General features: G+C 58.9%; 104 protein-coding genes, 7 tRNA genes and 1 pseudogene (2 of these 112 only partly in view). 79 read left to right on the top strand and 33 right to left on the bottom strand.

All coding sequences use genetic code 11. From position 1 onward, the window contains the following. Both pgm and seqA read right to left on the bottom strand, forming a co-directional pair. Positions 1-1242: the 5' portion of a phosphoglucomutase (alpha-D-glucose-1,6-bisphosphate-dependent) gene (pgm, locus tag GQR96_RS07235; RefSeq protein WP_002894773.1), read on the bottom strand. It extends 399 nt beyond the left edge of the window; 1242 of the gene's 1641 nt are visible here — the first part of the coding sequence; it begins with the start codon at positions 1240-1242; its stop codon lies beyond the left edge, outside the window. 32 nt (positions 1243-1274) lie between these two features. Then, positions 1275-1823: a replication initiation negative regulator SeqA gene (gene seqA, locus GQR96_RS07230; protein ID WP_017901421.1), complete on the bottom strand. Its 549-nt coding sequence runs from the start codon at positions 1821-1823 to the stop codon at positions 1275-1277. A gap of 183 nt (positions 1824-2006) precedes the next feature. On the opposite strand from seqA, the gene ybfF reads away from it, so the two are divergent. From ybfF to GQR96_RS07190, 8 genes are all read left to right on the top strand, one after another. Continuing rightward, positions 2007-2780: an esterase gene (gene ybfF / locus GQR96_RS07225; RefSeq protein ID WP_032455726.1), complete on the top strand. Its 774-nt coding sequence runs from the start codon at positions 2007-2009 to the stop codon at positions 2778-2780. A 133-nt stretch (positions 2781-2913) separates the two neighbouring features. Further along, positions 2914-3207, top strand: coding sequence for a LexA regulated protein (ybfE, locus tag GQR96_RS07220; protein ID WP_004885954.1), 294 nt, complete (start codon positions 2914-2916; stop codon positions 3205-3207). 151 nt (positions 3208-3358) lie between these two features. Further along, a complete protein-coding gene (gene fldA / locus GQR96_RS07215) occupies positions 3359-3889 on the top strand; it encodes a flavodoxin FldA (protein WP_002894765.1) in 531 nt (176 codons plus the stop codon). 291 nt (positions 3890-4180) lie between these two features. Then, on the top strand, positions 4181-4633 hold the full coding sequence (gene fur / locus GQR96_RS07210; RefSeq protein ID WP_004885952.1) for a ferric iron uptake transcriptional regulator: 453 nt from the start codon (positions 4181-4183) through the stop codon (positions 4631-4633). 127 nt (positions 4634-4760) lie between these two features. Next, positions 4761-5687: a tricarballylate utilization LysR family transcriptional regulator TcuR gene (gene tcuR, locus GQR96_RS07205; protein ID WP_004885949.1), complete on the top strand. Its 927-nt coding sequence runs from the start codon at positions 4761-4763 to the stop codon at positions 5685-5687. 97 nt (positions 5688-5784) lie between these two features. Next, a complete protein-coding gene (tcuA, locus tag GQR96_RS07200) occupies positions 5785-7188 on the top strand; it encodes an FAD-dependent tricarballylate dehydrogenase TcuA (protein ID WP_017901423.1) in 1404 nt (467 codons plus the stop codon). After that, the gene (gene tcuB, locus GQR96_RS07195) at positions 7175-8314 is read left to right on the top strand and encodes a tricarballylate utilization 4Fe-4S protein TcuB (protein WP_004885947.1); all 1140 of its coding nucleotides are present in this window, start codon (positions 7175-7177) and stop codon (positions 8312-8314) included. The genes tcuA and tcuB overlap by 14 nt, the downstream gene beginning before the upstream one ends. A 55-nt stretch (positions 8315-8369) precedes the next feature. Then, the gene (locus GQR96_RS07190) at positions 8370-9665 is read left to right on the top strand and encodes an MFS transporter (RefSeq protein ID WP_065904972.1); all 1296 of its coding nucleotides are present in this window, start codon (positions 8370-8372) and stop codon (positions 9663-9665) included. A 51-nt stretch (positions 9666-9716) separates the two neighbouring features. On the opposite strand, the gene chiQ is transcribed toward GQR96_RS07190, so the two are convergent. Beyond that, positions 9717-10049 (bottom strand): ChiQ/YbfN family lipoprotein, encoded by a 333-nt coding sequence (gene chiQ, locus GQR96_RS07185; protein ID WP_065904975.1) that lies wholly within the window; start codon positions 10047-10049, stop codon positions 9717-9719. 47 nt (positions 10050-10096) lie between these two features. Then, positions 10097-11500 (bottom strand): chitoporin ChiP, encoded by a 1404-nt coding sequence (gene chiP / locus GQR96_RS07180; protein ID WP_017901425.1) that lies wholly within the window; start codon positions 11498-11500, stop codon positions 10097-10099. Between the two features lie 73 nt (positions 11501-11573). Here chiP and GQR96_RS07175 point away from each other — a divergent pair. Further along, positions 11574-11882: pseudogene (locus GQR96_RS07175) on the top strand (methionine synthase). A gap of 54 nt (positions 11883-11936) precedes the next feature. Here the strand turns inward: GQR96_RS07175 and glnS are convergent. Both glnS and nagE read right to left on the bottom strand, forming a co-directional pair. Next, positions 11937-13604 (bottom strand): glutamine--tRNA ligase, encoded by a 1668-nt coding sequence (glnS, locus tag GQR96_RS07170; RefSeq protein ID WP_004885933.1) that lies wholly within the window; start codon positions 13602-13604, stop codon positions 11937-11939. 178 nt (positions 13605-13782) lie between these two features. After that, entirely contained in the window at positions 13783-15738 is a 1956-nt protein-coding gene (gene nagE / locus GQR96_RS07165) for a PTS N-acetyl glucosamine transporter subunit IIABC (RefSeq protein WP_065904979.1), read from the bottom strand. A 315-nt stretch (positions 15739-16053) separates the two neighbouring features. Between nagE and nagB the strand changes: the two genes are divergently transcribed. The 12 genes from nagB (at position 16054) to GQR96_RS07105 (ending at position 23148) form a co-directional block, all read left to right on the top strand. Next, entirely contained in the window at positions 16054-16854 is an 801-nt protein-coding gene (gene nagB / locus GQR96_RS07160; protein WP_002894749.1) for a glucosamine-6-phosphate deaminase, read from the top strand. A 113-nt stretch (positions 16855-16967) separates the two neighbouring features. Continuing rightward, positions 16968-18116: an N-acetylglucosamine-6-phosphate deacetylase gene (gene nagA, locus GQR96_RS07155; RefSeq protein WP_004885928.1), complete on the top strand. Its 1149-nt coding sequence runs from the start codon at positions 16968-16970 to the stop codon at positions 18114-18116. A gap of 8 nt (positions 18117-18124) precedes the next feature. Next, complete coding sequence (locus GQR96_RS07150) at positions 18125-19345, top strand: DNA-binding transcriptional regulator NagC (protein WP_004885919.1); 1221 nt, start codon at positions 18125-18127, stop codon at positions 19343-19345. A 117-nt stretch (positions 19346-19462) separates the two neighbouring features. Next, entirely contained in the window at positions 19463-20215 is a 753-nt protein-coding gene (locus tag GQR96_RS07145) for an HAD-IIA family hydrolase (protein ID WP_004885918.1), read from the top strand. Positions 20216-20493: 278 nt separating this feature from the next. Beyond that, positions 20494-22158 (top strand): asparagine synthase B, encoded by a 1665-nt coding sequence (asnB, locus tag GQR96_RS07140; protein WP_004885914.1) that lies wholly within the window; start codon positions 20494-20496, stop codon positions 22156-22158. Positions 22159-22395: 237 nt separating this feature from the next. After that, a tRNA-Met gene (locus GQR96_RS07135) sits at positions 22396-22472 on the top strand. Between the two features lie 9 nt (positions 22473-22481). Then, positions 22482-22566 (top strand) — tRNA-Leu (locus tag GQR96_RS07130). Between the two features lie 23 nt (positions 22567-22589). Beyond that, positions 22590-22664: transfer RNA gene (locus GQR96_RS07125), tRNA-Gln, on the top strand. Between the two features lie 36 nt (positions 22665-22700). Next, a tRNA-Gln gene (locus tag GQR96_RS07120) sits at positions 22701-22775 on the top strand. Positions 22776-22798: 23 nt separating this feature from the next. Continuing rightward, positions 22799-22875 (top strand) — tRNA-Met (locus GQR96_RS07115). Positions 22876-22922: 47 nt separating this feature from the next. Further along, positions 22923-22997, top strand: a tRNA-Gln gene (locus tag GQR96_RS07110). 76 nt (positions 22998-23073) lie between these two features. After that, positions 23074-23148: transfer RNA gene (locus GQR96_RS07105), tRNA-Gln, on the top strand. Positions 23149-23267: 119 nt separating this feature from the next. Here the strand turns inward: GQR96_RS07105 and ubiF are convergent. Continuing rightward, positions 23268-24443: a 3-demethoxyubiquinol 3-hydroxylase gene (ubiF, locus tag GQR96_RS07100; protein ID WP_023319974.1), complete on the bottom strand. Its 1176-nt coding sequence runs from the start codon at positions 24441-24443 to the stop codon at positions 23268-23270. Between the two features lie 179 nt (positions 24444-24622). On the opposite strand from ubiF, the gene miaB reads away from it, so the two are divergent. The 11 genes from miaB to GQR96_RS07045 all read left to right on the top strand — a co-directional run bounded on the left by miaB (position 24623) and on the right by GQR96_RS07045 (position 37882). Further along, the gene (gene miaB, locus GQR96_RS07095) at positions 24623-26047 is read left to right on the top strand and encodes a tRNA (N6-isopentenyl adenosine(37)-C2)-methylthiotransferase MiaB (RefSeq protein ID WP_004885906.1); all 1425 of its coding nucleotides are present in this window, start codon (positions 24623-24625) and stop codon (positions 26045-26047) included. Between the two features lie 153 nt (positions 26048-26200). Then, positions 26201-27247, top strand: coding sequence for a PhoH family protein (locus GQR96_RS07090; protein WP_004176871.1), 1047 nt, complete (start codon positions 26201-26203; stop codon positions 27245-27247). Beyond that, positions 27244-27717 carry an rRNA maturation RNase YbeY gene (ybeY, locus tag GQR96_RS07085; RefSeq protein WP_002894722.1) on the top strand — a complete coding sequence of 158 codons (474 nt, stop codon included), beginning with the start codon at positions 27244-27246 and terminating at the stop codon, positions 27715-27717. The genes GQR96_RS07090 and ybeY overlap by 4 nt, the downstream gene beginning before the upstream one ends. 146 nt (positions 27718-27863) lie before the next feature. Beyond that, on the top strand, positions 27864-28742 hold the full coding sequence (corC, locus tag GQR96_RS07080; RefSeq protein ID WP_004197606.1) for a CNNM family magnesium/cobalt transport protein CorC: 879 nt from the start codon (positions 27864-27866) through the stop codon (positions 28740-28742). A gap of 127 nt (positions 28743-28869) precedes the next feature. Next, the gene (gene lnt / locus GQR96_RS07075; RefSeq protein ID WP_065904981.1) at positions 28870-30408 is read left to right on the top strand and encodes an apolipoprotein N-acyltransferase; all 1539 of its coding nucleotides are present in this window, start codon (positions 28870-28872) and stop codon (positions 30406-30408) included. A 354-nt stretch (positions 30409-30762) separates the two neighbouring features. Continuing rightward, on the top strand, positions 30763-31674 hold the full coding sequence (locus GQR96_RS07070) for an amino acid ABC transporter substrate-binding protein (protein ID WP_004885900.1): 912 nt from the start codon (positions 30763-30765) through the stop codon (positions 31672-31674). A gap of 164 nt (positions 31675-31838) precedes the next feature. Continuing rightward, entirely contained in the window at positions 31839-32579 is a 741-nt protein-coding gene (locus GQR96_RS07065; RefSeq protein WP_002894709.1) for an amino acid ABC transporter permease, read from the top strand. Continuing rightward, positions 32579-33253, top strand: coding sequence for a glutamate/aspartate ABC transporter permease GltK (gene gltK / locus GQR96_RS07060; RefSeq protein ID WP_002894707.1), 675 nt, complete (start codon positions 32579-32581; stop codon positions 33251-33253). Before GQR96_RS07065 ends, gltK begins: the two co-directional genes overlap by 1 nt. After that, complete coding sequence (locus GQR96_RS07055; protein ID WP_065904982.1) at positions 33253-33978, top strand: amino acid ABC transporter ATP-binding protein; 726 nt, start codon at positions 33253-33255, stop codon at positions 33976-33978. The genes gltK and GQR96_RS07055 overlap by 1 nt, the downstream gene beginning before the upstream one ends. A 372-nt stretch (positions 33979-34350) precedes the next feature. Beyond that, positions 34351-36021, top strand: coding sequence for a ShlB/FhaC/HecB family hemolysin secretion/activation protein (locus GQR96_RS07050; RefSeq protein ID WP_065904983.1), 1671 nt, complete (start codon positions 34351-34353; stop codon positions 36019-36021). A gap of 67 nt (positions 36022-36088) precedes the next feature. Continuing rightward, positions 36089-37882 carry a filamentous hemagglutinin N-terminal domain-containing protein gene (locus GQR96_RS07045; RefSeq protein ID WP_004885894.1) on the top strand — a complete coding sequence of 598 codons (1794 nt, stop codon included), beginning with the start codon at positions 36089-36091 and terminating at the stop codon, positions 37880-37882. A gap of 77 nt (positions 37883-37959) precedes the next feature. Here GQR96_RS07045 and GQR96_RS07040 read toward each other — a convergent pair whose 3' ends face one another. Next, on the bottom strand, positions 37960-38442 hold the full coding sequence (locus GQR96_RS07040; protein WP_004885892.1) for a zinc ribbon-containing protein: 483 nt from the start codon (positions 38440-38442) through the stop codon (positions 37960-37962). 226 nt (positions 38443-38668) lie between these two features. Between GQR96_RS07040 and leuS the strand changes: the two genes are divergently transcribed. The 15 genes from leuS to lipA all read left to right on the top strand — a co-directional run bounded on the left by leuS (position 38669) and on the right by lipA (position 54139). Further along, positions 38669-41251: a leucine--tRNA ligase gene (gene leuS / locus GQR96_RS07035; RefSeq protein ID WP_065904984.1), complete on the top strand. Its 2583-nt coding sequence runs from the start codon at positions 38669-38671 to the stop codon at positions 41249-41251. A gap of 14 nt (positions 41252-41265) precedes the next feature. Continuing rightward, positions 41266-41856, top strand: coding sequence for an LPS assembly lipoprotein LptE (gene lptE / locus GQR96_RS07030; RefSeq protein ID WP_065878939.1), 591 nt, complete (start codon positions 41266-41268; stop codon positions 41854-41856). Further along, positions 41856-42887: a DNA polymerase III subunit delta gene (gene holA, locus GQR96_RS07025; RefSeq protein WP_004885888.1), complete on the top strand. Its 1032-nt coding sequence runs from the start codon at positions 41856-41858 to the stop codon at positions 42885-42887. Before lptE ends, holA begins: the two co-directional genes overlap by 1 nt. Further along, complete coding sequence (gene nadD, locus GQR96_RS07020) at positions 42880-43530, top strand: nicotinate-nucleotide adenylyltransferase (protein ID WP_023319968.1); 651 nt, start codon at positions 42880-42882, stop codon at positions 43528-43530. Before holA ends, nadD begins: the two co-directional genes overlap by 8 nt. Before the next feature lie 72 nt (positions 43531-43602). Further along, a complete protein-coding gene (locus tag GQR96_RS07015; RefSeq protein WP_065878937.1) occupies positions 43603-44232 on the top strand; it encodes an adenosylcobalamin/alpha-ribazole phosphatase in 630 nt (209 codons plus the stop codon). A gap of 223 nt (positions 44233-44455) precedes the next feature. Next, the gene (rsfS, locus tag GQR96_RS07010) at positions 44456-44773 is read left to right on the top strand and encodes a ribosome silencing factor (protein ID WP_002894623.1); all 318 of its coding nucleotides are present in this window, start codon (positions 44456-44458) and stop codon (positions 44771-44773) included. A gap of 3 nt (positions 44774-44776) precedes the next feature. Further along, complete coding sequence (gene rlmH, locus GQR96_RS07005) at positions 44777-45244, top strand: 23S rRNA (pseudouridine(1915)-N(3))-methyltransferase RlmH (protein WP_002894620.1); 468 nt, start codon at positions 44777-44779, stop codon at positions 45242-45244. Between the two features lie 27 nt (positions 45245-45271). After that, a complete protein-coding gene (mrdA, locus tag GQR96_RS07000; protein ID WP_004885880.1) occupies positions 45272-47173 on the top strand; it encodes a peptidoglycan DD-transpeptidase MrdA in 1902 nt (633 codons plus the stop codon). Then, positions 47173-48285, top strand: a complete 1113-nt coding sequence (gene mrdB / locus GQR96_RS06995) for a peptidoglycan glycosyltransferase MrdB (RefSeq protein ID WP_004885876.1) — start codon at positions 47173-47175, stop codon at positions 48283-48285. Before mrdA ends, mrdB begins: the two co-directional genes overlap by 1 nt. Before the next feature lie 11 nt (positions 48286-48296). Next, a complete protein-coding gene (gene rlpA, locus GQR96_RS06990) occupies positions 48297-49439 on the top strand; it encodes an endolytic peptidoglycan transglycosylase RlpA (RefSeq protein WP_043521635.1) in 1143 nt (380 codons plus the stop codon). Positions 49440-49578: 139 nt separating this feature from the next. Next, entirely contained in the window at positions 49579-50778 is a 1200-nt protein-coding gene (dacA, locus tag GQR96_RS06985) for a D-alanyl-D-alanine carboxypeptidase DacA (protein ID WP_002894539.1), read from the top strand. Between the two features lie 112 nt (positions 50779-50890). Beyond that, on the top strand, positions 50891-51154 hold the full coding sequence (gene ybeD / locus GQR96_RS06980) for a DUF493 family protein YbeD (protein ID WP_002894474.1): 264 nt from the start codon (positions 50891-50893) through the stop codon (positions 51152-51154). A gap of 104 nt (positions 51155-51258) precedes the next feature. Beyond that, the gene (gene lipB, locus GQR96_RS06975) at positions 51259-51903 is read left to right on the top strand and encodes a lipoyl(octanoyl) transferase LipB (protein WP_004885871.1); all 645 of its coding nucleotides are present in this window, start codon (positions 51259-51261) and stop codon (positions 51901-51903) included. Between the two features lie 130 nt (positions 51904-52033). Further along, positions 52034-52993, top strand: a complete 960-nt coding sequence (locus tag GQR96_RS06970) for a YbeF family transcriptional regulator (RefSeq protein WP_017899088.1) — start codon at positions 52034-52036, stop codon at positions 52991-52993. 180 nt (positions 52994-53173) lie between these two features. Next, positions 53174-54139: a lipoyl synthase gene (lipA, locus tag GQR96_RS06965; RefSeq protein ID WP_004885864.1), complete on the top strand. Its 966-nt coding sequence runs from the start codon at positions 53174-53176 to the stop codon at positions 54137-54139. Positions 54140-54319: 180 nt separating this feature from the next. On the opposite strand, the gene tatE is transcribed toward lipA, so the two are convergent. Together tatE and GQR96_RS06955 are read right to left on the bottom strand one after the other, a co-directional pair. Then, a complete protein-coding gene (gene tatE, locus GQR96_RS06960) occupies positions 54320-54526 on the bottom strand; it encodes a twin-arginine translocase subunit TatE (protein WP_004885862.1) in 207 nt (68 codons plus the stop codon). A gap of 242 nt (positions 54527-54768) precedes the next feature. Beyond that, positions 54769-55557, bottom strand: coding sequence for a deaminated glutathione amidase (locus tag GQR96_RS06955; protein WP_043521639.1), 789 nt, complete (start codon positions 55555-55557; stop codon positions 54769-54771). An 89-nt stretch (positions 55558-55646) separates the two neighbouring features. Here GQR96_RS06955 and crcB point away from each other — a divergent pair, with 89 nt between their 5' ends. Continuing rightward, positions 55647-56030, top strand: a complete 384-nt coding sequence (crcB, locus tag GQR96_RS06950; RefSeq protein WP_002894459.1) for a fluoride efflux transporter CrcB — start codon at positions 55647-55649, stop codon at positions 56028-56030. Positions 56031-56097: 67 nt separating this feature from the next. Here the strand turns inward: crcB and cspE are convergent, their stop codons facing one another. Then, the gene (gene cspE / locus GQR96_RS06945) at positions 56098-56307 is read right to left on the bottom strand and encodes a transcription antiterminator/RNA stability regulator CspE (protein ID WP_002439184.1); all 210 of its coding nucleotides are present in this window, start codon (positions 56305-56307) and stop codon (positions 56098-56100) included. A gap of 194 nt (positions 56308-56501) precedes the next feature. Further along, positions 56502-57020 (bottom strand): lipid IV(A) palmitoyltransferase PagP, encoded by a 519-nt coding sequence (gene pagP / locus GQR96_RS06940; protein WP_004885852.1) that lies wholly within the window; start codon positions 57018-57020, stop codon positions 56502-56504. A gap of 337 nt (positions 57021-57357) precedes the next feature. On the opposite strand from pagP, the gene dcuC reads away from it, so the two are divergent. The 4 genes from dcuC to uspG all read left to right on the top strand — a co-directional run bounded on the left by dcuC (position 57358) and on the right by uspG (position 60827). Next, a complete protein-coding gene (gene dcuC, locus GQR96_RS06935; protein ID WP_065878935.1) occupies positions 57358-58731 on the top strand; it encodes an anaerobic C4-dicarboxylate transporter DcuC in 1374 nt (457 codons plus the stop codon). 92 nt (positions 58732-58823) lie between these two features. After that, the gene (rna, locus tag GQR96_RS06930; protein ID WP_048323383.1) at positions 58824-59621 is read left to right on the top strand and encodes a ribonuclease I; all 798 of its coding nucleotides are present in this window, start codon (positions 58824-58826) and stop codon (positions 59619-59621) included. Between the two features lie 178 nt (positions 59622-59799). Further along, positions 59800-60210 (top strand): nucleoside diphosphate kinase regulator, encoded by a 411-nt coding sequence (gene rnk / locus GQR96_RS06925; RefSeq protein WP_004885849.1) that lies wholly within the window; start codon positions 59800-59802, stop codon positions 60208-60210. A gap of 188 nt (positions 60211-60398) precedes the next feature. Next, positions 60399-60827 carry a universal stress protein UspG gene (uspG, locus tag GQR96_RS06920; protein ID WP_002894401.1) on the top strand — a complete coding sequence of 143 codons (429 nt, stop codon included), beginning with the start codon at positions 60399-60401 and terminating at the stop codon, positions 60825-60827. A gap of 77 nt (positions 60828-60904) precedes the next feature. On the opposite strand, the gene ahpF is transcribed toward uspG, so the two are convergent. Next, positions 60905-62470, bottom strand: a complete 1566-nt coding sequence (ahpF, locus tag GQR96_RS06915; protein WP_065878931.1) for an alkyl hydroperoxide reductase subunit F — start codon at positions 62468-62470, stop codon at positions 60905-60907. 242 nt (positions 62471-62712) lie between these two features. Beyond that, positions 62713-63276: an alkyl hydroperoxide reductase subunit C gene (gene ahpC, locus GQR96_RS06910; RefSeq protein WP_002894394.1), complete on the bottom strand. Its 564-nt coding sequence runs from the start codon at positions 63274-63276 to the stop codon at positions 62713-62715. 410 nt (positions 63277-63686) lie between these two features. On the opposite strand from ahpC, the gene dsbG reads away from it, so the two are divergent. From dsbG to GQR96_RS06890, 4 genes are all read left to right on the top strand, one after another. Then, positions 63687-64436 (top strand): thiol:disulfide interchange protein DsbG, encoded by a 750-nt coding sequence (gene dsbG, locus GQR96_RS06905; RefSeq protein WP_065878929.1) that lies wholly within the window; start codon positions 63687-63689, stop codon positions 64434-64436. A 179-nt stretch (positions 64437-64615) separates the two neighbouring features. Then, entirely contained in the window at positions 64616-65548 is a 933-nt protein-coding gene (locus GQR96_RS06900; protein WP_049004684.1) for a DNA-binding transcriptional repressor CitR, read from the top strand. A 113-nt stretch (positions 65549-65661) separates the two neighbouring features. After that, positions 65662-66885 (top strand): phosphoadenosine phosphosulfate reductase, encoded by a 1224-nt coding sequence (locus tag GQR96_RS06895; RefSeq protein ID WP_065878927.1) that lies wholly within the window; start codon positions 65662-65664, stop codon positions 66883-66885. Further along, on the top strand, positions 66870-67496 hold the full coding sequence (locus GQR96_RS06890) for an IbrB-like domain-containing protein (protein WP_004885834.1): 627 nt from the start codon (positions 66870-66872) through the stop codon (positions 67494-67496). Before GQR96_RS06895 ends, GQR96_RS06890 begins: the two co-directional genes overlap by 16 nt. Here GQR96_RS06890 and GQR96_RS06885 read toward each other — a convergent pair whose 3' ends face one another. Then, the gene (locus GQR96_RS06885; protein WP_074384386.1) at positions 67497-68642 is read right to left on the bottom strand and encodes a pyridoxal phosphate-dependent aminotransferase; all 1146 of its coding nucleotides are present in this window, start codon (positions 68640-68642) and stop codon (positions 67497-67499) included. Between the two features lie 141 nt (positions 68643-68783). On the opposite strand from GQR96_RS06885, the gene mtnC reads away from it, so the two are divergent. Together mtnC and GQR96_RS06875 are read left to right on the top strand one after the other, a co-directional pair. Next, a complete protein-coding gene (mtnC, locus tag GQR96_RS06880; RefSeq protein WP_004885828.1) occupies positions 68784-69473 on the top strand; it encodes an acireductone synthase in 690 nt (229 codons plus the stop codon). Further along, entirely contained in the window at positions 69470-70012 is a 543-nt protein-coding gene (locus tag GQR96_RS06875) for a 1,2-dihydroxy-3-keto-5-methylthiopentene dioxygenase (RefSeq protein ID WP_004885825.1), read from the top strand. The genes mtnC and GQR96_RS06875 overlap by 4 nt, the downstream gene beginning before the upstream one ends. 126 nt (positions 70013-70138) lie before the next feature. Here GQR96_RS06875 and GQR96_RS06870 read toward each other — a convergent pair whose 3' ends face one another. Continuing rightward, on the bottom strand, positions 70139-72448 hold the full coding sequence (locus GQR96_RS06870; protein ID WP_004885823.1) for a molybdopterin-dependent oxidoreductase: 2310 nt from the start codon (positions 72446-72448) through the stop codon (positions 70139-70141). Positions 72449-72856: 408 nt separating this feature from the next. Here GQR96_RS06870 and GQR96_RS06865 point away from each other — a divergent pair, with 408 nt between their 5' ends. Genes GQR96_RS06865 through GQR96_RS06845 form a run of 5 tightly spaced genes read left to right on the top strand, consistent with a single transcriptional unit; the run spans position 72857 to position 78324 of the window. Then, positions 72857-73837 carry a sugar ABC transporter substrate-binding protein gene (locus GQR96_RS06865; protein ID WP_008805613.1) on the top strand — a complete coding sequence of 327 codons (981 nt, stop codon included), beginning with the start codon at positions 72857-72859 and terminating at the stop codon, positions 73835-73837. A gap of 44 nt (positions 73838-73881) precedes the next feature. Then, complete coding sequence (locus tag GQR96_RS06860) at positions 73882-75384, top strand: sugar ABC transporter ATP-binding protein (RefSeq protein ID WP_025999138.1); 1503 nt, start codon at positions 73882-73884, stop codon at positions 75382-75384. After that, positions 75381-76370, top strand: a complete 990-nt coding sequence (locus GQR96_RS06855) for an ABC transporter permease (RefSeq protein WP_065878925.1) — start codon at positions 75381-75383, stop codon at positions 76368-76370. The genes GQR96_RS06860 and GQR96_RS06855 overlap by 4 nt, the downstream gene beginning before the upstream one ends. Continuing rightward, positions 76367-77371 carry an ABC transporter permease gene (locus tag GQR96_RS06850; RefSeq protein ID WP_004885814.1) on the top strand — a complete coding sequence of 335 codons (1005 nt, stop codon included), beginning with the start codon at positions 76367-76369 and terminating at the stop codon, positions 77369-77371. Before GQR96_RS06855 ends, GQR96_RS06850 begins: the two co-directional genes overlap by 4 nt. An 11-nt stretch (positions 77372-77382) precedes the next feature. Continuing rightward, positions 77383-78324 carry a carbohydrate kinase family protein gene (locus GQR96_RS06845; RefSeq protein WP_032455712.1) on the top strand — a complete coding sequence of 314 codons (942 nt, stop codon included), beginning with the start codon at positions 77383-77385 and terminating at the stop codon, positions 78322-78324. Between the two features lie 42 nt (positions 78325-78366). Here GQR96_RS06845 and GQR96_RS06840 read toward each other — a convergent pair whose 3' ends face one another. The 3 genes from GQR96_RS06840 to GQR96_RS06830 are packed head-to-tail and all read right to left on the bottom strand — an operon-like array spanning position 78367 to position 81509. Next, positions 78367-79395, bottom strand: a complete 1029-nt coding sequence (locus GQR96_RS06840; protein ID WP_065904988.1) for a 2-hydroxyacid dehydrogenase — start codon at positions 79393-79395, stop codon at positions 78367-78369. After that, complete coding sequence (locus GQR96_RS06835; protein WP_004885807.1) at positions 79392-80888, bottom strand: FGGY-family carbohydrate kinase; 1497 nt, start codon at positions 80886-80888, stop codon at positions 79392-79394. Before GQR96_RS06835 ends, GQR96_RS06840 begins: the two co-directional genes overlap by 4 nt. A 12-nt stretch (positions 80889-80900) precedes the next feature. Then, a complete protein-coding gene (locus GQR96_RS06830; RefSeq protein WP_008805607.1) occupies positions 80901-81509 on the bottom strand; it encodes a methylthioribulose 1-phosphate dehydratase in 609 nt (202 codons plus the stop codon). A 451-nt stretch (positions 81510-81960) separates the two neighbouring features. Here GQR96_RS06830 and codB point away from each other — a divergent pair, with 451 nt between their 5' ends. From codB to GQR96_RS06795, 7 genes are all read left to right on the top strand, one after another. Further along, positions 81961-83223 carry a cytosine permease gene (gene codB / locus GQR96_RS06825; protein WP_065904994.1) on the top strand — a complete coding sequence of 421 codons (1263 nt, stop codon included), beginning with the start codon at positions 81961-81963 and terminating at the stop codon, positions 83221-83223. Next, positions 83220-84455 carry a PucR family transcriptional regulator gene (locus GQR96_RS06820; RefSeq protein ID WP_049115727.1) on the top strand — a complete coding sequence of 412 codons (1236 nt, stop codon included), beginning with the start codon at positions 83220-83222 and terminating at the stop codon, positions 84453-84455. The genes codB and GQR96_RS06820 overlap by 4 nt, the downstream gene beginning before the upstream one ends. After that, positions 84452-85690 (top strand): cytosine deaminase, encoded by a 1239-nt coding sequence (gene codA / locus GQR96_RS06815; protein ID WP_065904996.1) that lies wholly within the window; start codon positions 84452-84454, stop codon positions 85688-85690. The genes GQR96_RS06820 and codA overlap by 4 nt, the downstream gene beginning before the upstream one ends. A 145-nt stretch (positions 85691-85835) precedes the next feature. Further along, positions 85836-86786: a LacI family DNA-binding transcriptional regulator gene (locus tag GQR96_RS06810; RefSeq protein WP_074384413.1), complete on the top strand. Its 951-nt coding sequence runs from the start codon at positions 85836-85838 to the stop codon at positions 86784-86786. Positions 86787-86907: 121 nt separating this feature from the next. Continuing rightward, the gene (locus GQR96_RS06805) at positions 86908-87717 is read left to right on the top strand and encodes an inositol monophosphatase family protein (RefSeq protein WP_017899069.1); all 810 of its coding nucleotides are present in this window, start codon (positions 86908-86910) and stop codon (positions 87715-87717) included. Positions 87718-87827: 110 nt separating this feature from the next. After that, on the top strand, positions 87828-89186 hold the full coding sequence (locus GQR96_RS06800; protein ID WP_023319949.1) for an MFS transporter: 1359 nt from the start codon (positions 87828-87830) through the stop codon (positions 89184-89186). Between the two features lie 26 nt (positions 89187-89212). Then, positions 89213-90481 carry a histidine phosphatase family protein gene (locus GQR96_RS06795; protein WP_065904998.1) on the top strand — a complete coding sequence of 423 codons (1269 nt, stop codon included), beginning with the start codon at positions 89213-89215 and terminating at the stop codon, positions 90479-90481. Between the two features lie 55 nt (positions 90482-90536). Here the strand turns inward: GQR96_RS06795 and mtnA are convergent, their stop codons facing one another. Continuing rightward, complete coding sequence (mtnA, locus tag GQR96_RS06790) at positions 90537-91565, bottom strand: S-methyl-5-thioribose-1-phosphate isomerase (RefSeq protein WP_004885792.1); 1029 nt, start codon at positions 91563-91565, stop codon at positions 90537-90539. Positions 91566-91666: 101 nt separating this feature from the next. Here mtnA and mtnK point away from each other — a divergent pair, with 101 nt between their 5' ends. Continuing rightward, positions 91667-92866, top strand: coding sequence for an S-methyl-5-thioribose kinase (gene mtnK / locus GQR96_RS06785; protein WP_004151657.1), 1200 nt, complete (start codon positions 91667-91669; stop codon positions 92864-92866). 414 nt (positions 92867-93280) lie between these two features. Here the strand turns inward: mtnK and GQR96_RS06780 are convergent, their stop codons facing one another. From GQR96_RS06780 to GQR96_RS06765, 4 genes are all read right to left on the bottom strand, one after another. Then, positions 93281-94522 carry an LVIVD repeat-containing protein gene (locus GQR96_RS06780; protein WP_017899065.1) on the bottom strand — a complete coding sequence of 414 codons (1242 nt, stop codon included), beginning with the start codon at positions 94520-94522 and terminating at the stop codon, positions 93281-93283. 128 nt (positions 94523-94650) lie between these two features. Further along, on the bottom strand, positions 94651-95715 hold the full coding sequence (locus GQR96_RS06775) for a sugar ABC transporter substrate-binding protein (protein ID WP_004885784.1): 1065 nt from the start codon (positions 95713-95715) through the stop codon (positions 94651-94653). A 20-nt stretch (positions 95716-95735) separates the two neighbouring features. Further along, positions 95736-96734, bottom strand: a complete 999-nt coding sequence (locus GQR96_RS06770) for an ABC transporter permease (protein WP_004885781.1) — start codon at positions 96732-96734, stop codon at positions 95736-95738. Beyond that, the gene (locus tag GQR96_RS06765; RefSeq protein WP_049004676.1) at positions 96731-98233 is read right to left on the bottom strand and encodes a sugar ABC transporter ATP-binding protein; all 1503 of its coding nucleotides are present in this window, start codon (positions 98231-98233) and stop codon (positions 96731-96733) included. Before GQR96_RS06765 ends, GQR96_RS06770 begins: the two co-directional genes overlap by 4 nt. Positions 98234-98396: 163 nt before the next feature. On the opposite strand from GQR96_RS06765, the gene GQR96_RS06760 reads away from it, so the two are divergent. From GQR96_RS06760 to GQR96_RS06745, 4 genes are all read left to right on the top strand, one after another. Beyond that, positions 98397-99485: an oxidoreductase gene (locus GQR96_RS06760; protein WP_065905000.1), complete on the top strand. Its 1089-nt coding sequence runs from the start codon at positions 98397-98399 to the stop codon at positions 99483-99485. A 57-nt stretch (positions 99486-99542) separates the two neighbouring features. After that, positions 99543-100286, top strand: coding sequence for an SDR family NAD(P)-dependent oxidoreductase (locus GQR96_RS06755; protein ID WP_004885764.1), 744 nt, complete (start codon positions 99543-99545; stop codon positions 100284-100286). 183 nt (positions 100287-100469) lie between these two features. Further along, on the top strand, positions 100470-100772 hold the full coding sequence (locus tag GQR96_RS06750) for a type II toxin-antitoxin system RelE family toxin (protein WP_017899060.1): 303 nt from the start codon (positions 100470-100472) through the stop codon (positions 100770-100772). Continuing rightward, positions 100747-101151 (top strand): helix-turn-helix domain-containing protein, encoded by a 405-nt coding sequence (locus GQR96_RS06745; RefSeq protein ID WP_004885761.1) that lies wholly within the window; start codon positions 100747-100749, stop codon positions 101149-101151. Before GQR96_RS06750 ends, GQR96_RS06745 begins: the two co-directional genes overlap by 26 nt. Here GQR96_RS06745 and GQR96_RS06740 read toward each other — a convergent pair. The 7 genes from GQR96_RS06740 to entC all read right to left on the bottom strand — a co-directional run bounded on the left by GQR96_RS06740 (position 101148) and on the right by entC (position 108789). Then, positions 101148-101345 (bottom strand): YbdD/YjiX family protein, encoded by a 198-nt coding sequence (locus GQR96_RS06740; RefSeq protein ID WP_004885759.1) that lies wholly within the window; start codon positions 101343-101345, stop codon positions 101148-101150. The two genes, GQR96_RS06745 and GQR96_RS06740, sit on opposite strands and share 4 nt — an antisense overlap. A gap of 104 nt (positions 101346-101449) precedes the next feature. Beyond that, positions 101450-103555 carry a pyruvate/proton symporter CstA gene (gene cstA / locus GQR96_RS06735; protein ID WP_043521693.1) on the bottom strand — a complete coding sequence of 702 codons (2106 nt, stop codon included), beginning with the start codon at positions 103553-103555 and terminating at the stop codon, positions 101450-101452. Between the two features lie 407 nt (positions 103556-103962). Continuing rightward, a complete protein-coding gene (entH, locus tag GQR96_RS06730) occupies positions 103963-104376 on the bottom strand; it encodes a proofreading thioesterase EntH (RefSeq protein ID WP_023319943.1) in 414 nt (137 codons plus the stop codon). After that, positions 104377-105123 carry a 2,3-dihydro-2,3-dihydroxybenzoate dehydrogenase EntA gene (gene entA, locus GQR96_RS06725; protein ID WP_101991429.1) on the bottom strand — a complete coding sequence of 249 codons (747 nt, stop codon included), beginning with the start codon at positions 105121-105123 and terminating at the stop codon, positions 104377-104379. Positions 105124-105131: 8 nt separating this feature from the next. Further along, positions 105132-105983 (bottom strand): enterobactin biosynthesis bifunctional isochorismatase/aryl carrier protein EntB, encoded by an 852-nt coding sequence (entB, locus tag GQR96_RS06720; RefSeq protein WP_017899057.1) that lies wholly within the window; start codon positions 105981-105983, stop codon positions 105132-105134. Positions 105984-105996: 13 nt separating this feature from the next. Then, positions 105997-107604 (bottom strand): (2,3-dihydroxybenzoyl)adenylate synthase EntE, encoded by a 1608-nt coding sequence (gene entE, locus GQR96_RS06715; protein WP_065905002.1) that lies wholly within the window; start codon positions 107602-107604, stop codon positions 105997-105999. 9 nt (positions 107605-107613) lie between these two features. Then, entirely contained in the window at positions 107614-108789 is a 1176-nt protein-coding gene (entC, locus tag GQR96_RS06710; RefSeq protein WP_065905004.1) for an isochorismate synthase EntC, read from the bottom strand. 230 nt (positions 108790-109019) lie between these two features. Between entC and fepB the strand changes: the two genes are divergently transcribed. Beyond that, positions 109020-109937 (top strand): Fe2+-enterobactin ABC transporter substrate-binding protein, encoded by a 918-nt coding sequence (gene fepB / locus GQR96_RS06705; RefSeq protein WP_153650209.1) that lies wholly within the window; start codon positions 109020-109022, stop codon positions 109935-109937. Between the two features lie 131 nt (positions 109938-110068). Here fepB and entS read toward each other — a convergent pair whose 3' ends face one another. After that, positions 110069-111310 carry an enterobactin transporter EntS gene (gene entS / locus GQR96_RS06700; RefSeq protein WP_017899055.1) on the bottom strand — a complete coding sequence of 414 codons (1242 nt, stop codon included), beginning with the start codon at positions 111308-111310 and terminating at the stop codon, positions 110069-110071. A 112-nt stretch (positions 111311-111422) separates the two neighbouring features. Between entS and fepD the strand changes: the two genes are divergently transcribed. From fepD to fepC, 3 genes are read left to right on the top strand one after another with little or no spacing between them, the layout of a single operon-like run. Continuing rightward, positions 111423-112430 carry a Fe(3+)-siderophore ABC transporter permease gene (fepD, locus tag GQR96_RS06695; RefSeq protein WP_004885733.1) on the top strand — a complete coding sequence of 336 codons (1008 nt, stop codon included), beginning with the start codon at positions 111423-111425 and terminating at the stop codon, positions 112428-112430. Then, entirely contained in the window at positions 112427-113419 is a 993-nt protein-coding gene (gene fepG, locus GQR96_RS06690) for an iron-enterobactin ABC transporter permease (RefSeq protein ID WP_049004480.1), read from the top strand. The genes fepD and fepG overlap by 4 nt, the downstream gene beginning before the upstream one ends. Then, positions 113416-114210: an iron-enterobactin ABC transporter ATP-binding protein gene (gene fepC / locus GQR96_RS06685; protein ID WP_065878914.1), complete on the top strand. Its 795-nt coding sequence runs from the start codon at positions 113416-113418 to the stop codon at positions 114208-114210. The genes fepG and fepC overlap by 4 nt, the downstream gene beginning before the upstream one ends. Positions 114211-114274: 64 nt before the next feature. Here fepC and entF read toward each other — a convergent pair whose 3' ends face one another. Next, on the bottom strand, positions 114275-115343 hold the 3' end of the coding sequence (gene entF / locus GQR96_RS06680; RefSeq protein ID WP_065905006.1) for an enterobactin non-ribosomal peptide synthetase EntF. It continues 2813 nt past the right edge of the window; only the last 1069 of its 3882 coding nucleotides appear in the window; the start codon falls outside the window, past its right edge; its stop codon occupies positions 114275-114277.

Below are 115343 nucleotides of genomic sequence, written 5' to 3'. Positions count from 1 at the left end.
CATGATGATGCCGTCTTTATCGGTGGACCACGGCGTGCCGTCGAAGCGCAGGAAGGAGGCCCCGGCGCTCTCTTCGCCGCCGAAGCCGAAGCTGCCGTCGAACAGGCCGTCAACGAACCACTTAAAGCCCACCGGCACTTCCACCAGCTTGCGGCCCAGATCGTTCACCACGCGGTCAATCATCGCCGAGGAGACCAGGGTTTTACCGACCGCTACCTCTTTACCCCACTGCGGACGATGCTGGAACAGGTAGTTAATCGCCACCGCCAGGTAGTGGTTCGGATTCATCAGCCCGGCAGGGGTGACAATCCCGTGACGGTCGTAATCCGGGTCATTGGCAAATGCCAGATCGAACTTATCGCGCAGCGCCAGCAGGCCCGCCATCGCACATTCCGAGGAGCAGTCCATGCGGATGGCGCCGTCTTTATCGAGGTGCATAAAGCGGAAGGTCTGGTCCACCTGGTCGTTCACAATGGTCAGATTGAGCTTGTAGTGCTCGCCAATGCGCTTCCAGTATTCGATACCGGAACCGCCCAGCGGATCGACGCCCAGCGTCAGGCCCGCTTTCTGGATCGCCGCCATGTCGACGATGTCCGCCAGGCCTTCAATGAACGGCTGCACCAGATCCTGCTCTTTGACGTGGCCGGAAGCCAGCGCCGCGTCCAGAGAAATGCGTTTCACACCCTGCAGGCCAGCGGCCAGCAGTTCGTTGGCACGGTTTTCCACCACTTTGGTGACGTTGGTATCAGCCGGACCGCCGTTTGGCGGGTTGTACTTGATACCGCCATCTTCCGGCGGGTTGTGTGACGGGGTGATCACAATGCCGTCCGCCAGCGGACCGCCTTTTTTGTTATGCACCAGAATCGCGTTGGAGACCGCCGGCGTCGGGGTGAAGCCGTTGTTTTCCTGAACGATAACGTCAACGCCGTTGGCGGTTAACACTTCCAGCACCGAAATAAACGCCGGCTCGGACAGGGCGTGAGTATCTTTACCAACATAGCACGGACCGGTGATCCCGTTCTTCGCACGATCTTCCGCAATAGCCTGGGCGATGGCCAGGATATGCGGTTCGTTGAAGTTGTGACGCGCCGCGCTGCCGCGATGGCCGGAGGTGCCGAATTTGACCGCATGCTCCGCATTACCGACTTCAGGCTTCAGCACGTAGTACTGAGCAGTCAGTTGGGCGACGTTAATCAAATCACTCTGTTGCGCAGGCTGCCCCGCACGTTTATCGATTGCCATTGCCTGATCCTTCTGGTGCAAATGTTAAAAAGCTAGATCGTGCCGCAAACCTTTTCAATCAGCTCCGCAGGGAACTGCATCGACTGCATGATGTGCTCAATCATGCTGCATTTACGGCCGGTATTGGTATTGGTGATCACCCACCACGGTGTACCAGGAACCTGTTTCGGTTTGGTCTGATTACCGCTTTTCAGCAGCGTACGCGCATCTTCCGCGAAGTAAACGCGCGTGCGGCCGTGCAGAGACTCAGTGGCCTCGGCAAATGCTTTACTGTCCAGGGAATAGAGGGTGGTCAACACCAGCATAAAACGGTTCACCGCGCGCTTCTGCTCGGCGTATTCATCAGATAACAGCATCTCGCGCATGGCGCGGACTTTATCTTTCACCGGGTTAGCGGGTTTCACCTCAGCGGCAGGCGTGGGCGCCAGCGTCGGCGCGGCTTTGCTGACCGGTGTAGCCGGTTGGGAAACGGCGGAAAATTTCAGCATACGCCGTAAAATGTCGGATGCGCTCTCGCCGATATGCAGAGTGTGGCTGGCAATATAGCGGTAGAGTTCATCATCAACTTCAATTGTTTTCATCTTAATCCAGTGCGATATCTTTTCTGAATACAAATCGTTGGGATTATAAGTACAAATCCCAACCGCGGATAGCGTCAAACCAGGATGGCGGTAAAACTCAGAAAACTTCTGGGTCTTGCAGCCGGATGGCAGAATGTCCAACATAATACCCTAACCCGACGGAGCGAAAAAAAGAACTTTGCCATGAAATTAAATAGCCGAGCGCAATCTGCACAGAATCCGCACAACCACTCCCCGATCGTGCTGGTCCATGGTCTGTTTGGCAGCCTGGACAACCTGGGCATCCTCGCCCGCGACCTGATCGCCGACCACGATATTCTGCAGGTCGATATGCGCAACCACGGTTTGTCGCCGCGGTCGCCAGAGATGACCTACCCCGCGATGGCGCAGGATCTGCTCGACACGCTCGATGCACATCAGATTGAACGGGCCACCTTTATCGGCCATTCGATGGGCGGCAAAGCGGTGATGGCGTTGACCGCCCTGGCCCCGGAGCGCATCAGCGGTCTGGTGGCTATTGATATCGCGCCGGTGGATTATCACGTTCGCCGCCATGATGAGATCTTCGCCGCTATTCGCGCCGTCAGCGAATCCGCCGCCAGCACTCGCCAGCAGGCGGCGCAGGTGATGCGCGAGCATCTGCAGGAAGAGGGCGTGATTCAGTTCCTGCTGAAATCTTTCGTCGACGGCGACTGGCGCTTCAACGTCCCGGTGCTGTGGGACCAGTACCCGCATATCGTCGGCTGGGAAACCATCCCGGCCTGGCCGCACCCAACGCAGTTTATTCCCGGCGGCAACTCCCCCTATGTGACCGACGCCTACCGCGACGCGCTGCTGGCCCAGTTCCCGCAGGCTCGGGCCCACGTCATCGCCGGCGCCGGACATTGGGTCCATGCCGAGAAACCCGAGGCGGTGTTGCGCGCGATCCGCCGCTATCTGACGAGCATAGCCGCCTGATTGGCTAAAATATGCCCGACCGCGCCGCAGAATGCCCGCGGTCGTTGGCGCAGCCGTTCGCCTGATGTATGATGGCGCGCTATCTGCGCCGGCTAGAGCCCGGCAGCTTGTTTCCCCGAAGTCACTCAGAATCATGGCAAAAGAACAAACGGACCGTACGACATTAGATTTGTTCGCAAACGAGCGTCGCCCGGGAAGACCGAAAACCAATCCGCTGTCGCGCGATGAACAACTGCGCATCAACAAACGTAATCAGCTGAAACGCGATAAAGTGCGCGGGCTGAAGCGCGTGGAGCTAAAGCTCAACGCCGACGCGGTCGATGCGCTTAACGAACTGGCGGAAGCGCGTAATATGAGCCGCAGCGATCTCATTGAAGAGATGCTGATGACGCAATTAACTGCCCTGCGCAGCCAGGGAAAACTCTAACTTTCCGCGAAAAATCCGCATTCATGTAGCAGAGTGTGCAGTCGGGCGTGATTGCTGTTTCCGCGCCCTTGCCTGTTCTGCTATGATTGCCGTTATCTGTGGGCATCGCGTCCCTACCACATCATTTAAGTTTCAAGAGGTTATTTTACTCATGGCAATCATCGGCATCTTTTTTGGCAGCGACACCGGCAACACCGAAAATATTGCAAAAATGATTCAAAAGCAGCTTGGTAAAGATGTTGCTGATGTTCACGACATTGCCAAAAGCAGCAAAGAAGATCTGGAAGCCCACGACATCCTGCTGCTCGGCATCCCGACCTGGTACTACGGTGAAGCGCAGTGTGACTGGGACGACTTCTTCCCGACGCTGGAAGAGATCGACTTTAACGGCAAACTGGTGGCGCTGTTCGGCTGCGGCGACCAGGAAGACTACGCAGAGTACTTCTGCGATGCGCTGGGCACCATCCGCGACATCATTGAGCCACGCGGCGCGACCATCGTTGGCCACTGGCCGACTGCCGGCTATCACTTCGAGGCCTCTAAAGGCCTGGCGGATGACGACCACTTCGTCGGCCTCGCCATTGATGAAGACCGCCAGCCGGAGCTGACCAACGAGCGCGTTGAGAAGTGGGTGAAGCAGGTGGCCGAAGAGCTGCACCTCGAAGAAATCAAAAACGCCTGATGATTAAGCGGCGCAATCATTGAGTTGCGTCGCATTAATAGACAAAAGCAATCAAACTAATAGCTACAAGTTTTTAACTTTTAATCACATATCTGTACAATGTCCTCTGATTCTACGAGGCACGTGACGCAGTTTGTAGCTGGTGCCTCGTTTTTGACAGCAAACCAGGCCCGATACTTGCAGTTTTCATTTACCAGTGGCAGTTCTATAATGAGACGCATTACGTCGGGTTAATTTCTGTATGACTTCCGTTGAAGGAAGTAGATCGTTTAGCAACAGGACAGATTCCGCATGACTGACAACAATACCGCATTAAAGAAGGCTGGCCTGAAAGTCACACTTCCTCGACTGAAAATCCTTGAAGTGCTGCAGGAACCGGATAACCATCATGTCAGTGCGGAAGACTTATATAAACGCCTGATCGACATGGGCGAAGAGATTGGTCTGGCGACCGTTTACCGCGTCCTCAACCAGTTTGATGACGCCGGTATCGTGACTCGTCATAATTTTGAAGGCGGTAAATCCGTTTTCGAACTGACTCAGCAGCATCACCACGATCACCTGATCTGCCTCGACTGCGGCAAAGTGATCGAATTCAGTGATGACTCTATCGAAGCACGCCAGCGTGAAATCGCGTCCCGTCACGGCATCCGCCTGACCAACCACAGTCTGTATCTGTACGGTCACTGTGCGGAAGGTGATTGCCGCGAGGACGAACACGCCCACGACGCGGTGGAAAAGTAATTCCCCGCTTCGCCTGCTCTGAAAAGCCAACCTGCCGGTTGGCTTTTTTATGGGCGCTTCTGCCGCGCTTCCCGCTCACGTCCCGGCGGCGCCCCTCGCGAGTCCCCGCTTTGTCCGGAGAGTTGATATGGAACTTCGCCAGCTACGCTATTTTACGCGCATTGTTGAAACCGGCAGCATGGGCCGCGCCGCGCTCGATCTGAATATCGGCGTCTCGGCGCTCAGCCAGCAGATCGCGCGTCTGGAAAATGAGCTGGCCATTCGCCTCCTGCAGCGGACCTCCCGCGGCGTGACGCCCACCAGCGCGGGCCTCGCTTTCTACTCACAGGCGCAGCTGGCGCTGCGTCATGCCGATGATGCCATCCTCGCCGCCCGCGAGGCGCGGCTGTCGGGCCACGTCAGCGTCGGCATGGCCCCCAGTACCGCCTCCGTTCTTGGCGTTCCGTTCATCAACGCGATGCGCGAGAGCTACCCCGACGTCCGCCTGCACCTGGTGGAAAGCCTCTCCGGGAATCTGGAGCGGATGATCAACACCCGCCAGCTGGATTTAGCCATCGTCTTCCAGCAGGAGAAGATCCTGCGCTGGAGCGCCAGACCGGTGCTCGAAGAGCGCCTGTTCCTGATTGGCACCCATGCGCTGTTGGCCTCGCTGCCGGATGACCCTGTTTCCCCTGACCAGCTCACCACCCTGCCGCTGATTATGCCAAGCCAGGGCCACGGCCTGCGCGGCAGGCTGGAGGCGGTTTGCCAGCAGCACAACCTCAGCGTTGAGGTGGTGGCGGACATTGACGGTCTGGCCCTGCTGATGCAGGCCGTGCGCAGCGGGCTGGGCGCCACCCTGCAGCCCGGGGCCGCCATTTCCCATCTCGACCATCAGGCGCTGAGGGTGATCGGCATCGCTAATCCGGTCCTCAGCCGCCCCAACTTTCTGGTCAGCCTGTCGGATGATGAGCTCACCCCGGCAGGCCTTGCGGCAAGGGTAATACTGAGCAAAGTCATGCGCCAGCTGGTGGAGTCCGATCGCTGGCCAGGTGCTACCCTTTACGTTAACTAAACCCCTCTTTAGCGCTACGCCATAGCGCCCTGCCGCCGTTACCGCCTACATTCCCATTACAAATTTAACAATTAATTAAATTACAAGGGAACCGATGATGGTGGATGTACTGGTCATTGGCGGCGGCAATGCCGCGCTATGCGCCGCCTTAACCGCCCGGGAAGCCGGCGCCTCGGTGCTGCTGCTGGAGGCGGCGCCGCGGGAGTGGCGAGGCGGCAACTCGCAGCACACGCGTAACCTGCGCTGTATGCACGATGCGCCACAGGACGTGCTGGTCGACAGCTACCCGGAAGAGGAGTACTGGCAGGATCTGCTGCGCGTCACCGAAGGGAACACCAACGAAGCGCTGGCCCGGCTGGTGATCCGCACCTCATCCCAGTGCCGGGACTGGATGCGCCAGCACGGGGTTAACTTTCAGCCGCCGCTCTCCGGCGCCCTGCACGTGGCCCGCACCAACGCCTTTTTTATGGGCGGCGGCAAAGCGCTGGTCAATGCCTATTACCGCAGCGCAGAGCAAATGGGGGTGCAGATCCGCTACAACACGCCGGTACAGGCCCTGGAACTGCGCAACGGTGAATTTGTCGCCGCGCTGGCGGGCGAGGAACGGATTGTCGCGAAAAGCTGCGTTCTCGCCGCCGGCGGATTTGAATCCAACCGCGAGTGGCTGCGCGAGGCCTGGGGGCAAAATGACCGCGGCGAATGGCCCGCCGATAACTTTCTCATCCGCGGCACACGCTTCAACCAGGGGGTGCTGCTCAAGTTTATGATCGACGCCGGGGCCGATATCATCGGCGATCCTTCTCAGTCCCACTGCGTCGCCATTGACGCCCGGGCGCCGCTCTATGACGGCGGGATCTGCACCCGCGTCGACTGCGTTTCGCTGGGGGTGGTGGTCAACCGCGATGCCGTGCGCTTTTATGATGAAGGGGAAGATTTCTGGCCTAAACGCTACGCCATCTGGGGCCGACTGGTCGCCCACCAGCCCGGACAGATCGGCTACTCGATCATCGACAGCAAAGCCATCGGCCACTTTATGCCCCCGGTCTTTCCCGGCGCTCAGGCCAATACCATCGCGGAACTGGCCCGCCAGCTGGGGCTGGACGGCGAACGCTTAGCGCAAACCATCGCCGACTATAATGCCGCCTGCGCGCCGGGTCAGTTCGATCACACCCGCCTGGATAACTGCGCGACCTCCGGCCTCACCCCGGCGAAAACTCACTGGGCGCGCCCCATCGATACGCCGCCTTACTACGGCTACGCCCTGCGTCCGGGGATCACCTTCACCTACCTTGGGCTATACGTCGACGACACCGCCGCCGTCCATTTCGCCGGTCAACCCAGCCGTAATCTGTTCGTCGCCGGGGAAATGATGGCTGGCAACGTGCTGGGCAAGGGCTACACCGCCGGCGTTGGGATGTCGATCGGCACCACCTTCGGCCGTATCGCCGGCCAGCAAGCCGCCCGGGCGGCGCAGCAGGAGAAACACCATGAAGTCGCTTGAAAAGCTGATCATTGACGCGCAGATCATCACCGAACCGGAAGCGGAAGTCGAACGGGTGATGCAGGTGTGTAACGCCTGCCGCTACTGCGAAGGGTTTTGCGCCGTCTTCCCGGCGATGACCCAGCGCCTGGCCTTTGGCAAGGCGGATATCAACTATCTGGCTAACCTGTGCCATAACTGCGGCGCTTGCCTGCACGCCTGCCAGTACGCACCACCGCACGAGTTCGCCATTAACGTGCCGAAGGCGATGGCCGAAGTCCGGCTCGAGACCTATCAACACTACGCCCAGCCCGCCGCCTTTGGCAGCCTGTACCGCCGGGCCGGCATGACCACCGTGCTGGCGCTGGTCGGCGGCCTGATTATCTTTCTGCTGCTGGCGATGGGGCTCAAAGGCTCGCTGCTTCATCCGCCGCTGGCAGGCGACTTCTACCAGATATTCCCCCATAACCTGCTGGCGTGGATGTTTGGCTCGGTCTTTGTGCTGGCGATTGGCTTACTGATGACCGGGGTGATCCGCTTCTGGCGCGAGATCTCCCCTGGCCAGCCGCAACCGATTGATATCGCAAAGGCATCCCATGATGCGCTGACGCTGAAATATCTCGACGGCGGGCACGGGAAAGGCTGCAACGAAGCCGATGACGCCTTCACCCTGCTGCGCCGCCGATTCCACCACTGCACCTTCTACGGTTTTATGCTCTGCTTCGCCGCCACCGTGGTGGCCACGGGCTATCACTATATCGCCGGCCGGGAAGCCCCCTACCCGTTCTTCAGCCTGCCGGTGCTGCTCGGCACCCTCGGCGGCATCGGCCTGCTGGTCGGCCCGGCGGGCCTGCTGTGGCTGAACCTGCGCCGCTCGCCGCTGCACGGCGACGCGCGGCAGAAGCCGATGGATCGCGGATTTATTCTGCTGCTGCTGCTGACCAGCTTCACTGGCCTGGCGCTGTTGGCGGGGCGGGATACCTCGTGGATGGGCATCCTGCTCGCCATCCACCTCGGGGTGGTGATGGCCCTGTTCTTAACCCTGCCGTATGGAAAATTTGCCCACGGATTTTATCGCTGTGCGGCGTTACTCAAGTGGGCGATTGAGAAACGCCGCGGAAAACAGGTGGGCGTCGCCGGCGACTGACCTACCCCCTCTGCACCCGATAACAACAAGATAAAGACAATGGAGAGCCCCCCCTATGACCCAACAACCCACCCGCGCCGGCACCGTCGGCGCTATCCTCCGCGTGACCAGCGGTAATTTTCTCGAACAGTTCGACTTCTTCCTGTTTGGCTTTTACGCCACCTATATCGCCCGCACCTTCTTTCCGGCGGAGAGCGAGTTCGCGGCGCTGATGCTCACCTTTGCGGTATTTGGCTCGGGCTTCCTGATGCGTCCCATCGGCGCGGTGGTGCTCGGCGCCTATATCGACAGAATCGGTCGCCGCAAAGGGCTGATGGTCACCCTGGCGATCATGGGCTGCGGGACGCTACTCATCGCCCTGGTCCCTGGCTATCAGACTATCGGTGTGCTGGCGCCGATCCTCGTGTTAGTGGGCCGTCTGCTGCAGGGGTTCTCGGCGGGCGTCGAGCTTGGCGGAGTGTCGGTCTATCTCTCTGAAATCGCCACGCCGGGCAATAAAGGCTTCTATACCAGCTGGCAGTCCGCCAGCCAGCAGGTGGCTATCATCATGGCGGCGCTGATCGGCTATGCGCTGAACGCCACGCTGGAACATGAGGAGATCGCCGCCTGGGGCTGGCGCATCCCCTTCTTTATTGGCTGCCTGATCATTCCGCTGATTTTCGTGCTGCGCCGCTCGCTGCAGGAAACCGAGGAATTCCTGCAGCGTAAACATCGCCCGGATACCAAAGAGATCCTGACCACCATCGCCAGGAACTGGCGCATTATTACCGCGGGGACCCTGCTGGTGGCGATGACCACCACCACGTTTTACTTTATTACCGTCTATACGCCCACCTACGGCAGAGCGGTGCTGCACCTCAGCGCCCGCGACAGTCTGCTGGTAACCATGCTGGTGGGCATCTCCAACTTTATCTGGTTGCCGATTGGCGGAGCCATCTCTGACCGGATCGGTCGTCGCCCGGTGCTGATGGGGGTCACCGTGCTGGCGCTGCTCACCACCTGGCCGGTGATGCACTGGCTTACCGCCGCGCCGGATTTCACCCGCATGACGCTGGTCCTGCTGTGGTTCTCGTTCTTCTTTGGCATGTATAACGGCGCGATGGTGGCGGCGCTCACCGAAGTGATGCCGGTTTATGTCCGCACCGTGGGCTTTTCGTTGGCCTTCAGCCTCGCCACCGCTATCTTCGGCGGCCTGACGCCGGCTATCTCCACTGCCCTGGTCGAGCTTACCGGCGATAAAAGCGCGCCGGGATGGTGGCTAATGTGCGCTGCGCTGTGCGGCTTCATTGCCACCGCGCTGCTGTTTGTGCGCCTGAGTCGCGGCTATCAGCCGGCGGAGAGTCAGCGCTAAAAAAGCAAACGGGCGGAGATATGCTCCGCCCGTTTGCCGCTGCCGTCTGGCTTAATGGGGCGAATTATTGCTGCGGATCTCTTTCCAGATCTGGTCGCAGCGCGCTTTTACCGCCTGATCGTTGCCGGTGCGGGTAGCCTGGATACACTGTTGGTAATCCAGCACTCGGACGCTCTCCTGGTTAGCAAACTGCTGGTGCTGTTTATCCTCTTTCAGAACATTCAGTACGCTCTGGCAGGCTTCAATCTTGTCCGGATTGCCTTCCGCCGTATTAATACAAGCGCTATAGGCATCTTTCAGTTTGGTGTCTTCTTTCGGAGCCGGGGACGTGGTGCAGGCCACCAGAGCCGATGCCATCATGGCAATAAGCAGCATTTTTTTCATTGTCGTTCTCCCAGAGGTGCGGCAGGCTCATGCCCGCCGCGCAGGCATTAGAAAATGGTGAACGGGGCGATAACCATGAACTTCACGTCGCGCTCATCCTGGAAGATGTTGCCGTAGCCGCCGCTCCAGCTCGGAATATCGGAATGGTTGTCGTACTGGGTAAAGTGCAGTTTAAACAGCGTGCCCTTCGCCCGGCCTTCCTGCACGGTATACATGGCATCGAGGCTATAGGCCGACTCTTTCAGGCGATAGTCAGGGTCATAGTACGCATCCGGAGAAGCCATTCTGCCAGGCTTCGCATCCCAGGCGTACACATAAGACGCGCCAAACGCCCAGCCCGGCATATCCCAGTTTTTCATGTCATACATCGCGCCGAAGAAGACCGCTTTTTCACCGTTGGCATTGAAGTCGGAACGGTTATCCCACCAGATATCGAGACGACCGTTGGAGGAGGCGTAGGTCGGGGTCATACGCTGCAGGAAGTAGCCCTGCTGGCCATCGGCCTTCACCCAGGTCCCTTCCAGACGCAGATCCAGCACATCCGCTACTTTATAGCCAAAGGTTAACGCCTGCAGCCATGCGGTGCCGTCATAGATGTCGTTGACCCCGCCGTTGCTGACCTTATCGCGAGTGCCGTAGAACTGGTAGCTGGTGCTCAACGGCGCGCCGGCGACGTCAAATTTGTAGCTGGCTTTAGCAAAGTACTGATCGATATAGCCCTGAGCCTGACCAAATGCCGCCTCCAGCACCAGGTCGTTTTTGAAATCATATTTGGCGCCGATGGAGTGAAGATAATCAACTTTGGTCTTCTTATCGTTCTGGTAGAAATCATCCATTTCGATATGCCATGGCGCTTTATACTCGTTCGTCCACATGTAGGAGAAACTTAACGCGCCCGCGGTGCCATAGTCGAAGTTGGCCCCGGCTTCCGCCCCCTGATAGGTCCCCGGCATGAAGCTCCAGTGCGGCGCCAGCAGGGTCTGACCGGTTGGCTGGATGTAGCCCGCGCGCGCCCACGCCGGACCGTATTTGAATTTCGCGGCGGCTTTATACAGGCTGATGCCGCTCTTATCGCCGGAGTAGTCTTCGTCATAGGCTTTGTTGCGCGACGAGAAGGCGATTTCGTTCGGGTGGCCGCTGTCGCCGTTCTCCGCCATTTCAATCGCGGTAAACGCCGCAATATCAAGGCCAAACATATCGGCGGCATAGCCGGACTGGAAGTCCAGGTTGGCGTTCCAGGTGGAGTGGGAAAGGTTGGTTTTGTATTTATCGCCGTCGGTCACATCTTTACGGTCACGCTCACGCTGCCAGTAATAGATACCGCCGGTTAAAGTAGAATCATCGATAAAGCCTGCTGCGCTGGCCTGCGGAATCACAACCCAGCCCGACATCGCGGTGACGGCGGCAATAGCCAGCGCCAGCGTACTACGTTTGCCACTAAACGTACGCATGTGCATATCCTCTTTGACGTTTTAAAAGGCGAAGACCAGAGGTCATTCGCTAAAAAATAAATAAAACTGCAAAATGTGGGGCGGCGAAAAAGGCCGCGAAACCACTGTAGATAGACTATTTTTCGTGACGCGAATTATCAATGTTTTTCGTGAGGCAAAGCTTAAGATTATGACAAAGCGCACATAATTTATGTCGTTTTGTTACAGTCTTATCTCTGATGATTTTGTCATGGAAGTCATTGCTAAATCAGGGAAAAATGCGAAGGCTGAAAGCGATTACATTGGTTTTTTATATGAGACAGGAAATATCAGAAGCGTTATTTATTTCCGGAGCGAAACAGAATTAATTCGCTTCGCGAAAATAAAAAGAGTAATTGGCTGATTCTGAAACAAAAAAAGCGCCGCAGAGTGCGGCGCTTTGACGGTAGGGAAAATGTTATTCGCCCGCTTTCGCCCAGGTATCGCGCAGACCGACGGTGCGGTTAAACACCAGACTGGTTGCGGTTGCATAGCGGCTGTCGAGGCAGAAGTAACCTTCACGCTCAAACTGGTAAGCTTTACCGGCTTCCGCCTGCGCCAGGCTCGGCTCCGCGTAACCCTGTTTGATCACCAGCGATTCCGGATTGATCACCGCGAGGAAATCCTCCGCTGCACCCGGGTTTGGTACGCTGAACAGGCGATCGTAGAGACGGATCTCTACCGGCAGCGCATGCGCCGCGCTCACCCAGTGGATCACGCCTTTGACCTTGCGGCCGTCAGCCGGATCTTTGCTCAGGGTGTCGGCATCGTAGGTGCAGAAGATAGTAGTGATATTGCCTTCGGCATCTTTCTCCACGCGTTCCGCTTTGATGACGTAGGCGTTGCGCAGACGCACTTCTTTGCCCAGCACCAGACGCTTGTACTGCTTGTTGGCTTCTTCACGGAAGTCCGCGCGGTCGATCCAGATTTCCGCGCTGAACGGCACTTCGCGGCTGCCCATCTCCGGCTTGTTCGGATGGTTCGGCATCGCCACCATTTCGCTTTCGCCCTGCGGGTAGTTCTCGATAACCAGTTTCACCGGATCGATCACCGCCATCGCGCGCGGCGCGTTTTCATTGAGATCTTCGCGAATGCAGGACTCCAGCGACGCCATCTCAATGGTGTTGTCCTGCTTGGTCACGCCGATACGCTTGCAGAATTCGCGGATGGATTCGGCGGTGTAGCCGCGACGACGCAGACCGGAGATGGTCGGCATCCGCGGATCGTCCCAGCCTTCCACGTGCTTCTCAGTCACCAGCTGGTTCAGCTTACGCTTGGACATCACGGTGTATTCGAGATTCAGGCGCGAGAATTCGTACTGGCGCGGGTGAACCGGGATGCTGATGTTGTCCAGCACCCAGTCATACAGACGACGGTTGTCCTGGAACTCCAGGGTACACAGCGAGTGGGTAATGCCTTCCAGCGCATCGCTGATGCAGTGGGTGAAGTCGTACATCGGGTAGATGCACCACTTGTTGCCGGTCTGATGATGCTCAGCGAACTTAATGCGGTACAGCACCGGATCGCGCATCACGATGAACGGCGACGCCATATCGATCTTCGCGCGCAGGCAGGCCTTGCCCTCTTCGAAGCCGCCGCTGCGCATTTTTTCGAACAGCGCCAGGTTTTCTTCCACGCTGCGGTCGCGATACGGGCTGTTTTTACCCGGCGCTTTCAGGGTGCCGCGGTATTCGCGGATCTCATCAGGAGAGAGTTCATCAACGTAGGCCAGGCCTTTGTTAATCAGCTCAACCGCATACTGATGCAGCTGATCAAAGTAATCAGACGAGTAGCAAACGTCCCCGGACCAGTGGAAACCTAACCACTGCACGTCGTTTTTAATCGACTCCACGTATTCGATATCTTCTTTCACCGGGTTGGTGTCATCGAAACGCAGGTTGCATTGGCCCTGATAATCCTGGGCGATGCCGAAGTTCAGGCAGATGGATTTCGCATGGCCAATGTGCAGATAACCGTTCGGCTCCGGCGGGAAGCGGGTGTGAACGGTGGTGTGCTTACCGGTAGCCAGATCTTCATCAATGATCTGACGGATAAAGTTAGTCGGGCGGGCTTCTGCCTCACTCATCACGGGTTCCTCAAAGCGTAAACAACGTATAACGGCACATGATCTTACAAGCAGGGCGTAGTGACAACTATTAGTTACGTAAAATAGGTATCAGAAGAGGATTATGGGGCCGATTGCTGGAAAAAAAAGCGGCGAAGGTTTCCCTTCGCCGCTGAGGCATAAACTCGACTCAGGAGCCTTACTTGCCTTTAATCTCATACAGCGGCGTCTGGCCGGCTACGACCTTACCGCTCGCCAGTATCACCAGCGCGCTGTAGTCATCGCTATTGCTGCAGACTACCGGGCTAATCATCGAGCGCGCGTTGGCGTTGAGGAAGTCCAGATCCATTTCCAGAATCGGCTCGCCCGCCTTCACGTCCGTGCCCTCTTCAACCAGACGTTTGAAGCCCTTGCCTTCCAGCGCCACGGTGTCGATACCCATGTGGACGACGATTTCCGCACCGTTGTTGGTTTCGAGGCAAAACGCGTGGTTAGTGTTGAAAATTTTCACCACAGTACCCGCCGCTGGCGCGACAACGATGTTGCTGGTCGGTTTCACCGCGATACCGTCGCCGACGGCTTTGCTGGCGAAGGCTTCGTCCGGCACCTGTTCGAGCGCCACCACGTCACCGGTAATCGGCGAAACCAGCGACTCAACGGTCTTCGCGTTCGCTACCGCCTGCGGTTTAGCCGCTGGCGCTGCGGTGGCGACGTTGCCAGCCGGTGCGGTTGCCGCTGCCGCTACCGGGCCGCGGGTAACCACTTTTTTCATCTCATCGCCGATAGACTCTGCCTTCGCGCCGACGATTACCTGGATGGTTTGCTTATTCAGTTTCACCACCCCGGATGCGCCGAGACGTTTACAGGCGGCGTCGTTCACTTTCGCCGAATCGCTCACGGTCAGACGCAGACGGGTGATACAGGCGTCAATCGCTTTCAGGTTGTCCGTTCCGCCCACCGCGGCGATATAGCTGGTCGCCAGCTGGGTCAGGCCTTCTTCAGTGTTGCTGTTAGCTTCTTCCGTTACCACGTCAGCGGCTTTGTCTTCACGACCCGGTGTTTTCAGGTTGAACATGCGGATCACCGCGCTGAACAGCAGGAAGTAGACGAAGAAGAAGACCACGCCCATCACCAGCAGCATCCAGACGTTTTTGCTGGCGGCCGGCAGGCTGTACATCAGCACGTAGTCAATGGCGCCGGCGGAGAAGGAGAAGCCCGCATGAATGCCCAGCGCCGTTGCGATGAACAGACTGATACCGGTCAGTACCGCGTGCAGGAGGTACAGCAGCGGAGCCAGGAACATGAACAGGAATTCCAGCGGCTCGGTTACCCCGGTCAGGAACGCGGTGATGGCAACAGACAGCAGCATACCGCCCACCATTGGACGACGCGCTTTCGGAGCGGCCAGATACATCGCCAGCGCCGCGCCCGGCAGACCAAACATCATGATTGGGAAGAAGCCGGACATGAACATCCCCGCGGTGCCGTCGCCGGCGTAGAAGCGGTTGATGTCGCCGTGGAACACGGCGCCTGCGGCGTTAGTAAACTCACCAATCTGGAACCAGGCGATGGTGTTCAGCACCTGATGCAGGCCGGTCGGGATCAGCAGACGGTTGATAAAACCGAAGATACCGGAACCCAATGCCCCTGCGGAAACGATCCACTCGCCGCCCGCATGGATAGCGTGCTGCACCGGCGGCCAGACGTAGCCGAAGATCGCCGCGAGAATCAGACAGAAGAAGCCGGTGGCGATCGGCACGAAGCGTTTGCCGCCGAAGAAGCTCAGGAAGTCCGGCAGCTTGATGCCGGCCCAGCGGTTGTACACCGCCCCTGCTACCAGACCGGTAATGATACCGGCCAGTACGCCCATGTTAATTTCCGGATTGATGGTGACCATCGCTTTGGTCATCACGAAATAACCTACTGCCCCGGCCAGCGCCGCAGAACCGGCGTTATCCTTGGACCAGCTTGACGCCACACCGATAGCAAAGATCAGCGCCAGGTTGTCGAAGATAGCCCCACCCGCTTGCGCGATGAAGGGTACATTCAACAGGTCTGGTTGCCCGAAACGCAGCAGCAATGCTGCGACCGGCAGCACTGCGATAGGGAGCTGTAACGCCCTACCCAGCCGCTGAAAGAAACCTAAAATATTCATCTTATTCCCCCTATGAGACCCCGATGAGGCTCATTTTCAAAGCCACTTTTTTATTGTGTAACAAGGTCGGTTTTATCACTTACCGGCAAAGTGTGTGAAAAATTAATTCGTATCGCAAATTAAACGGGTATTTTTTGTGATAATTATCACCAAATATCGTATTTCCCCCTCCCTTACACTGGCTAACATCGAAAACTTATTTTATCATTCAAAAAATCAACACGGATTGACCCCGGTCGGCGCAGTTGCTGCAATACTCTCCTCAGAGTGCTGGCGCCAATCCGCCAGAATCTACTTTAACTATAGAGGTGAAGAATGAGACTGATCCCCCTGGTAACCGCTGAGCAGGTCGGTAAATGGGCTGCCCGCCATATCGTTAACCGCATTAATGCATTTAAACCAACCGCGGACCGTCCGTTCGTCCTGGGACTGCCGACCGGCGGCACCCCACTCACCGCCTACAAGGCGCTGGTTGAAATGCATAAAGCAGGCCAGGTTAGCTTCAAACACGTCGTCACCTTCAACATGGATGAATACGTTGGCCTGCCGAAAGAGCATCCGGAAAGCTATCATAGCTTCATGCACCGTAATTTCTTTGACCACGTTGATATTCCGGCAGAAAATATCAACTTGCTGAATGGTAACGCGCCGGACATCGATGCGGAATGCCGTCGCTATGAAGAAAAAATTCGTTCCTACGGTAAAATCCACCTGTTCATGGGCGGCGTGGGCAACGATGGTCACATCGCGTTTAACGAACCGGCCTCCTCTCTGGCGTCTCGTACCCGTATTAAGACCCTGACCCATGAAACCCGCGTGGCGAACTCCCGCTTCTTCGACGGCGACGTGGATCTGGTGCCGAAATATGCGCTAACCGTCGGCGTGGGCACCCTGCTGGATGCAGAAGAGGTAATGATTCTGGTGCTGGGCCATCAGAAAGCGCTGGCGCTGCAGGCGGCGGTAGAAGGTAACGTCAACCACATGTGGACCATTACCTGTCTGCAGCTGCATCCGAAGGCGGTGATCGTCTGTGACGAACCGTCTACCATGGAGCTGAAAGTGAAGACACTGAAATATTTCAACGAATTAGAAGCTGAAAATATTAAAGGTCTGTAATGTAGTCGTGTCCCGCGATTTGCGCGGGACCATCTTTTTCTTTGTATGCATCATCATGCCGGCGGCAAACGAACGTACCCGGGCCTGATGAGGCGTATATACCGGGGGTCGTAATGTATGCATTAACCCAGGGCCGGGTTTATACCGGTCATGAAATTCTTGATGACCATGCGGTTGTTATCGCTAATGGCCTTATCGAACGTCTTTGTCCGCTGGCAGATTTGCCGTCTGACATCGAGCAGCGCTCAGTCAACGGCGCCATCCTCGCCCCCGGTTTTATCGACGTCCAGCTCAACGGCTGCGGCGGCGTGCAGTTTAACGACAGCCCTGACGCGGTCACTGTCGACACGCTGGAGATCATGCAGAAGGCCAACGAACGCTCAGGCTGCACCAGCTTCCTGCCGACGCTGATTACCTCCAGCGACGATCTGATGAAGCAAGGCGTGCGCGTGATGCGCGAATACCTGCAAAAGCACCCGAACCAGGCGCTGGGTCTGCATCTTGAAGGACCGTGGCTGAATATCGTCAAGAAAGGCACCCACAACCCGGACTATGTGCGTAAACCGGACGCGGCGCTGGTCGATTTCCTGTGCGACAACGCCGATGTGATCACCAAAGTAACCCTCGCCCCTGAGCGCGTTGAGCCGGAAGTGATCCGCAAACTGGTCGCCGCCGGGATCGTCGTCTCCGCGGGCCACTCCAACGCCACGCTGAAAGAGGCGAAAGTGGGCTTCCGCGCAGGCATTACCTTCGCCACCCACCTGTATAATGCAATGCCGTACATTACTGGCCGCGAACCGGGTCTGGCCGGGGCGATTTTTGACGAGCCGGATGTCTACTGCGGTATTATTGTCGACGGGATGCACGTCGATTACGCCAACGTGCGCAACGCCAAGCGCCTGAAAGGCGACAAACTGTGCCTGGTCACCGACGCCACCGCGCCGGCGGGGGCGAATATTGACCAGTTCATTTTTGCCGGGAAAACAATATACTACCGCAACGGGCTGTGCGTAGATGAAAACGGCACCCTCAGCGGATCTTCCCTGACCATGATTGAAGGGGTGCGTAATCTGGTTGAGCATTGCGGTGTGGCGCTGGACGAAGTATTGCGCATGGCGACGCTCTATCCCGCGCGCGCCATTGGTGTGGACAAGCAGCTCGGCAGTATTGCGCCGGGTATGGTCGCTAACCTGACCGCCTTTACACGCGATTATAAAATCACCAAGACCATCGTTAATGGTAACGAGGTCGTCACTGAGTAAGTAAAAGTATGACAGCAGGCGGACAAGCTCAAATTGGTAACGTTGACCTCGTAAAACAACTGAACAGCGCGGCCGTGTACCGCCTGATTGACCAGCATGGGCCTATCTCGCGCATTCAGATCGCGGAACAAAGCCAGCTTGCCCCTGCCAGCGTGACCAAAATCACGCGTCAGCTTATTGAGCGCGGCCTGATCAAAGAAGTCGATCAGCAGGCCTCCACCGGGGGGCGCCGCGCCATCTCCATCATTGCGGAGACGCGCAACTTCAACGCCATTGGCGTGCGCCTTGGCCGCTATGACGCCACTCTCACCCTCTATGATTTAAGCAGCAAGACCCTGGAAGAGGAGCATTTCCCGCTGCCCGAGCGCACCCAGGAAACGCTGGAACACGCCCTGCTGAATATCATCGCCACTTTTATTGAAAACTGTCAGCGCAAAATTCGCGAGCTGATCGCCATCTCGGTGATCCTGCCGGGGCTGGTGGATCCGGAAAGCGGGGTGATCCGCTATATGCCGCACATTGCGGTGGAAAACTGGGGCCTGGTCGGGGCGCTGGAAAAACGCTTCAACGTTACCTGCTTTGTCGGACACGATATCCGCAGCCTGGCGCTGGCCGAGCACTATTTTGGCGCAAGCCAGGATTGCGAAGACTCCATTCTGGTGCGCGTGCACCGCGGCACCGGGGCAGGGATCATCTCCAACGGACGCATTTTTATCGGCCGTAACGGCAACGTCGGCGAAATCGGCCATATTCAGGTCGACCCGCTGGGCGAGCGCTGCCACTGCGGCAACTTTGGCTGTCTGGAGACCGTCGCAGCTAATGCCGCCATCGAACATCGCGTTCGCCACCTGCTGGAGCAGGGCTATCAGAGCCGTCTGACCCTCGATGACTGCACGATCAAAACCATCTGCAAAGCGGCCAACAAAGGCGATGCCCTGGCCTGCGAAGTGGTCGAGTACGTAGGGCGTCACCTCGGAAAAACGATCGCCATCGCCATCAACCTGTTCAATCCACAAAAAATCGTCATCGCCGGCGAAATTGTGGAAGCCGAGAAAGTGCTGCTCCCGGCCATTGAGGGCTGCATTAACGCCCAGGCGCTGAAGGCGTTTCGTAAGAACCTGCCGGTGGTGCGCTCCACCCTCGATCATCGCTCAGCGATTGGCGCCTTCGCGCTGGTCAAACGCGCCATGCTCAATGGCACGCTGCTGCAGCGCTTGCTTGAGAGCTAACCGCCCCTTTATTGATAAGCGCGTCGCTCTGTCGTTGGCGGGCATCGCCCGTCAGAGGTGTGAAACCTCATCAATGACGCGTATAGTTTCGTCTTTGATAATGATTCTGGACCCACCATGACCATTCAAAACATAATTTGTGATATTGACGGTGTGCTGATGCACGATAACGTCGCCGTTCCCGGCGCTGCCGAGTTTATCAAGCGCATCCTCGAGAAAGGCATGCCGCTGGTGATGCTGACCAACTACCCGTCGCAAACCGGCCAGGATCTGGCGAACCGTTTCGCCACCGCCGGGATTGAGGTTCCGGATAGCGCCTTCTACACCTCGGCGATGGCGACGGCCGATTTTCTGCGCCGCCAGGAAGGTAAGAAAGCCTATGTGGTGGGTGAAGGGGCGCTGATCCACGAGCTGTACAAAGCCGGCTTTACCATTACCGACGTCAACCCGGATTTTGTCATCGTCGGGGAAACCCGCTCCTTTAACTGGGAGATGATGCATAAGGCGGCCTTCTTTGTCGCCAATGGCGCCCGCTTCATTGCCACTAACCCGGATACTCACGGTCGCGGCTTCTACCCGGCCTGCGGCGCCCTGTGCGCCGGGATCGAGAAGATCTCCGGCCGTAAGCCGTTTTACGTCGGTAAACCCAGCCCGTGGATCATCCGCTCAGCGCTGAACAAAATGCAGGCCCACTCCGAACAGACGGTGATTGTCGGCGACAATCTGCGCACCGACATTCTGGCTGGCTTCCAGGCGGGGCTGGAGACCATTCTGGTGCTCTCCGGAGTCTCAACCCTCGACGACATCGACAGCATGCCGTTCCGCCCGTCGTGGATCTACCCCTCCGTCGCGGAAATCGATATTTTCTAATGTCAGCCACGTCTCAGGACGTGGTTGTTCATTTTTGACGCCTGCCAAAAGTACCATATCTAATAAAAACGGCTTAAAATTGCGTATTCTTCAATGAAGCCGTTCAAAAGATACTCTTTTTTTACTATTCAACAATCGCAGTTGCGTTTTTTCTTTTTCCAGCCGTAAAACCCTTGCGCCTGCTCCCCCTTTACGGCATTTTCTTAAGCACGCACTCAGGCTTCGCCACGAGACGAAGCCAGCACAACATCAAACACGACAGGGTAATGGAGAAGGCTATGTGTTCTATTTTTGGCGTACTGGATATTAAAACTGACGCAGGCGAGCTGCGTAAAAAGGCGCTGGAGCTTTCCCGCCTGATGCGCCATCGCGGTCCGGACTGGTCTGGCGTGTATGCCAGCGACAAAGCGATTCTGGCGCACGAGCGCCTGTCGATTGTCGATGTCAACGCCGGCGCTCAGCCGCTGTACAACGCCGAAAAAACCCATGCGCTGGCCGTTAACGGCGAAATCTACAACCATCAGGCGCTGCGCGCGGAATATGGCGACCGCTATCAGTTCCAGACCGGCTCCGACTGCGAAGTGATCCTCGCGCTGTATCAGGAAAAAGGCCCGGCGTTCCTCGACGACCTGCAGGGGATGTTCGCCTTCGCCCTGTACGACAGCGAAAAAGACGCGTACTTAATTGGCCGCGACCATATCGGCATTATCCCGCTGTATATGGGGCATGATGAACACGGCAACTTCTATGTCGCTTCCGAAATGAAAGCCCTGGTGCCGGTGTGCCGCACCATTAAAGAGTTCCCGGCGGGTAGCTACCTGTGGAGCAAAGACGGTGAAATTCGCCAGTACTATCAGCGCGACTGGTTCGATTACGACGCGGTAAAAGACAACGTTACCGATAAGAACGAGCTGCGCCAGGCACTGGAAGAGTCGGTGAAAAGCCATCTGATGTCCGACGTCCCCTACGGCGTGCTGCTCTCCGGCGGCCTTGATTCTTCGGTCATCTCCGCCATCACCAAGAAATTTGCCGCCCGTCGCGTCGAAGATCAGGAGCGTAGCGAAGCCTGGTGGCCGCAGCTGCACTCCTTCGCGGTCGGTCTGGAAGGCTCTCCTGACCTGAAAGCGGCGCAGGAAGTGGCTAACCACCTCGGCACCGTGCACCATGAAATTCACTTTACCGTCCAGGAAGGGCTGGATGCGATCCGCGACGTTATCTATCACATCGAAACCTACGATGTGACCACTATTCGCGCTTCGACGCCGATGTACCTGATGTCGCGGAAAATTAAAGCCATGGGCATCAAAATGGTGCTTTCCGGCGAAGGCTCGGACGAAGTGTTCGGCGGCTACCTCTACTTCCATAAGGCGCCGAACGCCAAAGAATTGCACGAAGAGACGGTACGTAAGCTGCAGGCGCTGCATATGTTTGACTGCGCCCGCGCCAACAAAGCGATGTCCGCCTGGGGCGTGGAAGCCCGCGTGCCGTTCCTTGACAAGAAGTTCCTCGACGTGGCGATGCGCATCAACCCGCAGGATAAGATGTGCGGCAACGGCAAAATGGAAAAACACGTGCTGCGCGAATGCTTTGAATCCTATCTGCCGGCCAGCGTTGCCTGGCGGCAGAAAGAGCAGTTCTCTGACGGCGTCGGCTACAGCTGGATCGATACGCTGAAAGAAGTGGCCGCGAAACAGATCAGCGACCAGCAGCTGGAAACCGCAAGCTTCCGCTTCCCGTACAACACGCCGACCTCCAAAGAAGGCTATCTGTACCGCGAGATCTTCGAAGAGCTGTTCCCGCTGCCAAGCGCGGCGGAGTGTGTTCCTGGCGGTCCGTCGGTGGCCTGCTCTTCTGCTAAAGCCATTGAGTGGGATGAAGCATTCAAAACCATGAACGATCCGTCAGGCCGCGCGGTAGGCGTCCACCAGTCGGCCTATAAATAAGCCCTGACAGGCGTTGAAACGCGAAACGGACCCTCCGGGGTCCGTTTTCTTTTTGCGGGAATTATGCCGCTGAAAAACGATAAATAACCAATAATTGCCGATTATTGCAGCGAGCTGTTCGCAACCTAACCAAACAGTCACATTACAACGATTTTCCTTGAAAAAGAGGTTGACGCTCGCAGGCCCAATACGCATAATGCGCCCCGCAACGCCGATAAGGTTACGCGAAAAAAAGATGGCTACGTAGCTCAGCTGGTTAGAGCACATCACTCATAATGATGGGGTCACAGGTTCGAATCCCGTCGTAGCCACCATCTTTTTTTGCGGGAGTGGCGAAATTGGTAGACGCACCAGATTTAGGTTCTGGCGCCGCAAGGTGTGCGAGTTCAAGTCTCGCCTCCCGCACCATTCACCAGTCAGCGTTGTACGGATGGGGTATCGCCAAGCGGTAAGGCACCGGTTTTTGATACCGGCATTCCCTGGTTCGAATCCAGGTACCCCAGCCATATTTCTTCGATATTTGCGGGTCACCGCGACGGTATTGGGGTATCGCCAAGCGGTAAGGCACCGGTTTTTGATACCGGCATTCCCTGGTTCGAATCCAGGTACCCCAGCCATCGAAGAAACAGTAAGACAATTTGGCTACGTAGCTCAGCTGGTTAGAGCACATCACTCATAATGATGGGGTCACAGGTTCGAATCCCGTCGTAGCCACCATATTCGGGACGTATCGATACACATCGATAAATCCGCAAACAATTTGTTGGGGTATCGCCAAGCGGTAAGGCACCGGATTCTGATTCCGGCATTCCGAGGTTCGAATCCTCGTACCCCAGCCAAATTAAAAAGTCGTTCAGCAATGAACGCACTGTTGCTCTTAAACCGGGATAGTGTCGGTCAGGCGCAACAGACAATTGGGGTATCGCCAAGCGGTAAGGCACCGGATTCTGATTCCGGCATTCCGAGGTTCGAATCCTCGTACCCCAGCCACTTAAATGCAAAAAAGCCCACCTCGGTGGGCTTTTTTGCTATTGGCGTATAGCCATCCTGGCGCGTCACTGACTGCCGGGCAGGCGCTTTCCACTACGCCCCCGCCCGGGAAGCCGGAGTTACAAGCCTAACGCATACTTCAGCGCCTGACGCTTCAGCACCCCGGCGCGTTCGGCCGCCATCAGGCCAATATTACGCAGCATCCGCACCGGCGCCAGGTCATTGCTGAATCCGGCGTAAAACAGATCCATCCCCGACTGCATAATAAAATTATCCGCCCGCCGCCGCGCCTGGTAGCGCTTGAGCACCGGCAGGCTGGCCCACTCTTCGCCTCGGCCGCGCGCTTGCGCCAGGATCTCCAGCAGGGCGTCGACATCGCGATAGCCAAGGTTAACCCCCTGCCCCGCCAGTGGATGAATGGTGTGCGCCGCATCGCCCACCAGCGCCAGACCGGGCTGAACATACTGCAGCGCATGACGCCGGGTGAGCGGGAAGGCGCCGGCCGCCTGCGGCGTCACCCGTCCGAGACGCGCCGGGAAATGGCGGGCGATCTCCTGCTGAAGCTGGGGCATGGACATGCCCTGTAGCTGACGGATCCGCGCCGGGGCGTCATACCACACCAGCGAGGCCCAGTTGTCGAACAGCGGCAGGAAGGCGCGCGGTCCGCTGGGGGTAAACTGCTGCCAGGTGCTGTCGCCGGGATCGTCGGCGCATTGGACGCTGATGAGCATACAGGACTGCTGATATTGCCAGGCATGCACGCCGATGCCGGCCATCTCCCGCACCTGAGAGCTGGCGCCGTCGGCGCCGATAACCAGCCGGGCGTGGATCGTCTCCCCCTCGCGTAAACGCAGCGCCGTCTGCGCCTCGCCGCGCTGCATCGCCTCCAGTTCGCCGCCAACGCGGAGGGTAACCCCTTCGTGCGCCGCCAGCGCTTGCCACAGGCCCCACTGCAGGACCTTGTTCTCAACCATATAGCCCAGCTCTGGGAGCTTGAGCTCTGCGGCGTCAAAGGCGACGTGCGCGCTCTCCCACTCCCAGGTCTCCAGACGACGGTAAGCGTGGACGCGCATCGCCCGCACGGCATCCCAGACGTCAAGGCTTTTCAGCAGGCCGACCGAGGCCGCGCTGATCGCCGAGATCCGCACATCCGGGGCGGATGCCGGATCGAAAGCCGGGGGCGCCGTTTTCTCAAGCACCGTCACGGTAAATCCCTGTTGCGCCAGCCCTAACGCCAGGGCGCCGCCGACCATGCCGCCGCCCACGATGGCGACATCTGTTGCGTGAATTGTCATGGCTATTATCCTTAAAGCAGAATCCGTTAAGTTTACCGGATTTTTCGCCCTCTTGCGGTGATAACGCTCGCACTGGTCAGGGGGCGACCAAAGCATTACAATACGCGCCCTGGAATGCGAAATTCACCCTGTATATATCCCCGCGTTTTGGATATCTATTACTGAGCATGAGCAAGTCAATGACAAAAAAACTCCATATTAAAACCTGGGGCTGTCAGATGAACGAGTATGATTCATCAAAGATGGCCGATCTGCTGGATGCGACACATGGGTATCAACTGACCGAAGTGGCGGAAGAAGCAGATGTGCTGTTGCTCAATACCTGCTCAATTCGTGAGAAGGCCCAGGAAAAAGTTTTCCATCAGCTTGGACGCTGGAAGCTGCTGAAAGAGAAGAACCCGGACCTGATTATTGGCGTTGGCGGCTGCGTGGCCTCCCAGGAAGGCGACCATATTCGTCAGCGCGCGCACTATGTCGATATTATTTTCGGGCCGCAAACCCTGCACCGCCTGCCGGAGATGATTAACTCTGTGCGCGGCAACCGCAGCCCGGTGGTTGATATCAGCTTCCCGGAAATTGAAAAATTCGATCGCCTGCCAGAACCGCGCGCCGAAGGCCCGACCGCCTTTGTCTCGATTATGGAAGGCTGCAACAAATACTGCACCTACTGCGTGGTGCCCTACACCCGCGGTGAAGAAGTCAGCCGCCCGTGCGACGATATCCTGTTTGAAATCGCCCAACTGGCGGCGCAGGGCGTGCGTGAAGTCAACCTGCTGGGCCAGAACGTGAACGCCTGGCGCGGTGAGAACTACGACGGCACCACCGGCAGCTTTGCCGATCTGCTGCGCCTGGTGGCCGCTATCGACGGCATCGACCGCATTCGCTTCACCACCAGCCATCCGATCGAATTTACCGACGACATCATCGACGTCTATCGCGATACGCCGGAGCTGGTGAGCTTCCTGCACTTGCCGGTGCAGAGCGGTTCCGACCGCGTGCTGAACCTGATGGGACGGACCCATACCGCGCTGGAGTATAAAGCGATTATTCGTAAGCTGCGTGAAGCGCGTCCGGATATTCAGATAAGCTCAGACTTTATCGTCGGCTTCCCCGGCGAAACCACGGAAGATTTCGAAAAGACGATGAAGCTTATCGCCGACGTCAATTTCGATATGAGCTACAGCTTTATCTTCTCCGCCCGTCCGGGCACCCCGGCGGCCGATATGGTCGACGACGTGCCGGATGCAGACAAGAAACAGCGTCTGTATATTCTGCAGGAGCGCATCAACCAGCAGGCGATGGCCTGGAGCCGTCGCATGCTCGGCACGGTACAGCGCATCCTGGTGGAAGGCACGTCGCGCAAGAACATCATGGAGCTCTCCGGGCGTACGGAGAACAACCGGGTGGTCAATTTCGAAGGCACCCCGGACCTCGTCGGCAAGTTTGTCGATGTCGAAATCGTCGATGTTTACACCAACTCGCTGCGCGGCAAAATCGTGCGCACCGAAGCGGAGATGGGTCTGCGTATCGCTGAATCACCCGAATCAGTGATTGCCCGCACCCGTAAAGAGAACGATCTTGGCGTGGGTATCTATCAGCCGTGATCCCTTCAGGCCTGTCGGTTCCGGCAGGCCTTGTAATTCCTCTCTCCGTCCCTATATCTACAGCAATGCTTGCGCCATTTTCCTGTGACGTAAATAATTTCCTGATTAGCCGGCCACGCGCCGCGTCCGGCCACCTGCGTAAAGAGGAACAGTTTGAACATAGACACTCGTGAAATTACCCTGGAGCCAGCGGATAACGCACGCCTGTTAGCCCTGTGCGGCCCGTTTGACGACAACATCAAACAGCTGGAGCGTCGGTTAGGCATTGAGATCAACCGCCGTGACAATCACTTTAAGCTGACCGGACGCGCCCTTTGCGTACACGCCGCCGCCGATATTCTGCGCAGCCTGTATGTCGACACGGCGCCGATGCGCGGTCAGATTCAGGATATTGAACCAGAGCAGATCCATCTGGCGATCAAAGAGGCGCGCGTGCTTGAGCAAAGCGCCGAGAGCGTGCCGGAGTACGGAAAAGCCGTCAATATCAAGACCAAGCGCGGGGTGATCAAACCGCGTACGCCGAACCAGGCGCAGTACATCGCCAATATCCTCGATCACGACATCACCTTCGGCGTGGGTCCGGCGGGTACCGGGAAAACCTATCTGGCGGTGGCGGCGGCGGTTGATGCGCTGGAGCGTCAGGAGATCCGCCGCATTCTGCTGACCCGTCCGGCCGTCGAAGCGGGTGAAAAGCTCGGCTTCCTGCCCGGCGATCTGAGCCAGAAGGTCGACCCGTATCTGCGCCCGCTGTACGACGCGCTGTTCGAGATGCTCGGCTTTGAGAAGGTGGAAAAGCTGATTGAGCGTAACGTCATCGAAGTGGCCCCGCTGGCCTATATGCGCGGACGGACGCTGAATGACGCCTTTATCATTCTTGATGAAAGCCAGAACACCACCATCGAGCAGATGAAAATGTTCCTGACCCGCATCGGCTTTAACTCCAAGGCGGTGATCACCGGCGATATCACGCAGATTGACCTGCCGCGCAGCACCAAATCCGGTCTGCGCCACGCCATCGAAGTGCTGGCGGAAGTCGATGAGATCAGCTTTAACTTCTTCCATAGCGAAGACGTGGTCCGCCATCCGGTGGTCGCCCGCATCGTGAACGCCTATGAGGCATGGGAAGCCGCAGACCAAAAACGTAAAGCAGAACTGGCCGCCGAGCGCAAACGCGAAGCCCAGGAACAGGAGCAAAAATGAGTCAGGTGATCCTCGATTTACAACTGGCCTGCGAAGAGACCAGCGGCCTGCCGGACGAAGCCCTTTTTCAACGCTGGGTCGACGCCGTCATTCCGCCGTTTCAGGAGGAGTCAGAGTTAACGATTCGTCTGGTCGACGTTGCAGAAAGCCATGAGCTGAACCTGACCTATCGCGGCAAGGATAAGCCGACCAACGTCCTCTCTTTCCCGTTTGAAGCGCCGCCGGGGATTGAAATGCCGCTGCTCGGCGATCTGATCATTTGCCGTCAGGTGGTGGAGCAGGAAGCCAGCGAGCAAGGTAAACCGCTGGAGGCGCACTGGGCGCATATGGTGGTGCACGGCAGCCTGCATCTGCTGGGCTACGATCACATCGAAGATGACGAAGCGGAAGAGATGGAAGGCCTCGAAACAGAGATAATGCTTGCTCTGGGCTATGAGGACCCGTACATTTCCGAGAAGATTGCTGAATAGCCCCCTGCCGGATCGTGGCGCTTGCGCCTCATCCGGCCGCTGTTCATGCATTTTACCCGCCTGAACGTCAGGCAACCCATGCCGTCCGGCGCTGAGTTTACGCGCGACGAGCGACATTAAATCAACATGAGAACCCAAACGACGCCATGAGCGACGACAATTCACACAGTAGTGACACAGTAAACAGCAAAAAGGGATTTTTCTCCCTGTTACTCAGCCAGCTCTTTCACGGGGAACCGAAAAACCGCGATGAACTGCTGGCGCTGATCCGTGATTCCGGGCAGAACGACCTTATCGATGAAGATACTCGTGACATGCTCGAAGGGGTAATGGATATCGCCGACCAGCGGGTCCGCGACATTATGATCCCCCGTTCACAAATGATTACCCTGAAACGCAATCAGACGCTGGACGAGTGCCTCGATGTCATCATCGAATCCGCTCACTCGCGCTTCCCGGTCATCAGTGAAGATAAAGATCACATCGAAGGGATTCTGATGGCCAAGGATCTGCTGCCGTTTATGCGCAGCGACGCCGAAGCCTTCAGCATGGAAAAAGTGTTACGGCCGGCGGTTGTCGTTCCGGAAAGCAAGCGGGTCGACCGCATGCTGAAAGAGTTTCGCTCACAGCGCTACCATATGGCGATCGTTATTGACGAATTCGGCGGCGTCTCCGGTCTGGTGACCATCGAGGATATCCTTGAGCTCATCGTCGGGGAAATTGAAGACGAGTACGACGAAGAAGAAGATATCGATTTCCGCCAGCTGAGCCGCCATACCTGGACGGTACGCGCCCTGGCCTCCATCGAAGACTTCAACGACGCCTTCGATACGCACTTCAGCGATGAAGAAGTGGATACCATTGGCGGGCTGGTAATGCAGGCCTTTGGCCACCTGCCAGCTCGCGGCGAATCTATCGACATTGATGGTTACCAATTCAAGGTAGCAATGGCAGATAGTCGTCGTATCATTCAGGTGCATGTTAAGCTGCCGGATGATGCTCCCCAGCCGAAGCTGGAAGAGTAAGCGGCGGCGCTGAAGGTCACGGCCAGCCGGGAGACAGACCGTGGCGATACTCGGTTGTCCCCTCCCCCGGCTGGCAAACAGCATAGCCTGTGGCAACAGGCGTTAATTTACGGGACGATTAGCCTAAATGGTATTTGCCTCTCTTCTTGAACGCCAGCGCGTACGTCTGCTGCTGGCGCTGCTTTTCGGAGCCAGCGGAACGCTGGCTTTTTCACCTTACGACTTCTGGCCCGCGGCAATTATTTCACTGGTCGGTCTGCAGGCGTTAACCCTCAACCGCCGCCCGCTGCAAAGCGCCGGCATCGGCTATTTCTGGGGACTTGGCCTGTTCGGCACGGGAATCAACTGGGTTTATGTCAGTATCGCGCAGTTTGGCGGTATGCCGGGTCCGGTTAACGTCTTCCTCGTCGTTTTGCTTGCGGCCTATCTGTCGCTCTACACCGGCCTGTTTGCCGGCCTGCTCGCCCGGCTTTGGCCCAAAACCAGCTGGCTACGGGTGGCGATCGCCGCTCCCGTCGTCTGGCAGATCACCGAGTTCCTGCGCGGTTGGGTGCTGACCGGCTTTCCGTGGCTGCAGTTCGGCTATAGCCAGATCGACGGCCCGCTGAAAGGCCTGGCGCCGGTGATGGGGGTTGAGGCGATCAACTTCCTGCTGATGATGGTTAGCGGCCTGCTGGCTCTGGCCCTCGTGCAGCGCAACGGGAAGGCGCTGGTGATCGCCGCGGTGCTGTTCGCCCTGCCGTTCCCGCTGCGCTATATCCAGTGGTATCAGCTGCTGCCGGAGCGCGCGACGCAGGTCTCGCTGGTGCAAGGCGATATCCCGCAGGCCATGAAGTGGGACGAGAACCAGCTGGTTAATACCCTGAAAACCTACCTGGCGCTGACCCAACCGCATATCGGCCACTCGCAGCTGATTATCTGGCCTGAATCGGCGATCCCGGATCTGGAGATCAACCAGCAGCAGTTCCTCAGCATGATGGACGATCTGCTGCGCGCAAAAGACAGCTCGCTGATCACCGGCATCGTCGACGCGCGTCTTAATAAGCAGAATCGCTACGACACCTACAACACCATCATTACCCTCGGCAAAGATAACCCGTACCGCTACGACTCGACCAACCGCTACAACAAGAACCATCTGGTGCCGTTCGGCGAGTTTGTACCGCTGGAGTCGATTCTGCGTCCGCTGGCGCCATTCTTCGACCTGCCGATGTCCTCCTTCAGCCGCGGTCCCTACGTGCAGCCGCAGCTGATGGCGCATAACCTGAAGCTGACCGCGGCCATCTGCTACGAGATCATCCTCGGGGAACAGGTGCGGGATAACTTCCGTCCGGATACCGACTTCCTGCTGACCATCTCTAACGACGCCTGGTTCGGCAAGTCCATCGGCCCGTGGCAACACTTCCAGATGGCGCGGATGCGCGCCCTGGAGCTGGCCCGCCCCCTGCTGCGCAGTACCAACAACGGCATTACCGCCGTGATCGGCCCGCGCGGCGAGATCCAGAAGATGATCCCGCAGTTTACCCGTGAGGTGTTGACCACCACCGTGACGCCCACCAGCGGCATGACCCCTTACGCTCGCACTGGCAACTGGCCGCTGTGGGCGCTGACGGCGCTGCTCGGCTTCGGTGCGCTGCTGATGAGCCTGCGTCAGCGTCGCCGATAAGTTCTCTACCGGCGACGCCCGTCGCCGGCTTTTTTCTTCCCGTCATTTGCCACCCTGGCACAGTCATTGCTTTATTTAATCGGGTAGCGCCGTCCTCCGGCCCAGTGCAACCGGGTTGCACCATAAACGATCGGTGGTCGCGCTATTTTGGTGCAATGGAAGATATTTGCCTCCCATTGGTGCGGAGCGCTTCGCAAAAATAAACAATAAAGCAGCAAAATATTTACATTAAGCCAAACTAAATGCTAACAAACACATACAAATGCGGCACGTGGATGCGTGCCCCTAATAACAACACACACAATCACAATGGGTATCAATAGCGTCGGTGACGCTGCGGATAAGGAGTTGGATATGCAATTACGTAAACTGGCCACGGCAATGCTGGTAATGGGAATGACCGCTGGTCTGGCGCAGGCGGAAGATGCTGCCCCGGCGGCTGGCCAGAGCACTCTGGATAAGATCGCGAAAAATGGCGTTATCGTTGTCGGCCATCGCGAATCTTCCGTCCCTTTCTCTTACTACGATAACCAACAGAAGGTTGTGGGTTACTCTCAGGACTACTCCAACGCCATCGTCGATGCCATCAAGAAAAAACTGAACAAACCCGATCTGCAGGTCAAACTGATCCCGGTCACCTCGCAGAATCGTATTCCGCTGCTGCAGAATGGCACCTTTGATTTCGAGTGCGGCTCTACCACCAACAACCTCGAGCGCCAGAAACAGGCGGCCTTCTCCGATACTATCTTCGTCGTCGGCACCCGTCTGCTGGTGAAGAAAGGCGGCCCGATCAAAGATTTCCCGGACCTGAAGGATAAAGCGGTCGTCGTCACCTCCGGGACCACCTCTGAGATCCTGCTGCATAAGCTGAACGATGAGAAAAAAATGAATATGCGCATCATCAGCGCCAAAGATCATGGCGACTCTTTCCGTACTCTGGAAAGCGGACGCGCGGTGGCCTTTATGATGGATGACGCTTTGCTGGCCGGCGAACGCGCCAAGGCGAAGAAACCGGATAACTGGGAAATCGTCGGCACCGCGCAGTCGAAAGAAGCCTATGGCTGCATGCTGCGTAAGGACGATCCGACCTTCAAGGCATTGGTCGATGAAACCGTTGCCCAGGCCCAGACCTCTGGCGAAGCGGCGAAGTGGTTCGACAAATGGTTCAAAAACCCGATTCCGCCAAAAAATCTTAACCTGAACTTCGAGCTGTCGGACGACATGAAAGCGCTGTTCAAATCACCTAATGACAAAGCACTGAACTAATTATAACAACCAGGGGCGGGATATCCTGCCCTCCCGATGATTGTCACAGCACGGACAGACTATACGGCGGCTGGTCGTTCCCCAGCCGCCGCGAATACCGAAACAAGCTGGACAACCGTCTTCGAGGGTAGCAATGGCTACCCTTTTTTTTCCAGGAGTCATGTATGTCAATAGACTGGAACTGGGGGATATTCCTGCAACAGGCCCCCTTCGGCAACACTACCTACCTGGGCTGGCTGTGGAGCGGTTTTCAGATCACCGTCGCCCTCTCCATCTCGGCCTGGATCATCGCTTTTCTCGTCGGCTCGCTGTTCGGCATTTTACGCACGGTCCCCAATCGCTTCCTCTCGGGCATTGGCACCTGCTATGTCGAACTGTTTCGCAACGTGCCGCTGATCGTGCAGTTCTTTACCTGGTACCTGGTGGTGCCGGAATTCCTGCCGGAAAATATCGGCATGTGGTTTAAATCGGAGCTGGACCCAAACATTCAGTTCTTTGTCTCCTCCATGCTGTGCCTGGGGCTGTTTACCGCCGCTCGCGTCTGCGAGCAGGTACGCGCCGCTATCCAGTCGCTGCCGCGCGGGCAAAAGAACGCCGGTCTGGCGATGGGGTTGACCCTGCCGCAAACCTACCGCTACGTGCTGCTGCCGAACGCCTATCGCGTTATCGTGCCGCCGATGACCTCGGAGATGATGAACCTGGTGAAAAACTCGGCCATCGCCTCCACCATCGGTCTGGCCGATATGGCCGCGCAGGCGGGCAAACTGCTGGACTACTCCGCTCATGCCTGGGAGTCTTTTACCGCCATCACCCTGGCCTATGTTTTCATCAACGCGGTGATTATGCTGATTATGTATGTGGTCGAGCGTAAGGTTCGCCTGCCTGGCAATATGGGAGGCAAATAATGTACGATTTTGACTGGAGTTCGATCGTTCCCTCCATGCCCTACCTGCTGGCAGGGCTGGTGATCACCCTGAAGATTACGGTGATCGCCATCGTGGTCGGCATCGTCTGGGGCACCCTGCTGGCGGTCATGCGCCTGTCCAGCTTTCTGCCGCTGGCCTGGTTTGCTAAATCCTACGTTAACGTGTTCCGTTCTATCCCGCTGGTGATGGTTCTGCTGTGGTTCTACCTGATTGTCCCGGGCTTCCTGCAGAACGTGCTGGGACTGTCGCCGAAAACGGATATTCGCCTGATCTCGGCGATGGTGGCCTTTTCGATGTTCGAGGCCGCCTACTATTCAGAGATTATCCGCGCCGGTATCCAGAGCATCTCCCGCGGCCAGTCAAGCGCCGCGCTGGCGCTGGGAATGACCCACTGGCAGTCGATGCGGCTGGTGATCCTGCCGCAGGCCTTCCGCGCCATGGTGCCGCTGCTGTTAACCCAGGGGATCGTCCTGTTCCAGGATACCTCGCTGGTGTATGTATTGAGCCTCGCCGACTTCTTCCGTACCGCCTCCACGATTGGCGAGCGTGACGGGACCCAGGTCGAAATGATCCTGTTCGCGGGCGGCGTCTATTTTGTGATTAGCCTCAGCGCCTCGCTGTTGGTCAGCTGGTTGAAGAAAAGGACTGTGTAATGATTACCCTGAAAAACGTTTCAAAATGGTATGGTCACTTTCAGGTGCTGACCGATTGCTCCACGGAAGTGAAAAAAGGCGAAGTCGTGGTGGTCTGCGGGCCGTCAGGCTCCGGTAAATCCACGCTGATTAAAACCGTAAACGGCCTTGAGCCGGTGCAGCAGGGGCAGATTATCGTCGATGGCACCGTGGTTAACGATAAAAAGACCAATCTTGCCAAACTGCGCTCGCACGTCGGAATGGTGTTTCAGCATTTTGAACTGTTCCCGCACCTGTCGATTATCGACAACCTGACGCTGGCGCAGGTTAAGGTTCTCAATCGTGACAAAACGTCGTCGCGCAAGAAGGGTCTCAAGCTGCTGGAGCGCGTTGGCCTGGCGGCGCACGCGGAAAAATATCCGGCGCAGCTCTCCGGTGGCCAGCAGCAGCGCGTGGCCATTGCCCGAGCCCTGTGTATGGACCCGATCGCTATGCTGTTTGATGAGCCCACCTCAGCGCTCGACCCGGAGATGATCAACGAGGTACTGGACGTCATGGTGGAACTGGCCAACGAAGGGATGACCATGATGGTAGTGACCCATGAAATGGGCTTCGCCCGTAAGGTGGCCAACCGGGTGATCTTTATGGATGAAGGAAAGATAGTCGAAGATGCCGATAAAGAGGCCTTCTTCGCCAATCCACAATCCGATCGCGCTAAAGATTTCCTCGCCAAAATTCTGCATTAATCGTTATTCGCTGCGCATACCACCCGGTATGCGCAGTTTATCTTTCCCGCCATATTATTCGCCAATATTATTTGTGCGCGCCATTACCGCCAATATCATTTACATAATAAATAAACTTCAGCGAGACAAGCTGAACTTATTTATTAAATCGATCAATTCATAAAAAAATCACTAATGAATTCGTGGACCGGTATTTCCACCACCGCTAGCATATAACGCCTCGTAACAGGTTCGTCGCATGATTATGGAATTAATTAAATATAATATCCTTGCCTGACCTTGCCTGCGCCGAAATAAAGGCCATCAATCATTTTGCCAGAGGTAATGGTATTGATGCGTCGCCGAACCAATGAAACAAATGGATATTGCTTCATGTTAATTCGATCTCGCTCGCTCACCGGGCTGCTGTTTATAACGCTGGCTGGCGCCTCTGCCGTCAGTGCTGCGCAATTGACCACCTCAGCTCATCAGACCGAGCAGGATAAAGCTCGCCAGGAGGCGCTGACCCCGCAGCAACAGGAGTTTCAGTCCTCACAACAGCGCGGGGCGCCGCAGGGTATCCACTTTCCTGAGGAAGCACATTGCAGATTAATCAATAAAGTCGACATCGATTCCGATAACCAGGCGCTCACCCGGAAATTACTGGCGAAAACCGCGCAGCAGGCACAGGGCCGCTGTCTGGGTAGCGAGGGTATACGCCTGCTGGCGTATAGGCTTCAAAACGAACTGATCGTGCAAGGCTATATCACCTCTCTGATTGATGTTCCCTCCCAGTCGCTGGAGCAAGGCATCCTCCGGCTGACACTGAAGTATGGCAAAGTGGGCGCTATCGACTATGCCGGCGGATCAGACATCACCCGTCTGTGGAATTCACTGCCCCTGTCTCCCGGCGCTATCCTGCGTTTAAGCGACCTTGAGCAGGGTATGGCCAATCTGCAGCGCCTGCCGGGTTCTACGGCGCATATGAAACTGCTGCCTGGCCAGCGCGAGGGGGAAAGCGATCTTCAGATCGCCCGCAGCCTGGAGAAAAAATGGCAGCTTGGCGCCTGGCTTGACGACGCCGGCAGCAAAGCCAGCGGCCGCTATCAGGCCGGTGGCGCCCTCTATCTCTATGATCTGACCACTCTTAACGACATTCTGTATATTTCCGGCGGGGGCGATATTGAATTCAACCAACACAATGACGGCAACCACAACGGTAGCCTGTACTACTCCATCCCCTTTGGCTACTGGTCACTGAGCGCCTACGGGGCATATAGTCAGTATCGCCAGCAGTTCAACGGCAACTGGTCAACGATGGATTATAAGAGCAAGAATCGTTACTACAGCGCCACGTTGAGCCGACTGCTCTCCCATACCCGCCAGCAAAAAACCACCGCCGACCTGCGAATTGCCAAGAGCACCTCGCACTATTACTTCGGCGGCAGCGAACTGCAGGTCATGCGCAAGCAAACGCCATCATGGGAGCTTACCCTCAACCATCAGCGCTATTTTAATAAAAAAATCGTCGACGCCAGCATTGGCATCCAGCGCAGCCTGCCGTGGCTCAGCTCAACGGCAACGCCGGAGGAGAAAGCCGGGATGTACAGCCCGCTGTCGCGGATCGTCCATGCGAACCTGCAGGCGATGATGAAATTTGACGCGGCTGGCGACGCATTTACCTGGGCGCCCCGATTGAGCGCGCAGTTCAGCCCGGACCCACTCTCCTCGGATAATAAATTCAATATTGGCAGCCGCTGGACCGTGCGCGGGTTCGACGGGGAAAACAGCCTGTCCGGCAATCAGGGATGGTACTGGCGCAATGATTTTATCTGGGATATCCCGACGCCTGACCGCCAATTTTATTTTGGTGTAGATATAGGTCGTATAACAGGAAACGAGCAAAACCAGAGGGGAAAAACGCTTTCTGGCGCAGTAAGCGGTATTCGTGGCTCGCTGCTCGCCACGCAGTATGACTTTTTCATGAGTACCCCTTTAATCAAACCCGTTCGTTTCCATAGCGATGCTCTTAACCTGGGCTTCTCATTACAATGGAGGTATTAACTTCAAAAATAACAAAAAACATAAGGCTTAAATTTCTTAACCACTCTTAATTAAAGGAATAAATATGATGTTCAAATTTAATTTAACTTATGTCGCACTCGCGGCAGCCCTTAGCTCATCGTTTGTCTATGCCGACCCAAACACATGGACGCACTCATCAGGCACAACCGTTGTTGATATTGAAAAACCTAACGCGGCTGGCGTATCTCACAATATGTACCGTGATTTTAACGTCGGCAGCAACGGGATGATTTTGAACAACAGCGGCGACGATCTTACCCATGACAAATTTGGCAATATTGCCAGGAATAATAATTTAACCAACGGCAGCGCATCCGTTATTCTCAATGAAGTGACCTCAAATAAGTCCAGTTCCCTCAACGGATTTATAGAAGTCGCGGGTCAAAAAGCCGATGTTATTATCGCTAACCCGAACGGTATCTCCTGCTCAGGCTGCAGCTTCATTAATACCAATTCAGCAGTATTAACGACCGGGCAGGTGAAACTTAACGATAACGGAGGGATCGGGTCCTATACCGTCAGTAAAGGCAAGATTACTATCGGCAAGAACGGTATGGATGCCACGAACAACTATGCCCTGCTGCTGGCGGAAACTATTGCTATCAATGGTACGCTCAGCGCTGCCAACGCTACATTAGGCGCAGGAAGTTTTACCTTTGATAACACAACACAAAAGATGACTTCCGCAGGTAAAACCCCAAGCGTTATGCAGATGCTATTTCCTGAATACAGTATCGACATTAGTAATCTTGGCGGAATTAAAGCTAATAGCATCAGTATGATGGGTAACGATTATGGTTTGGGCGTGCGTAATAAAGGAAGCATTGTTTCTAACAGCATGCTGTCGATGACCAGCAGCGGAGCATTGGTCAACGAAGGCTCAATCACCAGCAATGGTCTGCTCACGCAGATGACTTCGGCCGGCAGCTTTAAAAATACAGGGAGTATAGCAACAACCAATACGACTATAATTAACAGCTTACAGTCCCTGACTAACAATGGGGCTATTACGGGCACCAGGCAGCTGATGGTTAACTCCGCGGGGAATCTGGAGAATAACGGTACTATAAGAAGCAACACGGTGTTAAGCGTAACCACTAACGGGAATTTGAAGACATCATACGGCTCCTATCTGCTTTCCGACGACCAATTATTGTTAGGGGCTCTCGGAAATATCGAAAACGGCGGTTCTGCTCGCGCAAAAAATACCACTGTCTCTTTTAGCGGTGACTCGTTCAATGTGACAGGCAACATCTACGGAACAGAAACTCTCGCCATTCAGTCTATCAAAGACAGAGAGATTTCGTCTGGTGCGATAAGCAACTCAGGGACCATCAAAGGTGGTAATATTGCGATCCAAACAAAAGGGAGCATGGTATTTAATAGAGATAGCCAACTCCTTGTCACAGATAAACTGACAGCAGAGAGTAATAGTTTTAATAATAAAGGCGGTACGATTCGTGGCGATAAGGCAGTCATGAACTTTACTCATAGTGGAATGCAAAACAGCGGAGAAATCATTGGCGGAACTGTCAGTATCAATACTAAATCTGATTTCCTTAATGAATGGCTGATTCAATCTTTTGGTGACATGACCATTGATACCAACAAAAAAGGCAATATTATCAATCGCGAACTCATCCACGCTGACGGAACCATGACGTTAAATGCCAAACAGATTGTTAATGGCGGATATAAGTGCGGATTCCTGGGTATGATGACCTGTGAAAAAGGAACGCTCAGCGGCAATAAATTGATCGTCAACGCTTCGCATAACTACGCGAGTGAAATAGGTGGAAATCAGTACTTCAAGTCAACTGAAATCAACACGCTCAAATAATTGATAAAACACTAAAATTACAGCTACTGCTGGTGTCAACAGCGCCAGCAGTAGATCCCGAGTTTAGCGTTTACTCTTTATGGCTCAAAGGGCCGCCTTTGGAACTGGTCGTGACCACATTTTGGGCAACGCGGCAGTACGTCAGGCGTATACACCGGAAGGTGATAATGACATTTTTCACACACCAGGTTACCCAACCCCACCACTTCGCCGCTGTGATAGACACCGTGATGGTTGAGATCCTGAAACACCTCGCGCCACTCAAGCTGGGTTTTATCGGTAATATCCGCCAGTTCCTGCCAGAGACTCTCTTTGATCACCCGCATAAAGACGCTATCAGTCAGCTCATCCTGACTCTCTTCATAACTGAGGGCGAACTCTTCCAGATCGCGTCGAACAGCGCGGATCACATTGTTGATTTCGCTCTGCGTTAACTCGCCGGACTGGCTAATCTTGACCCTGGCCTGCTCCACCAGCGCATCAATATCACGTTCTCCATTGCGTAACCGCTCGCTGAGCGTCGACACCAGCTCTCGGTAGAACTGAGCAACCTTGTTCATCTTTTCGCCTCCGGTGTGGTTAACTTCTTCTTATGATAGCCGTTATCTGCGGATAGCTCTGCCAGCCAAGCCACAGAGTCGCGAAATATTCTCCACCGCTTTCCTCTCTGTAAATGTGTGAAAGGCTGTTTTGACGTTGGCGTTTGGGCTATGCTATGCCGATCTGAAATAACACATCCATTGGCTACATTTTGTAGCTGTATTGAAAACAGGACCACTGGCTGCCATGCAAGAGCAATACCGCCCGGAAGAGATAGAATCGAAAGTCCAGCTTCACTGGGACGAAAATCGTACATTTGAAGTAACTGAAGACGAGAGCAAAGAGAAGTATTACTGCCTGTCGATGCTTCCTTATCCTTCTGGTCGACTACACATGGGTCACGTGCGTAACTACACCATCGGCGACGTGATTGCCCGCTATCAGCGCATGCTGGGTAAAAACGTCCTGCAGCCAATTGGCTGGGATGCGTTCGGTCTGCCGGCGGAAGGGGCGGCGGTAAAAAACAACACCGCGCCAGCGCCGTGGACCTACGACAACATCGCCTACATGAAAAACCAGCTCAAAATGCTGGGCTTCGGCTATGACTGGAGCCGCGAGCTGGCAACCTGCACCCCGGAATACTACCGCTGGGAGCAGAAGTTCTTCGCTGAGCTGTATAAAAAAGGCCTGGTGTACAAAAAAACCTCCGCAGTGAACTGGTGCCCGAACGACCAGACCGTGCTGGCCAACGAGCAGGTTATCGACGGCTGCTGCTGGCGCTGCGACACCAAAGTCGAGCGTAAAGAGATCCCGCAGTGGTTTATTAAAATCACCGCCTACGCCGATGAGCTGCTGAACGATCTGGATAAGCTGGACCACTGGCCGGACACCGTGAAGACCATGCAGCGCAACTGGATCGGCCGTTCTGAAGGGGTGGAAATCTCCTTTGACGTCAATAACTACGCCGACAAGCTGACCGTCTATACCACCCGCCCGGACACCTTTATGGGCTGTACCTACCTGGCGGTCGCTGCGGGTCACCCGCTGGCGCAGCAGGCTGCGGCGAACAATCCGGCGCTGGCCACCTTCATCGACGAATGCCGCAACACCAAAGTGGCGGAAGCCGACATGGCGACGATGGAGAAAAAAGGCGTCGATACCGGCTTTAAAGCTATCCACCCGCTGACCGGTGAAGAAATTCCGGTATGGGCGGCTAACTTTGTGCTGATGGAGTACGGCACCGGCGCGGTGATGGCCGTTCCGGGCCACGACCAGCGCGACTACGAGTTCGCCAGCAAATACGGGCTGAACATCAAGCCGGTGATCCTCGCCACCGACGGCTCCGAGCCGGATCTTTCCCAGCAGGCGCTGACCGAGAAAGGCGTCCTGTTTAACTCCGGCGAATTCAGCGGCCTCGATTATGAAGCGGGCTTCAACGCTATTGCTGACAAACTGGCTGCCATGGGCGTAGGTGAGCGTAAAATTAACTACCGCCTGCGTGACTGGGGCGTATCCCGTCAGCGCTACTGGGGCGCGCCGATCCCGATGGTTACCCTGGAAGACGGCACCGTGCTGCCGACCCCGGAAGATCAGCTGCCGGTGATCCTGCCGGAAGACGTAGTCATGGACGGTATCACCAGCCCGATCAAAGCCGATCCTGAATGGGCCAAAACCACGGTTAACGGCCAGCCGGCGCTGCGCGAAACCGACACCTTTGACACCTTTATGGAATCCTCCTGGTACTATGCGCGCTACACCTGCCCGCAGTATCAGGAAGGGATGCTGGATTCGCAAGCGGCCAACTACTGGCTGCCGGTCGATATCTACATCGGCGGCATCGAACACGCGATCATGCACCTGCTCTACTTCCGCTTCTTCCACAAGCTGATGCGCGACGCGGGGATGGTCAACTCCGATGAGCCGGCGAAACAGCTGCTGTGCCAGGGCATGGTGCTGGCTGACGCCTTCTACTACGTAGGCGAAAACGGCGAACGTAACTGGGTCTCCCCGGTTGACGCCATCGTCGAACGTGACGAAAAAGGCCGCATCGTGAAAGCGAAAGACGCGGCGGGTCACGAGCTGGTGTACACCGGCATGAGCAAGATGTCCAAGTCGAAAAACAACGGCATCGATCCGCAGGTCATGGTTGAGCGCTACGGCGCGGATACTGTCCGTCTGTTCATGATGTTCGCATCCCCGGCGGATATGACCCTCGAGTGGCAGGAATCTGGCGTCGAAGGGGCGAACCGTTTCCTGAAACGCGTCTGGAAGCTGGTCTACGAACACACCACCAAAGGGGACGTTGCGGCCCTGAACGTGGCGGCGCTGAGTGAAGATCAGAAAGCGCTGCGTCGCGATATCCACAAAACTATCGCCAAAGTGACCGATGACATCGGCCGTCGTCAGACCTTCAACACCGCCATCGCGGCGATCATGGAGCTGATGAACAAGCTGGCGAAAGCGCCGCAAGAAGATGAGCAGGATCGCGCCCTGATGCAGGAAGCCCTGCTGGCGGTAGTGCGTATGCTCAACCCGTTCACCCCGCACGTCAGCTTCACCCTGTGGCGTGAGCTGAACGGCGAAGGTGATATCGACAACGCGCCGTGGCCGGTGGCGGATGAAAGCGCGATGGTGGAAGACAGCACCCTCGTCGTCGTCCAGGTCAACGGCAAAGTTCGTGGTAAAATTACCGTTGCGGTAGACGCAACTGAAGAGCAGGTCCGCGAGCGCGCCGGCCAGGAGCATCTGGTGGCGAAGTATCTCGACGGCAAAACCGTGCGTAAAGTGATTTACGTCCCGGGTAAACTGCTCAATCTGGTCGTTGGCTAAGCGCGGGAGGAAGCGTGCGATATCTGGTAACAATGTTGTTATCTCTGGCGGTGCTTGCCACCGCCGGCTGTGGCTGGCATCTGCGTAGCACTACCAAGGTGCCCTCCACCATGAAAACCATGATTTTCCAGTCGAGCGATCCGAATGGCCCATTAAGCCGCGCGGTGCGCAATCAGCTGCGTCTTAACGGCGTGGAACTGATCGACGCCAGCACGCTGCGTAAAGATGTCCCTTCTCTGCGCCTCGATGGTTCGTCGATTCAGAAAGATACGGCCTCGGTGTTCCAGGACGGTCGTACGGCGGAATATCAGATGGTCATGACCGTCCATGCCAGCGTTCTGATCCCGGGTCACGATATCTATCCGATAACCACTAAGGTCTATCGTTCGTTCTTTGATAACCCGCAGGCGGCGTTAGCCAAAGACGCCGAGCAGGATATGATTATCCAGGAAATGTACGATAAAGCGGCGGAACAGCTGATTCGTAAACTACCAAGCGTTCAGGTAGCGGATGTTGAAGCCACCCAGCAGGAAGAAAAACCGGTCGCGGGCAGCACCGCGCCGGCGTCCTCGGGTAACCGCGTCTCCACCACGCTGGGTCAATGATGATTCGGTTGTACCCGGAACAGCTCCGCGCGCAGCTCACTGAAGGGCTGCGCGCGGCCTATCTGCTGCTTGGCAACGATCCTTTGCTATTGCAGGAAAGCCAGGACGCTATTCGCGAAGCCGCTGCCGCACAAGGCTTTACCGAACACCATACCTTTTCTATCGACAACAGCACCGACTGGCAGGCGCTTTTCGCCTTAAGCCAGGCGATGAGCCTGTTTGCCAGCCGGCAAACCCTGTTGCTAATCCTGCCAGAGAATGGCCCCAACGCGGCGATCAACGAACAGCTGGCGACGCTGGTCGGTCTGCTGCACGACGACCTGCTGCTGATAGTTCGCGGTAGTAAGTTGACCAAAGCCCAGGAGAATGCCGCGTGGCTCACCGCGCTGGCGCAGCGCGCCGTCCAGGTCAGCTGCCAGACGCCGGAATACGCGCAGCTGCCGCGCTGGCTTGCCGCCCGGGCCAAACAGCATCAGCTGCAGCTCGACGACGCGGCCAGCCAGCTGCTGTGCTACTGTTACGAAGGCAATCTGCTGGCGCTGGCGCAGGCGCTGGAGCGTCTGGCGCTACTCTGGCCGGACGGTAAGCTGACGCTGCCCCGCGTTGAGCAGGCGGTGAACGATGCCGCGCACTTTACCCCTTACCATTGGGTCGATGCCCTACTGGCAGGCAAAAGTAAGCGCGTGTTGCACGTCCTGCAGCAGCTCCGTCTTGAAGGCTGCGAGCCGGCGATCCTGCTGCGTACGCTACAGCGGGAGCTGCTGCTGCTGGTGACCCTCAAGCGCCAGTCGGCACAGACGCCGCTGCGTTCGCTGTTTGATAAACATCGGGTCTGGCAAAACCGCCGTCAGTTGCTCAGCGACGCCCTCGCCCGACTGAGCGGCGAACAGCTTCGCCAGGCGGTGACTCTTCTGACCCGCGCGGAACTGACCTTTAAACAGGATTACGGGTACGACGTCTGGCCCGAACTGGAAAGTCTTTCGTTGTTGCTCTGCCACAAAGCCCTGGCGGACGTTTTTATTGATGGTTGATATGACTCACTTACAGGCAATCTATGGCGGCACCTTCGATCCGGTGCATTATGGTCACCTCAAGCCGGTCGAGATCCTGGCGAATCAGATTGGCCTGAGCAAGGTCATCATCATGCCTAATAACGTCCCGCCGCACCGTCCACAACCGGAAGCCACCAGCGCCCAGCGCGTGCACATGCTGAAGCTGGCGATTGCCGATAAGCCGCTGTTCACGCTCGATGAACGCGAACTGCAGCGCGATACCCCCTCCTGGACGGCGCAAACGCTGCAGGAGTGGCGCCAGGAGCAGGGGCCGCACAAGCCGCTGGCGTTTATCATTGGCCAGGATTCGCTGCTCACCTTTCCCACCTGGCACCGCTATGAAACCATCCTCGACAATGTCCACCTGATTGTCTGCCGCCGGCCGGGTTACCCACTGACCATGGCCCATGAGGCCGATCAGCGCTGGCTGGATCGCCATTTAACCCACGATGTGGAATCTCTGCATCGCCGCCCTTCCGGCGTGATCTACCTGGCTGAGACACCGTGGTTCGATATTTCGGCGACGATCATTCGCCAGCGCCTCGAGCGCGGCGAGTCCTGCGCCGAGATGCTGCCGGCCGCGGTGCTGGACTACATCCGCGAGCAGGGTCTCTATTGCTGACCCCGCGCTGGGCCTGACGCGAAAAAAGCGCTATGGTAACGCCACCTCTCCATCGCCCGTCAGAGCCTGTTCATGAAATTATGGTTAGTTCGCCATGGCGAAACCGAAGCCAACGTTGCCGGATTATACAGCGGCCATGCCCCAACGCCCCTGACGCCGCGAGGCGTCGCTCAGGCGCGAGCGCTCGGCGAACGGCTGCGCACGGTGCCTTTCGATAAAGTCTTCTGTAGCGAGCTGGCGCGGACCGGGACAACGGCCGATCTGCTGCTTGGCGATCGCGCTATCCCGCGCGAATGCCATGCCGCGCTCAATGAGATGTTTTTCGGCGACTGGGAGATGCGTCATCATCGCGACCTTCAACGAGAAGATGCGCAAAACTATGCCGCGTGGTGTGCTGACTGGCAGCACGCGGCCCCTACTAACGGCGAAAGCTTTCAGCGTTTTGCCCGCCGCGTCAGCGAGTTTATCCCCACGCTGACCGACTGCCGCCATCTTGACCATCTGCTGATCGTCGGCCATCAGGGCGTTCTGAGCCTGCTGACCGCCCTGCTGTTGCAGATGCCCGCCGCGGCGATGTGGCACTTTCCGATAGCCCATGGCGCCTGGAGCCTGCTCGAAATCCGCCACGATTTCACCACCCTGCGGGTATTAAATAGCCAGGCCGTCTGGCAGTCGGAAGAAGAATTCCCGCCGAACCATTGACAGGCCAGAGCAGGCTGCTATTCTCCGCTGCCAGGCAGCATCCGCCAAAGCCGCTTTGCAGAAAATTGTTTTACAAAAATGGCGATGCAATCCTCGGCGAGGGATGGGATGATACCCCGCCGCGAACGCCTGCCGACAGACATTTCACCCGACTTTTTCATCAGTTCAGGTATACTGTCAGGCTCTTTATGATTATCAATCTTCACGCACCCAGGGGGAACACTTGCAGGGTAAAGCACTCCAGGATTTTGTTATCGACAAAATTGATGACCTGAAAGGTCAGGACATCGTTGCCATTGATGTACATGGCAAATCCAGCATCACCGATTGCATGATTATCTGCACCGGCACCTCCACGCGTCATGTGATGTCCATCGCCGACCACGTGGTTCAGGAATCCCGCGCCGCCGGCATGCTGCCGCTGGGCGTTGAAGGGGAAGCCGCCGCCGACTGGATCGTCGTCGACCTCGGCGACGTGATGGTTCACGTCATGCAGGAAGAGAGCCGTCGTTTGTACGAGCTGGAAAAACTCTGGAGTTAATGCGTGAAGTTGCAGCTGGTGGCCGTTGGCACCAAAATGCCGGACTGGGTACAGACCGGCTTTAGCGAGTATCTGCGCCGTTTTCCCAAAGATATGCCGTTCGAACTGGTGGAGATCCCAGCCGGTAAGCGCGGCAAGAACGCTGATATCAAGCGCATCCTCGAAAAAGAGGGCGAGATGATGTTAGCCGCTGCCGGTAAAAACCGCATCGTGACCCTGGATATTCCGGGTAAACCATGGGATACGCCGCAGCTGGCGCGCGAACTGGAACGCTGGAAACAGGACGGGCGCGACGTCAGTTTGCTGGTCGGCGGCCCGGAAGGCCTCTCTCCAGCCTGTAAAGCAGCGGCGGAACAGAGTTGGTCGCTCTCCACCCTCACCTTACCTCACCCGCTGGTGCGCGTACTGGTGGCCGAGAGCCTGTATCGGGCGTGGAGCATTACCACCAACCATCCGTACCACCGTGAGTAATGATGATCAGGGTAGACTGAGCAGCGAATGAAATTACAGAATTCTTTCCGCGACTATACGGCTGAATCCTCGCTGTTCGTGCGCCGGGCGCTGGTCGCTTTTTTGGGGATTTTGCTGCTTACCGGCGTTCTGATCGCCAACCTGTACAATGTGCAAATCGTTCGCTTCGACGACTATCAGACGCGTTCGAACGAAAACCGCATCAAGCTGGTGCCGATCCCGCCGAGCCGCGGCATTATTTACGATCGTAACGGCACTCCGCTGGCGCTTAACCGCACCATTTATCAGCTGGAGATGATGCCGGAGAAAGTCGATAACGTGCAGCAAACGCTGGATGCGCTGCGCGACGTCGTCGATTTAACCGACGATGATATCGCCGGCTTCAAAAAGGAGCGCGCCCGCTCCCATCGCTTTACCTCGATTCCGGTAAAGGTCAACCTCAGCGAAGTGCAGGTGGCCCGCTTTGCCGTCAACCAGTACCGCTTTCCCGGCGTGGAAGTCAAAGGCTACAAGCGCCGTTACTATCCCTATAACTCGGCGCTGACGCACGTCATCGGCTACGTTTCGAAAATTAACGATAAAGACGTCGACCGCCTCGATAAAGAGGGCAAACTGGCCAACTACGCCTCGACCCACGACATCGGTAAGCTGGGTATTGAGCGTTATTACGAGGACGTCCTGCACGGTCAGACCGGCTACGAGGAGGTTGAAGTGAACAACCGCGGCCGCGTGATTCGTCAGCTCAAAGAGGTGCCGCCGCAGGCCGGACGCGACATCTACCTCACCCTTGACCTCAAGCTGCAGCAGTATATCGAAACGCTGCTGGCTGGTAGCCGCGCCGCAGTGGTGGTCACCGACCCGCGTACCGGCGCCATTCTGGCGCTGGTTTCGACGCCGAGCTACGACCCGAACCTGTTCGTCGACGGCATCTCCAGTAAAGATTACTCCGGCCTGCTCAACGATCCGAACACGCCGCTGGTCAACCGTGCGACGCAAGGGGTCTATCCGCCGGCATCGACGGTCAAACCGTACGTCGCCGTCTCGGCGCTGAGCGCCGGGGTGATCACCCGCAATACCAGCCTGTTTGACCCGGGCTGGTGGCAGCTGCCCGGCTCAGAAAAACGCTATCGTGACTGGAAAAAATGGGGCCACGGCCACCTGAACGTCACCAAAGCGCTTGAGGAGTCCGCGGATACCTATTTCTATCAGGTCGCCTATGACATGGGCATCGATCGCCTCGCGGAGTGGATGAGCAAGTTCGGCTACGGCCACTATACCGGTATCGACCTCGCCGAAGAGCGCTCGGGCAACATGCCGACCCGCGAATGGAAGCTCAAACGCTTTAAGAAACCCTGGTACCAGGGGGACACTATTCCGGTGGGCATCGGCCAGGGTTACTGGACTGCCACGCCGATCCAGATGAACAAAGCGCTGATGATCCTGATTAACGACGGGGTGGTGAAAGTGCCGCACCTGCTGCAAAGCACCGTGGAAGACGGCAAGCCCGTTCCGTGGGTCCAGCCTCATGAGCCGCCGGTAGGCGACATTCATTCCGGCTACTGGGAAATCGCCAAAGACGGCATGTTCGGCGTGGCCAACCGCGGCAACGGCACCGCGCACAAGTATTTCGCCAGCGCGCCGTATAAAATCGCGGCCAAGTCCGGTACCGCCCAGGTGTTTGGCCTGAAGGCCAACGAAACCTATAACGCGCACCGAATCTCTGAGCGTCTGCGTGACCATAAACTGATGACGGCGTTTGCGCCTTATAACAACCCGCAGGTTGCCGTGGCGATGATCCTGGAAAACGGCGGTGCCGGCCCGGCGGTCGGTACGATTATGCGCCAAATCCTCGATCACATCATGCTGGGCGATAACAACACCACGCTACCAAGCGAAAACCCGGCGGTGACCGCAGGGGAGGATCAATAATGACGGATAATCCGAACAAAAAATCGCTGTGGGATAAGATCCATCTTGACCCCACCATGGTGCTGATCCTGCTGGCGCTGCTGACCTACAGCGCACTGGTTATCTGGAGCGCCAGCGGTCAGGACGTCGGCATGATGGAGCGTAAAATCGGCCAGATCGCCATGGGCGTGGTGATCATGATCGTCATGGCGCAGATCCCGCCGCGGGTCTATGAAGGCTGGGCGCCCTACCTCTATATTTTCTGTATTATTCTGCTGGTGGCCGTCGACGCCTTCGGCGCCATCTCCAAAGGGGCACAGCGCTGGCTGGATCTCGGTATCGTCCGCTTTCAGCCGTCGGAGATTGCAAAAATTGCCGTGCCGCTGATGGTGGCGCGCTTTATTAACCGCGACGTCTGCCCCCCTTCGCTGAAGAACACCGGTATTGCCCTGGTGCTGATCTTTCTGCCGACGCTGCTGGTGGCGGCGCAGCCTGACCTCGGGACCTCGATTCTGATCGCCCTCTCCGGTCTGTTTGTGCTGTTCCTCTCCGGCCTCAGCTGGCGACTGATCGGCATTGCGGTGGTGCTGGTCGCCGCCTTTATCCCGATTTTGTGGTTCTTCCTGATGCACGACTATCAGCGCCAGCGCGTGATGATGCTGCTTGATCCGGAAACCGACCCGCTGGGCGCGGGGTATCATATTATTCAGTCTAAAATTGCCATTGGCTCTGGCGGTCTGCGCGGCAAAGGCTGGCTGCACGGCACCCAGTCGCAGCTGGAGTTCCTGCCGGAACGCCATACCGACTTTATCTTCGCCGTTCTCGCCGAAGAGCTGGGCCTGATTGGCGTGCTGATCCTGCTGGCGCTCTATATTCTGCTGATCATGCGCGGACTGTGGATCGCCGCTCAGGCGCAGACCACCTTTGGCCGGGTCATGGCCGGTGGTTTAATGTTGATTTTATTCGTTTATGTCTTCGTAAATATTGGTATGGTGAGTGGTATTTTACCGGTGGTGGGCGTACCGTTGCCGCTGGTGAGCTACGGGGGCTCCGCCCTGATCGTATTGATGGCCGGGTTTGGTATCGTGATGTCGATCCATACCCACAGAAAAATGTTGTCGAAAAGCGTTTAAAGGGGTTCGCAATGCGTAAGCAATGGCTGGGGATCTGCATAGCAGCGGGGCTGCTGGCGGCATGTTCGAGTGATGACGTGCAACAAAAGACGGTCAGTACTCCACAGCCGGCCGTCTGTAATGGCCCGACGGTTGAGATCAGCGGCGCCGATCCGCAGTATGAAACGCCGAACGCGACGGCGAATCAGGATTATGAGCGCGACGGTAAGCGCTACAAAATCGTCCAGGATCCGGCAAACTTTACTCAGGCCGGTTTCGCGGCGATCTATGACGCGGAACCCAACAGCAACCTGACCGCCAGCGGTGAAACCTTCGACCCGACGCAGTTGACCGCGGCGCACCCGACGCTGCCGATCCCGAGCTATGCGCGGATCACCAACCTCGCCAACGGGCGCATGATCGTCGTGCGGATTAACGATCGCGGTCCCTACGGCAACGATCGGGTTATCTCGCTCTCTCGCGCGTCCGCCGACCGCCTGAACACCTCGAACAACACCAAAGTGCGTATCGACCCCATCATCGTCGCGCCTGACGGTTCGCTTTCCGGCCCGGGAATGGCTTGTACCACCGTCGCCAAACAGACTTACGCTCTGCCCGCCCGTCCGAATCTGGACGGCGGTGACGCTGCTGGCATGAACCAGCCTGCGCCCACTGACGTTCGCCCGATCAGCAACAGCACGCTGAAGCCGGAAGATAGCGTTGGCGCTCCGGTGAACAGCGGCGGTTTCCTCGGCGCCCCGACGCCGCTGAACAGCGGCGTGCTGGAGAGCAGCGAACCCGCGGCCGCCACCGTGACCGCACCTGCCGCCGGCGCCACGCCAGCAGCGCCGGTGACCGCCCCCGGCTCCATCCAGGGTAGCGTCGCGCCCGCAGCGGCCGCAGCCGCCGGCGCCGTTGCCGCTTCCTCTTCCGCCACCTCCAGCGCCAGCGGTAACTTTGTCGTCCAGGTGGGCGCAGTGAGCGACCAGGCGCGGGCGCAGCAGTATCAGCAGCGTCTGAGCCAGCAGTTCTCTGTGCCAGGCCGGGTCATGCAAAACGGCGCGGTGTGGCGTATTCAGCTGGGACCATTTGCCGACAAGGCGCAGGCCAGCGCCGTTCAGCAGCGCCTGCAAAGCGAAGCGCAGCTGCAGTCCTTTATTACTCGCGCCAACTAAAGGCCGCGGGCAGCCCGTTCATCTTGCGCATGTAAAAGTCATTAACAAACTCATGCGCAATGTCGGATGCTGGCCCGCAGAGCATTTGCTATAGTAAGGCACTTTTTTTAACTCCATCACGGATGCCGTTGTTCTGACCATGAAGACCTCTTTCACCGCTCGTTTACTCATCACGGCGCTCTCCGTTGCAGCGCTCTCCTCCGCTGCCCGCGCCGATGACCTGAATATCAAAACGATGATCCCAGGCGCCCCGCAGATTGACGCCGAATCCTGGATCCTTATCGATTACAATTCTGGCAAGGTGCTGGCTGAAAACAACGCCGACTCCCGCCGCGACCCGGCCAGTCTGACCAAAATGATGACCAGCTATGTTATTGGTCAGGCGATGAAAGCGGGCAAATTCAAAGAGTCCGATCTGGTCACCGTCGGCAACGACGCCTGGGCCACCGGCAACCCGGTATTCAAAGGCTCTTCCCTGATGTTCCTCAAACCGGGGATGCAGGTGCCGGTTTCCCAGCTGATCCGCGGTATCAACCTGCAGTCCGGTAACGATGCCTGCGTGGCGATGGCCGACTATGTCGCCGGCAGCCAGGATGCCTTCGTCAGCCTGATGAACAACTACGTCAACGCCCTCGGCCTGAAAAACACCCATTTCCAGACCGTTCACGGCCTCGACGCTGACGGCCAGTACAGCTCGGCGCGCGACATGGCGCTGATTGGCCAGGCGCTGATCCGCGATGTGCCGAACGAATACTCGATCTATCGTGAGAAAGAGTTCACTTTCAACGGCATCCGCCAGCTGAACCGTAATGGCCTGCTGTGGGATAACAGCCTGAACGTCGACGGCATCAAAACCGGCCACACCGACAAAGCAGGCTACAACCTCGTCGCTTCCGCCACCGAAGGCCAGATGCGTCTGATCTCGGCGGTAATGGGCGGCCGGACGTTCAAAGGGCGTGAGTCGGAAAGCAAAAAACTACTGACCTGGGGCTTCCGCTTCTTCGAAACCGTCAACCCGATTAAAGCCGGCAAAGAGTTTGCATCCGAACCAGCCTGGTTCGGCGACAGCGATCGCGCTTCGCTGGGGGTGGATAAAGACGTCTACCTGACCATCCCGCGCGGCCGGATGAAAGATCTGAAAGCCAGCTACGTGCTGAATAACACTGAGCTGCATGCCCCGCTGCAGAAAAACCAGGTCGTCGGCACCATTAACTTCCAGCTGGATGGTAAAACCATTGACCAGCGCCCGCTGGTGGTGCTGCAGGAAATTCCGGAAGGTAATTTCTTCGGTAAAATTATTGATTACATTAAATTAATGTTCCACCACTGGTTTGGTTAAAAATCGAACGCTTGAAAGTGTGATTTCCATCCCCATATACTATTCATCCAAGTAACCTGATAACTCCCGCCCTTGGTGGGAGTTATTATTTTGTCGTAACACCGGAGCTGACATGAAAACCAAACTTAACGAACTGCTTGAATTCCCTACGCCATTTACTTACAAAGTAATGGGGCAGGCGTTGCCTGAGCTGGTTGATCAGGTGGTGGAAGTGGTACAGCGCCATGCGCCTGGTGATTACTCGCCGTCAGTAAAACCGAGCAGCAAAGGTAACTACCACTCGGTCTCCATCACCATCAACGCCACCCACATTGAACAAGTGGAAACGCTGTACGAAGAGTTAGGCAATATCGATATCGTTCGGATGGTGCTGTAACCCTTTCCCTGACCCGGCCGCCGTGCCGGGTCTTCTCATTCCCTTTCACACGGCTGTGATATACTCCCCGACCTGAATTCTCTCTTCCCGGCGGAGATGTTGTTTTGCAGCACAATAAAATTCTAATCCGGCAGCTTGGCCTGCAACCTTACGAACCCGTCTCGCAGGCGATGCATGAATTTACCGACGCCCGTGATGAAGATACCCTCGATGAGATCTGGCTGGTAGAACATCACCCGGTCTTCACCCAGGGTCAGGCCGGCAAAGCGGAACACCTGCTGGTGCCCGGTGATATTCCGGTTATCCAAAGCGATCGCGGCGGCCAGGTAACTTATCACGGCCCGGGACAGCAGGTAATGTACGTCCTGTTGAACCTCAAGCGCCGCAAGCTGGGGGTGCGTGAACTGGTGACGCTGCTGGAGCAAACGGTCGTCAATACCCTTACCGAATATGGGATTGAGTCGCACCCCCGCGCCGATGCCCCTGGCGTCTACGTCGGCGATCGCAAAATCTGCTCTCTGGGATTGCGGATCCGTAAAGGCTGCTCTTTCCACGGCCTGGCGCTCAATATTGCGATGGATCTGACGCCGTTTCTGCGTATCAACCCCTGCGGCTATGCCGGTATGGAGATGACGCAAATGCGTCAGTGGCTACCGGAAGCCACCCCGGAGACTGTCGCTCCGCGGCTGGTCGCCAATCTGCTGGCGCTGTTGAACCATCCCCCGCACGAATACCTTCCTCAGGGTTAAGCGGCAGATCAGCGCCCCGCTGACGGCGGGGTGCTGAACAAGTAACACATTATTTTTGCAATCAATTGTCACGCACGGTAACGCCGCGGGCCGCTATACTTGGCCTATCATTCCCAACCGGACTCATCGCGTGCCAGAGAATACGCCGCCGTCAGAATCTCCTGACAGACAGGACGAACGTTACGACCGTCAGATGTTTCGCATCCTGCGTAATATTGACCTCAATCTGTTGACCATCTTCGAAGCCGTGTATGTACACAAAGGTATCGTCAATGCCGCGAAGATACTCAATATCACGCCGTCGGCCATTAGCCAGTCAATTAACAAACTGCGGGCGCTGTTCCCCGATCCGCTGTTTATCCGCAAAGGCCAGGGCGTGACGCCCACCGCCTATGCCACCCACCTTCACCAGTACATCAGCCGCGGTATGGAGGCTTTCCTTAGCGCGCTGGATATCACCGGCAGCCCGGACCAGCAGCGGGTGATCACTATCGCCACTACGCCAGCCATGGGGGCGCTGCTGATGCCTTGCCTGGCCAGCGCGCTGAAGCCGGCCTTTCCGCAGATACTGCTGCACAACATCGCCCTTACCGACGCCGCGCGGCAGCTCGACCAGCGCCAGGTGGATCTGTTAATCGACACCCATCTGCACAGCGGTCAGGCGCTAAGCCATCACGTGCTGTATCAGGATCGGGTGCAGATGTACTGCCGCGCTGGGCATCCTGCGCTGGACGGTCCACAAGATGAATCCGCCCTCGCGCAATACGAGTTTGCGCTGCTGCTGCCTGAAGGCCAGCGCTACCCTACGCTGCATCGTCGACTGCAGGAGGAGATGGGCGAGCGCCGCTGCGGTTTCAGCACCTTCAACCTGCTGACCCAGGCGGCAATGATCGCCGAGAGCGATATGCTGGGGCTAACCACCGAGCGCCTGTTCGCCATGGTATCCCGTCTCTGGCCGCTGCAAACCCTGGATGTTCCCTCCCTGCGGGAAGAACAGATTGATGTTGCGCTGCACTTCAATAAGCAGAGCGGGAAAGAGCCATTGCTGAAAGAGATCATTGAGACCGTGATCCAGGCGTTTAAGGCGTAGCGCACGGAAGGGAAAAGGATAAAACAACAACTATTTTACAATTTGCCGGGCAGGCAGGCTGCTTTCTGCCCCTTTTCAATGGTATACTGCCTGCTCTTGATTCAAAAATAGTTGATAATTGCAACATTTCATTGAATTAATTCGCTTTCCTTCGTGACTCGCAACTGGAACACGCACGCTATGAGTAAACCCATTGTGATGGAACGCGGTGTTAAGTACCGCGACGCCGATAAAATGGCCCTTATCCCGGTGAAGAACGTGGCAACTGAGCGTGAAGCTCTGCTCAGAAAACCGGAATGGATGAAAATCAAACTTCCGGCAGACTCGTCCCGTATCCAGGGAATCAAAGCAGCGATGCGTAAGAACGGCCTGCACTCCGTATGCGAAGAGGCCTCCTGCCCGAACCTTGCAGAATGCTTCAACCACGGTACCGCGACCTTTATGATCCTCGGCGCGATCTGTACCCGCCGTTGCCCATTCTGCGACGTCGCGCATGGCCGCCCGGTCGCGCCAGATGCGAACGAGCCACAGAAGCTGGCGCAAACTATCGCCGATATGGGGCTGCGCTACGTGGTGGTCACCTCGGTGGACCGTGACGACCTGCGCGATGGCGGCGCACAGCATTTTGCCGACTGCATCAGCGCCATTCGCGAGAAAAACCCGACGATTAAAATCGAAACGCTGGTCCCGGATTTCCGCGGCCGCATGGATCGCGCCCTGGAGATTCTGACGGTGACCCCGCCGGACGTCTTCAACCACAACCTCGAAAACGTACCGCGCCTCTATCGTCAGGTGCGTCCGGGCGCGGATTATAACTGGTCGCTGAAGCTGCTGGAGCGTTTTAAAGAAGCGCACCCGGAGATCCCAACAAAATCCGGTCTGATGGTGGGCTTGGGCGAAACCAACGACGAGATCATCGAAGTTATGCGCGACCTGCGCCGTCATGGCGTCACCATGCTGACGTTAGGCCAGTATCTGCAGCCGAGCCGTCACCACCTGCCAGTGCAGCGTTACGTTAGTCCGGAAGAGTTTGAAGAGATGAAAGCAGAAGCCATGGCGATGGGCTTCACCCACGCCGCCTGCGGCCCCTTCGTTCGCTCTTCCTATCATGCCGACCTGCAGGCTAAAGGGATGGAAGTTAAATAACCTGCCGCTTCTCCCGCTGCGTCACTTCCCGGCGCAGCGGCGCTCTCCGCTTCGCCTTCCCGTAACAATTAGTTGCATCTTTCCTGCGCGGCGTCGATAAAAACGACAAAGGCCGCAACGTAAACGTCGCGGCCTCTTCGCCGAACCTTCCGCATCCCGCCAGGGGACGCAGCCGGAGAATTACTCTTTATGAGAGAGCTTCTGCGCCGGTACTTCGTCTTCAGCGGTGGTTTTCTTCGCGCTATCGTCATCTTCGTTCATGGCCTTTTTAAAGCCCTTGATAGCCGAACCCAGGTCGCCGCCCAGCGTACGTAATTTCTTGGTACCAAACACTAAGATAATCAGTGCTGCAACGACCAGCAGTTTGGTAATACTAATCTCACCCATAGCTAACCTTCTTCTCTATACAAGCTGCGAATACGCCATCATACACGTATTTATCCGTCATATTGTAATCCACCTGTGCGCGGGCCGCGTGATTCAGCCCGAGGCCTCCCCTCCGGGAGTGAGCGCTGGGGTGTCCGTCCTGACGTGCACAGCGAATTATTGGGATAAACAATACGGGTATTTGGCGCGCGGACACAATAGCAATCTGTAACAAGGTGAATCAAGCCTTGTTTAAAAAAACGTCACAATAATTGCGGTGGCGCAAACCGTCGGTTCTGCAGCACCGGCAAACGCTCGCGAACCCGCGTAAGGTAGTCTGCGGAAATATCGGCATAGATCAGCTGCGGCTCGCTCCCCGCGCCCGCCACGGTGGTCCCCAGCGGATCGATGATGCGGCTCTGCCCGATGTTACGCGTCCCGCATTCGCCTGCCGCCACGACGTAGCAGGTCGTGTCCAGCGCGCGCGCCGCCAGCAGCGTCGCCCAGTGATGCTCTTTTTGCGGCCCTTTCACCCATGCGGTGGGCAGCACCAGCAGCTGCGCACCGTTCAGCGCCAGCGACAGCGCCAGTTCCGGAAAACGCAGATCGTAACAGGTCATCAGGCCAACGCGAAATCCCGCCACGTCAATCACCGGGGGAATTTGCCTGCCGGGATCCACCCGCCGGGACTCCTGCATTGCGAAGGCGTCGTATAAATGAAGTTTGTGATAATGGGCAATGATTTTCCCTTCACGCAATACCACCAGCGTGTTGGTTGCTCTTCCCTCCCCCGACGGCACATGCAGCGTCAGGATCGTCGTCAGGCCGTTACGCGCGCTCTCGGCCAGCAGCAGCTGCAAAAACGCCCCATCCAGCGTTTGGGCCGATTTTACCGACAGATCCGGGTCGTTGTCATCACGTGCCAGCAACGCCTCCGGCAGCACCAGCAGCGCCGCCCCTTCACGCGCCGCCTGCTGCATCATCGCCACACAAGTGTGCGCATTCGTCTGCCATACTGGCGTGACGATAAACTGCCCTGCCGCTACCCGCATGTTTTTCTCCCGTCAGGTTATGAATAGCCAATTGCGCCCGTTGCGCGCTACACTTGACACTCTCTTACATCAAATAGCAGGAAACGACCGTGTTTCAACTTCTTTGCGCCGTTTTTATTGGCGGCGGCACCGGCAGCGTTTTGCGCTGGTGGCTCGGCATGAAGCTTAATCCTGTGCACCATGCTATCCCTATTGGAACGCTGACCGCCAACCTGTTAGGCGCCTTTGTGATCGGCGCCGGGCTGGCGTGGTTTAATCGACTGACCGGCATTGACCCGATGTGGAAGCTACTGATCACCACGGGTTTCTGCGGCGGGTTGACCACCTTTTCCACCTTCTCTGCGGAAGTGGTGTTTCTTCTGCAGCAGGGGCGAGTGAGCTGGGCGCTCCTCAACGTTGCGGTGAACTTGCTGGGTTCGTTTGCCATGACGGCTGTCGCCTTCTGGCTCTTCTCGCAGGCCGCCAGCCGCTAAAGGCGTAATCAACAGGCAAAAAAAAACCCGCTGTTTAGCGGGTTTTTATATTCTACTGACGCGTTGCTTACAGAGCGATTACGTTTGCAGCAGAAGGGCCTTTGGCACCGTTAGTGATTTCGAACTCTACGCGCTGACCTTCAGCCAGAGTTTTGAAACCGTTGGACTGGATTGCAGAGAAGTGTACGAATACATCTTTGCTGCCATCTTCCGGAGTAATGAAACCGAATCCTTTGGACTCATTAAACCACTTAACGTTACCTTTAATCTTAGACATCAAAATTACCTTTATATGAAAAATCGACACTAATGCTGTGTCGGGTATCAGTACACCAATTGTGGTACCTTTTGTCCAGTGCAACTTTGCTAAAAAGTGATAAAAGTCGCTATCTTTTTTAGTGGGTAACGCTTTAGTCCTTGTTTTTCCACAAGACGCCTCGCTTATCTCATTTATTGCTAAGACTTAGCGAATTAAAACTGTATGCGAGCCCAGGCAAAGTAAACGTTACCGTTATTGTAGGTGCCGGGAATGTAGGTCATCTGGAACGTTGCCGGACCGTAACCTATTGACGCTAATGGCAAGATCACCGGAATCGGAATGTAGTTCCAGTTATCGCGCGCCGTCACCCCAAGGGTATAGCCGAGACCGAGGCGGAAGTTCTGATCCGTCAGCGGGCGCCAGGTTTTCTCCCAGCCGTAGCCGCCAATGGGCTCCCACTTATTGAAAGAGTCTTTAAACGCCATCAGGTACAGACCGTGCCAGTTCCCTTTCTCATCCCAGCGGGAGACGCCGAAACCGGCCCCCCACGGACGTTCGTTATACTTATCCGTCTTTTCCTTATCGTAGGCAAAGCGCGCGTGCCAGGTGATGGCTGGAACGTACAGATCATAGTGCTCTGGCTCGTTCCAGGTCTGCGCAACGTTATTACTTAAGGTATGGTAACCTTCGCTAAGGGTCGATGAAAACGACGCGCTGGCGTTTCCGGACACCAATAACCATCCTAAAAAACCAAGAGAAAACAATGAAAAACGACGTAACATCAACACTTTTCTATTACCACTTTCATTTAAAAGCCACCTAAAATAGCAAAGATAGTCTCAATACAGGTTGAACGAAATAAGGCAAACTCCTGATTTTCTCCCGCTGACCATCAGAACCACTTAACTATCCATCTGGTGATTATATCCAGGCGTAACGGGGACGCGTAGTTCTTGTCGCTTTATTGATTTGCATCAGCGAGTTTCGTCCGTTTTTTCGGCACATTCGCACATTAAAATTTGGTGTGACGCTTTTTCACTACATATTCTTTGGGCTTAGGGGTAATAAATGCTGACGTTTATTGAGATCCTGATCGGGATCGTGGTCATTGTGGGCGTCGCCCGCTATATCATCAAAGGCTACTCGGCCACCGGGGTGCTGTTCGTCGGGGGCTTAATGTTATTGATCGTCAGCGCCCTGCTGGGACATAAAGTCTTACCAGGCAATACCGCGGGCACCGGTTACTCCGCCACTGACATTATTGAATACATTAAGATTCTCCTCATGAGCCGTGGCGGCGATCTGGGTATGATGATCATGATGCTGTGCGGCTTCGCCACCTATATGACTCATATTGGCGCCAATGATATGGTGGTGAAATTAGCCTCAAAGCCATTGCGCTATATCAATTCGCCCTATCTGCTGATGATTGCCGCCTACTTTGTCGCCTGCCTGATGTCACTGGCCGTCTCCTCCGCGACCGGCCTCGGCGTGCTGCTGATGGCGACCCTGTTCCCGGTGATGGTAAACGTCGGTATCAGCCGCGGGGCGGCGGCGGCCATCTGCGCCTCGCCGGCGGCGATTATCCTTTCGCCCACCTCGGGCGACGTCGTGCTGGCGGCCAAAGCGGCCGAAATGCCGCTGATCGACTTTGCCTTTAAGACCACGCTGCCGATCTCCATCGCCGCTATCATCTGCATGGCGATCGCCCACTTCTTCTGGCAGCGCTACCTGGATAAAAAAGAGAACATTTCCCACGAAATGCTCGACGTCAACGAGATCACCACCAACGCTCCGGCGCTGTACGCCATCCTGCCGTTTACGCCGATTATTGGCGTGCTGATCTTCGATGGCAAATGGGGACCGGAACTGCACATTATTACCATCCTCGTCGGCTGCATGCTGCTGGCGGCGATCCTCGAATTCCTGCGCGGGTTCAACACCAAAAACGTCTTCAGCGGACTGGAAGTCGCCTACCGCGGGATGGCTGACGCCTTCGCCGGCGTGGTGATGCTGCTGGTCGCCGCCGGCGTTTTTGCTCAGGGATTAAGCACCATCGGCTTCATCAATGGTCTGATCTCCATCGCCACCTCCTTCGGCTCGGCCAGTATTATTCTGATGCTGGTGCTGGTGATCCTGACCATGCTGGCGGCGATGACCACCGGCTCCGGCAATGCCCCGTTCTACGCCTTTGTCGAGATGATCCCCAAGCTGGCGCACTCCTCCGGTATCAATCCGGCCTATCTGTCGATCCCGATGCTGCAGGCTTCAAACCTTGGCCGCACAATATCGCCAGTCTCTGGCGTGGTGGTGGCCGTCGCCGGGATGGCGAAGATTTCCCCGTTCGAAGTGGTCAAACGCACCTCGGTGCCGGTGATGGTTGGCCTGCTGGTGGTGATCGTCGCGACCGAGCTCCTCGTCCCCGGCAGCGCGGTCCACTAATGGTCTAACCACGTGAAAAGGCGCCAGCAGGCGCCTTTTTTATGCTTTAATAACTCCCCGTTATCTTTTGCCATCCACAATCAGGAATAAACATGTTCAGGAAGGAATTCGCCGCGCTTGCCCTTGTGCTTACCGCCACTCAGGCCGGCGCTGAACCGCTCACCGCGACGCGATACGCTGATTTTGACCGCTATGTCCTGGCCCTCTCCTGGCAAACCGGATTCTGTCAGAGCATGTATGACCGTAACCGCAACGAACCGGAAGAGTGTCGCCTGCAGCAGGAAACCGCGAATAAAGCCGATTTTCTGACCGTGCATGGCCTGTGGCCCGGGCTGCCAAAGTCCATTGCCGCGCGCGGAGTGGATGAACGACGCTGGATGCGCTACGGCTGCGCCACGCGCCCGGTGCCCGACATGCCGGAGGTGAAAGCGAACCGAAAATGTCAGGCGGCGGAGACCGGGTTGTCGCTGGAGATGGCCAACAAACTGAATAGCGTGATGCCGGGCGCGGGCGGCGCCTCCTGCCTCGAACGTTACGAATACGCCAAACATGGCGTCTGCTTCGGCTTCGATCCCGACAGCTATTTTGGCGCCATGGTGCGCCTGAATGGAGAAATTAAGCGCAGCCCGGTAGGCGATTTCCTTGCCAAACACTATGGCCAAACCGTTAGCCGCGCCGACTTCGACGCCGCTGTGGCCCGCGCCTGGGGTCCGCAGAGCGTGAAGGCGTTTAAATTAACCTGTAACGGTAATCCGGCCTATTTGACCGAGATGCAAATCTCGCTCAACGCCGCGACCATCAATGCCCCGCTGGCCACTTCCGCCTTTTTGCCTCAGCCTCACCCAGGTAACTGCGGCGCGCAGTTTATCCTCGATAAGGTTGGCCACTAGCGCGACGCGGCGTGCTGACCAGAAAACGTCGTTCGCCGGGGGTCGTTGCGCGCTGATTGTGCGTTTCATCACTTCAAACTGCCGGCAACTCTCAGTATGATGGGAGAACCTTAACCCTTGCCTTTTTCGGCGAGGGTTTTCTTTTACGGACAGGTTCCTGGATAACATGGAGTATGCAATGACCAGACCCGCAATCATCATTAACGAACTGGATGCCGAACGTATCGACAGGCTGCTGGAGCAGCCAGCTTTCGCCAGCTCGCCGGTTGCCGATGCCCTGAACGACGAGCTCGACCGCGCGCAAATGCTGGCGCCGGAAGCGATGCCGCACGATGTCGTCACCATGAACAGTACGGTTAAATTCCGCGATTTAACCAGCGGCGAAGAGCGCGTGCGGACGCTGGTGTTTCCGTCGCAGGTGACCGACAGCGCCAGCCAGCTCTCGGTCCTCGCGCCGGTGGGCGCCGCTCTGCTCGGCCTCAAGGTCGGCAGCACCATTCACTGGGAGCTGCCGGGCGGGGCGTCAACGCACCTGGAAGTGCTGGCGCTGCTGTACCAGCCGGAAGCCGCTGGCGAATTCCACCGCTAATCTCCGCTGCCTGAGGCGTATCGCGCTTTATTCAGAGGATGTCCACACATCCTCTTTCTGCTGTCTTGCCCCCCGCTAACCTTTTTTTACGCTTTGCGCCTGCCTGACTGACAGTTTTGCGACCTGAATGACACAATATCCGCATATAATATGTTGATATAGACGCAAACGAACAAGGAGGATTGCATATGTATAAGACTATCATTATGCCGGTTGATGTCTTTGAGATGGCGCTGAGCGATAAAGCCGTCCGGCACGCGGAGTTTCTGGCCCAGCAGGACGGGGTAATCCATCTGCTCCACGTATTACCCGGTTCAGCGAGCTTCACCATGAGCCGGTTTACCGCCGACCTGCGGCGTTTTGAGGAGCATCTGCAGCATGAGGCGGAAACCCGCCTGCAGACCATGGTCAGCCATTTCAGCATTGACCCCTCACGTATCAAGCTGCATGTGCGTTTCGGCAGCGTGCGCGACATGGTCAACGAACTGGCCAGTGAAATAAACGCCGACGTGGTGGTGATTGGCTCACGCAATCCCTCCATCAGTACCCACCTGCTGGGATCCAACGCCTCGAGCGTCATCCGTCATGCCCATATCCCGGTGATGGTCGTCAGGTAAGGGTGAAGAAAAAGAGCATAAAAAAAGAGGCTACCCCAGGATAGCCTCTTGGTTATGCAGGTCTATTGTCTGACTTGTTATGCGGTTTTCGTGCGGATCAGGTAGTCAAAGGCGCTCAGCGACGCTTTCGCCCCCTCCCCTGCCGCGATAATAATCTGCTTGTACGGCACAGTGGTGCAGTCACCGGCGGCGAATACGCCTTTGACGTTGGTTTCGCACTTCGCATCGATGATGATCTCACCCATACGGTTACGCTCAACCGCGCCTTCCAGCCAGGTGGTGTTAGGCAGCAGGCCGATCTGCACGAAAATCCCCGCCAGCGCGACATGATGCTCATCGCCGCTCACCCGGTCACGGTACTGCAGACCGGTGACCTTACTGCCGTCGCCTTTCACTTCCGTAGTCTGCGCATTGAGAATGATATCGACATTCTTCAGACTGCGGACTTTATCCTGCAGCACCTGGTCGGCCTTCATCTCCGGTGCGAATTCCAGCAGGGTCACGTGCTCCACGACGCCCGCCAGGTCGATAGCCGCTTCCACGCCGGAGTTACCGCCGCCAATTACCGCCACGCGTTTGCCCTTAAACAGCGGACCGTCGCAGTGCGGGCAGTAGGTTACGCCCTTGGTGCGATACTGATCTTCGCCAGGCACGTTCATATTGCGCCATTTCGCCCCGGTGGCAATGATGACGCTGCGCGCCTTCAGCACCGCGCCGGAGGCGGTTTCGATCTGGTGCAGGCCGCCCTCTGTCGCCGCCGGCGTCAGTTTGGTCGCGCTCTGGGAGTCGATCACATCGACGTTATAGTCGCTAACGTGCGCTTTCAGGGCCCCGGCCAGCTTCTGGCCTTCGGTTTTCGGCACCGAAATGTAGTTTTCGATATCCACGGTATCCAGCACCTGGCCGCCGAAGCGTTCGCCCATCAGGCCGGTACGAATCCCTTTACGCGCAGAGTAAACCGCGGCCGCCGCGCCGGACGGGCCGGAACCGACGATCAGCACATCGTAAGCGTCACGCTGATTCAGCTCTTCCGCTGCGCGTTTTTCCGCACCGGTATCCACTTTGGCGACGATTTCCGTCAGCGTCATCCGTCCCTGACCAAACTCCTGGCCGTTCATGAACACCGCCGGCACGCCCATCACGTTGCGCTCGGTGATCTCATTCTGGAACGTCCCGCCGTCAATCGCCGTATGTTTGATACGCGGGTTGAGCACCGCCATCAGGTTCAGCGCCTGGACCACGTCCGGGCAGTTATGGCAGGAGAGCGAGTAGTAGGTTTCAAACTCAAAGTCGCCATCGATATCGCGGATCTGCTCCAGCAGAGACTGGGCCTCTTTCGACGGATGACCGCCGGTCCACAGCAGCGCCAGCACCAGCGAGGTAAACTCGTGGCCCAGCGGGGAGCCCGCAAAGCGTGGGCCCTGGTCGGAATCTGGGTTAGTAATCAGGAACGATGGCTTGCGTACCGCCAGCGTGTTGTCTTCTTTAAAGGTGACTTTGTCTGACAGTTCAGCAATTTCAGCCAGCAGTTCCCTGATTTCTGCCGATTTAGCGCTGTCATCCAGCGTGGCAATCAGCTCAACAGGCTTAGTCAGCTTCTCAAGATAGGCCTTGAGCTGGGTTTTCATGTTGGTGTCGAGCATTGTTATCTCCTGGGCTTAAAACATCATCATGCAAGCGGCCTTGTCAGGCTGCCTGAATGCGCTTGCATCATGGTGTTGGAATAAAATGGGCGCCAAAGCGCCCTGATAATCTACGCATTTTCCTGAGCATTTCGCGCCAGAGCAAGGCGGCTAGCCTGAGAATCCCCGGGAGCTTACACCTGTAAGTGACCGGGGTGAGCAGGCAACGCCAACGCCGCTATAGCGTGAAAGGCGACGGAAATTTAGATTTTACCGACCAGGTCCAGAGATGGAGCCAGCGTCGCTTCGCCTTCTTTCCATTTCGCCGGGCACACTTCGCCTGGGTGGGAAGCAACATACTGCGCCGCTTTGATTTTACGCAGCAGGTCAGACGCATCACGGCCGATACCTTCAGCGGTAACTTCGATTGCCTGGATGATACCCTGCGGGTCAACCACGAAGGTGGCGCGGTCAGCCAGACCTTCATCTTCACGCATGTTGTCGAAGTTACGGGTCAGGGCGCCAGTCGGGTCGCCAATCATCGCGTATTTGATTTTCGCGATGGTTTCAGAGCTGCTGTGCCACGCTTTGTGGGTGAAGTGGGTATCGGTAGAAACAGAGTAAACGTCTACGCCCAGCTTCTGCAGTTCTTCGTAATGGTCAGCCACGTCGCCCAGTTCGGTCGGGCAGACGAAGGTGAAGTCAGCCGGATAGAAGAAGAAGACGCTCCAGCGGCCTTCGGTGTCTTTCTCGGTGACTTCGATGAATTCACCATTTTTGAATGCCTGGTTTTTGAACGGTTTGATTTTGGTGTTAATTAAGGACATCTATACTTCCTCCGTGTTTTCGTTGAGGTCTAAGTTAACGAATTTTTCCTGACCCGACCAATGCGTTTACATTATCGAATCAATAAGCGTTATCTAACAACCGGAACAAGACAACTTTGTGAACCTGGCGACGCGTTCAGCGCTGTTCGCTGTTTTTCGCATCATTTGCCGCGACAAAAGTAAAAAGGCCACCTTTTCAGGCGGCCCCGTTACCTGAAATACCCGAAGGTAGGTTCAGCGCCAGTCAGACTGGCTATGTGTTGCGCTCTACATTACCTTAATGTAACAGCATCCAGGATTACATCACCCACGCCAGGAAAGGGCAATCCGTCGTTCTGCTGATCCTGCCTATAACTGTAATAGGTTTGGCAATCTTTCTTCCTTTCCTGCTGATTTTACAAGGAATACTCATGTTAAAACGTCTGCTGTTGCTCAGCCTTTTGCCTTTTTGCAGCTATGCGGAAGAACTACCCGCCCCGGTAAAAGCTATTGAAAAACAAGGCATTACTATCATCAAACCCTTTGACGCGCCGGGGGGAATGAAAGGCTGGCTGGGTAAATACCAGGATATGGGCGTCGCCATCTACCTCACGCCAGACGGCAAACATGCCATTTCCGGCTATATGTATGACGAGAACGGCAACAACCTCAGCGAGCAGTTGTTTCAAAAAGAGCTCTACACGCCGGCGGGACAAGAGATGTGGAAGAAGATGGCCAGCGCCCACTGGCTGCAGGATGGCAACAAAGACGCCCCCATCGTGCTATATGTCTTTGCCGATCCCTTCTGCCCTTACTGCAAACAGTTCTGGCAGCAGTCCCGTCCCTGGGTGGACGCCGGTAAAGTGCAGATCCGCACCCTGCTGGTGGGCGTGATCAAGCCGGAGAGCCCGGTCACTGCCGCAGCGATTCTCGCCAGTAAAGATCCGGCGGAAACCTGGCACGATTACGAGCAATCGAACGGCAAAATGGCCCTGACGATACCGAAGGCTATCCCGCCCGAGAAAATGAAAATGCTCAACGTCAATCAGCAGCTGATGGACGATCTGGGGGCCAACGTCACGCCAGCCATTTATTATATGAATAAGGACAATATGCTGCAGCAGGTGGTCGGCCTGCCGGATAAAGAGAAGCTACAAATTATGATGGGTGAAAAGAAATAATCTTATTGTGGAGTGGCGCCAGACAACAACCACCGCTGGCGCCGCTATCGACAATAAGATATATTAAGCAAAGCTTAATATTACTGGCCAAAAATAAATTCACACCACGCATATTAAGCCATTCAACATTCTTATTATGAATATTTCAATTCGCACTGATAATACACAGGACTGCATTAATGGCAAATCTTTACGACCTGAAAAAGTTCGATTTAAACCTATTGGTTATTTTTGAGTGTATATATCAACATTTAAGCATCAGCAAAGCGGCGGCGACGTTATTTATCACCCCGTCGGCGGTGAGTCAGTCATTGCAGCGTCTGCGCCAACAATTAAATGATCCGCTATTTGTTCGGGTCGGGAAAGGCATGACGCCCACCACCGCCTCCGTCAATCTTCATTATCATCTGCAACAAAACCTTGAACAACTGGAAAAAACAATCAATCTCAATAAACGCACCGAACTGCGAAAGCGTATTGTGATATATGGCCCGCCGCTGTTCTGTTCAGTAAACAGCCATTTTATGATTAACCAGCTCTGTCATCAGGCTAATTTACAGATTGAGCACCATAACCTGACCACCACGGAATCGGCGGAGGAGTTGCTGGCGTATCGCCAGGCGGATCTGGTATTCACCCGAATGCCCATCAACAACCGCGCTACTATTTGTCAGCCCTATAAGACGGTGCAGACGCTGGCGTTGTGCCGGAGGGACCATCCGCGGCGTGAGGAACTCACATCGGTTGAAGCGCTGGCGCAGGAGTTTTTTACCCACTTCATCACCAACGATCCCGTGATTCAGCGCGTTCAGCAGAGCAGCATGCCGTGGCTGAACCCGAACAATATCGCCTTTCGCAGTGACTCGTTTATGACCATTCTTAATATGATCAGTAAAACCGACTTAATTGGCTTCGTTCCTTCCTATTTATTTGATTTTATTTCACCCACTATGCAGCTTCACGTCATTAATATAGACAATCTCTTCCCGGATATCACAATATACATTAACCACCATCATTCATCTTCGCAGAATCATTTCTTATCTGAATTAATCAGCATTCTAATGGATGATAGAGTAGCATCACAACCACAAATTAATAACAATGGATAACATATCCACTATTTACCCCACATTGTCCGAATAAAAAAACGACCATTAAACTCCCGGCCCTCATCGTTTATACTGACCAAATGGGAATATCTCGTATTAAAGGATTAATGGTCATGTCGTTTATTAAATATCCCTTACCGGAGTCGGTGCTGCAGGCGACGGAACAGCGGATCCAATGGGTTCTGGATAATTTTTCACGCGTTTGCGTCTCTTTCTCTGGCGGAAAAGACTCCACCGTTATGCTGCATTTAACCGCGCAGGCAGCTCGGTTACAGGGCAAGAAAATCAGCGTACTGTTTATTGACTGGGAAGCACAGTTCTCTTGCACCATCGCCCACTGTGAAAAACTGCGCGCCCTGTATCAGGATGTCATCGACACCTTTTACTGGGTCGCCCTGCCGCTCACGACCCAAAATGCCCTGACGCAGTATAAGCCGCAATGGCAATGCTGGGAGCCCGGAGCCAGCTGGGTCCGCCAGCCGCCGCCAGGGGCGATCGCCCACCCGGATTATTTCCCCTTCTACCAACCCGGAATGAGCTTTGAGGCTTTCGTCAGCCATTTTGCCGAGTGGTTTTCCCAGCGGCGGCCCGCCGCCGTGCTGGTGGGCATTCGGGCTGATGAGTCGCTGAATCGCTTTATGACCATCTCTTCCCAGCGCAAACAACGCTTCGCTGACGATAAACCGTGGACCACCTCGGCGCCGGGGGGACACGCCTGGTACATCTACCCGCTCTATGACTGGAAAACCGCCGATATCTGGACCTGGTTTGCCAGAAGCGGCCAGCCCTATAACCCGCTGTACGATCTGATGTATCAGGCCGGGGTGCCGCTGCGCTACATGCGCATCTGCGAACCCTTCGGTCCGGAGCAGCGCCAGGGGCTGTGGCTGTACCATGTGCTGGAGCCGGAACGCTGGGCCGCGATGTGTCAGCGGGTCAGCGGCGCGCACAGCGGCGGCGTCTATGCCGGGCATGACAATCAGTTCTACGGTCACCGAAAAATCGACAAACCCGACCATTTGACATGGAAAAGCTATGCTCTTTTCCTGCTCGACAGCATGCCGGAAACCACCGCCGAGCACTATCGCAATAAAATCGCCGTCTACCTGCGCTGGTATCAGAAAAAAGGGATGGAAGATATTCCCGACACCCAGCCCGGGGACATTGGCACAAAGGATATCCCCTCCTGGCGACGAGTCTGCAAAGTGCTGCTCAATAACGACTACTGGTGCCGTCAGCTCTCGTTCAGTCCGACCAAAAGCAGCCACTATCAGCGCTACCGAAAACGTATGGAAAAACATCGTCAACAATGGGGGATATTATGCAACAACAACTAACGCAGGCGCTGGACGCTTTCCTGCAAACACTGGATGATGAAGCGCGCATCGAGGCTATCAACGCGTTTCGCCATGTGCTCCACCAGCGCAGTCCCTTCCGCTCCCAGCCGGTTGACTGCGTGCTGTGGGTCAAACAGGAGCAGGTCGCCCCCAATGACTACAATCCGAACAACGTGGCGCCGCCGGAAAAACGTCTGCTGCAGACCTCGCTGGAAGCCGATGGCTTTACCCAGCCGGTGGTGGTCATCCGCCAGGGTCCGCAGGCGTATACCATTGTCGATGGTTTTCACCGTCATGAACTGGCCTGCAGCAAAGCGTCATTGAAAAATGCCCTGCATGGCTATCTGCCGGTGACCTGTCTGCCGAATGAAACCGCCTCCCGCGATGGGCTGATGGCGGCAACCATACGCCACAACCGGGCGCGGGGACGTCACCAAATCCACGCCATGTCGGAGATTGTGCGCGAGCTGACCCGGCTCGGCTGGACACCGCAAAAGATCGGCAAAGAGTTGGGGATGGATGCCGATGAGGTACTGCGTCTGAAGCAAATCAGCGGCCTGACGGAAATGTTCGCCGGCCGCCAGTTCTCTCAGGCATGGACCATTAAATAACTATAGCTGGCACAAACGCGCCGCCGCGGCCAGCAGGGTCTCCGGTTGTTTAGCGAAGCACAAACGGATCAGCTTGTGCGGGAACGGGTCGGCGCAGAAGACGGAGAGCGGGATCGCCGCCACCCCAACCTCTGTCGTCAGCCAGCGGCAGAAGCTCACGTCGTCAAGATCGGAGAGGGCGCTGTAGTCCGCCAGCAGGAAGTAGGTGCCCTCACATGGCAGGAGTTTCAGCCGGCTGGGGCGCAGCGCCTCAATAAACAGATCGCGGCGTTCACGATAAAACGCCGGCAGCTCGAGATAGTGCTCTGGCGCCTCGCGCAGCATATCGGCGATCGCCAGCTGCGCCGGGGTATTCACCGAGAAGGTCAGATACTGATGAACCTTACGCAACTCCGCGCTGATGGCCGCCGGGGCCACGCAGTAGCCAACCTTCCAGCCGGTCATATGAAACGTTTTGCCAAACGAAGAGACTGCCACCGCCCGCTCGCGCAGCTGCGGATGCGCCAGCACGCTGGCGTGGCCGTTTTCGGCAAAGTTGATATGCTCATAGACCTCGTCGCTGAGAACATAGATCTCACGTTCGGCTATCGCCTGCCACAGGGCGGCAAAATCCTCGCGTTGCCAGACCGTGGCCGAGGGGTTGTGCGGGGTGTTGAGGATCACCAGCCGGGTTTTGTCGCTCAGCGTCGCGGCAAACTGCTGCCAGTCGACGCGAAAATGCGGCGGCTGAAGGGCAATACGGCGTAATTCGCCGCCGGCCAGCGCCACCGCGGGAGCATAGCTGTCGTAGCTGGGATCGAAACAGACCACCTCGTCGCCACGGCGCACCAGGGCGGTGATCGCCGCGTACAGGGCCTCCGTCGCCCCGGCGGTGACCGTGATATCGCTGTTGACGTCGGGTCGATATCCATACAGCTCCGCCGTCTTGTCAGCGATCGCCTCGCGCAGCGCCGGCACGCCGGTCATCGGGGCATACTGATTCGCCCCCTGCGCCACGTGGTACGCCAGACGCTCCTGAAGATAGCGCGGGCCGTCAAAATCGGGAAAGCCCTGAGATAGGTTGATGGCCTGATGCTGCTGGGCCAGGGCGCTCATCTGGGTAAAAATGGTGGTACCGAGCGCCGGAAGTTTACTCTCTGGAATCAACGGGTTATTGCTCATTCTTGTTTTACCGATTGTAATGCTGTTGTTGAAGCCACTATAACACGATGTTAATATTTGGCAATCAAGACGCTTAGACGTCTAAATGCTAATGTTATTCCACGCTACGCCCACTCTGGAGAAACCATGATCCGCGCCATCGTGACCGACATCGAAGGCACTACCAGCGATATCCGCTTCGTGCATAACGTGCTGTTCCCCTACGCCCGCGAACGACTGGCCGGCTTTGTGACCGCTCAACAGCACGCTGAGCCGGTGAGAACGATTCTCGACAACTTGCGCCGAGAGACAGACTCCCCCGCCGCCAGCACCGCCGACCTGATTGCTACCCTCTTCGCCTTTATGGACGAAGACCGTAAATCCACTGCGCTGAAGGCACTCCAGGGGATCATCTGGCGCGATGGCTACCTCAACGGCGACTTTACCGGCCATCTCTACCCGGACGTGCTGCCGGCGCTGGAGAAGTGGAAAGCACAGGGCATTGATTTGTATGTATATTCTTCTGGCTCCGTGGCAGCGCAGAAATTGTTATTTGGCTACAGCGATGAAGGTGATATTACTCATCTGTTTACGGGCTATTTCGATACCCTGGTAGGCGCTAAACGCGAAGCGCAGTCCTACCGCAACATTGCTGAACACCTGGGCCACGCCCCCGGGGCCATCCTGTTCCTGTCGGATATCCATCAGGAACTCGACGCCGCCGAAGCCGCGGGGTTGCGCACTGTCCAGTTGGTACGCGGCGATCGCGACCCGGCAAGCCACCACCCTCAGGTTCAGCGTTTTGACGACATTCATCCGGAGCAGATCCCAGCATGAGCGCATTAACCCTATTTTCTGTGACCGATCCGCAAACGCCGGTCTGGCACAGCACCGACGCCAAAGCGATTCAGGAGCAGCTTAACGCCAAAGGCGTCCGTTTCGAACGCTGGCAGGCCGACCGCGACCTCGGCGCAGACCCCAGCGCAGAAACGGTGATTGCCGCCTATCAGCATGCGATTGACAAACTGGTCGCCGAAAAGGGCTATCAGAGCTGGGACGTCATCAGCCTGCGCGCCGATAACCCGCAGAAAGAGGCGCTGCGGGAAAAATTCCTGAATGAGCACACCCATGGCGAAGACGAGGTCAGGTTTTTTGTCGAGGGCGCCGGTCTGTTCTGCCTGCACATTGGTGACGAGGTGTTCCAGGTGCTGTGCGAAAAGAACGATCTGATTTCGGTTCCTGCCCACACTCCGCACTGGTTTGATATGGGATCAGAACCGAACTTCACCGCCATTCGCATTTTTGATAACCCGGAAGGCTGGATCGCCCAGTTTACCGGCGACGATATCGCCAGCGCCTACCCACGGCTGGCGTAACGTCGTCCTGTCATCCATTACCGCCTGGTCAGGAGCCTTAAACTGCCTGGCCCGCGCTTTCCCGGAGGCGGCGCATACTGCGCCTTCTCCGGGCTATCCGCCCCGCCGCCGGCGATCCTCCCACGCTTAAACCGCAATAAACTTCGGCGGGTCAAAGGCGGTGATCGGCGGCAGTTCCTCTCGCCACGGGGCGATTTCCACCCAACAACTCTGGGCGCTACAGCCCTGCCCCAGGCGCGAACTGCCGCGATCCGCGGTTAACACGTTGGGATTACCGTGCTTATCGAGGGTTCCTTTTTCATTCGGATCCAGAGGGTCATACCAGGCGCCGGTGGACATCTGTACCACCCCCGGCAAAATCTGTTCACTCAAATGCACGCCCGCCAGAATCGCCCCGCGGTCGTTATACACCTTCACCACGCTGCCTTCGTGGATGTCTCTTGCCTGCGCGTCCCGCGGATGCATCCACAGCGGCTCGCGTCCCTGAATTTTCGTCGCCCGACTGACGCTGCCGTGATCATACTGGCTGTGCAGGCGGGCGCGTGGCTGACTGGAGAGCAGATGAAGCGGCCAGCGCGCCGCCTCCAGTCGTTGCCGGGCAGCCTCTTCCTCATCCCACCAGGGATGGCCAGGGCATTCGCGATAGCCAAACCCGGCGACGGTAGAGGAAAAGAGTTCAATCTTGCCGGAGGGCGTGGAAAGCGGATAGCGCTGCGGATCGGCGCGAAAATCGGCGAGAAAGACCTGCGGCCGCTCCGGCGCGCTGTACTCCAGCACCCCTTGCTGCCAGAAATCCTCGAACGAGGGCAGCGCAATGCCCTCCTCCTGCGCCCGCGGCCTTGACTCCTCATAGAGATGGCGCAGCCACTGCCCGGCGTCCCGCCCCTCGCTGAACAGTTCTCCGAAGCCCAGCCGCCCGGCAAGATCGCGGAAAATAGCGTAATCATCACGCGCCTCGCCCACCGGCGGGATCTGCGCGCTCATGGCAATCATAAATCCGTCATGACCGCCGCTGCCGATATCCTCTCGCTCCAGCGAGGTGGTAGCCGGCAGGACGATGTCAGAGAATTTGGCCTGCGCGGTCCAGTACTGCTCATGCACCACCACCGTCTCCGGACGGCGCCAGGCCTCGCACAGTCGGTTAATATCCTGGTGATGGTGAAACGCATTGCCTCCCGCCCAGTAGACCAGACGGATGTCGGGATAATGCAGCAGCTGACCGTCGAACTCATAGGCTTCTCCCGGGTGCAGCAGCATATCGGACAGCCGCGCCACCGGGATAACGCTGTCCACCGCATTTTCGCCGGCGGGCAAGCGCGGGCCGGAAAACGCTTTTCGCACCGCCCCCGCCAGGTTGGTACAGGCATAGCCAAACCCGAGGCCGCCGCCCGGCGTGCCGATCTGTCCCAGCAGCGCGGTCAGGGCCACCGTCGCCCAGTAGGCCTGCTCCCCCTGACGGGCGCGCTGGATGGACCAGGAGATATTCACCATCGTCCGGTGGCGGGCCATCTCCCGCGCCAGCTCGGCGATGCGCTGGGCGTCAAGGCCGGTAATTGCCGCCGCCCACGCCGGTGTTTTCGCTATGCCGTCATGCTCGCCCAACAGATACGCGCGGTAAGGGGCAAACCCGACGGTATGGCTGGCGATAAACGCCTGGTCGTAGAGGGACTCAGCGATCAGCACATAGCTCAGCGCCAGCAGCAGTGCGGTATCGGTGCCCGGCCGAATGGCCAGCCACTCGGCGTCGGGCACCGCGCTGAGGTCATTGCGCACCGGACTGATATTAATAAACCGCGTGCCGTTGGCCTGCATCTTATCCAGCCAGTACGGCAACATATGGTCATTGGCGCCGCCGCCGTTGACCTGGGCATTGCGCAGCGGCAGGCCGCCAATCGCGACAAACAGCTGACACTCCCGCGCCAGCTCGGAAAAATGGGTATGCTGACGATGCAGCGGGCTCAGCGGCCCAAGGATATGCGGCAGAATACGCTCGCCCGCGGCGCTGCTATAGGTATTGGTGCTGGCGGTATACCCGCCAAAGCCCTTAAGAAAACGATGCAGCTGGCTCTGCGCATGGTGAAAGCGCCCGGCGCTGGCCCAGCCGTAGGAGCCGCCGTAAATCGCCTCATTGCCGCAGCGCGCCTTGACCGAGCGCAGCTCGCGAGCCACCAGGTCCAGGGCCACCTCCCAGCTGACTTCGACAAAGGGCTCCTTGCCTCGCCCTTCTCGTGACGCCGGCCCGTGCTGCAGATAGCCGGCGCGTACCGCCGGGCGACGAATGCGCGTTTGGCTGGTCACCGCGTCGGGGAGCGACTGACCGATGCGTGAAGGGTTTTTATCCCAGGGCACCGGCTTAACCGCCACGATCTCGCCCTCGCGGCTCTCCACCTGCCAGGTTCCCCAGTGCATCACCGTATAATTATGCTGTTTCTTCATAGCGCCCGCGTTCTTCTCAGCCTAAGGTTCGTTAAAATAAAGCGGGGAAATGCAGTAATATTGCTTACCCGGCCAGACATTGCGCTGCTAAAAAAAGCTTTAGCCCGCGCAATCTTCTCTTTTTCTCTGTAGATGCCGTATTTCCCATACACTCATAATAAACAGAAAATTGTCTTTATCTGCTAAATAAACACGGAACAAGCCAAAAATAAAACCACAAAATAAAAAGGCCTATCCGCCATCATGAAATATTTTCAGGTTCTTCATGACAAAATAAACTTTTTCTCTGGCGTTTCCGCGATATAACATTGCCGGCATAACTTAGACTTATTTTGTATTTGAGGTGGCGAGGTGCTTCTTGTCATGCTACCGGTCCGCAACCACCTTCATCACAGGATCATAATAACAATGTCGCAGAAGAGAAAATTATTGCCTGCCGCGCTGGGACTGCTTTCCCTTGCCTCGCTGAGCGTCACTGCCGCGGACGCCCTCTCCTTACAGGGAAAAACCATTGGCGTTGCCGTAGTAGGCACCCAGCATTTCTGGGATCGCGAAGCTTTTAAAGGCGCGACAGAGGAAGTGGAGAAACTGGGAGGCAAAGTCATTGGCGTCGATGGCGGCCGGGATAATCAGGTTCATGCCAATAATCACGATATTTTACTGTCACGCAAGGTGGATGCGGTAATTAGTATTCTCGGCGACAGCGCCGTCGAACCCAAATTTAAAGCATTACGTGATGCTGGTATCCCGGTATTCACCGTGGATCATGTTTCACAATATTCGGTCAATAATACCACCTCCGATAACTACACTCTGGGCTCCACCATCGGTCGCTACATGGCGGACGAATTAGGTGGTAAAGGCAACGTCGCTGTATTTAATGCGTTCTCCAGCGCGCTGCGTATTTGCGGAATTCGTTACGATCAGTGGAAATATGTCCTTAAGGATTACCCGGATATTCATATTATCCAGCCCGAGCTCGCGGAACAGTTCGCCAACTCGCCGGAAGACGCGCGGAAGAAAACCCTCGAATTACTCAGCCAGTATCCGAAAGGCAAACTGGACGCCATCCATGTCGCCTGCTGGGATCAACCGGCCATCGGTATCGTCCAGGCGCTGGAAGAGACCGGCCGTGATAAGGACGTGAAAGTGACGGCCATCGACGCCGGTCCGGAAACGCTGGAGATCATGGCGGAGCCCGGCAGTCCCTTCGTGGCTAACGTCGCGCAGCAGCCGCATCTGATCGGCCAGACCTCCGCCGACAACGTGGCCCGCTACTTTGCCGGTCAGAAACTGCCGGTGCAAACCTTTATCCCGGTGATACCGGTGAAAGGTCCGCAGGAAGCGAAAGCGGTGTATAAACAGTTGGGATACGGCGAACTGCAGTGATAAATCAACACCCTGGCGGGGAGCGCCCCGCCGCGGGTCTGGTCATGGACCAGATCGGCAAACGTTTTGCCAGCGTAATGGCGCTTAATGCGGTTACCCTGCGCCTCAATCCGGGGGAGATTCATGGCCTGATTGGCGAGAACGGCGCCGGTAAATCGACGCTGATCAAGATCCTCGCCGGCGTTTATCAGGCCGACAGCGGCAGCGCGACCCTCGACGGTCGCCCGCTGCCCCTCGGCAACCCGGCAGCCATCGAAGCCGCTGGCATCCGCGTTATCCACCAGGAGCTCAACCTGATCCCGCACTTTACCGTCGCGGAATCGGTGTTTCTGGGCCAGGAGTATCGCACCCGCTGGGGGGCGCTGGATCGCCGACGGATGAAGGCCGCCACGGCGCAATTTTTCCAGCAAAACTGGCAGTTGGCGATCGACCCCGAACGTCTGGTGCGAGACCTGAGCCTGGCCGAGCGCAAGCTGGTGCAGATTGCCCGCGCGCTGATCGACGGCGCGGCGCGGCTGGTGGTGTTCGACGAGCCCACCGCCCCCCTCGAGGCCCAGGAGGCCAGTCTGGTCACCTCCGCCATCCTGCGCCTGCGCGACCAGGGCATTGCCATTCTGTATATTTCCCACTATCTCAATGAGATAGCCAGCCTCTGCGACCGTGGCACTGTGCTGCGCAACGGGGAAGTGGTCGGTTATCCCGACCGCGACCTGCTGCAGAATACCGAGGCGCTGATCGCCATGATGGTCGGCCGGGAAATCGACCAGCTGTATACTCCGCGCCAGCGCCCGGCGGCAGACAACGGGGAGGCTCCGCTGCTCTCGGTGCGCCAGCTGAGCGACGGACGGCAGCTGCAGGATCTCTCTTTTGATATTCACCCGGGGGAGATCGTCGGCGTCGCCGGCCTGCTCGGCGCCGGGCGCGATGTGCTGGTGGACTTACTCTACGGCTTGCGCCCGGCGGAGCGAGGCACTATCCATCTCGACGGCCTGCCGCGACGAATCCGTACGCCAAAGCAGGCGATCCGCGCCGGAATGGCGCTGGTCCCGCGCGACCGCCGCCATCAGGGGCTTATCCTCTCCTTCACCACCGCCGACAATATTAATCTCGCCTCGCTGCCGGAGACCGCCACCTTTGGCTGGGAGCGGCGGGGGATCGCCGAGAGGAAAGCGCGCGACTGGATAGAACAGCTGGCGATCCGCCCGGGTCGCCCGGCGCTGCCGGTACGCTACATGAGCGGCGGCAACCAGCAAAAAGCGATCCTCGCCCGCTGGCTCGGCACCGATGCCCGGCTGTTTATTCTCGATGAACCCACCCTCGGGGTTGATATCGGCGCCCGCCGCGATATTTATCAACGTACGCGCCAGCTGGCCGATAAAGGGCGGGCGGTGCTGGTCTCCTCCAGCGACGCCACCGAACTGCTCGGACTATGCGACCGGATCCTCGTCCTCTGGCGCGGTGCGCTGGCGGCGAATCTGCCCACCCGCGGGCTGACCCTCGACGCCCTGCTGGTGGCGATCAACGGCGGACAGGAGCCTTCACCATGAATACCGCTATCCATCGTCGCGGCCGTCCGGGCCTGGCGACGCTTGTTGAAAAATTCCCCCTGATCCTGTTTCTGGCGCTGCTGGTGTGGCTGAGCGTGCAGTCGCCCTACTTCCTCAGCTGGCAAAATATCAGCCTGATGCTGGTCCAGAGCGTTCCGCTGGCGATCCTCTGTTTCGGCCTGGTCTGCGTCATCGCCGTTGGCGGAGATGACGTGGTCTCCGGCGGCATCGACCTCTCCCTGCCGGCGACGGCGGTGCTCGGCGTAGCGCTGCTCAGCCTCGGGCTGGCCGAATGGCACACGCCGTATCTCCTGCTGCTGGCGCTGCTGGCGGCGGTTTGCCTGCTCTGCGGGGCGATCAACGGCTTCCTGGTGCTGGCGGCCGGCCTGCCGCCGCTGCTGGCTACCCTCTCGACCTCCGTGGCGTTTACCGGCCTGACGGACCTGCTGACCGGCCAGCGGCGCATCGCGGTCAGCGATCCGCTGATGGTCGCCTTTCGCGATAACAGCCTCCTCGGCCTGCCCTGGCCGCTGGTCTATCTGCTGGGGGTATTTATCCTGTTCCAGTTCCTGCTCCATCACTCCCGCTTCGGTCAGCATGTGCAGGCGGTGGGCGGTAATCGCGATATGGCGCAAATGAGCGGCCTGAACGTGCGCCGCTTAACCCTGCAGGTCTGGCTGTTAGCCGGCATCGCCGCCGGGCTGGCTATTCTGCCGCTGCTCAGCCAGGGCTCCGGCAGCTCCAGCGGAACGGCCACGCCGCTGCTGCTGGAAACCGTGCTCGCGACCTTTATCGGCGCCGCCTTCTCCCGCCGTCGGGTAGTCACCATCTGGGGCGCGCTGCTGGGGGCGATTCTGGTTAACGCCCTCTCTAACGGACTCGGCCTGTTGGGGGTCAATATCTTCTGGATGGGCGCCATTAAAGGCGGCCTGATCCTGGTGGTACTGGCGGCCTCGGCGGTCAGACACAAAGGAGGCGAGGCATGAGCCAAATCACTCTGAAAACCCCAGCTCCTGCGGAACAGACGGCCAGCAGCCCGCTGGCCTGGCTGTCGCGGGCCGGATTCGGCATCATCACCCTGCTGGCCATCGCCCTGTTCGGCTGGGCGAATCCAGTATTTTTAACCGTGGATAACTGGGCCAACCTGCTGCAGGGCAGCGCGATCCTGCTGATTGTGGCGATGGCGATGACCCTGATTGTCAGCGCCGGGGCGATTGACCTGTCGGTGGGCGTGGCGCTCGATTTCGGCGCCGCCTTCGCTCTCGTCGCCCTGAAAACCTGGCATCTGCCGTGGCAGGCGGCGGTGGGCTGCGCCCTGCTCGGCGGGGTGCTGATTGGCCTGCTCAATGCCTTTCTGATCCTCATCTGCCGGATCCGCCCCTTCCTCGCCACCCTCGGCACCTGGTTTATCGCCAGCAGCGCCGAACGTATCTATACCGATGGCGGCGGCGCGATAGCCTATCGGCGGATGGCTCCCGAGTATCACGACCTGGCGGTGGGTAACCTTGGCGGGATCCCCACGCCGGTAGCGATCGTGCTGGTGCTGTGGCTGGCGGCCTGGCTGGTGACCGAGCGCACCCTGTGGGGCAAATATATCCGCGCCATCGGTCAGAACAGCGAAGCGGCGCGCATCGCCGGGATCCGCGATCGCCTGACCATGCTCGGCGTGCTGGTGGCCGCCTCAGCCCTCTGCGCCGTCGGCGGGGTGATCCTCTCCGCCAACCTGCGGCAATTTACCCCGCTGGCCGGGCAGTCTTACCTGATGGACGCCATTGCGGCGGTGTTTATCGGCACCGCCTTTAACCGTCTGGGCCGGGTCAGCATCGCCGGCACCCTCGGCGGCGTGCTGTTCCTCGCCATTATTGATAATGGTCTGAACCTGATGGGCCTCAATTATCTGGTGAAGGACGCGCTGGTCGGCGTGATTCTGGTGGTGGCCCTCGCCCTATCCTTCTGGCAGGCGCGTCTGCGCCAAACGCATCGCTAAACGGGAGAACGATGGCAACCTTTGACGCCGTATTTGTCGGCCTGACTATTCTGGATATTGCCGGGCGCCCGGTGGTGGCGATCCCGCCGCGCGGTGGCGTCGCTTTTATTGAGCAAATTCGCCTCAACCCCGCCGGCACCGCTGCGGGGGCTAATATTAACGCCGCGAAGCTCGGGATCCGCACCGCGGCGGTGGCCTGCCTGGGCGAAGATGAAAAGGCCGACTTTATCCTCGCCAGCTATGCCCGGCTGGGCATTGACTGCTCGCTTATCCAGCGCACCGCGCTGAAGGAGACCTCGGCGACGATCCTGCCGATTCGCCCCAACGGCGAACGTCCGGCCCTGCACTGCCGGGGCGCGTCTGACGCCCTGTTCGTCAGTGAAGCGGAATTTGACGCCGTCCTTGACTGTCGCTTCCTGCATCACGGCGGGAGCGGACTGCTGGCGGCAATGGACCAGGGACAGAGCGCACGGCTGCTGCAGGCGGCCAAAACGCGTGGAGTCACCACCAGCTTTGACCTTATCGCGCCGAATGAACACACCCTGGAACTGCTGCGGCCCCTGCTGCCGTCGGTGGATTATTTTATGCCTTCGCTGGAGGAAGCCGCCTTTCTCTCCGGGGAGACGCAGCCGGAGGCCATCGCCCGCTTTTTCTTCGCGCTGGGCGTGGGCACCTGCATTCTGAAAGACGGCGAGAACGGCTCCTGGCTTATCGGCCGCGATGGCGCGCTGGAGCATATTGCGCCGTGGCCCGTCGAGGCGGTGGATACCACCGGCTGCGGCGACAGCTACTGCGGCGGGTTTATTGCCGCGCTGGCGCGCGGGCTCAGCGTGAAAGCGGCGTGCGACGTCGCCTCGGCGGTGGCCGCGCTGGTGGCGACCGGGATGGGCTCGGATGCCGGGGTGGTAGACTGGGAACAGACCCAGGCTTTTATGGCGGCCCATCGCCCCTGACGTTGGACCCACGCCGCTGCAGGACGCGGCGGCGCAAGCGGCTTAACGCCACTGGTACAGCAGCGGCTCCCCGGCGACATAGCGCTGAAGATCGGCGGCGATCATCGCCGTGTGTTTGGCGATACTCTCCCGGGTGGCCCCGGCGATATGCGGCGTGATAATCACGTCATCGAACTCGGTGACAAAAGGGTGATCGCGCCACAGCGGTTCGCGATGATACACGTCCAGCGCCGCGCCGCCCAACGGGCCGTGACGCAGAGCCTCAATCAGCGCCGCTTCGTCGACCACCGCCGCGCGGGAGGTATTGATCAGCAGCGCGCCGGGCTTCATGCTGTTTAGCAGCGCCGCATTCACCAGCCCGTCGCTGTGCGGCCCGCTGCTCAGATGCAGGCTGACGATATCCGCCTCACGGAACAGCGCCTCCAGGGTGGTTTTCTGTAGCCCTGGCTCATTGATATCCTCTGCGGCGACGAACGGATCCACCACCCGCACCGCCATACCGAACGCCCGGGCGATACGCGCCACCCGGCGGCCAATGTTGCCATACCCCACCAGGCCCAGCGTTTTATTGCGCAGTTCACTGCCCTTAAACACTTCATAGGGGCTTTCCGGACTCACGTCCCAGACCACATCCCGGCGCAGCCCCTGCTGGGTGGCGGCGGCGGCATTGTCAGCCTGCGTGAATTCCCCCCGCTTCAGCGCCGCATGGGATTGCGGAATATGGCGCGCCAGGCTGAGCATCAGGCCAAGCGTCAGCTCCGCGGCGGCATCGGCATTGCGCCCCGGGGTGTAGAGTACCCGGATGCCGCGCGCCTGCGCGGCCTGGGTATCAATATTCACCGGATTCGCGCGGGTACAGGCGATCACCTGCAGGCGCGGACAGGCGGCCATCACCGCATCCGTCACCTCATCATAGCTGGTCACCAGCACCTCAGCGTCGTGGGCCAGCTCAATCAGCTGACCGGCGCTGAGTTTCGGTTTGCCCAGCGCCCACCCCTCCACCAGCAGCTCACCCAGCTGGTGGAAGGCGCTAAGGTCGCCAGCATGCTCGGCGGTAAAAACGATTTTCATGGTTGTACTTCCTGAGAAAGACGTTGAAGAGCGGCCTGCCTGGCCTGCCATACCGGCAGCATCTGCTCACGCAGCAGGCGATAAACGGGATACAGCGCCGCGTAGCGGGCATGCGCCTGAGGGCGCGGCTGATAGCGGGTCTGCGCCAGCGGAGGCGTCTCGGCCAGCGCCGCGACGCTGCGGGCCGCCAGAATCGCCGCACCGCGCGCGCTTAGTTCATTAAAGGCGCTGGAGACCACCGTGCGCCCGGTACAGTCGGCGATAATCTGCAGCCAGGTGGCCGAGGCTGCGCCGCCGCCGGTCAGATACAGCTCGCCGCCCTGGGGATAACCCTGCAGCGCATCGACAATGGCGAAGGCCAGGCCTTCAAACACCGCGCGCTGTAGTTCGGCGCGGGTGGTGTGCGGGCTAATGCCGATAAAGCCGGCCCGCGCGTCAGGGCTGTAAAACGGCGCGCGTTCGCCATTAAGATACGGCTGCCAGAAGACGCCGCCGCTGCCTGGCTCCACCTCCGCGATCGCCTGCTCCAGCCGACCCAGATCGGCGTCCAGCGAAATATGCTGCTGCAGCCAGTCAATGTTTGGCGTACCGGCCTGCATCGGAAACAGCGAGATCACCTGCCCGGCTTCGGTGTGAGTGACGAAGCGCGTCGCCTCGTTCACCGTCTGCGGACCGCGGCAAACGATTCCGGTACAGCAGGTGGTGCCGAGGATCGTGTAGATATCCCCTTCGTTGACCGCGCCGCAGCCCAGCGCGGCGCTACAGACATCCAGCGCCCCGGCGGCCACCGGCGTCGCGGCGGGCAGTCCGGTCAGCGCCGCCACCGCGTCGCTCAGCGTACCGGCCGGAGCGTCCGGGGCCAGCAGAGGGGGAAACAGCGGCAGCAGTTCGTCCAGCCCCATCTCGTTCATCACCACCGAGGACCAGCTGCCGCTCTGCTGATTGAGTAATGAGCTGCTGGCGTCCGTCAGCTCCAGCGCCGCCACGCCGGTCAGGCGAAAGCGGATCCAGTCCTTGGCGAAAAACAGATAGCGCGCGGCCGCCAGCCGCTCCGGCTGATACTGTTTCAGCCAGTACAGCTGCAGGCTGGTATTGCAGGGCTGCAGGTGGGTGCCGGTATCGGCGAAATAGCGGCGGTCAAAACCGGGCCGGCGCAGCAGTTCGCTCATCAGCTCGTGGCTGCGGGTATCGCTCCACAGGATCCCCGGCCCCACCGGTTCGCCCTGCGCATCGCTGAGCCAGACCCCCTCCCCTTGCCCGGCGAGGCCGATGGCCCGCAGCCGCCCCTCCTGCAGCGCCGGGTGGCGGGCAATCTGGCGCAGAATAGCCAGCACCGAATGCCACAGCTGGGTCATATCCTGTTCCGCGTAGCCATTGGCCGACAGGCGGGGGGAGGTGTTTTCCGCAGCGCTGGCGCGCGCGGTGAAATGCTGATCAAACAGCACCGCTTTCACCCGGGAGGTGCCGATATCGATACCAAGATAAAAATCCATACCTGCTCCGGTTCAGGGCTCGTAGCGGCGGCGCATCAGCTCGCACTCGAACAGGAACTCCAGCCCCTCCAGTTGCCGGCGGGCCTCCTGAATATCTTTCCCCCAGCAGGTCAGGCCATGTCCGCGCAGCAGAAAGCCGTAACGCAGCGGGCGGGTTTGCGCATAATCGGCAATCCGCGCCGCCAGGGCGTCAATATCCTGATCGTTATCGAAGATGGCGACCGGAACGGTATCGAGATGGCTGTGCTGCCCGCTGAGGGTTTTCTGCATTTCATACCCCTGCAGCGCCAGCGTGTCGCTTTTTTCGATGCGCGACAGCACGGTGGCATTGACGGTATGCACATGCAGCACCACGTTGGCCTCCGGGAACAGGCGGTAGACCAGGGTGTGCAGGCCGGTCTCCGCCGACGGTTTCCGTCCGGAAGGGGCCTGATTGGTGGCGATCTCCACCTGCAGAAAATCCTCGGTCGTCAGGCTGCCTTTATCGCGGCCCGACTCGCTTAGCCAGCACCAGGTATCATCCTGACGCACCGACATATTGCCGCCGGTCGCCGGCGCCCAGCCTTTCGCGCCGATCCAATGACAGGTGGTGACCAGTTGCGCGAGTCTTTCTTGCCACATAGCAGTTCCTTAGGTTAGCGATGATTTGTTTAGCCGTCTAAATGGCTATTTATCCGATACTAACACCGCTAACCGGAGGGAACAATATTTCAGGAAACACACATAAGACAAATGGTTATATCATAAATGCATATTAAATAACCTTTATTCACAGCAATTTAACCAACCGCAGTGAATCCGCTACGATCCCCTGCTGCCTGGCGCCACAACGCTGGCGGATTGTGCTGGCTGAAATTCTCCTTCTGCGCCAGGCATGCCGTCGCCGCCCTCCTCTGCCCCGGACTGGTGCAAAACATGGCAGGATGCACACTAAAATGGCATTACTCCTCCTGAATCCCTCAATAACCGTGCACATTGCACACTATGCGCTATTCCTCATGCCCGGTTTTTCCTGGCACATCTCTTGCTACTTCCGGCAATCACCGCTCATCTACCAGCCAGAGGTTCCAGGATGTCAAACAGCAATGATTTTCCCCTCGTCGAAGCGCCCACCGCCGGACGTAAAGGCGTATTTTCCATCGCCATGGTGTTATTCAGTTTTACCTTTTTCACCGGCACGATGTTTGCCGGCGGCAAACTCGGCGTCTCCTTTTCCATCGTTAATCTGCTGTGGATAGCCGTCATCGGCAACGCCTTGCTGGCTCTCTATGCCGCATCGCTGGGCTGGATTGCCGCGCGCAGCGGCCTGAATACGGTGCTGATGGGCCGGTTCTGCTTCGGGGAGATCGGCAGCAAGCTGGCCGATTTTATCCTTGGCTTTGCCGAGCTGGGCTGGTACGCCTGGGGGACCGCCACGGTCGCTATCTCGCTGGTGAAGATCCTCGCCCTGCCCGAGGCGCTGACCCAGCCGATGATGGTGCTGTTTGGCATTCTGTTCTGCGTCACCGCGCTGGTGGGCTACAAGGGGCTGGACGCGCTGTCGCGCCTGTCGGTGCCGCTGATGTTCGTGCTGCTGGTGGTCTCCATGTATCTGGCGCTGCACCACGCCGGCGGCTGGCAGGCGATGACCCGCATTGCGCCGAGCGACACCATGACCTGGTCGGCGGCCATCACCATGGTCTTTGGCACTTTCGCCAGCGGCGCCACCCAGGCGACAAACTGGACCCGGCTGGCCAACTCCAGCCGGACCGCCATTCTCGCCAGCATGGGCAGCTTCCTCATCGGCAACGGGCTGATGATCGTCGCCGGCGCCTGGTGCGCCATCGTTTATCAACAGGCCGATATCGTCGAAGTGCTGATCCTGCAGGGGCTATCAGTCGCCGCGGTGATCATGCTGTGTCTCAACCTGCTGACCATCCAGGGCCCCACCATCTATAACGTCTCCGCCGCCGCCTGCCATCTGCTGCGCAGCGAACGTCGCCGCACGCTGACCCTCGCCGCCGCCGGGGTGGGCATTGTGCTGGCCATTGGCGGGATGTACGAAATGCTGATCCCGTTCCTTGTGCTGCTGGGCAGTATTATCCCGCCCATCGGCGGGGTGATTCTCGCCGACTACTGGTTCGCCCGCGGCGGGCGCTATCCCCTGCTGCAGAACGCCCGCCTGCCGCGTTTTAACTGGCTGGGACTCGGCGCCTACGCCGCCGGCGCGGTGGTGGCTTATCTGTCACCGTGGATCGCGCCGCTGGTGGGGATCACCGTCTCCGCGCTGGTTTATATCGCCCTGACCATGGTCAGCAAACGTCAGCCTGCCGCCGTCGCGGAGCAAGAGTCATGAGCCTGACGGTCAGCGAACTGCTGGCCCTTGAGGGACTCTCAGCCCTGCGTTTGCGGGCGGGAAAGCAAGGGCTGCAGCGGGCGGTACGCTGGTACTACGTGGCGGAAAATGAGCATATCGCCGAGTGGATCATGGGCGGCGAGCTGGTCTTTATCACCGGCATCAATCATCCCCGGGATGAAGCCAACCTGATCCAGCTGCTGATGGAGGGCAAACAGCGTGGCATCGCCGGGATGGTGATCCTCACCGGCGAGGCCTATATCCACGCCATTCCAGCCACGCTGATCGCCCTCGCCGACGAGCTGGGCATTCCGCTGATCGAGCAGCCCTACCTGCTGAAGATGGTGATTGTCACCGAGCGGGTCGGCACCGCGCTGGTCCGCAGCGAAAACGCCCTGCAGTCGCAGCGCGACATCCTGATGCAGCTGGTCACCGGCGACTATCCGGACCTGCAGATGCTTCACCAGCGCGCCCTCCACCAGCAGCTCGATTTTACCCGCCCGCTGCGGCTGGCGGCGCTGCGCCTGGAGGGACTGTCCCGCCTGTTTCGCCAGTACCCGCCCGAACAGGCCGAAGCCTGGCTGCAGCAGGCCCACCGCAGCGTGCGCCAGCAACTGCAGCAGCAGCTCAACCAGCAGGGCAACCCCTTCCCGCTTCTGGAACGCAGCAACATGTTCCTTTTCCTGCTGCCGGATGAGGAGGGGGAAGACTTTCAGCAGAAAAAGTGGCTGCAGCAGTGGCTGCAGACGCTGGCGGAGGGGGAAGAGCGTTTGTCACTGCTCTGCGGCCTCTCGGCGCCGGTCAGGCAGCTGCAGGGTTACCCGCGGGCGTTGTCGCAGGCGCGCCAGGCGCTGGATCTGTGCGATACCCTGCGGCCGACCCAGCGCATCAGCGACTATCAGCAGCTGGGGTTTATCAAACTGCTGTCCGCGGTCAGCGACCCGGCGCTGCTCAACGATTTTATGCACGACACCCTCGGCTGCCTGATCGAGCCGGGCCGTAAAGCGCCGTGGCTGCTGCTGGAGACCCTCGAGACGCTGCTGCAGGAGAACGGCAACGTGGTACGAGCCGCCGACCGGCTGGGTCTCCATCGCAACACCCTGCATCAGCGCATCCAGCGTATTGAAAAACTGACCGGCTACCCGGTCAGCCACCCTCAGTTTCATCTCAACGCCTCGGTCGCGCTGGTGATCTGGCGTTTATCGCAAAACCATTTACAGGACCAACCATGAAAATTGTTAACGCCCACCTGCGCCGCCAGGAGGCGCTGTTTACCCTTGAGCTGCAGGACGGCATCATTCGCCGCATGACCGCCCAAACCGCGATGCGGACCGCCGACACCGGGGATATCGACGCCCAGGGTCGGCTGGCGATCCCGCCCTTCGTCGAGCCGCATATCCATCTTGACGCCACCCTTACCGCAGGCGAGCCGGAGTGGAACCGCAGCGGCACCCTGTTTGAAGGCATCACCCGCTGGAGCCAGCGCAAAGCGAGCATTACCCCGGAGGACACCCGCCAGCGGGCGCTGAAAACCATCGGCATGCTGCGCGATTTCGGCGTTCAGCACGTCCGGACCCATGTGGATGTCACCGACCCGTCGCTGGCGGCCCTGCAGGCGCTGCTGGCGGTGAAACAAGAGGCCGCCGATCTCATCGATCTACAGATTGTCGCCTTTCCGCAGGAGGGGATCGAATCGTATCCCAACGGCCGGGAGCTGATGACGCGCGCCATCGAGATGGGCGCCGACGTGGTGGGCGGCATTCCGCACTATGAGAATACCCGCGACAAAGGGGTCAGCTCGGTGATGTTTTTGATGGACCTCGCCCAGCGCTACGGCCGCCTGGTGGATGTCCACTGCGATGAAATCGACGATCCGCAGTCGCGTTTCCTCGAAGTGCTGGCGGAAGAGGCCCGGGTGCGCGGTATGGGGGCGCAGGTCACCGCCAGCCACACCTGCGCGATGGGCTCTTATGATAACGCCTACTGTTCGAAGCTGTTTCGCCTGCTGAAAGCCTCGGGGATCAACTTTATCTCCTGCCCGACCGAAAGCATTCATCTGCAGGGCCGGTTTGACAGCTGGCCGAAACGGCGCGGCGTCACCCGGGTGGCGGAGCTGGATCGCGCCGGCATCAACGTCTGCTTTGCTCAGGACTCGATTCAGGATCCGTGGTATCCGCTGGGGAATGGCAATATCCTGCGCATTCTGGATGCCGGACTGCACATCTGCCATATGCTCGGCTATGACGATCTGCAGCGCTGTCTCGACTTCGTCACCGACAACAGCGCCCGGGCGCTTTGTCTGGGCGATAACTACGGCCTCGCCGAAGGCCGCCCGGCTAACCTGTTGATCCTCGATGCGGAAAACGACTACGAGGCCGTCCGCCGCCAGGCGCGGGTGCTGACCTCCATTCGCCACGGCAAGGTGATTTTGCAGCGTGAGGTGGAGCACATCCGCTATCCGGCATAAGGCGCAAGGCGCTGCGCGTCGGCGCCTTTCTGTGATACCTTTTCAGGCAGTGTGCGTGACCGACGCCCGTCCGGGCGTTGGCTTCCTGGAAAACAGACGGCGCGAAACGACGATGAGCGATAAAAAATGGATTAAGGCCGAGGACGTGGCCAGACTGGCCGGGGTCTCGCGCTCGGCGGTCTCCCGCACCTTCACCCCCGGCGCCTCGGTGTCGGAGAAGACCCGGCAGAAGGTGCTGAACGCCGCGGAAGCTCTGGGCTATCAGGTGAATATCATCGCCCGGACGATGATCACCGGCAGCAGTAATTTTATCGGCATCGTCACCGCCGGTTTCGACAATCCGTTTCGCAGCAAACTGCTGGCGCCGCTGGTCCATCAGCTGGCGCTCAACGGCTTTATGCCGCTGCTGATGAACGCTGACGATCCGCAGCAGCTCGCCCCTTCGCTTAAGCAGCTGCTGAGCTACCACGTCGCCGGGGTGATCATCACCTCCGGCGCGCCGCCGCTGTCGCTAGCGGAAGAGTATCTGGCGCGCAAGATCCCCGTCACCCTGATCAACCGTCATGCGGATCTCGCCGGCTGCGACCGGGTGTGCAGCGATAACGCCCAGGGGGCGAAGCTGGTGGCGGACTTGTTCAGTCGTCGAGGCTGGCGGCAGGTTGGCTTTATAGGCGAAAATCGCGAGAACTTCAGCACCCGCCAGCGTTATGACGCTTTCATCGCGCAGACGTCGGGCATGACGGTGACCAGCCGCTTCTGCGACGGCGGCGGCTATCAGGCTGGCTACCAGGCTGCCAGAGAAATCGTTGCTGAAAACCCCGGGGTGCAAGCGCTGTTTTGCGCTACCGATATGCTGGCGCTGGGCGCCCAGGACGGCCTGCGGGACACCGCTGCCCCGCTGCCGGCCATCGTCGGCTTTGACGATATCCCGCAGGCGGACTGGCAACCCTACCAGCTTACCACCGTTCAGCAGAATACCGCCCTGCTGGCCCACCACGCGGTGGATCTGTTAATGACGCGGATCGCCCGCTTCAGCCTGCCCTCGCGCCATCGCGAAGTGCCGGTGAAATTAATTATTCGTCAAAGTGCGAAATGAAAAAATCATTTTATGCTGGAGCGATCACAGAATCTTCTGCGAAACCCGGCCACACTCATTCGGCCCTTCGGGGCTGTTTTTTTCACGCAAAATGCACACGTGTGCAAAATAGGGAGTCAATATGCAATCTCAGGAATCAGAAGCGCTACAGGCCCGCTACCGCCTGGCCTGCGAGCTGGCGAAAGCAGGGGCTGAGCTGGCGTTTGAATACTATCAGCAACGCGAAGCGCTGACCGTCGACCATAAAGGCGACGACCTGCAGGACGTGGTCAGCGTGGCCGATAAGCGGGTGGAGGCCTTTGTGAAACAGCGTATTCAGAGCGCGTTTCCGGAGGATGGCTTTCTCGGCGAAGAGAGCGGCGCCCGCCTGCCCGACGCGCAAGTGCTGTGGGTGGTCGACCCCATCGATGGCACCAGCTGTTTCCTCAACGGCCTGCACACCTGGTGCCTGTCGCTGGCGATCGTCGCCGACGGCGAACCGGTCATCGGCGTGGTCTACGACCCCAACCATCGCGAGCTGTTTCACGCCCTGCGGGGTCATGGCGCCTGGCTCAATGACGCCCCGATCCGTCCGCACCCCGCGGCGACGGTCAGGGAGGGAGTGATGGGCGTCGGCACCTCGCATCGCGTCACCCCGGCGGACTTTCTGCCGTTTCTGCAGGCGCTGCTCAGCGACGGCGGCATGTTTATCCGCAACGGCTCCGGCGCGCTGATGAGCGCCTGGGCGGCGGCAGGCCGGTTGATTGGATACTACGAGCCGCACATGAACCCGTGGGACGCCCTGCCGGGGCTGGTGCTGATGCGCGAAGCGGGCGGCGCCAGCAACGATTTTCTGGCGCAGGAGGGGATCCAGCGCGGCAACCCGCTGCTGCTGGCCAGCTCAACGCTCTACCCGCAGCTGAAAAAGATGATCCCACAACCATTACATTAACCCTTACGGGTCAGGCTATTTCTGATTATGTACTCTACACAGTAACGATAACTTCATTCACGGACGAACCACATCAATCAGTCAGGCCTCCGACCTGCGGAGAACCACCTATGTCTGGAATTATCGCTTTTTTCCGGGCGTCGCCGCCGAAAGCGGGCGCCGCGTTTGATGAACAGCGTTTTCGCCGGGTGCGCTGGCAAACCTTTATCGCCATGACCCTGGCCTACGTCACCTTTTACGTCTGCCGGTTATCCTTCACCGTCGCCAAAAGCGCGCTGGTGGAGTTGGGGATCACCCCGACGGAGCTCGGCATGATCGGCTCCACTCTGTTCTTCAGCTACGCCATCGGCAAGCTGGTCAATGGCTTTATCGCCGATCACGCCAACGTGGTGCGCTATATGAGCCTCGGTTTATTGCTCAGCGCCGGGATGAACCTGATGATGGGGATGACCACCAACGCCCTGCTGCTGGCCATCTTCTGGGGGATCAACGGCTGGGCGCAGTCGATGGGCGTCGGCCCCTGCGCGGTCTCGCTGGCGCGCTGGTACGGCGTTAAAGAGCGCGGCACCTTCTATGGCATCTGGTCGACGGCGCATAATATCGGCGAGGCCGTCACCTATATGGTGATCGCCGCGGTGATCGCCGGGTTTGGCTGGCAGATGGGCTACCTGTCCACCGCCGCGCTCGGCGCCGCCGGCGTGGTGCTGTTGGTGCTGTTCATGCACGATTCGCCGCAGAGCAGCGGCTTCCCGTCCATCAACGTCATCCGCGATGAACCGCAGGAGGAGGTCGAAGCCCGCGGCTCGGTGTTTAAAAACCAGTTGCTGGCGCTGCGCAACCCGGCGCTGTGGACCCTCGCCCTCGCCTCCGCCTTTATGTACATCGACCGCTACGCCGTCAACTCCTGGGGGATCTTCTTCCTCGAGCAGGATAAAGCCTATTCCACGCTGGAGGCATCCGGGATTATCGGCGTCAACGCCATCGCCGGCATCGCCGGGACCATCATTGCCGGCATGCTCTCCGACCGCTTTTTCCCGCGCAACCGCAGCGTGATGGCCGGGTTTATCAGCCTGCTGAACACCGCCGGCTTCGCCCTGATGCTCTGGTCGCCGCACAATTATTACACTGATATTCTGGCGATGATTATCTTCGGGGCCACCATTGGTGCTCTGACCTGCTTCCTCGGCGGGCTGATCGCCGTCGATATCTCCTCGCGCAAAGCGGCGGGGGCCGCGCTCGGCACCATCGGCATCGCCAGCTACGCCGGCGCCGGCCTGGGCGAGTTTCTCACCGGGATCATTATTGATAAAACAGCTATCCTTGAGAACGGCAAAACGCTGTATGATTTCAGCACGTTGGCGCTGTTCTGGGTGGGTACCGGTCTGGGTTCCGCGCTACTCTGTTTTACCACTGCCGCCATCGTCGCCCGGCGCCATGCCGTCGAACGGCAGACCTCGTTCTCCTCATAACCGATTAACGAATTAAGGAAGAAGATATGATGCCCGCAAGACATCAGGGGCTGTTACGCCTGTTTATCGCCTGCGCGCTGCCGCTGCTGGCGCTGCAATCAGCCGCCGCCGCAGACTGGCAGCTGGAGAAAGTGGTGGAGCTTAGCCGCCACGGCATTCGTCCGCCGACGGCCGGCAACCGGGAAGCCATCGAGGCCGCCACCGGACGTCCATGGACCGAGTGGACCACCCATGACGGCGAGCTCACCGGTCATGGCTATGCCGCCGTGGTCAACAAAGGGCGTGAGGAAGGCCAGCACTATCGCCAGCTCGGCCTGCTGCAGGCGGGATGCCCGACGGCAGAGTCGATTTACGTGCGCGCCAGTCCGCTGCAGCGGACGCGGGCGACCGCCCAGGCGCTGGTGGATGGCGCCTTCCCCGGCTGTGGCGTCGCTATCCATTACGTCAACGGGGATGCCGATCCGCTGTTTCAGACCGACAAGTTCGCCGCCACGCAAACCGACCCCGCCCGCCAGCTGGCGGCGGTGAAAGAGAAGGCCGGGGATCTGGCGCAGCGTCGGCAGGCGCTGGCGCCGACTATCCAGCTATTGAAACAGGCGGTTTGCCAGGCCGATAAGCCCTGCCCGATCTTCGATACCCCATGGCAGGTCGAGCAGAGCAAAAGCGGCAAGACCACCATTAGCGGACTGAGCGTGATGGCCAATATGGTGGAAACGCTGCGTCTCGGCTGGAGTGAAAACCTGCCTCTCAGCCAGCTGGCGTGGGGCAAGATCGCCCAGGCCAGTCAGATCACGGCCCTGCTGCCGCTGTTAACGGAAAACTACGATCTGAGTAACGACGTGCTGTATACCGCGCAAAAACGCGGGTCGGTGCTGCTCAACGCCATGCTCGACGGCGTCAAACCAGAGGCGAGTCCGAACGTACGCTGGCTGCTGCTGGTGGCGCATGACACCAACATCGCCATGGTGCGCACGCTGATGAACTTTAGCTGGCAGCTGCCGGGCTACAGCCGGGGGAATATCCCGCCGGGCAGTAGCCTGGTGCTGGAGCGCTGGCGCGACGCGAAGAGCGGTGAACGCTATCTGCGGGTCTATTTCCAGGCGCAAGGCCTCGACGACCTGCGTCGTCTGCAGACGCCGGACGCGCAGCACCCGATGCTGCATCAGGAGTGGCGTCAGCCGGGCTGCCGTCAGACCGACGTCGGTACGCTGTGCCCCTTCCAGGCGGCCATCACCGCGCTGGGTCAGCGTATCGATCGGCCCTCCGCCCCGACGGTAGCGATGGTCCTGCCGTAGCGGCGTTTGCCCGGGCCAGGGAAAACCGTTTTTTCCAGGCCCGGCACGGCGTCCGTTATCCGTTATCCGGCGCAAACGCCCCGGCGGAGACCTGCGCCGGGGTGACCACCCCGCTGTCCAGCACCCAGCCGCTTATCAGCCCAGCAGGCGTGACATCGAACGCCGGATTGTACACGGCGGCCCCGGTCGGCGCCCACTGTACCGCGCCAAAGCTGCCCGCCACTCCGGTCACTTCGGCCGCGGCGCGCTGCTCAATGGGAATGGCCGCCCCGTTCGGGCAATGGCGGTCAAGGGTCGTCTGCGGCGCAGCGACATAAAACGGGATCTGGTGGTAATGGGCTAATACCGCCAGGGAATAGGTGCCGATTTTATTCGCCACGTCGCCGTTGGCGGCGATGCGGTCGGCGCCGACCCACACCGCATCCACCTTCCCTTGCGCCATCAGGCTGGCGGCCATTGAATCGGCGATCAGCTGATAGGGCACGCCCAGCTCGCCCAGCTCCCAGGCGGTTAAACGACCGCCCTGCAGCAGCGGCCGGGTTTCATCGACCCACACGCTGGCCACTTTTCCCTGCTGATGCGCCAGCGCAATGACCCCCAGGGCGGTACCTACCCCGGCTGTCGCCAGGCCACCGGTGTTGCAGTGGGTCAGCAGTCGACTGTCGGGCTTCACCAGCGCACTGCCCGCCTCAGCGATGCGGTCGCACAGCTGTTTATCTTCTTCGACCAGACGCAAGGCTTCCGCTTCCAGCGCCTGCGGGTAATCCTCCCGGGCCAGCGCCTGCTTCATGCGATCCAGATTATTCATCAGGTTGACCGCCGTCGGCCGCGCCGCGCGCAGCGTCTCCAGCGCCAGCTGGAGTTCATCCCGGCTCAGGCCGCGCTGGGCCAGCAGGGCCAGCAGCAGGCTGGCGGACAGGCCAATCAACGGCGCGCCGCGCACCCGCAGGGCGTGAATATGGTCCACCAGCAGCGCAACGTTATCCGCCGCCAGCCAGCGTTTTTCCTGCGGCAAGGCCTGCTGGTCGAGAATAAAAAGCTGATTTTCACTCACCCGCAGGCTGGTGGTCTGTAATGTCTGCATGTCGTTAAATCCCTGTTGCGTTGTTGTATCACATTGTGTCAGGATGGAATCCAGAAGTATAGACGTCTGAACGGCTTAATCAGAATTCGAGGATCGAGGCAATGTCGCAATACCATACCTTCACCGCCCATGACGCCGTGGCTTACGCGCAGCAGTTCGCCGGCATCGACAACCCATCTGAGCTGGTCAGCGCGCAGGAAGTGGGCGATGGCAACCTCAATCTGGTGTTTAAAGTGTTCGATCGCCAGGGCGTCAGCCGGGCGATCGTCAAACAGGCCCTGCCCTACGTGCGCTGCGTCGGCGAATCCTGGCCGCTGACCCTTGACCGCGCCCGTCTCGAAGCGCAGACCCTGGTCGCCCACTATCAGCACAGCCCGCAGCACACGGTAAAAATCCATCACTTTGATCCCGAGCTGGCGGTGATGGTGATGGAAGATCTTTCCGACCACCGCATCTGGCGCGGGGAGCTTATCGCTAACGTCTACTACCCTCAGGCGGCCCGTCAGCTTGGCGACTATCTGGCGCAGGTGCTGTTTCACACCAGCGATTTCTATCTTCATCCCCACGAGAAAAAAGCGCAGGTAGCGCAGTTTATTAACCCGGCGATGTGCGAGATCACCGAGGATCTGTTCTTTAACGACCCGTATCAGATCCACGAGCGCAATAACTACCCGGCGGAGCTGGAGGCCGATGTCGCCGCCCTGCGCGACGACGCCCAGCTTAAGCTGGCGGTGGCGGCGCTGAAGCACCGTTTCTTTGCCCATGCGGAAGCGCTGCTGCACGGCGATATCCACAGCGGGTCGATCTTCGTTGCCGAAGGCAGCCTGAAGGCCATCGACGCTGAGTTCGGCTACTTCGGCCCCATCGGCTTCGATATCGGCACCGCCATCGGCAACCTGCTGCTGAACTACTGCGGCCTGCCGGGCCAGCTCGGCATTCGCGATGCCGCCGCCGCGCGCGAGCAGCGGCTGAACGACATCCACCAACTGTGGACCACCTTTGCCGAGCGCTTCCAGGCGCTGGCGGCGGAGAAAACCCGCGACGCGGCGCTGGCTTACCCCGGCTATGCCTCCGCCTTTCTGAAAAAGGTGTGGGCGGACGCGGTCGGCTTCTGCGGCAGCGAACTGATCCGCCGCAGCGTCGGACTGTCGCACGTCGCGGATATCGACACTATCCAGGACGATGCCATGCGTCATGAGTGCCTGCGCCACGCCATTACCCTCGGCAGAGCGCTGATCGTGCTGGCCGAGCGTATCGACAGCGTCGACGAGCTGCTGGCGCGAGTGCGCCAGTACAGCTGAGTGCGGCCTGTTTTTCCTCACCCCAACCCTCTCCCACAGGGAGAGGGAGCAAGCCCTAAAAAAGTGCAATCTTCAGGGATTGCCCGGCGGCGCTACGCTTGCGCGGGCCTACAGATAACCGCATAACGGTTTGATGTTGCAGTCTTTCGTAGGCCGGGTAAGGCGAAAGCCGCCACCCGGCAGAAATGCGGGCACAATTTTGCTTTTACCTTGTCCTCACCCCGGCCCTCTCCCACAGGGAGAGGGAGCAAGCCCTAAAAAGTGCAATTTTCTGAGATTGCCCGGCGGCGCTACGCTTGCGCGGGCCTACAGATAACCGCATAACGATTTGATGTTGCAGTCTTTCGTAGGCCGGGTAAGGCGAAAGCCGCCACCCGGCAGAAATGCGAGCACAATTTTGCGTTGACCTTGCCCTCACCCCAGATACTCAATCACCGACAGCCCGCCGTTGTAATCGGTGCTGTAGATAATTCCCTGGGCATCGACAAACACATCGCAGGACTGAATTACCCGCGGGCGGCCGGGACGGGTATCCATCATTCTCTCAGGAGCAGCCGGCACCAGCGCCCCGGTCTCCACCGGGCGATAAGGATTAGAAATGTCGTACGCCCGCACGCCGGCATTCTGATACGTGGCGAAGATAAGCGTTGAGCTGACAAAGCTCCCCGGCCGGTTCTCATGCAGATTGTGCGGGCCAAAATGCGCCCCTTTCGCCACATAGTCGATTTCATCCGGCTGTGGGAAAGTCGAGATACTCACCGGGTTCGCCGGCTCGCGGATATCAAACAGCCAGATCAGCTTCTCGCCGTCCTCCTGGTTGTCGAGCACCGCTTCATCCAGTACCACCAGCAGATCGCGATCCGGCAGCGGCAGCGCGGTATGCGTTCCGCCGCCGAACGGCGGGCTCCAGTTGCGATGGCTAATCAGCGTCGGCTGAGTTCGGTCTTTGACGTCCAGCAGCGTCAGGCCGCCGTCGCGCCAGCTGCCGTAGGCGGTATCCCCGGCAATAATGGCGTGGTGCAGCGCGTAGCGTTTGCCCTGCGGCCAGTCCGGTGTTTCGCCGCCTGCCTGGTGCATCCCCGGCAGCCACCAGCGCCCGGCAACCTGCGGTTTACGCGGATCGGCCAGATCGATGGTCAGGAAGATGTAGTCGGTAAAACCGTCGATCAGCGCGGACACATACGCCCAGCGGCCGCCGACGTACCAGATGCGGTGAATACCGATGCCATTAAGCGACAGAAAGCCAATTTCACGCGGCTTATCCGGCGTGGAGATATCAAACACGCGCAGCCCGGCGCTCCAGCCTTTGTCCTGCACATCGCTGACTGTGTCACCCACCGATCGGGTGTAGTACACCTTCTCATCGGCAAAACGGGCGTCGGCAAACAGGTCCCGGGCGTTGATCACCAGCAGCAGATCGTCATGCGCCTGGAGGTGCACGTTCCAGGTGCCCGACGGCGCGGCAATATAGTTGACCGTAGTGGGCCGGGTCGGATCGCGAACATCGACCACGGAAAAACCCTGCGACACCATATGGCCGATATAGGCGAATCCGCGGTGCACCATCAGTTGCACGCCGTCCGGACGACCGCCCTGGTCGCTATGGCCAATCAGCCGCATATTGCGGCTGTATTCGGGGGAAGGTAATGCTGACATAGTGGATTCCTTACGCCCGGTGGCGCTACGCTTACCTGGCCTACGGGTGCAGTTGGTGTTCCCCCTCTCCCTGCGGGAGAGGGCCGGGGTGAGGGCACCAGACCGCCCCACCGCCACCCGGCTTCGTTTTATTTGTTTTTCGCTTCCAGCGTCGCGAACCACGGCGCGATAAAGTCTTCCGTCTGGCCCCAGCCCGGAATGATTTTCCCCAGCGACGCCACGTTCACCGCCCCCGGCTGGGCCGCCAGCAGCGCCTGCGGGATCGCCGCCGCCTTGAAGTCGTAGGTGGCTGGCGTCGGCTCGCCGGCGATCTTATTGGCGATCAGCCGCACGTTGGTCGCGCCGATAAGCTTCGGATCCACCGCCACGCTCACCTTCCACGGGCTGCCGGCTTCGCGCATCAGTTGCAGATCCTGGTTGGAAATATCAATACTGTAGAGTTTGATCTCGGTGCGGCCGTTCTCTTTCAGCGCCTTATAGGCCCCCTGGCTAAAGGCATCCCAGGTGCCCCAGATAGCGTCGATTTTCCCTTTCGGATACTTGGCGAGGATCGCCCCCACCTTGTTAGCGGTGTCGCCCTGCACATCGGATGAAACGGCGCCGATCGACTCCAGCTCTTTAATTCCCGGATTTTGCTTCAGCAGTGTCTGGTAAGCCGCCTGACGGCGCTCCATCGGCGGGAAGCCCGCCACCCACAGCTTGACGATGTTGGCCTTGCCGTTGAAGTCTTTCACCAGCTGGCCAAAGGAGAGCTCGGTCAGTGAGGCGTCATCCTGCTGGCTGACCGTCACTCCCGGGATCTCACCGCTCACCGCAGTATCGAACACCGCCACTTTAATCCCGGCGTCCACCGCCTTCTTCACCAGGGCCGTCGAATAGGGGTCACGCCCCTGGGAGAGAATAATGCCGTCATATTTCTGGCTGATCGCCTGGTTGACGAAGTCCTGGAACTTGGCGTCATCGCCGTTACTCAGGAAGGTGCTGATTTTGAAACCGAGCTTTTTGCCTTCCTGCAGCGCCCCGGCGACAAACTGGGTGGTGTTATCGTCAGACCCCAGGTTGCGGATCACGGCAATGCGGATCGGGCCGTTGTGTTCGGCAATGGCCGCCGGCACCGGCGTCGGGGCGGTGGCCAGCGCCGCCGTCGACTGCAGCAGACCCAGCGTAATGAGAGAGAGTGCGATCTTTTTCATGCGGTTTACCCTGTAAAATGTTAAGTACGGCGCTGAAAATAGGTCAGTGCCAGCGCGCCAGCCAGTACCAGCCCTTTAATAATGTCCATCGCGTAATACGGCACCGAGAGCATCACCAGGCCGTTGGAGAGCACGCCGAGGATCACCGCCCCCACCAGCGTCCCCAGGGCGTTCGGTTTCCCGGAACCGGCCAGCGAAAAGCCGATCCAGGCCGCCGCCACCGCGTCCATCAAATAGCCGCCGCCGGCATTAACCTGCGAGGATCCGATACGCGAGGCCAGCAGAATGCCGCCCAGCCCGGCCAGCAGCGAAGCAATCACATACGCCGCCACTTTATAACGCGTGATCCGCAGGCCGGAGAGCCGCGCCGCCTCCGGGTTGCCGCCGATGGCGTACATCCGCCGGCCGTGGGTGGTGAACGACAGCGCCAGCTGGGCGACCAGCGTTACCACCAGCATGATGATGACGATTGTCGGCACCTGGCCCAGCGCGCCAAACGCCGCCGGGATGGTGCCTTCCGCCATCTCGCCGCTCGGCAGCACCATGTTTTCGGTAATCGACCCGCCGTAGCTGTAGGTCATCGCCACCCCCTGAATCACAAACAGGCTGGCCAGGGTGGCGAGCATGTCGGGGATGCGCAGCACCACGATCAGAAAGGCGTTAAACAGCCCTACCAGAGTGCAGAGCACGAGGGTGATCAGGATTGCTTCGGTGGTCCCCAGGCCATGCCAGACGAACAGGGAGATCACCAGGGCGTTGGCCAGCGATGCCGTCGATCCGACGGACAGATCGAAGCCGCCGATGGTGAGGGAAATCGACACCCCAATGGCAATCACCGTCACGATGGCAATCGAGCGCAGAATGTTGATGATGTTGAACGGGTCAAGGAAATTGTCCGAGGCGAGGCCAAAGACCGCCACCAGCAGCACCACGGTCAGCAACATGCCCCACTTATAGAGAAAATCAAAAAATCGCTGACGGCCCGATACCGTCGCGTTCACTGCCAGGGCCTTGCTCACGCTGCCGCTCCTCCGGTTGAATAATAAAGCAGTGTCTCTTCCCGGGCTTCCGCGCCGGGGATCTCCGCCACGATCCGTCCGTCCCACAGTACGCAGATGCGGTCGCATAAACCGACCAGCTCGGCGAATTCACCCGAGGCATAAATCACCCCTTTGCCTTCCCGTGCCAGACCATCGATCAGCATGAACAGATCGGTTTTCGCTTTCACATCGACACCTTTGGTCGGTTCGTCAAAAATCAAAACATTGGCATGACTGCGCAGCCATTTGCCAATGGCCACTTTCTGCTGATTGCCGCCGGACAGACGGCGCAGCGTCTGACCGGGACCGGTGGCGCGCACGCCAAGGCGGGCAATCACCTCCTCCGCCCAGCGCCAGGCCTGCCGATGGCCGAACAGGCTCCAGCGCGAAAAGTGGTTATCGGCGCTGACCGCCAGGTTCATCGCGATCGGCTCTTCGATGAAAATGCCCTCTTTGCGCCGCTCCTCCGGGACCAGCGCCAGGCCGCGCCCTACCGAATCGGCCGGATCGCGCGGCCGCCACGGCTGGCCGTTCAGCTCGCCGCGCTGTACCCGGCTTTTGCTGGCGCCGAACAGCGCTTTGCACAGCTCAGTTTTGCCCGCGCCGGCCAGCCCAGCGATACCAAGAATTTCCCCCTTGCGCAGGCGCAGCGAGATATCCTGCAGCAGCGCCTCATCGTGCAGCCCTTCTACCTGCAGCAGCACTTCTTCACCGTGCGGCGGTCGCGGCGGCGGGAAGATATCGCTCAGCTCGTGGCCCAGCATCTTTTCGACAATCTGTTCCCCGCTCAGCGGCGCCATCGGGCCGCTCTCAATCAACCGCCCGTCACGCAGCACCGTCAGGGTGTCGCAGATCGCCTTCAGCTCGTGAATACGGTGCGAAATAAACACCACCCCGATCCCCTGCTGCTGCAGACGGCGCACCACCGCAAACAGGCGTTCGCTTTCATGCTGATCCAGCGGCGCGGTGGGTTCATCCAGAATCAAAAAGCGGCAATGGTGCGACAGGGCGCGGGCCAGCAGGATCTGCTGTTTTTCAGCAAGGGTGCAGCTATCAATAGAGCGCCTGACGTCCAGCGCCACGTCCAGCTGCGCCAGCGCCTCGCGCGCCAGCTGCCGAACCCGCGCCCAGCGGAAGGTCGTCCCCGGCTCAGCCAGCCTGTCCAGCATGATGTTTTCGGCAATGCTCAGGCCCGGCACCAGCGCCACGTCCACCTCCTGCTGCACCAGGTGGATCCCCAGCTGTTTGGCATCCCGCGGCGAACGAATGGTGACCGGCTGGTTGTTGATCGTCACCTCGCCTTCATAGTGGGCGTGGGTGCCGCACAACACGGCCATCAGCGTCGACTTACCCGCGCCGTTGGCGCCGGTCAGGGCATGCACCGACCCGCCATAAAGGGTGAAGGCCACCTTGTTCAGCGCCTGAAAGCCGGAGAAGGCCAGGCTAATGTTATGCATCTCAAGGCGATTCGCGCTCATCACTGCTCCCGTGCGGCAATTAATCTTCTGATTTAACGAATTTTTCATAGCCGCCGCTGGCTGACAACTGCGTAAAAAGCATAAGATACAACGAAATAATATTAGCCATCTGGATGTCCAGACATAACATCAGGTTAGCCCAACACCAATAAGGACAGCACCCATGAGCAACAGCGATATCCGCGTCGTGCCCGGCCCGGCCAACTATTTCTCCCATCCTGGCAGCCTTGAGCGGCTGAGCGATTTTTTTAACGCCGACCAGCTGTCGCGGGCGGTGTGGGTCTATGGCGAGCGCGCCCTGGCCGGCGCCGAGCCTTTTCTGCCGGCGGCCTTCCACCTGCCGGAAGCGAAAAAGATCCGCTTTACCGGCCACTGCAGCGAACGCGACGTGGCGGGTCTGGTGCAGGCCTCAGGTGACGATCGGGCGGTAGTGATTGGCGTCGGCGGCGGCGCGCTGCTCGACAGCGCGAAAGTGCTGGCCCGCCGCCTGGGGGTTCCGCTGGTGGCCATCCCGACCATCGCCGCCACCTGCGCGGCGTGGACGCCGCTGTCGGTGTGGTACAGCGACGCCGGACAGGCGCTGAATTTTGAGATGTTCGATGACGCGAATTTCCTGGTGCTGGTCGAGCCGCGCATCATTCTCAACGCCCCGGCGGAGTACCTGCTGGCGGGCATTGGCGACACCTTAGCCAAATGGTATGAGGCCGTGGTACTGGCGCCGCAGCCGGAGGCTCTGCCGCTCACCGTGCGGCTGGGGATTAACGGCGCGCTGGCGATCCGCGACGTGCTGCTGGACAGCAGCGAAACGGTGCTGGCGGACCAGCGCCGCGGCGAGCTGACCCAGGCGTTTCGCGATGTGGTGGATGCAGTTATCGCCGGCGGCGGGATGGTTGGCGGGCTGGGGGAACGCTACACCCGGGTCGCCGCCGCCCATGCGGTGCACAACGGGCTGACGGTGCTGCCGCAGACGGATAAATTCCTCCATGGCACCAAGGTGGCCTACGGCATTCTGGTGCAAAGCGCCCTGCTCGGTCAGGATGAGGTATTGGCGCAGCTGGTGCAGGCCTGGCAGCGCTTTAACCTGCCGGCGACGCTGGCGGCGCTGGAGGTTGATATCAATAACCGCGCAGAGCTTGACCGGGTCATTGCCCATACCCTGCGCCCGGGCGAGTCGATTCATTATTTACCGGTGACCTTAACCCCTGGGGTTCTGCGCGCGGCGTTTGAGAAGGTGGAATACTTCAGCCGTTAATCACCCCGACCGTCTATACCTAATGATGATGCTCACCACTCTCGCAACGAGGTCATCATGCAGATCGATTTAACAGGTAAGAAGGCGCTGGTTACCGGCGCCAGCCGTGGATTGGGGCGCGCTATCGCGCTGTCGCTGGCGCGCGCCGGCGCAGATGTGGTTATAACGTATGAAAAATCGGCCGATAAAGCCCAGGCGGTCGCCGAGGAAATAAAGGCGCTGGGTAGGCACGGTGAAGCGGTGCAGGCCGACAGCGCCAGCGCGCAGGCGATACAGGATGCTGTGACCCATGCGGCGCGGTCCCTCGGCGGGCTGGATATTCTGGTCAACAACGCCGGGATCGCGCGCGGCGGCCCGCTGGAGTCCATGACGCTGGCGGACATTGACGCGCTTATTAACGTCAATATTCGTGGGGTGGTTATCGCTATCCAGGAGGCGCTGGTGCATATGTCCGACGGCGGCCGCATCATCAACATCGGCAGCTGTCTGGCTAACCGCGTGGCGCAGCCGGGCATCGCGGTTTACTCAATGACCAAGTCCGCTCTCAACTCCCTGACCCGCGGCCTGGCGCGCGATTTAGGCCCCCGCGGTATCACCGTTAACCTCGTCCATCCCGGCCCGACCAACAGCGATATGAACCCGGAAGACGGCGAGCAGGCCGATGCTCAGCGTCAACTTATTGCGTTAGGCCACTACGGCCAGCCGGAAGACATCGCCGCGGCGGTCACCTTCCTCGCCAGCCCGGCCGCCGGGCAGATCTCCGGCACCGGTCTCGATGTGGACGGTGGTTTGAACGCCTGATCGCACATTTCCTGCAAGCCTCTGTCGTCCGGCAGAGGCCTTCCCGAGCACCCTCGACGGTTCCCGTTTTGCCGCTTTCTCCCGGTTTTTCTCCGCTCTACAGTAACCCATTAGAAATTCGGAATTTATCTAATAGTCTTATTATTTCCTTATATTCTGTGTGGGCGTACAGTGGAGGTACGGATGAAGATTGTCTGGTCAAAAACAGCAGAGAAGCAATTTTCTAAAATCGATACGCGATATCAGAACCGCATTAAATTCAGGCTGGAGAAGATGGATGATAAAACATCACCTGTCGCGGATATCAAGAAATTATCTTCTCCCGAAAACCACTACAGGTTGCGATTAGGTGATTACAGGGTCATTTACACCTTCGGAGACCCGCCGGGTGATACCTGTTACGTAGTGGCGGTAAAACGCCGGACAACCACCACCTACCTTCATGAGGAGCATACGGAATATGACTATTCAGTTCATCAAGGATGAAGAAGGAAAAAAACAGTATGTTGTCATTCCCTACGGTGAATATTTTCGCATGCGTTTAGCCATGCTTGAGTATGATGACGATGATGAAAACGACTGGGAAGACATCCCTTACGAATCAGATATCTACGATAACGTAGGTTTACCGGGTGAAGTGTGCGACATCATGCATAGCGAGAACGTCAGCCTGCAGGCCGCGTGGCGTATCCTGCGTGGGTTATCCCAGCAGGAGGTGGCCGACAAACTGGGCATCAGCCAGTCCGCCGTGTCACAGCTGGAAGCGCTGGACTCCCGGCCGCAGAAGCGCACCCGCGAAAAGCTGGCGGCGCTCTACGGCTGTAAGCAGGAGCAGATCAGCCTCTATCTGCCGAAAGAGGGTTAACAGCACTTCGCCCCGCCCTTGCCGCCGTAGCGAGCGTCCTGGCGTTCGCGGAAAAATTCTTCCCAGGTCATTGGCGTCTGATCCGGATGGTTGACGCGCATGTGCTCGACGTAGTTGTCGTAATCCGGCACGCCGATCATCATTTTGGCGGCCTGGCCCAGGTACTTACCTGCTTTGGAAAGGGTGTCAAACATAAGTCATTTCTCTTTTGTTTCCCTCACCCCGAGCCTCTGCCAAAGGGAGAGGGAGGATCAGAAAGACAGGCCGGGTAAGGCGAAGCCGCCACCCGGCACACAGGTTAATGCGCCCCTTTCGCCTGGGTCACCATCGCGTCCAGGTTTTCAGGCATTGGCTCATAGGGTGTCTCTTTCGCCGTCGGTTTATTCTCCTTCAGCGCCGCCAGCGCGGTTTTAATCGAGAACAGCGCCAGCACCACCACCACGATCATAAAGAAGATGGTCAGCCCGGCATCGAGACGGTTGTTAAACACCAGCTGCGCCAGCTGCGACTCGGTGTACTGCGCCGGAATTTTGCCGCTGTCGATCATCGCCTGGAACTTGTTGGCAATCGCCAGGAAGCCCACTTTATTGTCCGGGCTGAAGGCTTTCTGCCAGCCGGCGGTGAGGGTACAGATCAGCAGCCAGGCCGTCGGCACCAGCGCCACCCACGCATAGCGCTGACGTTTCATCTTGAACAGCACCACTGCGCAGAGCATCAGCGCCATCCCCGCCAGCATCTGGTTGGCGATACCGAACAGCGGCCACAGGGTGTTAATACCGCCCAGCGGATCGACCACCCCCTGATGCAGGAAGTAGCCCCACGCCAGCACGCACAGCGCCGTCGCCAGCAGGTTAGCCGGTAACGAATCAGTACGCTTCAGGTTCGGGGAGATCACACCCAGCAGATCCTGCAGCATAAAGCGCGCCGCACGGGTGCCGGCATCCACCGCCGTCAGGATAAACAGCGCTTCAAACAGAATGGCAAAGTGGTACCAGAACGAGACGTCCATCAGCCCGCCCAGCGCGCCGTGGAGAATGTAGGCCATGCCCACCGCCAGCGTAGGCGCCCCGCCGGCGCGGGAGATGATGGACTGCTCGCCCACCTCATTAGCGATATGCGTCAACGTTTCCGGGGTAATCGCAAAGCCCCAACCGCTCACCACCTGCGCCGCCGACGCCACCACATCGGTGGTTCCCGCCGGCGCCAGCACCGCCATCGGGCTGTTCATCGCGAAGTAGACGCCCGGGTCAATGATACAGGCGGCGACCAGCGCCATAATCGCCACGAAGGATTCCATCAGCATGCCGCCGTAGCCGATAAAGCAGGCCTGATTTTCATTCGCCAGCATCTTCGGCGTGGTACCGGAGGCAATCAGGGCGTGGAAGCCCGACACCGCGCCGCAAGCGATAGTGATAAACAGGAACGGGAACAGGTTGCCAGTCCATACCGGGCCAGTACCGTCAATAAATTTGGTCAGCGCCGGCATGGTCAGGGTCGGACGCATAATCAGAATGCCGATCGCCAGACCGACGATAGTGCCGATTTTGAGGAAGGTGGAGAGGTAGTCGCGCGGGGCCAGCAGCAGCCAGACCGGCAGCACCGCGGCGACAAAGCCATAGCCCACCAGCATCCAGGTGAGCTGGACGCCGGTAAAGTCAAAGAACGGCGCCCAGGTCGGGCTTTCCGCTACCCAGCCGCCGGAGATAATGGCGAACACCAGGAATATCAGGCCAATCACCGACACTTCGCCAATGCGCCCCGGGCGCAGATAGCGAATATAGATCCCCATAAACAGCGCCAGCGGAATGGTAAAGGCCACGGTATAGGTTCCCCACGGGCTGTGGGTCAGCGCTTTCACCACGATCATCGCCAGCACCGCGAGGATGATCACCATGATCATAAAGGTCGCCACCAGGGCAATCACCCCGGCGGTCGCCCCCATCTCCTCTTTCACCAGTTCGCCCAGCGAACGGCCGTCGCGGCGGGTGGAGACGAACAGCACCATAAAGTCCTGCACCGCCCCGGCCAGCACCACGCCGGCGAGGATCCAGATCATCCCCGGCAGATAGCCCATCTGCGCGGCAAGCACCGGGCCCACCAGCGGCCCCGCGCCGGCGATGGCGGCAAAATGGTGTCCGAACAGCACTTTTTTGTCAGTCGGGACATAGTCGAGGCCATCGTTATGCCGCACCGCGGGCGTCATGCGCGTCGAATCGACGCCGAGCACGGTTTTGGCGATATACAGGCCGTAAAAACGATACGCGATCAGATAAACGCAGACTGCCGCGACGACAATCCACAGCGCGTTGATCTGCTCACCCCGGTTTAAAGCAATGTAGCCGAGGGCAAAGGCTCCGATCACGGAGAGCAGTGCCCAGATAAGGTATTTCCCTGAATTATTCATTGTTGTGGTCCACCGGTAGGGTAATCAGGATGTTACATTTTGTTTCTAGATCACAACGCAGAATTTAACAACATCGAAACAGCGCAGATGCCGTCCACCCACAGAGATTTGTCTCACATTGCTAGCGAGATCACTTAAGGCAGGAAAATGAATGAAAGGATTATGCGGGTTGCCAGTCGATGACCGAATCGGTCCAGTTACGCCATGATTTTGCCGGGTGGCGCTGCGCTGACCCGGCCTACAACGGCATCGATGCTGACTGAAACTGCCGGTGTTGGCGGTCTCAACATCGCAGAGACATTCCCGGAAGGCCGGGGCAGACCGTAGGCCCGCGCAAGCGCAGCGCCGCCGGGCGTCAAAACCGTAGCCCGGCTAAGCGTAGCGCGAGCCGGGGAAACAGCGGCTCCTTAGCCCAGCACCGCGGTGCCCAGACGACAGGTGCAGCAGCGCCGCCCCTTCTCGTCATACACCACAATCTCCCAGCTTTGGCTCTGCCGGCCAAGATGCAGCGGGCGGCACTCGCCGCGCACTTTCCCGCTGGAGACCGCCCGGTGATGGGTGGCGTTCAGCTCGGTGCCCACCACGCACTGCCCCTCTTCGGTCATCAGCCAGCCGGCCATCGACCCCAGCGTCTCCGCCAGCGCCGCTGAGGCCCCGCCGTGCAGCAGGCCAAACGGCTGATGGGTGCGGGCATCCACCGGCATTTCCGCCTCCAGCAGCCCAGCTTCCAGCCGGGTGTAGACGATCCCCAGATGCGCCACCAGGGTGTTTTCGCTACTGGCGTTCAGCGCCGCCAGCGTGAGCGCTCGTTTCCAGGCCATTTACGCCCCCAGCGTCGAGCCGCCGTCTACCACGATATCCTGCAGGGTGATATGGCTGGCGTGAGAAGAGGCGAGGAACAAAATGGTATTGGCGACCTCCTGTGGGCGGGCAATCTTACCCAGCGGGATGCCGAGCTTAAACTGCTCGCCGAAACCGCGGATCCGCTGCTGCTCCGCATCGTCGCTGACCCACAGCGTGCGCTGCATATCGGTATCGGTAGAACCCGGCGACACCAGATTACAGCGCACCCCGCTGCCCGCCAGCTCAAGGCCGACGGTTAGCGCCAGGCTTTTCAGCGCCGCTTTCGAGGCGCCATAGGCGCTCATGCCGATACGCGGCGTATGCGCGGCATCGGAAGCGACGGTGACGATGGCCCCGCCCCGCTGGCGACGGAACTGGGCCATCGTCTGCTGAAACAGATTAAACGCCCCGCCGACGTTGACCGCGAAGGTCTGCCGCCACTCTTCCGCGCTCAGCTGGTCGGTGGCGCCCATGCGCAGGATCCCGGCGGCGTTCACCAGCACGTCTAATCGCTCGGTGTTCGCCAACAGGCGGCTGCACACTTCGCGTACCCGGTCGGCATCGGCGACGTCCAGCGTTTCGGTGGCAAACGGGTAGCGTTCGCCGTCAAAGGCGAGGTCGAAACCGGTGACGTTGGCCCCGGCCTCCACAAAAGCCAGCGCGGTGGCATAGCCAATGCCTTTACCGGCGCCGGTCACCCACACGGTCTGGCCGCGAAAATCCAGCGCCGCCATTATTGCACCTCGCGGGAAAGCAGCGCCCACCAGGCGTCGATGGTCGGGTTTTTCGCCAGCATCACGAAGTCGATATCGCCGTGCACTTTGCGCCAGCGGGCGGCGAGGGCCATCATCCGCACCGAATCCAGACCGTAGTCGATCAGGTTTTCATCATCCAGCGGTTCGTCGGATTCGTCGAGCAGCGGCAGGATCAGCGCGCGCAGCGCCGCTTTGCTGGCCGGCAGCGGCAACAGCTCTTCGGTCATCACCACGCGGCCGGAACGGCCGGCGACGTATTTCAGCGCCATCAGGTGCTCTTCGCGGCTGAAGTCCGCCAGCGCGTCGGCGACAAAGAACGGTTTGATATCGCGCATAAAGGCGTCGGTGGCGGTGGTCATGCAGCCGATATGGGCGTAAACGCCGGTGATGATCAGCTGGTCGCGGCCGCTCTCTTTCAGCATCTCTTCAAGCGGCGAGCGATGAAACGCGCTGTAGCGCCATTTCACCAGCACGGTGTCGTCTTCGTCCGGCGCCAGGGCGGCAATCACCTGCTGCTGCTCCGGCGAACGGGTCAGCCCCGGCCCCCACATATCATTCAGCAGGGCGCGGTCTTCATCGCTCTGCTCTTTCGGCTGGGCGGTGTAGTACACCGGAATACCGTTCTGTTTGCAGAAGTCGCGCAGGGCGGCGATATTGGCCACCACTGTCTCCATCATCGCGCTGTTTTCGCCCCAGAAATTGAGAAAGTATTCCTGCATATCATGGATCAGCAGCGCGGCGCGGGAAGGTTCAAAGGCCCAGCTGACTTTGTTCGCCGGAATATCGCTGGCTTCCGGCAGCGCGTAAGCCTGTAATTTAGGGATTGCCATTTTCTGTTCTCCTTCAGCCCAGCTTGCCTTCGGCCAGCCACTGACGTAATTGTTTCTTATCGACTTTGCCCACCGGCGTCAGCGGCAGCGCGGCAACGCACTCCACGCGGTCCGGCAGTTTAAATTCAGCCACCCCCTGCTCGCGCAGGAAGCGGCGCACCGCGACGGCGCGCAGCGGCGAGGTCACCACGAGGTAAGCGCAGCTCTTCTCGCCCAGCAGATTGTCTTCAATGCTGACCAGCGCGGCGTGGATCACCGCCTCATGGCGCAGCAGCAGGTTTTCGATCTCTTCGGCGGCGATCTTCTCGCCGCCGCGGTTGATCTGATCTTTTTCCCGGCCCTGAACGGTGATATACCCGTCTTCATCGATCGAAATCAGATCGCCGGAGCAGTAGAAACCCTCGGCGTCGAAGGCCTCCGCGTTATGCTGCGGGCTGTTGTAGTAGCCGCGGAAGGTGTAGGGCCCGCGGGTCATCAGGCGGCCCACTTCGCCGCGTGGCAGCGGGTTGCCCTCGGCATCTGCCACCCACACTTCATCGTCCGGGCACATCGGGCAGCCCTGGGTATGGATGATCCGCTCAGGACTGTCGTTAAGGCGGGTGTAATTCACCAGCCCCTCCGCCATGCCGAACACCTGCTGCAGCTGGCAGCCGATTTCCGCCGGAATGCGCGCGGCGAGGGTCGCCGACAGGCGCGCGCCGCCGACCTGCAATAGCTGCAGCGATTGCAGTTGCGCGTTGCTGCCCCATTCGTGAATGGCCTGCAGCCACAGGCTGACCGCCGGCGGCACCAGCGAGGCAACGTTGATCTGATGTTTTTCAATCAGCGGGAAACAGAGGGTGGCGCTCGGGTCGGCGGCGAGGATCACCCGCCCGCCGGCGAGGAAAACGCCGAGCGAACCCGGGGAACTCATCGCATAGTTATGCGCCGCCGGCAGCGCGTTGAGGTAGCGTGTCTCAGCGTTAATCCCGCAGATCTCGTTGCTGCGGCGGATACTGTAGTCGTAATCGTTATGGGTACGCGGGATCAGCTTCGGCGTCCCGGTGCTGCCGCCGGAGAGCTGGAAAAAGGCCACTTCGTCGGCAGGGGTTGGGTTGGCGATAAAGTTATCCGCCGGGCGGTTAATCTCCGTCGCCAGATCGCGCTCGCCGCCGTCGTTACGCAGCAGCGCCACGCGCAGGGAAGCATGTTCAGCAATAAACGCATGGAGGAAGCTATCGTCGGCAAACAGCGCGTGCTCGCGGTCGGCGATCAGCAGCGCCGGCTTAATCTGCGCGGCGTAGGCGTTAAGCTCGCTGCGCTGGTGGCTGAACAACGCGTTCACCGGCGCGACGCCGATGCGCAGCAGCGCGAAGAAGGTGATGTAAAACTCGGCGACGTTGCCCAGTTGCACCAGCGCGGTTTCTCCGCGCTTCAGTCCCTGACGCTGCAGAGAGCAGGCAAGGTTGTCCACCCGCTGGTTAAACTGGCGGTAGCTAATGTGTCGATCGCCATCGATAATCGCCACGGCGTCGTTTTCTGCGTGACGGGTGATCAGATTGGTTAACGGCAGATCCTGCCAGTAGCCTTTTTGACGATAGCGGGCCGCGAACTCATCCGGCCAACGGGTAAATGCAATCATCCTTGCCTCTTAATTCAAGCCAAATACGTTAAGCATGGTGGTCAGTTTGACGCCGGTTTCGCGCCATTCGCCCAGCGGCGAGGAGGCCGGAACAATGCCCGCGCCGGCAAACAGGCGCAGCGTACGCTGCTGCAGACGCGCGCAGCGGATGGTCACCACCCATTCGCCGTTGCCTTCATCGTCACACCAGCCGACGATGCCGCCGAACAGCTGACGGTCGAAGGGTTCCAGTTCGGCAATCAGGCGCTTCGCCGCCTGGTGCGGGAAGCCGCTCAGCGCCGGAGTCGGGTGCAGCAGGCAGGCCAACGACATGGCGTTTTCTTCCGCCAGCGCCGTGCCTTCGATCGGCGTCGCCAGATGCCAGAGCGTCGGGGTGGTGATCAGCTGCGGCGATGACGGCAGCGACAGCTGGCTGCTGCGCGGGCCCAGCACGCTCTTCATCGCCTGGGTCACCAGCTCGTGCTCATGGCGATCTTTGCCGGACGCCAGCAGCCTGTTGCCCGCTTCGCGGTCCAGCACATCGTCAGGCTGGCGGCGGGCGGAGCCGGCCAGCGGCAGTGAGCTGAAGTGCGCCCCTTCTTTACGCAGCAGTAGCTCCGGGCTGGCGCCCAGCAGCACGCCGCCGTCGGCGAGCGGCACATGGAAGTTAAAGCTGGCGGGGTTCTGCGCGATCAGGCGCTCCATCAGGGCGCCGCTATCGACAGGATCGCGGGTAGTGATATCGATTAGTCGTGATAGCACCACTTTGTCGACTTCCGGGGTGGCGGTCAGCGCGGCGGCGCGTTCAACCATGACTAGAAACGCGTCCTGCTCCGGGATCTCCCGGCGATCCACCACCGCCATCGCCTCCAGCGGCGCGGCATAGCGGGCGGAACGCTGTTTTTCCGGTCGCGAGAACGCTTCCCAGCGCTCGGGGATATAAAGCTCGGAAGGCTGACAGGTGTCGAACGGGATGGCCCCGACCATCACCGGCTTGCGGATCCCCGCCGCCCGGGCCTCGGCAAAGGCGGCGGCCATCTGCTGCTGGAACTCGCCGTTCAGCGCATCGCCGCCGACAGCGGGCGCTGAGAGGCGGCGGAAGCAGCCTGAGGTGCTAAAACTGCGGTACGGCGACATAAAGAAGAAGCTGTCCGGCGACAAGGTCCGGGTAGGTTTCTGTACATCCTCAGCCAGTGACGTTTCCATATCATCCTCCAAAAACGATAAATATATTACGAATAATTATCATTTGTATTTTGGTTGGCTAACCTAAAAGGTATTGCCCGCCATGTCAACCGCGTTACGTCATCGCGCCGCCACTTTGGCTTGCATCCTGTCAACGCAAAGTTGAAAATGAGACGCATTTATTACCCTTCGAATCAGGATGCGATGACGTGAACTTCTCTTCTTTTTGCCGCCGCGGTGCGCTGACCGGCATGCTGTTGTTTTTAGGAATTACCTCAGCCCAGGCGGCGGACTGGCCGCGCCAGGTCACCGACAGCTACGGGACACACACCCTGCCGAGCCAGCCGTTGCGCATTGTCTCCACCAGCGTGACCCTCACCGGCTCGCTGCTGGCGATCGACGCGCCGGTGGTCGCCAGCGGCGCCACCACCCCGAACAACCGCGTGGCCGATAGCCAGGGCTTTCTGCGCCAGTGGAGCGAGGTCGCCAAAGCCCGCAAGCTGGCGCGGTTGTATATCGGCGAACCGAGCGCGGAAGCGGTGGCCGCCCAGATGCCGGATCTGATCCTGGTGAGCGCCACCGGCGGCGACTCCGCCCTGCCGCTGTACGATCAGCTCAAAACGATCGCCCCAACGCTGGTCATCAACTATGACGATAAAAGCTGGCAAACGCTGCTCACCCAGCTGGGGCAGATCACCGGCCATGAGCAGCAGGCCAGCGCGCGCATCGCCGACTTCAATAAACAGCTCGTTTCGTTAAAAGAAAAAATGAAGCTACCGCCGCAGCCGGTCACCGCCCTCGTCTATACCGCGGCCGCGCACAGCGCCAATATCTGGACGCCGGAATCGGCCCAGGGGCAGATGCTCCAGCAGTTGGGCTTTAGTCTGGCGACGCTGCCAGGCGGCCTGCCCGCCAGCCACAGCCAGGGCAAACGCCACGATATCGTGCAGCTGGGCGGGGAGAACCTGGCGGCCGGACTGAACGGCCAGAGCCTGTTCCTGTTCGCTGGCGACCAGAAAGATGTCGATGCCATCTACGCCAACCCGCTGCTGGCGCATCTCCCGGCGGTCGAAGGGAAACGCGTCTACCCGCTGGGCACCGAGACCTTCCGTCTTGACTACTACAGCGCCCTGCTGGTGCTCCAGCGTCTCTCCAGCCTGTTCGGCTAGCGCGGGCTGTGCCATCAGGACGGGAACCCAGCCCGAACGCTTTGCCGGGCGGCGCTGCGCTTGCCCGGCCTACAATGCCCGCACCCCCAGGCCCGGTAAGGCGCAGCCGCCACCGGGCAATCGCCCCCTACTTAACTTTCTTTGACGATTTCCGGGCGCTGGAAGCGGCGCAGCTCGCGTAGCAGCCCCACCAGCAGCACGCCGACGAGGGCCAGCGCCCAGCCGCTGGCGCTGGCGGAAGCGACCGGCGTCATCACCGCCCCTAACCCGCCGAGCAGCGCCGCGCCGATGGCGTCGCCGGTAACGTTCTGGGCGGTCCACAGACCGTTAATCCGCCCGAGCATATGTTCCGGCGTCTGAGTCTGGATCAGGGTGTACTGCAGCAGCGAGCTAATAGCGCTCAGCCAGCCAAACAGCGCCAGGCACAGCGCGCCCAACGCCCAGTGCGGCATCAGGCTGAACAGCGCAATGGCGACAAAGGAGCACACCGTCGTCGCCAGCATCAGCGCGCCCGGCCGCACGGTCTGGGCCAGCTGGCCGCTGGTCAACGCCCCCAGCGCCGCGCCGAGCGGAATCGCGGCGTACAGCAGGCCAATCTGTCCGGCCGACATCTGCCAGCTCCCGGCCAGCGCCGGATAGAGCACCCGCACCGCGCTGGCCATGGTCAGCAGGCCGCCGAGCAGCGCAATCCCGCCGATAAGCGGGCTCTGACAGAGGAAGGTCAGCCCCGCCAGCAGGGCACGCAGCGGATGCTCACGCGGCTGCGGAGGCGGCGGCAGCTGCGGCAGACGCAGCAGGGTTAAGGTGGTGATAAACGTCCCCGCCGCCGCCAGGCCGAAGTTCCACGCCACGCCGCCGGAGGCCAGCAGCAGGCCGCCGATCATGGGCGAAATCACCGAGCCCAGGCGCACCGTCAGCATAGTGATGGCCCCGGCCTGCATCAGATTTTCCCGCCCCACCAGTGCCGGGGTCGCCGCCAGCAGCGCGGTCACGCCTAAAGAGGCGAAGAAACCGTCCCAGATCCCCAGCAGATAAATCGCCGCCAGCGACGGCTCCGGCAGCAGGGCGTTCAGACACAGGCCGACAAAGCCCACGCCGCAGGTGCCGCGCGCCAGCAGGATCAGGCGTTTGCGCTCATAGCGGTCAGCCAGTACGCCCCCCACCATCAGGCCAATAAACATCGACGCGCCGGTCAAGGTCACCGACAACCCGACCTGCCAGGTCGAATGGGTCATCATCTGGATCTGCACCGGGATGGCCACGCCCAGCAGACCAAGCGACAGAATAGAGATAAAGCGAGCGATAAAAACGGCGCGAAACGCCGGGTGAGTTTTCAGCAGGCTGAGGTTAAGCAGCCAGGATTGTCGGTTCATTACAGCGCCTTGTCGTTATTTTTAATACCCTTTTTCCTGTGGGTCATGCTACCATAGCTGAATAAAATCGATAACGATAATTACTATCATTATCATATCAGGGATGTCAGTTATGTCGTTTTCTACGACCGCGGTACGCTCTGTCGCCGTGCCCGGATTGTTGCTACTACTCGCCTTAGCCGCCGCGCTTAGCCTGACGATCGGCGCCAAATCATTGCCGATCGGCACGGTATTCACCGCCTTTAGCGGAACCTGTCAAAGCGCCGACTGCACCATCGTGCTGGATGCGCGCCTGCCGCGCACCCTGGCCGGTCTGCTGGCGGGCATCGCCCTCGGTCTCGCCGGCGCGCTGATGCAGACGCTCACCCGTAACCCGCTGGCCGACCCCGGCCTGCTGGGGGTCAACTCCGGCGCCAGCTTCGCCATCGTCCTCGGCGCGGCGCTGTTCGGGATCACCTCTCCACAGGAGCAGCTGCTGCTGGCGTTTTGCGGCGCGCTCTGTGCCTCGCTGCTGGTGGCCTTCACCGGCAGCCAGGGCGGCGGCCAGCTGAGCCCGGTGCGCCTCACCCTTGCCGGGGTCGCCCTTGCGGCGGTGCTGGAAGGGCTGTCCAACGGCATCGCCCTGCTCAACCCCGACGTCTACGATCAGCTGCGCTTCTGGCAGGCCGGTTCGCTGGATATCCGCACCCTGCAGACGCTGAAAATTGTCCTGCTGCCGGTGGTGGTGGCGGGGATCGCCGCCCTGCTGCTGAGCCGGGCGCTTAACAGCCTGAGCCTCGGCAACGATACCGCCACCGCCCTCGGCAGCCGCGTCGCCCGCACCCAGTTGATCGGCCTGATCGTTATCACCGTCCTGTGCGGCAGCGCCACCGCCGTCGTCGGCCCTATCGCCTTTATCGGTCTGATGATGCCGCATATGGCGCGCTGGCTGGTGGGGGCCGATCATCGCTGGTCGCTGCCGGTCACCCTGCTCGCCACCCCGGCGCTGCTGCTGTTTGCCGACGTGATTGGCCGCCTGCTGGTGCCCGGCGAACTGCGGGTATCGGTGGTGAGCGCCTTTCTCGGCGCGCCGGTGCTGATCTGGCTGGTGCGCCGCCAGCCGCGGGGAGGTGGCCTGTGATTGCCCCGTCCCGCCGCCTGATAGCCAGCTGTCTGCTGCTGATGGCCGCCAGCCTGCTGATTTCCCTGCTCGGGCTGGCGCAAGGCCCGGTGCCGCTAACGATTGACCAGGTGTTCTCGGCGCTGTTCGGCGACGCGCCGCGCAACGTCACGATGGTGGTAAACGAATGGCGGCTGCCGCGGGTGTTAATGGCGCTGCTCATCGGCGCCGCGCTCGGCGTCAGCGGCGCCATTTTCCAGTCGCTGACCCGTAACCCGCTCGGCAGCCCGGACGTGATGGGCTTTAACACCGGCGCCTGGAGCGGCGTGCTGGTGGCGATGGTGCTCTTCGGCCAGAACCTGACGGCGATCGCCCTGGCGGCGATGGCCGGCGGGGTGCTGACCTCGCTGGTGGTCTGGCTGCTGGCCTGGCGCAACGGGATCGAGACCTTCCGCCTGATCATTATCGGCATCGGCGTGCGCGCCATGCTGGTGGCATTCAACACCTGGCTGCTGCTGCGCGCCTCGCTGGAGACCGCCCTTTCTGCGGGCCTGTGGAACGCCGGATCGCTTAACGGCCTGACGTGGGGTAAAACCTGGCCGTCAGCGCCGCTGATCCTGTTGATGCTGGTGGGCAGCGCCCTGCTGGTTCGCCGGATGCGGCTGCTGGAGATGGGCGACGATACCGCCTGCGCGCTGGGGGTGCAGGTCGAACGCTCGCGCCTGCTGCTGATGCTGGTGGCAGTGGTGCTCACCGCCGCCTCGACGGCGCTGGCCGGGCCAATCTCATTTATCGCGCTGGTGGCGCCGCATATCGCCCGCCGCCTGAGCGGCACGGCCCGCTGGGGATTAACCCAGTCTGCCCTGTGCGGCGCGCTGCTGCTGGCGCTGGCCGATTACGGCGCCCAGCGGCTGTTTATGCCCTGGCAACTGCCGGTGGGCGTGCTAACCGTCAGCCTCGGCGGTATTTACCTTATTGCTTTGTTGATTCAGGAGTCCCGCAAAAAATGAGTGCTGTCCCCTCCCGTTTGCGCGGCGAGCAGTTAACCCTGGCCTACGGGAACAAGACTATCGCCGAGTCGCTGAACGTGACCATCCCTGACGGCCACTTCACCGCCATTATCGGCCCCAACGGCTGCGGCAAATCGACGCTGCTGCGCACCCTCAGCCGCCTGATGGCGCCGGCCAGCGGCCATGTCTGGCTCGACGGCGCGCAGATCCAGCAATATGCCACGAAAGAGGTTGCCCGCCGCATCGGACTGCTGGCGCAGAATGCCACCACTCCTGGCGATATCACGGTGCAGGAGCTGGTGGCCCGCGGGCGCTACCCGCACCAGCCGCTGTTCACCCGTTGGCGCAAAGAAGATGAAGCGGCGGTAAACAACGCGATGCGGGCGACCGGAATCAGCGACCTGGCGCTGCAGAGCGTCGATACGCTCTCCGGCGGCCAGCGCCAGCGGGCGTGGATTGCGATGGTGCTGGCCCAGGAGACAGAGATTATGCTGCTGGATGAGCCGACCACCTGGCTGGACATCAGCCATCAGATCGACCTGCTGGAGCTGTTGAGCGAGCTGAATCGCGAGAAGGGCTATACCCTGGCGGCGGTGCTGCACGATCTTAACCAGGCCTGCCGCTACGCTACCCACCTGATCGCCCTGCGCGACGGCAAGATCGTCGCCGAGGGGGCGCCGAAGGAAATCGTCACGGCGGAACTGATTGAACGGATTTACGGCCTGCGCTGCACGATCATTGAGGATCCGGTGGCGCATACGCCGCTGGTGGTGCCGCTGGGCCGCCGGTAATTCTCCCTTTCCCCGGCTTGCGCTACCCTGAGCCGGGCTACCTGCTGTAGCCCGAACTCAACCGTTATCCCAGAATCTCCTTGACCACCGGGCCGATGGCTTCAAAGGCCTGCGGGGAGATAATGTCGACGTGGGCGCAGTTCTGGCTGAACACCTCCAGCTCGCCCACCCATGGGCCCCATACGACCTGCGGATCCATCCCCGCCTGCCGCGTCTTCTCCGCCACGAACAGCGTCGCCTTGCCGTCAAACTTCGCGCTGTGCGCGGTGGTTAACAGCCGTACCGCATCGGCATAGTTGGCTTCGATGGCGCTGAACAGCTCGCCGGAGGCTTGCCCCTGCTGGGCGGCAAGAAACGCTTCGCGCTCGCGGGCAATCTCCGCCAGCACAGCCGGATCCAGCCCGTTAGCCTCTTTCTCCGCCCAGTTTTGCGTCTCCGGCGGCCAGGTATCCAGCAGGCCGAGGAAGGCCACCGCTTCGCCGCGCTGGCGCAAGCGGGCGGCAATGCCCTGGGCTAAGGTGCCGCCCAGCGAATACCCGAACAGGTAATAAGGGCCGTGCGGCTGCTGCGCCAACAGCGTTTGCAGATGATGCTCGCAGACCTCGTCGAGGCTGGCGGCGCTGGCCATCGGCCCCTGCGGGCGCGGCGACTGAATACCGGTAATTGACCAGCGCGGGCTGAGATAGCGCGCCAGCACGCTGAACTGCCAGGCGAAGCCGGAGGCAGGATGGAAGCAGAACAGCGTCGGACCGTCGCTCTCGCGCAGCGGCAGAAGCGTATCCAGTCCCAGGCGCTGAGCCTGCTCATCGCTGAGATCGGCCGCCAGCAGCGCGCTCAGTTTGCCCACCGTCGAGGCCACCATCACCTGCCCCGGGGTCACCTGTCGCGCCAGCTGGCGGCTAAGCTGTGCCGCCAGGCGCATCGCCAGCAGCGAATGGCCGCCGAGGGCAAAGAAATCAGCGTCGATATCATTCACCTCGCAGCCCAGCAGCTGACTGAAGGCGGCGGCGACAAGAGTTTCCATGCCGGGCTCCGGCGGCCGGCCGCTGCGCTCGCCGCCGAGGGTCGGCAGCGGCAGCGCTTTGCGATCCAGTTTGCCATTAGCGCTGAGCGGTAGGTCAGCGAGCTGCATC

The sequence above is a fragment of the Klebsiella sp. PCX genome (assembly GCF_021869705.1).
Classification (GTDB): Bacteria; Pseudomonadota; Gammaproteobacteria; order Enterobacterales; family Enterobacteriaceae; genus Klebsiella; species Klebsiella quasipneumoniae.
The sequence above is the reverse complement of the archived record's forward strand: the minus strand, read 5'-3'. Positions and strand labels throughout refer to the sequence as shown.

Excerpts from the sequence above, each read along its gene's own strand:
- tcuB (WP_004885947.1), top strand. The coding sequence starts at position 7,175 with ATGAAGTCGCTTGAAAAGCTGATCATTGACGCGCAGATCATCACCGAA.
- GQR96_RS06830 (WP_008805607.1), bottom strand. The coding sequence starts at position 81,509 with ATGTGGCAAGAAAGACTCGCGCAACTGGTCACCACCTGTCATTGGATC.
- entB (WP_017899057.1), bottom strand. The coding sequence starts at position 105,983 with ATGGCAATCCCTAAATTACAGGCTTACGCGCTGCCGGAAGCCAGCGAT.
- GQR96_RS07065 (WP_002894709.1), top strand. The coding sequence starts at position 31,839 with ATGTCAATAGACTGGAACTGGGGGATATTCCTGCAACAGGCCCCCTTC.
- GQR96_RS07145 (WP_004885918.1), top strand. The coding sequence starts at position 19,463 with ATGACCATTCAAAACATAATTTGTGATATTGACGGTGTGCTGATGCAC.
- mtnC (WP_004885828.1), top strand. The coding sequence starts at position 68,784 with ATGATCCGCGCCATCGTGACCGACATCGAAGGCACTACCAGCGATATC.
- chiQ (WP_065904975.1), bottom strand. The coding sequence starts at position 10,049 with ATGAAAAAAATGCTGCTTATTGCCATGATGGCATCGGCTCTGGTGGCC.
- GQR96_RS06890 (WP_004885834.1), top strand. The coding sequence starts at position 66,870 with ATGCAACAACAACTAACGCAGGCGCTGGACGCTTTCCTGCAAACACTG.
- corC (WP_004197606.1), top strand. The coding sequence starts at position 27,864 with ATGAGCGACGACAATTCACACAGTAGTGACACAGTAAACAGCAAAAAG.
- ahpF (WP_065878931.1), bottom strand. The coding sequence starts at position 62,470 with ATGCTCGACACCAACATGAAAACCCAGCTCAAGGCCTATCTTGAGAAG.
- cspE (WP_002439184.1), bottom strand. The coding sequence starts at position 56,307 with ATGTCTAAGATTAAAGGTAACGTTAAGTGGTTTAATGAGTCCAAAGGA.
- GQR96_RS06850 (WP_004885814.1), top strand. The coding sequence starts at position 76,367 with ATGAGCCAAATCACTCTGAAAACCCCAGCTCCTGCGGAACAGACGGCC.
- GQR96_RS06740 (WP_004885759.1), bottom strand. The coding sequence starts at position 101,345 with ATGTTTGACACCCTTTCCAAAGCAGGTAAGTACCTGGGCCAGGCCGCC.
- asnB (WP_004885914.1), top strand. The coding sequence starts at position 20,494 with ATGTGTTCTATTTTTGGCGTACTGGATATTAAAACTGACGCAGGCGAG.
- uspG (WP_002894401.1), top strand. The coding sequence starts at position 60,399 with ATGTATAAGACTATCATTATGCCGGTTGATGTCTTTGAGATGGCGCTG.
- GQR96_RS07040 (WP_004885892.1), bottom strand. The coding sequence starts at position 38,442 with ATGAACAAGGTTGCTCAGTTCTACCGAGAGCTGGTGTCGACGCTCAGC.
- GQR96_RS06805 (WP_017899069.1), top strand. The coding sequence starts at position 86,908 with ATGCAATCTCAGGAATCAGAAGCGCTACAGGCCCGCTACCGCCTGGCC.
- ybfE (WP_004885954.1), top strand. The coding sequence starts at position 2,914 with ATGGCAAAAGAACAAACGGACCGTACGACATTAGATTTGTTCGCAAAC.
- rna (WP_048323383.1), top strand. The coding sequence starts at position 58,824 with ATGTTCAGGAAGGAATTCGCCGCGCTTGCCCTTGTGCTTACCGCCACT.
- nadD (WP_023319968.1), top strand. The coding sequence starts at position 42,880 with ATGGTTGATATGACTCACTTACAGGCAATCTATGGCGGCACCTTCGAT.
- lnt (WP_065904981.1), top strand. The coding sequence starts at position 28,870 with ATGGTATTTGCCTCTCTTCTTGAACGCCAGCGCGTACGTCTGCTGCTG.
- GQR96_RS06895 (WP_065878927.1), top strand. The coding sequence starts at position 65,662 with ATGTCGTTTATTAAATATCCCTTACCGGAGTCGGTGCTGCAGGCGACG.
- GQR96_RS06775 (WP_004885784.1), bottom strand. The coding sequence starts at position 95,715 with ATGAAAAAGATCGCACTCTCTCTCATTACGCTGGGTCTGCTGCAGTCG.
- fur (WP_004885952.1), top strand. The coding sequence starts at position 4,181 with ATGACTGACAACAATACCGCATTAAAGAAGGCTGGCCTGAAAGTCACA.
- GQR96_RS06955 (WP_043521639.1), bottom strand. The coding sequence starts at position 55,557 with ATGCGGGTAGCGGCAGGGCAGTTTATCGTCACGCCAGTATGGCAGACG.
- GQR96_RS06750 (WP_017899060.1), top strand. The coding sequence starts at position 100,470 with ATGAAGATTGTCTGGTCAAAAACAGCAGAGAAGCAATTTTCTAAAATC.
- entH (WP_023319943.1), bottom strand. The coding sequence starts at position 104,376 with ATGGCCTGGAAACGAGCGCTCACGCTGGCGGCGCTGAACGCCAGTAGC.
- GQR96_RS06870 (WP_004885823.1), bottom strand. The coding sequence starts at position 72,448 with ATGAAGAAACAGCATAATTATACGGTGATGCACTGGGGAACCTGGCAG.
- seqA (WP_017901421.1), bottom strand. The coding sequence starts at position 1,823 with ATGAAAACAATTGAAGTTGATGATGAACTCTACCGCTATATTGCCAGC.
- codA (WP_065904996.1), top strand. The coding sequence starts at position 84,452 with ATGAAAATTGTTAACGCCCACCTGCGCCGCCAGGAGGCGCTGTTTACC.
- GQR96_RS06840 (WP_065904988.1), bottom strand. The coding sequence starts at position 79,395 with ATGAAAATCGTTTTTACCGCCGAGCATGCTGGCGACCTTAGCGCCTTC.
- fepC (WP_065878914.1), top strand. The coding sequence starts at position 113,416 with ATGAGTGCTGTCCCCTCCCGTTTGCGCGGCGAGCAGTTAACCCTGGCC.
- GQR96_RS06820 (WP_049115727.1), top strand. The coding sequence starts at position 83,220 with ATGAGCCTGACGGTCAGCGAACTGCTGGCCCTTGAGGGACTCTCAGCC.
- entE (WP_065905002.1), bottom strand. The coding sequence starts at position 107,604 with ATGATTGCATTTACCCGTTGGCCGGATGAGTTCGCGGCCCGCTATCGT.
- holA (WP_004885888.1), top strand. The coding sequence starts at position 41,856 with ATGATTCGGTTGTACCCGGAACAGCTCCGCGCGCAGCTCACTGAAGGG.
- GQR96_RS07015 (WP_065878937.1), top strand. The coding sequence starts at position 43,603 with ATGAAATTATGGTTAGTTCGCCATGGCGAAACCGAAGCCAACGTTGCC.
- dacA (WP_002894539.1), top strand. The coding sequence starts at position 49,579 with ATGAAGACCTCTTTCACCGCTCGTTTACTCATCACGGCGCTCTCCGTT.
- GQR96_RS06865 (WP_008805613.1), top strand. The coding sequence starts at position 72,857 with ATGTCGCAGAAGAGAAAATTATTGCCTGCCGCGCTGGGACTGCTTTCC.
- cstA (WP_043521693.1), bottom strand. The coding sequence starts at position 103,555 with ATGAATAATTCAGGGAAATACCTTATCTGGGCACTGCTCTCCGTGATC.
- GQR96_RS06860 (WP_025999138.1), top strand. The coding sequence starts at position 73,882 with ATGGACCAGATCGGCAAACGTTTTGCCAGCGTAATGGCGCTTAATGCG.
- GQR96_RS07190 (WP_065904972.1), top strand. The coding sequence starts at position 8,370 with ATGACCCAACAACCCACCCGCGCCGGCACCGTCGGCGCTATCCTCCGC.
- lipA (WP_004885864.1), top strand. The coding sequence starts at position 53,174 with ATGAGTAAACCCATTGTGATGGAACGCGGTGTTAAGTACCGCGACGCC.
- tcuA (WP_017901423.1), top strand. The coding sequence starts at position 5,785 with ATGGTGGATGTACTGGTCATTGGCGGCGGCAATGCCGCGCTATGCGCC.
- rnk (WP_004885849.1), top strand. The coding sequence starts at position 59,800 with ATGACCAGACCCGCAATCATCATTAACGAACTGGATGCCGAACGTATC.
- GQR96_RS07055 (WP_065904982.1), top strand. The coding sequence starts at position 33,253 with ATGATTACCCTGAAAAACGTTTCAAAATGGTATGGTCACTTTCAGGTG.
- GQR96_RS07070 (WP_004885900.1), top strand. The coding sequence starts at position 30,763 with ATGCAATTACGTAAACTGGCCACGGCAATGCTGGTAATGGGAATGACC.
- GQR96_RS07045 (WP_004885894.1), top strand. The coding sequence starts at position 36,089 with ATGTTCAAATTTAATTTAACTTATGTCGCACTCGCGGCAGCCCTTAGC.
- gltK (WP_002894707.1), top strand. The coding sequence starts at position 32,579 with ATGTACGATTTTGACTGGAGTTCGATCGTTCCCTCCATGCCCTACCTG.
- GQR96_RS06755 (WP_004885764.1), top strand. The coding sequence starts at position 99,543 with ATGCAGATCGATTTAACAGGTAAGAAGGCGCTGGTTACCGGCGCCAGC.
- chiP (WP_017901425.1), bottom strand. The coding sequence starts at position 11,500 with ATGCGTACGTTTAGTGGCAAACGTAGTACGCTGGCGCTGGCTATTGCC.
- GQR96_RS07150 (WP_004885919.1), top strand. The coding sequence starts at position 18,125 with ATGACAGCAGGCGGACAAGCTCAAATTGGTAACGTTGACCTCGTAAAA.
- ahpC (WP_002894394.1), bottom strand. The coding sequence starts at position 63,276 with ATGTCCTTAATTAACACCAAAATCAAACCGTTCAAAAACCAGGCATTC.
- GQR96_RS06835 (WP_004885807.1), bottom strand. The coding sequence starts at position 80,888 with ATGGATTTTTATCTTGGTATCGATATCGGCACCTCCCGGGTGAAAGCG.
- fepB (WP_153650209.1), top strand. The coding sequence starts at position 109,020 with ATGCTGTTGTTTTTAGGAATTACCTCAGCCCAGGCGGCGGACTGGCCG.
- GQR96_RS06900 (WP_049004684.1), top strand. The coding sequence starts at position 64,616 with ATGGCAAATCTTTACGACCTGAAAAAGTTCGATTTAAACCTATTGGTT.
- GQR96_RS07050 (WP_065904983.1), top strand. The coding sequence starts at position 34,351 with ATGTTAATTCGATCTCGCTCGCTCACCGGGCTGCTGTTTATAACGCTG.
- ybeD (WP_002894474.1), top strand. The coding sequence starts at position 50,891 with ATGAAAACCAAACTTAACGAACTGCTTGAATTCCCTACGCCATTTACT.
- ubiF (WP_023319974.1), bottom strand. The coding sequence starts at position 24,443 with ATGACAATTCACGCAACAGATGTCGCCATCGTGGGCGGCGGCATGGTC.
- entC (WP_065905004.1), bottom strand. The coding sequence starts at position 108,789 with ATGGAAACGTCACTGGCTGAGGATGTACAGAAACCTACCCGGACCTTG.
- mtnA (WP_004885792.1), bottom strand. The coding sequence starts at position 91,565 with ATGCAGACATTACAGACCACCAGCCTGCGGGTGAGTGAAAATCAGCTT.
- dsbG (WP_065878929.1), top strand. The coding sequence starts at position 63,687 with ATGTTAAAACGTCTGCTGTTGCTCAGCCTTTTGCCTTTTTGCAGCTAT.
- GQR96_RS06875 (WP_004885825.1), top strand. The coding sequence starts at position 69,470 with ATGAGCGCATTAACCCTATTTTCTGTGACCGATCCGCAAACGCCGGTC.
- GQR96_RS06745 (WP_004885761.1), top strand. The coding sequence starts at position 100,747 with ATGACTATTCAGTTCATCAAGGATGAAGAAGGAAAAAAACAGTATGTT.
- leuS (WP_065904984.1), top strand. The coding sequence starts at position 38,669 with ATGCAAGAGCAATACCGCCCGGAAGAGATAGAATCGAAAGTCCAGCTT.
- codB (WP_065904994.1), top strand. The coding sequence starts at position 81,961 with ATGTCAAACAGCAATGATTTTCCCCTCGTCGAAGCGCCCACCGCCGGA.
- GQR96_RS06795 (WP_065904998.1), top strand. The coding sequence starts at position 89,213 with ATGATGCCCGCAAGACATCAGGGGCTGTTACGCCTGTTTATCGCCTGC.
- nagA (WP_004885928.1), top strand. The coding sequence starts at position 16,968 with ATGTATGCATTAACCCAGGGCCGGGTTTATACCGGTCATGAAATTCTT.
- entS (WP_017899055.1), bottom strand. The coding sequence starts at position 111,310 with ATGAACCGACAATCCTGGCTGCTTAACCTCAGCCTGCTGAAAACTCAC.
- GQR96_RS06855 (WP_065878925.1), top strand. The coding sequence starts at position 75,381 with ATGAATACCGCTATCCATCGTCGCGGCCGTCCGGGCCTGGCGACGCTT.
- miaB (WP_004885906.1), top strand. The coding sequence starts at position 24,623 with ATGACAAAAAAACTCCATATTAAAACCTGGGGCTGTCAGATGAACGAG.
- GQR96_RS06765 (WP_049004676.1), bottom strand. The coding sequence starts at position 98,233 with ATGAGCGCGAATCGCCTTGAGATGCATAACATTAGCCTGGCCTTCTCC.
- ybfF (WP_032455726.1), top strand. The coding sequence starts at position 2,007 with ATGAAATTAAATAGCCGAGCGCAATCTGCACAGAATCCGCACAACCAC.
- dcuC (WP_065878935.1), top strand. The coding sequence starts at position 57,358 with ATGCTGACGTTTATTGAGATCCTGATCGGGATCGTGGTCATTGTGGGC.
- nagB (WP_002894749.1), top strand. The coding sequence starts at position 16,054 with ATGAGACTGATCCCCCTGGTAACCGCTGAGCAGGTCGGTAAATGGGCT.
- mrdB (WP_004885876.1), top strand. The coding sequence starts at position 47,173 with ATGACGGATAATCCGAACAAAAAATCGCTGTGGGATAAGATCCATCTT.
- ybeY (WP_002894722.1), top strand. The coding sequence starts at position 27,244 with ATGAGTCAGGTGATCCTCGATTTACAACTGGCCTGCGAAGAGACCAGC.
- nagE (WP_065904979.1), bottom strand. The coding sequence starts at position 15,738 with ATGAATATTTTAGGTTTCTTTCAGCGGCTGGGTAGGGCGTTACAGCTC.
- fepD (WP_004885733.1), top strand. The coding sequence starts at position 111,423 with ATGTCGTTTTCTACGACCGCGGTACGCTCTGTCGCCGTGCCCGGATTG.
- GQR96_RS06760 (WP_065905000.1), top strand. The coding sequence starts at position 98,397 with ATGAGCAACAGCGATATCCGCGTCGTGCCCGGCCCGGCCAACTATTTC.
- GQR96_RS06800 (WP_023319949.1), top strand. The coding sequence starts at position 87,828 with ATGTCTGGAATTATCGCTTTTTTCCGGGCGTCGCCGCCGAAAGCGGGC.
- fldA (WP_002894765.1), top strand. The coding sequence starts at position 3,359 with ATGGCAATCATCGGCATCTTTTTTGGCAGCGACACCGGCAACACCGAA.
- mrdA (WP_004885880.1), top strand. The coding sequence starts at position 45,272 with ATGAAATTACAGAATTCTTTCCGCGACTATACGGCTGAATCCTCGCTG.
- tatE (WP_004885862.1), bottom strand. The coding sequence starts at position 54,526 with ATGGGTGAGATTAGTATTACCAAACTGCTGGTCGTTGCAGCACTGATT.
- glnS (WP_004885933.1), bottom strand. The coding sequence starts at position 13,604 with ATGAGTGAGGCAGAAGCCCGCCCGACTAACTTTATCCGTCAGATCATT.
- GQR96_RS06845 (WP_032455712.1), top strand. The coding sequence starts at position 77,383 with ATGGCAACCTTTGACGCCGTATTTGTCGGCCTGACTATTCTGGATATT.
- GQR96_RS06780 (WP_017899065.1), bottom strand. The coding sequence starts at position 94,522 with ATGTCAGCATTACCTTCCCCCGAATACAGCCGCAATATGCGGCTGATT.
- mtnK (WP_004151657.1), top strand. The coding sequence starts at position 91,667 with ATGTCGCAATACCATACCTTCACCGCCCATGACGCCGTGGCTTACGCG.
- rlpA (WP_043521635.1), top strand. The coding sequence starts at position 48,297 with ATGCGTAAGCAATGGCTGGGGATCTGCATAGCAGCGGGGCTGCTGGCG.
- tcuR (WP_004885949.1), top strand. The coding sequence starts at position 4,761 with ATGGAACTTCGCCAGCTACGCTATTTTACGCGCATTGTTGAAACCGGC.